Source organism: Nocardia aurantia (assembly GCF_009604425.1).
Taxonomy (GTDB): domain Bacteria; phylum Actinomycetota; class Actinomycetes; order Mycobacteriales; family Mycobacteriaceae; genus Nocardia; species Nocardia aurantia.
In genome coordinates this window covers 1-115,343 of record NZ_WEGI01000008.1, presented here as the reverse complement: position 1 = coordinate 115,343, position 115,343 = coordinate 1, and the positions used below count along the sequence as shown (strand labels likewise).

General features: G+C 69.5%; 92 protein-coding genes and 1 pseudogene (1 of these 93 running past the window's edge). 29 read left to right on the top strand and 64 right to left on the bottom strand.

Annotation, left to right across the window (positions count from 1 at the left end; genetic code table 11):
• Both NRB56_RS18975 and NRB56_RS40180 read right to left on the bottom strand, forming a co-directional pair.
• A protein-coding gene (locus NRB56_RS18975) for a hypothetical protein (RefSeq protein WP_153344041.1) crosses the window boundary here: on the bottom strand, positions 1–1,789 show its 5' portion. The gene continues 5 nt to the left of window position 1, outside the view; only the first 1,789 of its 1,794 coding nucleotides appear in the window; its start codon is at positions 1,787–1,789; the stop codon falls past the left edge of the window.
• Positions 1,790–2,127: 338 nt separating this feature from the next.
• The gene (locus NRB56_RS40180) at positions 2,128–4,044 is read right to left on the bottom strand and encodes a type VII secretion target (RefSeq protein ID WP_153344039.1); all 1,917 of its coding nucleotides are present in this window, start codon (positions 4,042–4,044) and stop codon (positions 2,128–2,130) included.
• A gap of 259 nt (positions 4,045–4,303) precedes the next feature.
• Between NRB56_RS40180 and NRB56_RS18965 the strand changes: the two genes are divergently transcribed.
• Positions 4,304–4,729, top strand: coding sequence for a YbaB/EbfC family nucleoid-associated protein (locus NRB56_RS18965; protein ID WP_153344037.1), 426 nt, complete (start codon positions 4,304–4,306; stop codon positions 4,727–4,729).
• Here the strand turns inward: NRB56_RS18965 and NRB56_RS18960 are convergent.
• The 4 genes from NRB56_RS18960 to NRB56_RS38385 form a co-directional block, all read right to left on the bottom strand.
• On the bottom strand, positions 4,626–6,137 hold the full coding sequence (locus NRB56_RS18960) for an MFS transporter (protein ID WP_319943202.1): 1,512 nt from the start codon (positions 6,135–6,137) through the stop codon (positions 4,626–4,628). The genes NRB56_RS18965 and NRB56_RS18960 overlap by 104 nt on opposite strands.
• Positions 6,134–7,111, bottom strand: coding sequence for an L-histidine N(alpha)-methyltransferase (gene egtD / locus NRB56_RS18955; RefSeq protein ID WP_319943201.1), 978 nt, complete (start codon positions 7,109–7,111; stop codon positions 6,134–6,136). The genes NRB56_RS18960 and egtD overlap by 4 nt, the downstream gene beginning before the upstream one ends.
• A gap of 76 nt (positions 7,112–7,187) precedes the next feature.
• Positions 7,188–8,765, bottom strand: a complete 1,578-nt coding sequence (locus NRB56_RS18950) for an MFS transporter (RefSeq protein ID WP_194290907.1) — start codon at positions 8,763–8,765, stop codon at positions 7,188–7,190.
• Between the two features lie 17 nt (positions 8,766–8,782).
• Complete coding sequence (locus tag NRB56_RS38385) at positions 8,783–9,943, bottom strand: ATP-grasp domain-containing protein (RefSeq protein WP_194290906.1); 1,161 nt, start codon at positions 9,941–9,943, stop codon at positions 8,783–8,785.
• A 300-nt stretch (positions 9,944–10,243) separates the two neighbouring features.
• Between NRB56_RS38385 and NRB56_RS18945 the strand changes: the two genes are divergently transcribed.
• Positions 10,244–11,503 (top strand): ATP-grasp domain-containing protein, encoded by a 1,260-nt coding sequence (locus NRB56_RS18945; RefSeq protein WP_227837997.1) that lies wholly within the window; start codon positions 10,244–10,246, stop codon positions 11,501–11,503.
• 123 nt (positions 11,504–11,626) lie between these two features.
• Here the strand turns inward: NRB56_RS18945 and NRB56_RS18940 are convergent, their stop codons facing one another.
• The 8 genes from NRB56_RS18940 to NRB56_RS18905 are packed head-to-tail and all read right to left on the bottom strand — an operon-like array spanning position 11,627 to position 19,826.
• On the bottom strand, positions 11,627–14,239 hold the full coding sequence (locus NRB56_RS18940; RefSeq protein WP_153344033.1) for a hypothetical protein: 2,613 nt from the start codon (positions 14,237–14,239) through the stop codon (positions 11,627–11,629).
• Positions 14,240–14,246: 7 nt separating this feature from the next.
• Positions 14,247–14,564 carry a hypothetical protein gene (locus NRB56_RS18935; protein WP_153344031.1) on the bottom strand — a complete coding sequence of 106 codons (318 nt, stop codon included), beginning with the start codon at positions 14,562–14,564 and terminating at the stop codon, positions 14,247–14,249.
• A 34-nt stretch (positions 14,565–14,598) separates the two neighbouring features.
• Positions 14,599–14,952, bottom strand: coding sequence for a hypothetical protein (locus NRB56_RS18930; RefSeq protein WP_319943200.1), 354 nt, complete (start codon positions 14,950–14,952; stop codon positions 14,599–14,601).
• Positions 14,953–14,969: 17 nt separating this feature from the next.
• Positions 14,970–15,635, bottom strand: a complete 666-nt coding sequence (locus NRB56_RS18925; RefSeq protein WP_153344029.1) for a hypothetical protein — start codon at positions 15,633–15,635, stop codon at positions 14,970–14,972.
• Positions 15,632–15,958: a hypothetical protein gene (locus tag NRB56_RS18920; RefSeq protein ID WP_153344433.1), complete on the bottom strand. Its 327-nt coding sequence runs from the start codon at positions 15,956–15,958 to the stop codon at positions 15,632–15,634. The genes NRB56_RS18925 and NRB56_RS18920 overlap by 4 nt, the downstream gene beginning before the upstream one ends.
• Before the next feature lie 5 nt (positions 15,959–15,963).
• Positions 15,964–17,475, bottom strand: a complete 1,512-nt coding sequence (locus NRB56_RS18915) for a PPE domain-containing protein (protein WP_153344027.1) — start codon at positions 17,473–17,475, stop codon at positions 15,964–15,966.
• A gap of 43 nt (positions 17,476–17,518) precedes the next feature.
• Positions 17,519–19,192: a hypothetical protein gene (locus NRB56_RS18910; protein WP_153344025.1), complete on the bottom strand. Its 1,674-nt coding sequence runs from the start codon at positions 19,190–19,192 to the stop codon at positions 17,519–17,521.
• A 10-nt stretch (positions 19,193–19,202) separates the two neighbouring features.
• Positions 19,203–19,826 carry a hypothetical protein gene (locus NRB56_RS18905; RefSeq protein ID WP_153344022.1) on the bottom strand — a complete coding sequence of 208 codons (624 nt, stop codon included), beginning with the start codon at positions 19,824–19,826 and terminating at the stop codon, positions 19,203–19,205.
• A 377-nt stretch (positions 19,827–20,203) separates the two neighbouring features.
• On the opposite strand from NRB56_RS18905, the gene NRB56_RS18900 reads away from it, so the two are divergent.
• Positions 20,204–21,370: a transglycosylase SLT domain-containing protein gene (locus NRB56_RS18900; RefSeq protein ID WP_153344020.1), complete on the top strand. Its 1,167-nt coding sequence runs from the start codon at positions 20,204–20,206 to the stop codon at positions 21,368–21,370.
• A gap of 9 nt (positions 21,371–21,379) precedes the next feature.
• Here NRB56_RS18900 and NRB56_RS18895 read toward each other — a convergent pair whose 3' ends face one another.
• From NRB56_RS18895 to NRB56_RS18850, 10 genes are all read right to left on the bottom strand, one after another.
• Positions 21,380–23,185 carry an NlpC/P60 family protein gene (locus NRB56_RS18895; protein WP_153344018.1) on the bottom strand — a complete coding sequence of 602 codons (1,806 nt, stop codon included), beginning with the start codon at positions 23,183–23,185 and terminating at the stop codon, positions 21,380–21,382.
• On the bottom strand, positions 23,185–24,087 hold the full coding sequence (locus NRB56_RS18890; RefSeq protein WP_153344016.1) for an NlpC/P60 family protein: 903 nt from the start codon (positions 24,085–24,087) through the stop codon (positions 23,185–23,187). The genes NRB56_RS18895 and NRB56_RS18890 overlap by 1 nt, the downstream gene beginning before the upstream one ends.
• Before the next feature lie 128 nt (positions 24,088–24,215).
• Positions 24,216–26,690: a hypothetical protein gene (locus tag NRB56_RS18885; protein ID WP_153344014.1), complete on the bottom strand. Its 2,475-nt coding sequence runs from the start codon at positions 26,688–26,690 to the stop codon at positions 24,216–24,218.
• Between the two features lie 3 nt (positions 26,691–26,693).
• Positions 26,694–29,204, bottom strand: a complete 2,511-nt coding sequence (locus NRB56_RS18880) for an ATP-binding protein (RefSeq protein WP_153344012.1) — start codon at positions 29,202–29,204, stop codon at positions 26,694–26,696.
• Positions 29,204–29,701, bottom strand: a complete 498-nt coding sequence (locus NRB56_RS18875) for a hypothetical protein (protein ID WP_153344010.1) — start codon at positions 29,699–29,701, stop codon at positions 29,204–29,206. The genes NRB56_RS18880 and NRB56_RS18875 overlap by 1 nt, the downstream gene beginning before the upstream one ends.
• Entirely contained in the window at positions 29,698–29,961 is a 264-nt protein-coding gene (locus tag NRB56_RS18870; protein ID WP_019930967.1) for a hypothetical protein, read from the bottom strand. The genes NRB56_RS18875 and NRB56_RS18870 overlap by 4 nt, the downstream gene beginning before the upstream one ends.
• Before the next feature lie 23 nt (positions 29,962–29,984).
• Positions 29,985–30,935 (bottom strand): conjugal transfer protein, encoded by a 951-nt coding sequence (locus tag NRB56_RS18865; RefSeq protein ID WP_153344008.1) that lies wholly within the window; start codon positions 30,933–30,935, stop codon positions 29,985–29,987.
• Positions 30,936–31,069: 134 nt separating this feature from the next.
• Positions 31,070–32,188: a GAF domain-containing protein gene (locus NRB56_RS18860; protein WP_319943199.1), complete on the bottom strand. Its 1,119-nt coding sequence runs from the start codon at positions 32,186–32,188 to the stop codon at positions 31,070–31,072.
• A 270-nt stretch (positions 32,189–32,458) separates the two neighbouring features.
• The gene (locus NRB56_RS18855; RefSeq protein ID WP_153344004.1) at positions 32,459–33,352 is read right to left on the bottom strand and encodes an ROK family protein; all 894 of its coding nucleotides are present in this window, start codon (positions 33,350–33,352) and stop codon (positions 32,459–32,461) included.
• A gap of 45 nt (positions 33,353–33,397) precedes the next feature.
• Positions 33,398–33,871 (bottom strand): hypothetical protein, encoded by a 474-nt coding sequence (locus tag NRB56_RS18850; RefSeq protein WP_153344002.1) that lies wholly within the window; start codon positions 33,869–33,871, stop codon positions 33,398–33,400.
• 282 nt (positions 33,872–34,153) lie between these two features.
• On the opposite strand from NRB56_RS18850, the gene NRB56_RS18845 reads away from it, so the two are divergent.
• Positions 34,154–34,837, top strand: a complete 684-nt coding sequence (locus NRB56_RS18845) for a MerR family transcriptional regulator (protein ID WP_319943198.1) — start codon at positions 34,154–34,156, stop codon at positions 34,835–34,837.
• Between the two features lie 373 nt (positions 34,838–35,210).
• On the opposite strand, the gene secA is transcribed toward NRB56_RS18845, so the two are convergent.
• The gene (secA, locus tag NRB56_RS18840) at positions 35,211–38,078 is read right to left on the bottom strand and encodes a preprotein translocase subunit SecA (RefSeq protein ID WP_319943197.1); all 2,868 of its coding nucleotides are present in this window, start codon (positions 38,076–38,078) and stop codon (positions 35,211–35,213) included.
• Between the two features lie 348 nt (positions 38,079–38,426).
• On the bottom strand, positions 38,427–38,861 hold the full coding sequence (locus NRB56_RS18835) for an Rv3235 family protein (RefSeq protein ID WP_153344000.1): 435 nt from the start codon (positions 38,859–38,861) through the stop codon (positions 38,427–38,429).
• A gap of 537 nt (positions 38,862–39,398) precedes the next feature.
• On the opposite strand from NRB56_RS18835, the gene NRB56_RS18830 reads away from it, so the two are divergent.
• The 6 genes from NRB56_RS18830 (at position 39,399) to bluB (ending at position 46,367) form a co-directional block, all read left to right on the top strand.
• Positions 39,399–40,781 (top strand): WS/DGAT/MGAT family O-acyltransferase, encoded by a 1,383-nt coding sequence (locus NRB56_RS18830; RefSeq protein WP_319943196.1) that lies wholly within the window; start codon positions 39,399–39,401, stop codon positions 40,779–40,781.
• A gap of 25 nt (positions 40,782–40,806) precedes the next feature.
• On the top strand, positions 40,807–41,364 hold the full coding sequence (locus tag NRB56_RS18825) for a DUF6912 family protein (protein WP_153344427.1): 558 nt from the start codon (positions 40,807–40,809) through the stop codon (positions 41,362–41,364).
• Between the two features lie 141 nt (positions 41,365–41,505).
• Positions 41,506–42,654, top strand: coding sequence for a ferredoxin reductase (locus tag NRB56_RS18820; RefSeq protein WP_153344423.1), 1,149 nt, complete (start codon positions 41,506–41,508; stop codon positions 42,652–42,654).
• Positions 42,655–42,735: 81 nt separating this feature from the next.
• Positions 42,736–44,298 (top strand): fatty acid desaturase, encoded by a 1,563-nt coding sequence (locus NRB56_RS18815; protein ID WP_319943195.1) that lies wholly within the window; start codon positions 42,736–42,738, stop codon positions 44,296–44,298.
• Between the two features lie 97 nt (positions 44,299–44,395).
• Complete coding sequence (locus NRB56_RS18810) at positions 44,396–45,655, top strand: fatty acid desaturase family protein (RefSeq protein WP_153343998.1); 1,260 nt, start codon at positions 44,396–44,398, stop codon at positions 45,653–45,655.
• A 76-nt stretch (positions 45,656–45,731) separates the two neighbouring features.
• On the top strand, positions 45,732–46,367 hold the full coding sequence (gene bluB / locus NRB56_RS18805; RefSeq protein ID WP_319943194.1) for a 5,6-dimethylbenzimidazole synthase: 636 nt from the start codon (positions 45,732–45,734) through the stop codon (positions 46,365–46,367).
• A gap of 42 nt (positions 46,368–46,409) precedes the next feature.
• On the opposite strand, the gene hpf is transcribed toward bluB, so the two are convergent.
• The 10 genes from hpf to NRB56_RS18755 form a co-directional block, all read right to left on the bottom strand.
• Positions 46,410–47,102, bottom strand: coding sequence for a ribosome hibernation-promoting factor, HPF/YfiA family (gene hpf, locus NRB56_RS18800; protein ID WP_406603506.1), 693 nt, complete (start codon positions 47,100–47,102; stop codon positions 46,410–46,412).
• A 323-nt stretch (positions 47,103–47,425) separates the two neighbouring features.
• Positions 47,426–48,070 (bottom strand): ComF family protein, encoded by a 645-nt coding sequence (locus NRB56_RS18795; RefSeq protein WP_153343994.1) that lies wholly within the window; start codon positions 48,068–48,070, stop codon positions 47,426–47,428.
• Between the two features lie 181 nt (positions 48,071–48,251).
• Positions 48,252–50,075, bottom strand: coding sequence for an MtrAB system accessory lipoprotein LpqB (gene lpqB / locus NRB56_RS18790; protein WP_153343992.1), 1,824 nt, complete (start codon positions 50,073–50,075; stop codon positions 48,252–48,254).
• Positions 50,072–52,066, bottom strand: coding sequence for an MtrAB system histidine kinase MtrB (gene mtrB / locus NRB56_RS18785; RefSeq protein ID WP_319943192.1), 1,995 nt, complete (start codon positions 52,064–52,066; stop codon positions 50,072–50,074). The genes lpqB and mtrB overlap by 4 nt, the downstream gene beginning before the upstream one ends.
• Positions 52,063–52,740: an MtrAB system response regulator MtrA gene (gene mtrA / locus NRB56_RS18780; protein ID WP_019930985.1), complete on the bottom strand. Its 678-nt coding sequence runs from the start codon at positions 52,738–52,740 to the stop codon at positions 52,063–52,065. The genes mtrB and mtrA overlap by 4 nt, the downstream gene beginning before the upstream one ends.
• Positions 52,741–52,818: 78 nt before the next feature.
• On the bottom strand, positions 52,819–53,466 hold the full coding sequence (locus NRB56_RS18775) for a dTMP kinase (RefSeq protein ID WP_153343989.1): 648 nt from the start codon (positions 53,464–53,466) through the stop codon (positions 52,819–52,821).
• A gap of 110 nt (positions 53,467–53,576) precedes the next feature.
• Positions 53,577–55,052 (bottom strand): adenosylhomocysteinase, encoded by a 1,476-nt coding sequence (gene ahcY, locus NRB56_RS18770; RefSeq protein WP_153343987.1) that lies wholly within the window; start codon positions 55,050–55,052, stop codon positions 53,577–53,579.
• A gap of 91 nt (positions 55,053–55,143) precedes the next feature.
• Positions 55,144–56,265, bottom strand: a complete 1,122-nt coding sequence (locus NRB56_RS18765; RefSeq protein ID WP_153344417.1) for an alkane 1-monooxygenase — start codon at positions 56,263–56,265, stop codon at positions 55,144–55,146.
• Between the two features lie 374 nt (positions 56,266–56,639).
• Positions 56,640–57,380 (bottom strand): response regulator, encoded by a 741-nt coding sequence (locus NRB56_RS18760; protein ID WP_153343984.1) that lies wholly within the window; start codon positions 57,378–57,380, stop codon positions 56,640–56,642.
• Complete coding sequence (locus NRB56_RS18755; protein ID WP_153344415.1) at positions 57,377–58,921, bottom strand: sensor histidine kinase; 1,545 nt, start codon at positions 58,919–58,921, stop codon at positions 57,377–57,379. Before NRB56_RS18755 ends, NRB56_RS18760 begins: the two co-directional genes overlap by 4 nt.
• A gap of 148 nt (positions 58,922–59,069) precedes the next feature.
• On the opposite strand from NRB56_RS18755, the gene NRB56_RS18750 reads away from it, so the two are divergent.
• Entirely contained in the window at positions 59,070–60,422 is a 1,353-nt protein-coding gene (locus NRB56_RS18750; RefSeq protein ID WP_153343982.1) for a cation:dicarboxylate symporter family transporter, read from the top strand.
• A gap of 82 nt (positions 60,423–60,504) precedes the next feature.
• On the opposite strand, the gene NRB56_RS18745 is transcribed toward NRB56_RS18750, so the two are convergent.
• Genes NRB56_RS18745 through cofD form a run of 3 tightly spaced genes read right to left on the bottom strand, consistent with a single transcriptional unit; the run spans position 60,505 to position 63,470 of the window.
• The gene (locus tag NRB56_RS18745) at positions 60,505–61,023 is read right to left on the bottom strand and encodes an NUDIX hydrolase (protein ID WP_153343980.1); all 519 of its coding nucleotides are present in this window, start codon (positions 61,021–61,023) and stop codon (positions 60,505–60,507) included.
• Between the two features lie 55 nt (positions 61,024–61,078).
• Entirely contained in the window at positions 61,079–62,446 is a 1,368-nt protein-coding gene (locus NRB56_RS18740; protein WP_319943191.1) for a coenzyme F420-0:L-glutamate ligase, read from the bottom strand.
• A gap of 10 nt (positions 62,447–62,456) precedes the next feature.
• Positions 62,457–63,470: a 2-phospho-L-lactate transferase gene (gene cofD, locus NRB56_RS18735; RefSeq protein ID WP_319943190.1), complete on the bottom strand. Its 1,014-nt coding sequence runs from the start codon at positions 63,468–63,470 to the stop codon at positions 62,457–62,459.
• 691 nt (positions 63,471–64,161) lie between these two features.
• On the opposite strand from cofD, the gene NRB56_RS18730 reads away from it, so the two are divergent.
• From NRB56_RS18730 to NRB56_RS18700, 7 genes are all read left to right on the top strand, one after another.
• Positions 64,162–64,395 carry a WhiB family transcriptional regulator gene (locus tag NRB56_RS18730; RefSeq protein WP_026343708.1) on the top strand — a complete coding sequence of 78 codons (234 nt, stop codon included), beginning with the start codon at positions 64,162–64,164 and terminating at the stop codon, positions 64,393–64,395.
• Between the two features lie 69 nt (positions 64,396–64,464).
• Entirely contained in the window at positions 64,465–64,941 is a 477-nt protein-coding gene (locus NRB56_RS18725; protein WP_194290905.1) for a metallopeptidase family protein, read from the top strand.
• 81 nt (positions 64,942–65,022) lie between these two features.
• Positions 65,023–65,412, top strand: coding sequence for a DUF3499 domain-containing protein (locus NRB56_RS18720; RefSeq protein WP_153344405.1), 390 nt, complete (start codon positions 65,023–65,025; stop codon positions 65,410–65,412).
• A 167-nt stretch (positions 65,413–65,579) separates the two neighbouring features.
• Positions 65,580–66,956, top strand: a complete 1,377-nt coding sequence (locus NRB56_RS18715) for a phosphomannomutase/phosphoglucomutase (protein ID WP_153343978.1) — start codon at positions 65,580–65,582, stop codon at positions 66,954–66,956.
• 91 nt (positions 66,957–67,047) lie between these two features.
• On the top strand, positions 67,048–68,220 hold the full coding sequence (locus NRB56_RS18710; RefSeq protein WP_153343976.1) for a tobH protein: 1,173 nt from the start codon (positions 67,048–67,050) through the stop codon (positions 68,218–68,220).
• Complete coding sequence (gene manA / locus NRB56_RS18705) at positions 68,220–69,467, top strand: mannose-6-phosphate isomerase, class I (protein ID WP_319943188.1); 1,248 nt, start codon at positions 68,220–68,222, stop codon at positions 69,465–69,467. The genes NRB56_RS18710 and manA overlap by 1 nt, the downstream gene beginning before the upstream one ends.
• Before the next feature lie 124 nt (positions 69,468–69,591).
• Complete coding sequence (locus NRB56_RS18700; protein WP_153343974.1) at positions 69,592–70,527, top strand: cation diffusion facilitator family transporter; 936 nt, start codon at positions 69,592–69,594, stop codon at positions 70,525–70,527.
• 156 nt (positions 70,528–70,683) lie between these two features.
• On the opposite strand, the gene NRB56_RS18695 is transcribed toward NRB56_RS18700, so the two are convergent.
• The 5 genes from NRB56_RS18695 to rfbD form a co-directional block, all read right to left on the bottom strand.
• On the bottom strand, positions 70,684–72,144 hold the full coding sequence (locus NRB56_RS18695) for a phytoene desaturase family protein (protein WP_153343972.1): 1,461 nt from the start codon (positions 72,142–72,144) through the stop codon (positions 70,684–70,686).
• 97 nt (positions 72,145–72,241) lie between these two features.
• The gene (locus NRB56_RS18690) at positions 72,242–72,820 is read right to left on the bottom strand and encodes a TetR/AcrR family transcriptional regulator (RefSeq protein WP_319943187.1); all 579 of its coding nucleotides are present in this window, start codon (positions 72,818–72,820) and stop codon (positions 72,242–72,244) included.
• Positions 72,821–72,869: 49 nt separating this feature from the next.
• Positions 72,870–73,964, bottom strand: a complete 1,095-nt coding sequence (manB, locus tag NRB56_RS18685) for a mannose-1-phosphate guanylyltransferase (RefSeq protein ID WP_153343970.1) — start codon at positions 73,962–73,964, stop codon at positions 72,870–72,872.
• Positions 73,965–74,029: 65 nt separating this feature from the next.
• Entirely contained in the window at positions 74,030–74,917 is an 888-nt protein-coding gene (locus NRB56_RS18680) for a glycosyltransferase family 2 protein (protein WP_319943186.1), read from the bottom strand.
• Between the two features lie 73 nt (positions 74,918–74,990).
• Positions 74,991–75,902 (bottom strand): dTDP-4-dehydrorhamnose reductase, encoded by a 912-nt coding sequence (rfbD, locus tag NRB56_RS18675; protein WP_319943185.1) that lies wholly within the window; start codon positions 75,900–75,902, stop codon positions 74,991–74,993.
• 203 nt (positions 75,903–76,105) lie between these two features.
• Here rfbD and NRB56_RS18670 point away from each other — a divergent pair, with 203 nt between their 5' ends.
• From NRB56_RS18670 to NRB56_RS18660, 3 genes are all read left to right on the top strand, one after another.
• Positions 76,106–77,665 carry an LCP family protein gene (locus tag NRB56_RS18670; protein ID WP_227837995.1) on the top strand — a complete coding sequence of 520 codons (1,560 nt, stop codon included), beginning with the start codon at positions 76,106–76,108 and terminating at the stop codon, positions 77,663–77,665.
• Positions 77,653–78,378 (top strand): TIGR03089 family protein, encoded by a 726-nt coding sequence (locus tag NRB56_RS18665; RefSeq protein WP_153343968.1) that lies wholly within the window; start codon positions 77,653–77,655, stop codon positions 78,376–78,378. The genes NRB56_RS18670 and NRB56_RS18665 overlap by 13 nt, the downstream gene beginning before the upstream one ends.
• A 108-nt stretch (positions 78,379–78,486) precedes the next feature.
• Complete coding sequence (locus tag NRB56_RS18660) at positions 78,487–79,791, top strand: cytochrome P450 (protein WP_153344397.1); 1,305 nt, start codon at positions 78,487–78,489, stop codon at positions 79,789–79,791.
• Here the strand turns inward: NRB56_RS18660 and NRB56_RS18655 are convergent.
• From NRB56_RS18655 to NRB56_RS18630, 6 genes are all read right to left on the bottom strand, one after another.
• A complete protein-coding gene (locus NRB56_RS18655) occupies positions 79,788–81,371 on the bottom strand; it encodes a carboxylesterase/lipase family protein (protein WP_319943184.1) in 1,584 nt (527 codons plus the stop codon). The two genes, NRB56_RS18660 and NRB56_RS18655, sit on opposite strands and share 4 nt — an antisense overlap.
• A 284-nt stretch (positions 81,372–81,655) precedes the next feature.
• Complete coding sequence (locus NRB56_RS18650; RefSeq protein ID WP_153343966.1) at positions 81,656–81,928, bottom strand: SelT/SelW/SelH family protein; 273 nt, start codon at positions 81,926–81,928, stop codon at positions 81,656–81,658.
• Between the two features lie 55 nt (positions 81,929–81,983).
• The gene (locus tag NRB56_RS18645) at positions 81,984–82,409 is read right to left on the bottom strand and encodes a YchJ family protein (protein WP_153343964.1); all 426 of its coding nucleotides are present in this window, start codon (positions 82,407–82,409) and stop codon (positions 81,984–81,986) included.
• A 72-nt stretch (positions 82,410–82,481) separates the two neighbouring features.
• Positions 82,482–82,643, bottom strand: a complete 162-nt coding sequence (locus tag NRB56_RS18640) for a hypothetical protein (protein ID WP_153343962.1) — start codon at positions 82,641–82,643, stop codon at positions 82,482–82,484.
• A gap of 148 nt (positions 82,644–82,791) precedes the next feature.
• Positions 82,792–83,181 (bottom strand): hypothetical protein, encoded by a 390-nt coding sequence (locus NRB56_RS18635; protein ID WP_153343960.1) that lies wholly within the window; start codon positions 83,179–83,181, stop codon positions 82,792–82,794.
• On the bottom strand, positions 83,166–85,613 hold the full coding sequence (locus tag NRB56_RS18630) for an AAA family ATPase (protein ID WP_319943183.1): 2,448 nt from the start codon (positions 85,611–85,613) through the stop codon (positions 83,166–83,168). Before NRB56_RS18630 ends, NRB56_RS18635 begins: the two co-directional genes overlap by 16 nt.
• A gap of 487 nt (positions 85,614–86,100) precedes the next feature.
• Here NRB56_RS18630 and NRB56_RS18625 point away from each other — a divergent pair, with 487 nt between their 5' ends.
• The 4 genes from NRB56_RS18625 to NRB56_RS18605 all read left to right on the top strand — a co-directional run bounded on the left by NRB56_RS18625 (position 86,101) and on the right by NRB56_RS18605 (position 94,427).
• Positions 86,101–88,965 (top strand): SWIM zinc finger family protein, encoded by a 2,865-nt coding sequence (locus NRB56_RS18625; protein WP_153343958.1) that lies wholly within the window; start codon positions 86,101–86,103, stop codon positions 88,963–88,965.
• On the top strand, positions 88,962–90,065 hold the full coding sequence (locus NRB56_RS18620) for an ATP-binding protein (protein WP_153343956.1): 1,104 nt from the start codon (positions 88,962–88,964) through the stop codon (positions 90,063–90,065). The genes NRB56_RS18625 and NRB56_RS18620 overlap by 4 nt, the downstream gene beginning before the upstream one ends.
• Positions 90,062–92,707, top strand: coding sequence for a DUF5682 family protein (locus NRB56_RS39120; RefSeq protein ID WP_227837993.1), 2,646 nt, complete (start codon positions 90,062–90,064; stop codon positions 92,705–92,707). Before NRB56_RS18620 ends, NRB56_RS39120 begins: the two co-directional genes overlap by 4 nt.
• Before the next feature lie 505 nt (positions 92,708–93,212).
• Positions 93,213–94,427, top strand: a complete 1,215-nt coding sequence (locus NRB56_RS18605; protein WP_153343954.1) for a VWA domain-containing protein — start codon at positions 93,213–93,215, stop codon at positions 94,425–94,427.
• A 326-nt stretch (positions 94,428–94,753) separates the two neighbouring features.
• Here the strand turns inward: NRB56_RS18605 and NRB56_RS18600 are convergent, their stop codons facing one another.
• Together NRB56_RS18600 and NRB56_RS18595 are read right to left on the bottom strand one after the other, a co-directional pair.
• The gene (locus NRB56_RS18600) at positions 94,754–97,270 is read right to left on the bottom strand and encodes an ABC transporter permease (RefSeq protein WP_153343952.1); all 2,517 of its coding nucleotides are present in this window, start codon (positions 97,268–97,270) and stop codon (positions 94,754–94,756) included.
• Between the two features lie 2 nt (positions 97,271–97,272).
• Complete coding sequence (locus tag NRB56_RS18595; RefSeq protein WP_153343950.1) at positions 97,273–98,043, bottom strand: ABC transporter ATP-binding protein; 771 nt, start codon at positions 98,041–98,043, stop codon at positions 97,273–97,275.
• A 125-nt stretch (positions 98,044–98,168) separates the two neighbouring features.
• On the opposite strand from NRB56_RS18595, the gene NRB56_RS18590 reads away from it, so the two are divergent.
• Complete coding sequence (locus NRB56_RS18590) at positions 98,169–98,891, top strand: phosphatase PAP2 family protein (protein WP_194290904.1); 723 nt, start codon at positions 98,169–98,171, stop codon at positions 98,889–98,891.
• Here NRB56_RS18590 and NRB56_RS39760 read toward each other — a convergent pair.
• Positions 98,888–100,381, bottom strand: a complete 1,494-nt coding sequence (locus NRB56_RS39760) for a serine/threonine-protein kinase (protein WP_153343946.1) — start codon at positions 100,379–100,381, stop codon at positions 98,888–98,890. The genes NRB56_RS18590 and NRB56_RS39760 overlap by 4 nt on opposite strands.
• 401 nt (positions 100,382–100,782) lie before the next feature.
• Here NRB56_RS39760 and NRB56_RS18580 point away from each other — a divergent pair, with 401 nt between their 5' ends.
• Complete coding sequence (locus NRB56_RS18580; protein ID WP_153343944.1) at positions 100,783–101,553, top strand: deoxyribonuclease IV; 771 nt, start codon at positions 100,783–100,785, stop codon at positions 101,551–101,553.
• Positions 101,554–101,595: 42 nt separating this feature from the next.
• A pseudogene (locus NRB56_RS39105) lies at positions 101,596–101,759 on the top strand ((4Fe-4S)-binding protein); the annotation flags it as partial.
• A 127-nt stretch (positions 101,760–101,886) separates the two neighbouring features.
• Here NRB56_RS39105 and NRB56_RS18575 read toward each other — a convergent pair.
• The 6 genes from NRB56_RS18575 to NRB56_RS18550 are packed head-to-tail and all read right to left on the bottom strand — an operon-like array spanning position 101,887 to position 109,694.
• Complete coding sequence (locus NRB56_RS18575; protein WP_153343942.1) at positions 101,887–103,836, bottom strand: hydantoinase B/oxoprolinase family protein; 1,950 nt, start codon at positions 103,834–103,836, stop codon at positions 101,887–101,889.
• Entirely contained in the window at positions 103,833–105,887 is a 2,055-nt protein-coding gene (locus NRB56_RS18570) for a hydantoinase/oxoprolinase family protein (RefSeq protein WP_319943182.1), read from the bottom strand. The genes NRB56_RS18575 and NRB56_RS18570 overlap by 4 nt, the downstream gene beginning before the upstream one ends.
• Positions 105,884–106,699 (bottom strand): ABC transporter permease, encoded by an 816-nt coding sequence (locus NRB56_RS18565; protein WP_153343940.1) that lies wholly within the window; start codon positions 106,697–106,699, stop codon positions 105,884–105,886. Before NRB56_RS18565 ends, NRB56_RS18570 begins: the two co-directional genes overlap by 4 nt.
• Positions 106,692–107,585, bottom strand: a complete 894-nt coding sequence (locus NRB56_RS18560) for an ABC transporter permease (RefSeq protein ID WP_153343938.1) — start codon at positions 107,583–107,585, stop codon at positions 106,692–106,694. Before NRB56_RS18560 ends, NRB56_RS18565 begins: the two co-directional genes overlap by 8 nt.
• Entirely contained in the window at positions 107,566–108,612 is a 1,047-nt protein-coding gene (locus NRB56_RS18555) for an ABC transporter ATP-binding protein (RefSeq protein WP_319943181.1), read from the bottom strand. Before NRB56_RS18555 ends, NRB56_RS18560 begins: the two co-directional genes overlap by 20 nt.
• The gene (locus tag NRB56_RS18550) at positions 108,609–109,694 is read right to left on the bottom strand and encodes an ABC transporter substrate-binding protein (RefSeq protein WP_153343936.1); all 1,086 of its coding nucleotides are present in this window, start codon (positions 109,692–109,694) and stop codon (positions 108,609–108,611) included. Before NRB56_RS18550 ends, NRB56_RS18555 begins: the two co-directional genes overlap by 4 nt.
• A gap of 285 nt (positions 109,695–109,979) precedes the next feature.
• Here NRB56_RS18550 and NRB56_RS18545 point away from each other — a divergent pair, with 285 nt between their 5' ends.
• Entirely contained in the window at positions 109,980–110,939 is a 960-nt protein-coding gene (locus NRB56_RS18545; RefSeq protein WP_153343934.1) for a TauD/TfdA dioxygenase family protein, read from the top strand.
• A gap of 119 nt (positions 110,940–111,058) precedes the next feature.
• On the opposite strand, the gene NRB56_RS18540 is transcribed toward NRB56_RS18545, so the two are convergent.
• Genes NRB56_RS18540 through NRB56_RS18520 form a run of 5 tightly spaced genes read right to left on the bottom strand, consistent with a single transcriptional unit; the run spans position 111,059 to position 114,591 of the window.
• Positions 111,059–111,394 carry an MmcQ/YjbR family DNA-binding protein gene (locus NRB56_RS18540; protein WP_153343932.1) on the bottom strand — a complete coding sequence of 112 codons (336 nt, stop codon included), beginning with the start codon at positions 111,392–111,394 and terminating at the stop codon, positions 111,059–111,061.
• A gap of 57 nt (positions 111,395–111,451) precedes the next feature.
• The gene (locus NRB56_RS18535) at positions 111,452–111,949 is read right to left on the bottom strand and encodes a carboxymuconolactone decarboxylase family protein (protein ID WP_153343930.1); all 498 of its coding nucleotides are present in this window, start codon (positions 111,947–111,949) and stop codon (positions 111,452–111,454) included.
• The gene (locus tag NRB56_RS18530) at positions 111,946–113,025 is read right to left on the bottom strand and encodes an NAD(P)H-dependent amine dehydrogenase family protein (RefSeq protein WP_153343929.1); all 1,080 of its coding nucleotides are present in this window, start codon (positions 113,023–113,025) and stop codon (positions 111,946–111,948) included. Before NRB56_RS18530 ends, NRB56_RS18535 begins: the two co-directional genes overlap by 4 nt.
• Positions 113,026–113,074: 49 nt before the next feature.
• Complete coding sequence (locus tag NRB56_RS18525) at positions 113,075–114,001, bottom strand: acyl-CoA thioesterase (RefSeq protein ID WP_153343927.1); 927 nt, start codon at positions 113,999–114,001, stop codon at positions 113,075–113,077.
• Positions 113,998–114,591, bottom strand: coding sequence for a VOC family protein (locus tag NRB56_RS18520; RefSeq protein ID WP_406603502.1), 594 nt, complete (start codon positions 114,589–114,591; stop codon positions 113,998–114,000). The genes NRB56_RS18525 and NRB56_RS18520 overlap by 4 nt, the downstream gene beginning before the upstream one ends.
• Positions 114,592–115,343: the final 752 nt, after the last annotated feature.

Here is a 115,343-nt window from a genome sequence, read left to right as displayed (position 1 = left end):
TCGAACCGGTCGCGACCGCGGCACCCCGGCCCGACGGCGCGGTGACCTGTTGCACGCCGGGAGCGGCCGGGCTCGGCTGCGCGTTCTGCGGCTGCTGTTCCGGACCTCCGGCGACCGGCGGCTGCGCGCCCGTGGCCGGCTGCACGTCCGCGCCGCTGGGGTGATAGAAACCGCGGAAGTCGCCGTACCCACCCTGACCGCCGTCCGGCGGATTCTGCGGATCCAGCGGCACCATGTGCCCGTTCACGACCATCTGCAGCGAGCCGTTGTCGACGACCACGACCGCACTGCGGTTGTCCCACTGGACCACATCGCCGGTGTGCAGATGCGAGCTGTCGATCTGGTTCCACGGACTTCCGGGCGTCGCCTGGCCCGGCGTGCCCTCGTACGCGGCACGGGCGTCGCTGCCGTTGGGATTGTTGAGTTCGTGATTCACCGCGTCGGCCACCACGGCCGACACCTGCTGCGTGGATCCGTCCGGAAGCTTCATGTTCACAGGGGATTTCGCGCCGGCCACAGTCTGCGGCGCGCTTCCGTCGGCGGAAACCGGAACAGGCACTGCCGCATTCGGATCGGTAGTGGCGGGCACCGCTTGCAAGGTGCCGTCCGGTCCCACCACCATCTGGCCACCGCCGTACGGATCGCCCTGACCGTCGACGCCCTGCTCGCGTTCCCGGCGCTCCTTCTCCTTCTCCTTGCGCTGATCCTCCTGCTGCATCTGCTGGAGAACCATCTGCACGATCGAGGGCAGGATCATCAGCGGCATCATCAACAGCATCATCATGCTGCTGTCCATGCCGCCGCCACCGGAGGATGCCCCCGCGGACGAGGCCGCGGTGCCGTCGGCACCTGTGGAACCTGTTCCCGTCGAACCCGTTCCGGTGGAGCCGGTATCGGAGCCGGTCCCGGTACCGGTGCCCGAACCACCGTCCGTCCCGGACCCCCCGGTGGAACTGCTGCCCGATGTCGAACCGCTACCGCTCGTGGAGCCACTGGTTGAGCCACTGGTTGAGCCACTGGTGGAACCGGAGGTCGAGGTCGAGCTGCTGGTGGACGACGAGGTGCTGTTCGACGCCTGGCCGTCCTTGTAGCCCTGGGCGTAGCCGTCCTTGCGCCCCTGGTCGTAGGTCGGATTCTTGTTGCCGATATCGTGTGCGGCGTCCTCCATTGCCTTGTTGGCTTTGGCGACCTCACTACTCGCGTCCCCGAGCCGCGTGTTGATCGTCTCGACGAGGCCGTTTTCCACCCGGCCGGCGGCTTGAGCGGCATGAATCTGATTCATGTCGTTCGCATCACCGGCGGTTGTTATCCTCCGTATGATGGTTTTCTCCGCCGTCTTCAGGTCGGTGTTCAGAGAGTCGTAGTAGCCGTTGATCTTCGTCAGCGCGGCCTTGGCCACCGCTGGAAGATCTTTCATCTTGACGCCGACGTAGTGGTCGCCGTACTGCAGGCCGGATGCGATCTCTTTCGCCTTGTCGAGATTGATCGTGTAGTAGGTGCCCATGCTGGACGTGCCCTTGATCTCCAGACTGTCCGATTTCGGATCCGTCGACGGAGTCAACAACTTGGAAACGTCGGGCACGTCGGACGGATGACCGGCCTGAAGCGGATCCGTCAGGGATTGGAATACTTTCTGAGCCACGTTCAGCAGCGCGAACAACGAGTCCGATCCCCCCTGCGGGTGATACAGGTAATACGGCCCCGGATCGGTCGGTGAGAACAGGTTCACCTTCGTACCGCCGGCCGCGTCGGAGGAGACGGATCCGTCGGGGTTGAGGGTGAGCTTCACCTGGGAGTTGTTGAGAAACCCGTATTTGATCGCGTCCGGATCGGTCTTGCCGTAATCGGCGAGGATCGAGCCGTCCGAATTCACAAGGTAGAGGTTTCCGTCGTAACCGACCTCCACTCCACCCAGCGTGAGATTGTCCGGGAGCGAATCGTGGTAATGCGGTTCCCAGGTCTTCACTTCGCCGTACTTGGGGCTCCACAGCATGACCGATCCGCCGGGCTCGGAGATCAGTCTGTATTCGTCGTCGCCACTGCCCACGGTGAGATATTTGCCGGGGGGCAGTGTCTCACTGTTGCCCAGCGAATCCGCAGGATACTTGGGTTCCGGAAGGCCGCCCATCAGAACCTGTCCGTGGCCACACTCGGCGGCGTATCCGCCTGCGGCGCACTGATTCCGGTGCGCGGCGGGATCGCCCCGGCCGCCGGACCGTCGGTGACCGGAGCGGCCACCGCCCCCGACACCGTCTGCACCGCGACACGCTCCTCGGGCGCGGCCACCGCGGCCGGCGCCGCCACGAACTGCGGGTGCGCGGTGATCTGGTCGAACACGTAGAGCGCGTCGCGCAGCGTCTGCCGCGATTGGTCGCCGCTTGCCAGCAGCAAGGCCAATTCGTTGCAGCGCCGCTCGAAGACCATGGTGCGCAGCACGGCCCCCTCGTCGTCGATGCGCAGCCCGCCCAGGTCCACCCGGCCGACGTCGACGCGGCGGGACAGCATGGACGCGGCCAGCAGATCGTCGGCGTCGCGCAACTGATCCCAGAGCATCCGCTGCACCGGCTGCCCGGCCTGCACCATCGCCAGGATGCGACCGCGCACCGCGCGGGCCTCGACGGCCTCCGGCGGCGTGGCCGTCGAACGGCCCACCTGCGCGTGCGCCTCGGTCGCCAGGGCCAGACATTGCGCGTGGACCGCCGAATCCGGAACCGTCGCAACCCTTTCCAACGCCGCGGCCGAGCCGAACAGGCCCAGCCGGTCGACGGTGTCCGGCGTCGGGTTACGCAGGTCGACGTCGTACATCGGACCGACCATGCCCTGCATCGGCACATCATTCATCTGCATGCGCAGACCGGCGTCGATCGGTGCGGAGGACACCAGCGCCGACAGCTTCGCCCCGGCCTTCGGTCCCCATGACAACCCGAATTCCACCAGCACCCGGGCCGGATCGGCCACGCCCTCCCACGGCGACCCGCCGTCGGCCGCGAGCAGTTCGTCCCAGATCCACGGGCTGGAGACCTCACGGGGCAGGAACAGTCCGGCCGGCAACCAGCCGCGGCCCTCGTTGGACGTGATGAACACGCCGGCTCCGGCCGGACCGCGCATCACCGAGACCGCCCAGTTCATCCCGACCGGCGAATCGACCACCGCGAGCACCGCACCCAGCAGGGTGCGAGCCAGGATGAGATCGCTGCCCGCGTCCGCGTTCACGACATAGTCCGGCTCGCGGTCCCGGTCCGCGGCGGCGGCGACCGCCGCCGCGAACGGGCTCATCATCGGCATCGGTGCGCCGATACCGTCGCCGGCGCCGCCGGTCTGCGCCTGCGCACCCGCTGCCGGGCCCGACGGCGGACCGGAGGGCCCACCGCGGCCGTCGTCGCCCACACCGGCCATGACGCCGGGACCGGCGGTCCCGCCGGGACCGCCCACGCCGTCCGGCCCGGAGACCGGTGGCCGATCGTTGAGGAACGGCGCCTGGGCGCCCTGGCCCGGCAGGCTCGGCGACTCGCCACCGGGACCGGCGGGCGACTCGCCACCTGGACCGCCACCGGGTCCACCACCGGGACCGGCGGGACCGCCACCGGGTCCACCGGCCGGTCCGCCACCGGGGCCGCCGCCGGGTCCACCACCGGGACCGCCGGGGTGAGCACCGACCGGTGCGCCGTCGTGGCCGACCGGGATGGCGTCGGGCTGCGAGTGACTCGGGTCGGTCGGGATGTGGTCGCCGAACGGATTCGCGGCGCCGCCGATCGATCGGGCGCCGTGCTGGTCGGCCAATTCGTAGGCGTGCGCGGCGTCCCGCAGCGCTTTCGCGGTCGAGTCGTGGTCGCCCGCCATCGCCTCGCCGGCGCGCTGCCGGGCGTTGTAGTAATTCTCGAGCGCCTGCCGGACCGGATCGGCGATCTTCCCGTAACTGTCCTGGAATCCGTCCAGCCACGTGCGCGGGGGTTTGGCCCACTCCCGGGTATCCGCTGCCGCGCGATCGTGCTGGTTCGCCAGATGCCGCAGAACCTCAGGGTCGATATCCAAGCGGTCAGGCATGTGCGATCAACTCCCTTCGGCCACCCCGACTCGACTCATTGTCGAGCCTTCCCAATCGTGGGGAACGAATTCGGGCGCGGCGGGCCTACTCCCAGTTCCGGGAGCACGGTCGCGGCGCGCCGCACTATGATCAGCCGACCCGGCGCGAATTCGCACACCCGGATCGGGCGTAGACCACGACGGCAGCGGTGCGGAGTTCCGGGTGCGCCGATCGAGCGGGTCGATCTCCCGAAATCACGCACGCGCGAGGAGTATTCGCATGGACCGCTGGGAACGCGAAGGACTGCGTGCGGCCAACAACGGATTACGCAATCAGGTCGACCGGCTGACGGACGATTTCGAACGGCAGCGCGACCGACTGTCGGAGGTCTACAAGCAATTGGAAATCCTTCGGCTGCAAGCCACTTCGAACGATCGGCTGGCGGAAGTGGTCGTCGACGGCAGTGGCGCGGTGGCCGAGGTGCGATTGACCGCGGCGTCGATGCGGGCCACGCCGGAACAGTTGGGCCGGTCGATCACCGAGGCCGCGCGCGCGGCGGCCGGGCTGGCCGCCGCCCGGGTGGCCGAACTCACCGCCGACGTCACCGCGGGCCTGGACGACCTGCCCGACCTGCCGGATTTCGCCCCCGAGGCACCGAGTCTGCGCGCGGTACGGGACTGGGTCCGCGGCGCGGGCGGCGAATGAGCGCGGACGGCCGCCGGGGCACGGTCGCGGCCAGCGCGGCGCCGGCGAGCAGCAATCCGGCGCAGATCCACAGCGCGGCGGCGAATCCCGTACCGACCGCGTCGACGCCGGACCGGCCGGAGATCCCCACCAGCGCGGGCAGTCCGGCGACAGCGAGCAGGCTCGCGGCCCGGGCGGCGGCGGTGTTCACGCCCGACGCGGCACCGACCTCTGGGCCGCGGATCGACGCGAACAGCGCCGAGGTCAACGGCGCGACGAACATCGCGAATCCGGCCCCGACCGCCAGCGTCCCCGGCAGCACACCATCGAAATAGGATGTGTCCGCGCCGATCCCGGTGAGCCACATGGCGCCGCCGGCGGCCACCACCAGCCCGGCGGTCATGGGCGCGGCCGGACCGTGCCGATGCGCGGCACGCTGCGCCCAGCCCGACAACGCCGACGCGAGCGCCGCGATCGGGACGGTGGCCGCACCGGCGGCGAGCGCGGAATATCCTGCGACAGTTTGCAATTGCCAGCCCAGCAGAAATTGGATCCCACCCAGCGCCCCGTAGGCCAGCACGGTCACCACGGTCAGGAGGCCGAAGAGCCGGCCGCGGAACAGCGTGCCGGGGACCAGCGGATGGCTGCCACGCACCTGCCGCAGCACGAACAGCGCCAGCAGTAATGCTCCGGGCAGCAAAAGGACCGGACGTCCCGCGATCAAACCGTAGGTCGGCACCGCCAGCCCCGCGACGAGCAACGCCGCACCGGAGACATCTACGGGATCGGCTCCGAGACTTCGTGATTCGGGAACAGCCGACAGCGCCAGGGCTGCCGCGACCAGGGCCGGTGGCAGTTCGAGCAGAAATACCGTCCGCCAGCCGACGATCTCCAGCAGCCAGCCACCGAGCACCGGCCCGGCGGCGGTGACGATCCCGGTCGCGCCGGTCCACAGCCCGATCGCCGCATTCAGGTCGCGCGGGTCGATCGCGGCCGAGAGTACGGCGAGACTGCCCGGCGTCACCAGCGCGGCCGCCGCGCCCTGTGCCACCCGCGCGGCGATCAGGGCGCCGAGATTCGGCGCCAGTGCGCACAGCAGCGAGGCGAGCGCGAAACCCGCCGCGCCCCAGACGAACATGCGCTTACGACCGAACCGGTCACCGAGTGACCCACCGGGCAACAGCAGCGCCGCCAGAGCCACGGTGTAGGCGCCGGCCACCCATTGCAGGCCCGCGACATCGGTGTGCAGGGCGGCGCCGATGTGCGGCACCGCGACCGGCGTCAGCCCGGCATCCAGCCCGGCGGCCGACCAGCCGAGTACGGTGGCCGCCACCACCCGCAGTCCGGTGGCGGATCGCAACCGGGCCGGCAGGGGCAGGCGCGGCAGTGGCAGCGTGACGTCGGCGCCGGCAGTGCTGACATCGATCACCGCATGCTGCCGAGAACCAGTGCGAACCGGTCGTCGGGATCGGTCCAGCTGCACTGCACCGGGAAACCGGCCTCGGCCAATTCGGCCCGGAACGCGTCGAGGCGGAACTTGGCCGAGATCTCGGTACGCATCTGCTCACCCGCGGCGAACGGGATCGAAAGGCCGAGCTCGCCGAGGGCGACCGTATGGTCCTCGGTCGCCTCCAACCGCATCTCGATCCACTCGTTCTCGGCGTCCCACACCGCGACGTGCCGGAACCGGTTCGGGACGAAATCCGCGCCGAGCCGTTCGTTCATCACGTGTAGCACGTTGCGGTTGAACTCCGCGGTGACTCCGGCGGCGTCGTCGTAGGCGGGCACCATGATCGCCGGATCGACGGCCAGGCCGACACCGAGCAGCAGATGCTCGCCCGGGTCCAGGATCTCGCGCACGCGGGCGAAGAATTCGGCTCGCTGCGGCCGCGCGAAATTGCCCAGTGTGCCGCCGAGCAGCACCACCATCCGGCGGCCGCGGCGCGGCAGCGCACCCAGCATGCTGGTGAAATCGCTGACCACGCCGTGCACCGACAGCGCCGGGAATTCCGTGTGGATCCAGTCGGCGGCCTCCCGCAGGGCCGTCTCGGAAACGTCCTGGGGCAGATAGGTATGCAGGGCACCCCGGGCACCGAAGGCGCGCAACAGCAGCCGGGTCTTCTCGGACGAGCCGGAACCCAGTTCGACCAATTCCTGCACACCCGGTGCGGCGAGCGCGATCTCGCCGGCACGATCGCGCAGCAGCGCTCGTTCGGTACGGGTGGGGTAGTACTCCGGCAACTCGGTGATCGCGTCGAAGAGCTTGCTCCCGCGTACGTCGTAGAACCACTTGGAGGGCAGAGATTTCCGGGTCGCGGTCAGACCCGCGCGGGCGTCGGCGCGTAGCGCCGCGGCCAGGTCGTCGTCCGATAATTGCACGTCGATGCTGAGAGATGTCGTCACGTCGGTTCCTGAGGTTGGTGCGCGGGAATGTTTCGGAAGAGGGTCGGTGCGCGGCGAGCGGATGCGCGCTCGACGATCAGCGGTCGAACCAGGCGAAGTTCTCGTCGCCGCGCTCGGGCGGCGTACCGGTCGGCGCGAAGTGCTGTCCGGGGGGGATTTTCACCAGCCGGGCCGGGGTCAGGGTGGCCCTGGCCACGGGGAGCCGCAGGGTGGTAGCGGCCGGACCGGATGCCCACATGGCGTGCCGCGAGGCCGCCAGGATGCGCTCGGAGAGCCGGTCCGGCCCCTGGGCGAACGCCTCGGGGTCGATGGCCAGACCGCGCAGCCTGCCCTCGGGGTCGAGCCGGACGACGACCCCGGAGTTCGAGGAGGTGATGGTCTCGCCGAGTTCGACCCAGCCCGGCCCGGCGGAGACCGGCCGGGCCGCCACGATCACCGCCGCCGAACCGATCCGGCCGCCGGTCCGTTCCGCCCAGCCGACCACGACCGGTCCCAGCAGACCGGTGAGCAACAGGATGGCGCCGACGACATACCAACCGGCGACGCCGATCTGGATGCAGAGCCAGGTGAGCAGCACGGGACCGAACGAATCCGCCAGCCGCACACCGGTTCCGAATACGCCGAGATACTGGCCCAGGGCGTGCGGCGGCGCCAGCCGGTTGGAGACCTCGAAACCGCCCACGGTCTGCCACAATTCACCGACCGTGAGCACCGCGGTACCGACGGTGAGGATCGCCACGGCGAGCCAGGGGCCGCGGCCGTGTGCCAGCGGGAGCACGGCGCACGCCACCAGGAAGGCCACCCCGGCGCGGGCGAGCGCCCGCCCGCCTCCGCGGGCGGTGTCGACACCGCGGCCGGCCCGGACCTGGAGCAACACCACGATGACGATGTTGAGGATGTCCACCGCGGCGACGGACCAGCGCGGCGCCGTGGTCGCGGAGAGAATCCACAGCGGGATCACCACGGTCTGGATCCGATACTGCAACGACAGCACCGCGTCGACCGCGGTCAGCGCCAGGTAGGGACGGTCACGCAGGACCATCCAGCCGGACGGCGGCGCCGGCTCGCCCGGGATGTCCACCGGGCCCAGCCGGGGCAGCCGTCCGGTCAGCAGCACCGCGGCGCCGAGCACGATCGCCGCGGCCACCATCATGATTCGATAGATGGTCGCGGAATCCTGTTGCGCGGCAACGGCGGCCATCGTCGCCCCGACCGCGAAACCACCGTTGAGCACCGCGCGGTTGTAGGCGCGGAACTCGTTGGCCTTCTCGTGCACGGTCCGGCCGACGACGGTCGCGATCATCAGCTGACCACAGGCCAGCGACGCCGCCGCGAAGGGCACCGTGAACACGTAGGACCGAAACCCGTGTACCGCGAGGAGAGCAAGCAGCGCAACGGATTCCACCAGCAGGCTGATGCGCAGCAGGCCCAGCGGCCCGTACCGGTCGGACAGCTTGCCGGCCAGGACACACGCCAGTACGCACACCGCCCCGGCCACGCTCAGGCCGAGCCCGACCTCGCCCGAGGACATGCGCACGATCCGGGTGAAGTAGAGGACCACGGTGGACAGGTAGATGCCGTTGGACACCGCGGTCGTCGCGGTCAGCAGCGTGAGGGTGCGCTGCGGGCCCGCGGGCGGCAGAACGGAGAACACGATCGGGCCGGTACGGTTCAGGCCACCGCCAGCGGATCCGGCAGCACGGGATCCGGCAGGGCGGGCGTCGCGACGCAGTCCATCCGGAAACCGGCCACCGTGTGACGCACGGCCTCGGTGACCTCGGCGGTGGAACGGCCCCGGAACCGGAAGGCCGCGCCGATGTCGACATAGCCGAACGTCTCGGTGATCTCCGTGCCCGGTGCCGGTACCGAGAGGTGATACGGCGCGTACTCCCGCGACACGTCGAGGTGAGTCGCCACCACGGTGCACGGCGGTGTGACCGGCGGATGGATCAGCAATTCACCGACCACCCAGCCGTCGGTGAGCGGCTCCGCGGCCAGCGGCCGGCCCAGTTGGGCGTCGACGGCCGAACCGGCGAGATCGTGACCGTGCACCTCCCGCCACATGTGCGTGGTCTCGCCGCCGGCGATGCGGGCTGCCACCTCGAGAAACCGTGGTCGCACGACACCGTCCACCACGCTCAGGAACAGTTCCAGATGAAAGACCGTCGCCACATTATTGCTGAGAGCTATGAGAACGGAAGTCGAAAACTCTTTCAGAGCCTCGAGCACCACCGCGTCGTCGATCTCGATATAACCGAGACTGGCACCGCCGTTCGCGAATTCGAGGCAGGCGCCACGATATGCGGATGCGCTCCAGGCGCCGAGTTCGGTCCCGGTCCAGACGCCGTCCACGGCCCCGACGCCGTCGGGACAGAACACCTGGACGAGATACGGTTCGGCAGCGAGGTCCGGAAGCCGCACCAGATCCGCCGGGCCGTCGAGCTTGAGGATGCCGGCGCTGCCCGCGCCCAGCCGCGGCTTCACGATCAGCGGATAGCCGTACTCCCGCGCGAATTCGGTCACCGCGGCGGCGTCGGGGGCGGCCCGGAAGTCCGGCGCGGAAACGCCCGCGGCCCGCACAGCCTCACCCATGACCAGCTTGTCCCGGAACCGCAGCACGTAATCGGGGCGGTCGCCGGCGATGCCGAACTCGGCGCGCAGCTGCGCCGCGACGAGCAGATCGAATTCGCTGAGGGCGACGATGCGTTCGGGCCGGCCGAACCGCTGTGCCAGCGCACGCACCGCGGCCGCCACCTCCGACATGTCGTCGAGCGTCACCACCTCGGCGGCGAGTTCCGCGGGCACGCCGTCGGCGACCGGACTCCAGGACACATAGGTAACGGCATCGGAAACGTGATCGATACGGTCGGCGTACGGAACAACGATGCCCCGCGCTCGATGTATGACAGTCACATGGGGACGCATCGGTACCTCCGCAGAATTCGAGCTGGTCAGTCGACCATGTTGCAATTGCCACAAGATCGCCCGGGCCAAAGATACCGTTCGGAATGATTGTTCCCATTGGTAGGAATAATTCCCACGCCCGGGAAGTGCGGTGTTTTCGGCGCTACGCTTCCCGCCCGCGGGCGCATTCGACCCGACGCGTCATCCGCGGCCGAGACGAGGGAAATCGTGAGACCACATGTTCTCGTACTGCATGCCTGGGGCGAGCCGTACGCGGAGTACGACAGTTACATCGATCACAAACGGTACGCGGTGTCCTATATCTGTAGCGAACCCGCGCAGGCGACCGTGCCCGGCGGCGCGGCGGCCGTCGCGATCACCCGGCTCGACGATCCGGCCGCGGTGCTGTGCGCGGCGCGGGCGCTGATCGCGCGGCTGGGGAACCCGGAACGCGTTGTCGCACTGCGCGAATACGAGCTGATCGCGGCCGGTGAGCTGCGCGCCGAATTCGGCGTCCCCGGTGACCGGCCCGCGGATCTGGACCGATTCCGGGACAAGTTGATCATGGGCGAGTGCGTCGACGCCGCCGGTATCCCGGCGCCCGCCTGCGCGGAAGCCCCCGATACCCCGGCGATACTGGCGTTCGGCGAAGCCCACGGGTGGCCCGTCATCGTCAAGCCGCGACTCGGCGCCTCCAGCCGGGATGTGATCCGGATCGACACACCCGCACAGGCCCGATCGCTGACCGAGCCCGCCACCGAACCCCGTCTGGTGCAGTCGTTCTGCCCCGATCCGATCCTGCACATCCACGGCCTGTGGGACGGGGATCGGCTCGACGGCTGGCACGCGCACCGATATCTCACCAACTGCCTCGACTTCGCGGGCGGCCGGGCGATGGCCTCGGTCGGCATCGATGATCCCGGGTTGCGGGAACGGATCGCGGCCTTCACCGTCGCGGTGTGCACCGCCCTGTCCCCGGGCGAGCCACGGATCTTCCACCTGGAGGCATTCCTCGGCCGTGGGCCGAACGGCGATGCGCGCCTGCGTTTTCTGGAGATCGGGGCCCGCGCCGGTGGCGCGGAGCTGCCGTTCCTGTGGCGCGAGGTGTACGGAGCCGATCTGCTGCGCGCCGCGTGCGACCTGCAGATGGGCCGGCCACCGCGACTCGGGGAGCCCGACACCGGGCGCATCGCCGGCTTCCTGCTGGTTCCGGTGCCCGGCCGGAAACCGGCGACGGTACGGCACGCGGAACTCCCGCCGGAGGTCGCTCACCTGCCGTACTGGGCAGGCCTGCCCGCACCCGGCAGCCGGATCGGCGGCGCGAACTACCAGGATGTCGGCGGCCGTTTCCGCTTCGCGGGCAACAGTTCCGCCGAGGTGGAGCAGGCCGTGCTGCGAACCGCGGCCGCCTACCGGTTGGACTGCGAGCCCGACGAAGCACCGTACCGATCCACCGGCAGCGCCGCGCCGATCCCGCAACCGGCCTGAATCACGCCGTCCGGCCACCACTCTCGCCCCGGTGCCGGCCGCGGGCGTCTCCTCGCGCCACGGGACCGGCTCGGGTGCCACGGTACGGGCGGCTCGCCGTGGCCCCGAGCCGCACGCGGTCCGTCAGAAGCGCCCGGTGCTGATCGCGGACCGATGCGCCGCGGGATCGTCTGGCGGCGTGGATGTTCCGGACAGTGCCGGATGTTCGGTCAACTGCCCGTGCGCGTAGACCACGTCGCGCAGCACCTGCCGGCTCGGGTCCTCGGCGAGGAACAACACCAGTTCGTTGCAGCGGCGCTGGAAGGTCAGGGCGCGCAGCGCCGCGAGTTCGGCGACGACGCGACTGTCCTGCTCGGATCGTAGCTCTCCCAACGGAATTCGCGACACGTCCAGCCGGTGGGTGAGCGTCGTGGCGGCCAGCAGGGCGTCCGCGTCGCGCAACTGCTCCCAGTGTTCCGCCGGCACCGGGCGGCCACGACGCAGCCCGTCGAGAATCCGCTGCCGGATACCGGGCACGTCGAGCGCGGCCACCGGCACCTGGCCGGTGCGCCCCACCCGGACGTGGCCGTCCCGCGCGAATTCGCGGCAGCGGCGCGCGATCGCGTCGGCGGGGAGGTTCTCGACCCGGTCCAGCAGCGGCTGGGCGGCGGCCAGACCCAGCCGATCCACCAGGCCCGGACCCGGTTCGGCCAGATTCATCTCGGTGCCGGGGCCCACCTCACCCTCCATCGGCACCTCGCCGAATCCGGCGCGGAGCTTCGGGTCGATCGGCTGCGAGGAGACCAGCGCCGCGAGCCGGGCGCCGGAGCGGGCGCCCCAGGCCAGGGTGAATTCGGCGAGGATCCGGGCCGGATCGGCGACGCCCTCCCATCCGGATCCGACCGAGACCTCCCACAGCCACGGGGTGGACACCTCGCGGGGCAGGTACAGCCCGGTCGGCAGCCATCCGCGCCCCTCGGTGGAGGTGACGAAGGCCGACAGACCACCCGGATGCCGCAGCACCGCCACTGCCCAGTCCGGTCCCATCGCCGAATCATCCAGGGCGGCAAGGATTCCCGACAGCAGGGTGCGGGCCAGCACGAAATCGCCGTTCACCCGCTCGCCGAGCAGGAAGGCCGGGGTGGCGGCCGCGATCATCGCGGCGCCGAGGGCCGCGCGGACCCCGTCCGCCCCGTCCTGGTCCTCGTCGGAACGAGCGCCGTGTCCGGTGACATCCTTCCCCGGCGGGACCGCCTTGCCCGGCGTACCGGCGACCGGTACCGGACCGGGATGCCCGGGCGATCCGACCGCACCGGGCGCGGTGATCTTGGGTCCGGCGCTCTGCGCGGCCCGCGGGTCGGAACCCGGATGTGCCGCGGCAGCGGCGGTTCCGGCGGCGGCCGCGGCCGCCGCCGTACCGGGCGCCGCGCCGGCCGCCGCGGCCGGCAGATCGGACGGTGGTGCGAACACCGCGGGATGACCGATCGGCGCGGCCAGTCCGGCCGCCGCGATACCCGCGGCCAGGTCCAGCGGCGACAACTCCTCCTCGCCGGAAACTCCTTCCGGCGCACCGAGTTCGGCGGACTCACCGGTGTGACCGGCGGACGGCTCACCGCCGATCTGGTGCCCACCGGCCTCCGCCGCGATCTGCCCGCCCGGGGCGCCCGGCTCGTACTCGCCCGGATCGAATTGCCCCGCAGCGACTTCCGTCGGCTCGGTGGGGCCGCCGCCGGACCAATCCTGATCGGCATAGCCGCCGCTCTCGGGCCCCGCGCCGCCGCCGTAGTCGTTCCCCGCGGAGTACCGGCCGGGCACGGGCCCGGCGTATCCGGATGAGTCCGCCGGCGCCGAAACACGCGGCGAATAGCCATCGTCACCGGAACGGTCGTCACCGGAACCGTCATAGCCGGGACGGTCGTACCCGGATGCCGGCCCCGCGTCGTAGCCGGGATTCGTGCGGTCGTAGCTCGGCGCCTCCTGGTCCGGGAAGGCCGGATCCATCGCCATCCGGTTCAACGGTTCCGCGCCGGGATCGAGCAGGTGCAACAGCAGATTCGCCAACGCCCTGGGCCCGGAACCCACCGGCAGCGGACCCGGCTGCCGCAGCCGCGGATCGCCGAACAGCTGTTGCAACGGATTCTGTTGCCCGGGCAAGTGACCGCGCGGACTCCGGGTGCCGTGCGGCCCATGGCCGGGCCCGACGCCCGGTCCGCTGCCCAGCGTCCACGGACCCGGCACCCCGAGCAGATCCGCGATCAGCGACAGCCCGGGCATTCCCTGTGGGCTCACCGATTTCCGGGCCGCGGCGACGACATCGTCGACCTCGGCCGCGGCGCGGCTGATGATGCCGCTCACCGCCGTGCGGCGCTGCTCCTCGGTCCGGTCGTCGTCGTCACCGGTGGACTGCGCCTTGCGAATCCGGGAGTCCGCGGCGTCGACGATGTCGAGGATCCGATGCCGGGTCCGGTAGACCAGCGACGACATGTCGCCGAAGGTGTCGGCCGCGGCGGTCAGCGCCCGCGAGTAGACGCCGAGATTGCCCTGCTGCGTCCGCATTCCGTCCTTGATCGGTTGCAGACTCCCGCTGAACCGCACCCGATCGTCGAAATTGCGCCGGGCCGCGCCGACGTCGTGCAGATCCAGGTTGTCGGCGGTGGTGCGGGTCGCCGTCTCCAGCCCGCTCCAGGTACCGGGACCGATCTCCGGCCAGTTGCCGCGGACGATCTCGTTCCAGTACGGGCTGTCGTGCGGGGCCATTCGCCGGTCACACCGGTTCGGTGTCGGTCACCACGAGGCCGCCCAGGATGTCGGTGCCCGCCAGCGCGTCCACCGCCTTGACCGCGTCCAGGAGAATGGTGTCGCTACGGCCGTCGTCGGTGGTGACCGAACCGCCGAAGGAGGAGACGATCCAGTCCAATTTGCCGACCAGATCCCGATCCAGCGGTGAATCCGCCCGCGCCGGTACCGTCAGGCCGTCGACCGTGTCGGACACCTTTCCCGTATACGTCGTGGCGGCGCCGGTGAACTTCGCGGCGGCCAGGACCACCTCGGTCGCCTCGTCGATGTCCAGCCTGTCGACCATGCCTGCTGTCCCGTCTGTGGAGGTGCGGATCGAATCAGGATCCGGCGGAACCGAATTCGGCCAGTTCCATGGCCCGGTACGCGGCTTCGGTGGGCAGGTCGAACGAGTCGATGGTGTACGGGCGGGTCCCGTTGTACTCCATCTCGGCTCGCAGCCCGACGCGCGACTTCAGATGTGCCAGACGGGCTGTCCGGAGAATCTCGGCGGACAACCACGTCTCGCCGTTCTCGCAGGCGTCGTCGGTGATGTGCATGCCGACGATCTCACCGTCGCGATTGCACGCCACCCCCACGCTGTTCTCCGGATTGAACACCTCGTAGATCATGTTCCGCCAGTCGGGCTCGGCTCCCCGCTCGTCGAGGTCGTCGAAGTCGTAGCTCCCGGTCACGTGAAACTCCTTGTCGCTCAGGCCGATTCCGCAGCCGATTCCAGCTGTTCGGTCAGCAGCGCCCAGCCACCGTCGTCCACGGTGAGCACCAGCCGCAACTGCCAGAACCGGCTGCCGATGTACAGTTCGCCGGAGCCGTCGCTGTCGACCTCGAGGTGGTCGGGGCCTTCCGTGGTGGGGTTGAGTGTCACGGTGGTGGCCGGGGGCTTGCGGTCGTCCACCGTGAACAGGGTCGCGCTGCCGCCGGGGATGAAGGTCTGCCGGCACCGCTCGCCGGCCGAGACCGCCAGTCCCCCACTGTTGGTGGAGACGGTGTTGTCCGGATTCAGCAGCAGTTGCATCAGCCAGGCGCGGGCGACCGGCTCCGGACGCGGGGCGTTGATGGCGAGCGTGTACGCCACCGACAGGTCGACCACCAGCACGGTCTCCTGCGCGGTGACACCGACGACCACCAGCCGTCGCGGCGTCCCGTTCGGGTACGGCAGATCGTCGGCCGGGAAGGACTGCACCTCCGCGCCGATTCCGCCCGAGGGATAGGCCGAGACCTCACCGGTGGCGACCGCCACGGTGTACGCGGCGACCGGCGCGGAGGATCGCTCGCCGACGCCGGTGAGACGGACCAGCCCCTCGTCGTGCAGCCATCGGATCGTGTCGGCGACGGTGACCTCGCTCGGCGCGGTCATGAGTGCTGTGCGGGAACGCTCGCCTCGGGCGCGTTCCACGTCTCGTTGTCCATCAGGGTCCGATACTGCAGGCCGGCGTCGACGGTGCTCTCCCGGATCGCGGTCATGATCTCGGTGACCAGTTCCGCGCCGGTGAATTTCGTGGTCGTGCCGGGCGCCAAGTAGAGGCTGGTCAGCCTGCCCATGGCATCGACCTCGGGAACCACCGAGCCACCGGGCGACGGCCGCCGGGCCCGGATACCGTCGATGCGCTCGCGCAGATCGGCGATCCGGTGCCGCAATTCCCGGGCGGCGTCCAGCGCCGCCTGCACGTCGGGATGCATATCGTTCACGCGCTTCCTCCGGATTGGGTCTGATTTCCGATGCCCGGTGTGGTCGGCGGCGTCGCGGTCGGCGCGATCGTCGGCTTCTCACCGATCACCTGTTCGGTGTACGGGGTGTCGTCGACGTACATCAGCCGATCCGGATGCCAGGCGACCACCCGGTTGCGGTCGTTGCCGCTGCCGCCGCCCGCACCGCCCATCCCGCCCATCGGCATCATCGGCATGTAGGGCATGCCGCCACCCGCCGCGGCACCGCCCCGCGCCGTCGCGGCCGTCGCCGCCGATATCGGTTCCGACACCGCGGCGCGCGCGGCCGTCGAGGCGACCTGGGTGTTGAGACCGGCCGTGCTCGCCACCATCGGCATCGCGCCGACGTTCACCGTGTCGAGGCCGTTGCCACCGCCGCCCGAACCGTAGCCCGAACCGCCACCGCCACCGCCGTCCAGCGAGCCGGGAATGCTGGGATACCCGTAGCCGTCGAGCCCGGATTCGCCCAGGGCATCGGCACTCTGGGCGTTCTGACCGGTGAGACCGTTGGCGCCCTGGCCCATCGAGCTCATCAGGCTCGACAACATCTGCATGAGGCTGCTGGCGTCGCTCGAGCTGCCGCTGGAACTCGTACCGCCGGTACCGGTTCCGGTGCCCGACGTCGGGGTGGAGCCGGTGCCCGTCCCGGTACCGGAGCCCAGTTTCTCGCCGACCGTCGAGGTGTATTCGGTGAACGCCTCCTGCGACTGCGCCATCACCTCTTGATATCTCGCCAGCGCCTTCGCCAGCCGCGCCTTGTCCTTACCCTTCATCGCCGCGAGCAGTTCCTTACGCGCGGCGGCGATCTCCTGCGGGGTCGGATGCTTGCTCTTGGCCGTGCTGAAGGCATCGGTGTAGGAGTCGATGTTGTCCGCCAGCCCGGACAGGTGGGAACCGTAGCGGTCCAGCGTGTTCCGATGCTGCGACACCTCGGTGGCGGCGAGCGGCCCGCCCGTCGACCAGTTCTGGAGCGTGTTCGCCACGCCGTCCAGCTGCCCGACGGTGCCGGCATGGGTGGTGCTCAGATAGTCGCGGATCGACCCGGAGAAGGCGGTGGCCGGCCCGATCCCCGGCCCGGTGTGCAACTGCTGGGCGAAGGTCATCGGATCGACCGCGCCGCCGCCCGGCCCGCCCGGCGGCGCCAGCCGGAAGTCGTGCGGCGGCTGCGCCGACACCGGATTAACCCCGATCGCACCGCCACCGGCGTCGGCGATCCGCTGTCCGCCCTCGACATCCGCGGCCGTGTAACCGACGGCCGACGAACCGATCTTGTACGCGGTCTGATGAATCCCGTTGAGCGTGTCCAGAGTTCCGTTGAAGATCGACTCGGTCTGCCCGTTGAGGAACGGCACCGCCGCCGCCGACACCGGATCGGCGCCCGCGTGCTGCACCCATCCCGCGGGCAGCGATTGTCCGGTGGTGTGGGCGGTCCCCGCGAGCGTCGACGCCAAGCCCAGCAGCTCCTGCGGATCCACGTTCAGCTCCGGCACGACAAACCTCCTCTCCCGGTCCGGCCTCCGGCGATCACGTCGGCTAGGCCGGCGCGACCGCCGGCACCGCGGCCGCCGCGGTGCCACCGGACGGATCGCCGGGAACCGCGGCCGCGCCATCGGTTCCGGTCTCGGTGGCGTTCGTGACCTCGATCCCGTTGGGATGCTGGAATCCGGTGAATGCCCCGAATTCGCCTGCCGCTCCCGACATGTCGGGAGCGAACGGCTTCAGCTGCCCGTCGACGATCACATCCAGCGTACCGTCCGTCCCGGAACCCATCACGCGAACGATCGCGGTCGCGTTCTCCCACGTGGCGATGTCGCCGGTCATCAACTGGTACGGATCGACCGAGGCGCCGATGGTCTTCTTGTCGGCCCACTTCGCGGAAGTGCCCGCGTAGGCGGCCTGGGCATCGGTGCTCTTCTGATTACCGAACGCCACGTCCAGCGCCTTGGCGACGGTGAGCGAGACCTTCTGGGTCTGACCGTCGGGGAACGTGTAGGTGACGGTGCCGTCCGCGTCCGGGGTGCGGGTACCGGGAGCGTTGCCCGCCGGCTGATTCGAGGTGGCGCCACTGCTCGGCCCCTGCGTCTGCGCCGGAGCGGACTGCGGGGTCGACTGCGCCGGCTGGGTCTGCGGCTGCGCGGGCTGCGCCTGCGCGTACGGCGGGTACTGCCCGTACCGATCCCCGTAGGGGTCGCGGCCGTACGGATCCGCGTTCTGGTTCTGGTCCAGCCCCCGGTTCTGCATCATCGACATCAACATCGGCAGCATGCTCATCAGCGAACTGAGGTCCGCACCACCGGTTCCGGCGCTGGCAGGAGTGGCGTTACCGGCGTTGTAGCCGTTACCGGTGCCGTCCGTGCCGGTACCCGCACCCGTACCCGTACCGGGGTAACCGGTACCGCCGGTATTGCCCGTATTGCCCGTGCCTCCGGTATTGCCGTACGGGTCGTAACCCGAAGTCGACGTCGACCCGTACGGATAGCTCGAGCCGGTCGAGATGGGGGTGTAACCGTCGCCGGTCGACGTCGAGGTCGTCGGGCCGGTCGAGGTGCTGCCCGTCTGGCTCGCCGGGGGCGGGTTGTAGGGAGAACCGCTCTGGCTGGTCGAGGTGCTGCCGCCCGGCTTGGGCGTGTCGTCGCCAGGTTTGGTCTGATTGAGGAGGTCGGCGTGATCCTGCGCCTGCTTGTGGATAGCCGCCAAGTCCTTGGTGTACGTGTCCCGGGCCTCGGACAGATAGGCGTTGACGTAGTCCAACTCGGGTTGGCCGACTTGGGGCGGCGGGTTCGACGCCTGTGCCGTGAGATTATTGATGAAAGTATTCAGGGTAGTCTGCAGATCGGTTTCCGTGTCGCCCCACAGCTTTATTGTCTCGAGCACGGTCTTGTCATTCGCATTCAGCTGTGTAGCCGTCTGCTGCAAGCCGGCTACAATTCCGGCGTAATTCATCTGTAATTGGTAGGCGCCCGATAGATCCGAAATATCCGGCCGGAAGGGAGTCAGAGAATCCAGGGTGGGAAGATCCTTGGAGTCTTTACCGAGACCGTAGAACAAATCGCCCACATGGTCGTACAGCTCCTGGAACGTCGTGACAATGCTCGGCGGCAATGCGTACAGATGCCACTGTTCCTGCGGAATCCCGGTCCTCGGATCCTCCAGAAGAGTTTGGATACCAGTGGGGCTGGGAATCCGCAATGGCTCGAGGTCGGGCATCGCTCACCCCTCAAGCGGACTGGTAAGTCAACAGCTCGGTCGGAATGTAACCCAATCCCACGACCTTGCCGCCATCTCCGCCGCCACCGCCGCCGGGCACCATCCCTCTGAGGGTCTGCGAATTCCAGAAGGCCACACCGGAGCCGATGCCACCACCGACGGTTCTACCCAGATAGCTGGTCTTGATATAGTTGTACACGCCTTCGCCGGGTTGACCGGCTTTGTCACGATAGGCTTTCAGAACACCCCAGTTGTACTTGGCATTGTCCTTCAGATTCCAGCCCTTACCCGCGCCGTCTTTCCAGACATTCTCCGCAGCCGTATCCAAACCGGATTTGTCGACTTTGCCAATTTTGGGGGCAAGCTTCGAGAGCTGGCCGAGTTTCGACGTGAGCAGCTTGCTTCCGGCGCCACCGCCGATGAACTCGCCGACCGCGCCGACACCGGCGGAAAGCAGCACATCTTTGCTGAAGGGCGAGCCGTGGAGATCACCGCTGATATATCCGCCGACCACGTTACCGACCGCACCGCCGATAACGCCGCCGAGCGGCGGAAAAGCTACGGCACCCACCATCGGTAGCCCGACGCTCACCGCCACTCCGGCGGCCTTCCTCAGGCCCGACCACAAGCCCATCGGAGTACTCCTGTTCCGTCGATGTTCAGGGTGCGGCCCCCGAGCGAGAGCCCATTGCGACGCCCGGCGAGGTGGTGCGGGGACACGTCACGCACACCGAGCACCGCCCACTGTCAGGTTCACCTTCCGCCTGGAGCGGGCTCCTACGGTGGTGGTTGTGCGGCCACTGTAGGAGCTGTCCTATCGCCTTTATTCTCTTGGATTCCCAATAGTGGGAAAGGCGCTCGCGTATCCCCTGCGGCGATGATGGTGAGGACCGGTTACCGAACGCCGCGCACCCGATCCGGCGGCGGGTGTGACAGAAGGGAGGTACACGTGCCGCTCCGATCCGGACGCACGGTGGTGTACCGCCCAGCCTCGGCGTGGCGGCGGCATCGATGACCGAGCCCCGGGACACCACGGAACCCCCGGCCGGGCAAGCGGATTCGCCGCCGCGCACCGCCACCACGACCAAGCAGCGACCGACCGGGCCCCGGCGCGGGACACCGCGGCCCCCCAAGCCGACCAATGCGGCGCCGGTGGCCGGTGCGCCCGCCGTCCAGACCCAGCAGCCGGTCCGGTCCGCTCCGGCGAGCCCGGCCCCCACACCCGCCGCATCCGGCGCCGATTCTGGTGCGGCGGCGCTGGCCGGCAGTGCGGGCATGCTCGGCGCTGCCATGATGGCGTTGTCCTCCATCTCCGCCCAGTTCGGCAGCGGTACACCCACGCCGGAAACCGGACAGCCCTACACCCCACCGCAACTGCCCTCCGATGCGCCCACGGTGCCCGTGCTCTGGGACGGCAACATCGGGACCGGATATGCGGCGGGAGCCGCCAGCCGATCCGGTGGCGCGTCGGCGATGGAACAATTGAACGGCGAACTCGCACAACTACTGCGGGGCTCGACCGACGACACCGCCCGCGGCCGGGCCGTGATGGCCGCGATCGTCGCCGATGTGGACGCGTCGGTCACCGCGCTCGGACCGATCGAGAACACCTCCGCCGGACGCCGATTGCTCGCCTCGGCACTGGCCGACGCTTTGCAGCGGGCGAATTCCACACTCGGGCAGGGACAATCGGCGGCAGCGGTGACCGCGGACAAGGTCTCGGCACTGGCCGACCGCTATCTGCAGTCGGCCAACCGCCCGCGCGGCGGATATGCCTCGGCGCCCACCGGTACCGGCGGTCCGCCCCTCGCGCGGCCCTCGGGACAGGTGGGACAGTGGATCGGTGACGCGATGCAGATCCTGCGGGCCAATGGCGTCGATCCGCGCCTGATGGATCCGGCGGCGATCGCGGCGATCATCGATCACGAGTCGGCGGGCAACCCGAACGCGATCAACAACTGGGACAGCAACGCCGCCGCCGGGCATCCGTCGAAAGGCCTGATGCAGACCATAGATCCGACCTTCAACGCCTACGCGCTGCCCGGGCACACCAACGTCTGGAATCCGGTGGACAACATCATCGCTGGTGTCCGGTACGCCATCCACCGGTACGGGTCGCTGGACAATGTCCCGGGCATCGTGAACATGCACCACGGCGGCCACTACGTCGGGTACTGATCGCCGCGCTCAACTCCAGCGGCTGGCCGCGTAACTGCGGGGCAGGCCGATGATCTTGACGACATCGCCGGTGTGCGGCGCTTCGATGCACTGCCCGTTGCCGATGTACATCATCACGTGGCCGGGACTGCCGTTGTTGAACTCGGCCGCCGGGAATATCAGGTCGCCGGGCCGGATGTCGGCGGGATTCACCTTGGGCAGTTGCTGATACTGCTGGGAGGCGGTGCGTGGGATCGAGACGCCCGCCGAGGCGGCCGAGTACTGCATGAGGCCGGAGCAGTCGAACGAGTTCGGTCCCTCGGCCCCGTACACATACGGTTTGCCCAATTCGCTCTCGGCGGTCGAAATGGCCTTCTGCACGGCCGAACTCGCCGTCGAGCTCGCGGTGAACGTGCCGTAGCCCCGGCTGCCGTGGAAGTTCGCCCGATAGTCCTGGCCGGAGATGTTGTAGACGTATTGGCGCGTCAGTTCGTTGATGGCCGCGGCGGTGCTCGCGGCGGACGAACCGGTGTCGCCGGCGATGACCTGGGCGTCGTGGAGGGCGGTGGCGAGCAGCGCGTGCACCCGGTACTGCCCGGCGACCGTCGTGGCGTCCGGGCCGATCTGGCTCAGTGCCGTATTCACCTCGCTCAGCAGCCGGTCCATGTTGGCACGGTTGCCCGATGTGACACCGCCCAGCTCGTTCACGTAGGACACCAGCTTGTTGTCCAGGTTGCCGAACGCCGTGGACGCGGTGCGCTGAAAGGTCTGCTTGGCGCTCAGCGCGGCGGCGGCCGAGCCGGACGACGTGCCGCCTCCCGAACCGGTGTTACCGGTCTGTGGCACGCCGGCGCCGCCGGTCTGCGGTACGCCGGTGCCTCCGGTCCGGGGCACGGTGGTGTCGCCGGTGCCGTGACTGTCAGCCAGATCCTGTAACGCCTGTTTGGCCCGCTGCGCCTGCGGACTCGTTCCGCTCCCGCTGCCGCCGTTGCCGCCCTTCCCGCTCCCCAGCCCGGACATCGCCGACAGGAGTGCCGGAAGCAGGTTCATCATGTCGGCATTCGGCGCCGCCGCCGGTTGCGCGGCGGAATCAGTGTGCGCGGGTTTGCCGTTCGACGTGGATCCGTAGCCGTACGGGCCGGCGCGGCCGGATACCGGCACCGCAGCGGAGGGCGCGGAGCCGGAAGCGACGGTCGCCGGGGAAGCGACGGTACCGCCCGGGCCGGAAGTGGCCGCGCTCACCGCGGTGGCCCGGCCGGGTCCGGTGGACCCGGCCGTCGTGGCGGCGGTGGCCGCGCTCGTCGCAGGCATCGTGCCGGTACCGGCAGTCGTGTCCGTCGCGGCGGCGGAGGTGGTCACCGGCCGTCCGCTCGCCGTCCAACTTCCCGGACCTCCGGCCTCGCTCGTCGACGACGCAACGGGGGCCGGTGAATTCCCGGCCGGATCGGTGGACTCACTCCCGGCCGAATCCGTCGCGGACAGGGGATCTTCGATGTCGGCGGTGCCCGATCCGGTCACGTCCACGTCCGAGCCGGGTCCCGTGGCCGCCGGGCCGGTGATGTCGTCCGCGTGAGACGCCGACGGGTCTGCTTGCGTGACAACCCGATTCGCGACATCCGACACCGCGGAGACATCGTCCCGGTGCTCGTCCGGGCCGCTCGCGCCCGGCGCCGGGTTCGCACCGGACACGTCACCCGGATCGCCGCCGGACTGCCAGGGGTGCCCGGGCCGGGCGCGATCGGCCCGCGCCGTCCACGGGGTCGCCGGTGCGGCCGTGATCGGTTCTCCGGCAAGGGAATCCGTACCGGGACCACCGCCGGTCCGGGCGGGCGCCATCAGGATCCTCCGAGCACCCGCTTGACCCGGACATCGCGTCCGGACGGCATCGACTGCTCGGACAGCCGGCCGGAAAGCGAGTCGTACGTGACGACCTGGCCGTCACCGACGGCGATCCCGACCCGGGTCGGGGTGTAGTTCTGGTATCCCCAGTACACGAGATCTCCGGCGGAGATCGCCGAGGAGTCCACTCGCTGCCCGCAGACACTCTGGGCGGCAATGGTATTCGGCAACGCGATCGGCGCCGACGGATCGGTTCGTGGACAGGCGGTCCCCGGCACGGAACCGTAGGCGTTGCTGGAGGATCCGGTGGTACCCGCGTTGCGGGAGGTCGCGCTGCTCAGGGCCGCCGGATCGCAGCGGCCGGTGCTCGACACCGCCGACGCCTGGTACACGATGCCCGCCGCGGCCAGGGCCGGATCGCTGATCTGGCTGCCGCCGCCGGTCGCGGCCGTACTCGACGATGGGTTGAGCAACGACAGTGCGAGCTGCCGGGCACACTGCGCCGAGTACCCGCCGTTGGGGGTGAACAGCGCGGGCAGTTGATAGGGCGCGGACCGCATCGCCGAGGCACAGGCCCGCTGCCAGTCCGACACCCCGGTCTCACCGGCGTCGAAGGTCAACTCCGCGTACGGGTTGGTGGTCGGAATCTCGGTGCCCGACAAGGACTCCGCACGAGTGGTCGGCGCCGCCGCAGTCGTGACCGCACTCGTCGCGGTATCCGACGGATCCGGGCCCACCGCACTGTCGCATTGGTAGTGGAAGTCGGACGCGCCCGAACTGACGACACTGGCGGTGATGACCGCCAGCGCCACGAAGATCCCGCCGAATGCGCCGATCACGACGATTACCACCCACAGCCAGGCCGGCATCAGCGCGAACAAGACCAAGCGTTTGATCATCGAACCTTCCCGTAAGTTCCGGGGACCGAGCGGCTTGCTCGCATCTGTTCACAGCTCGCACACATGATCCTGCCGCATTCCCGGGAGCGGGAATATGAATCGGCACCGGTAGCGCCCGAAGCATCTCCCTATCGCATCAACCTTTCGACAGCCGCCATTCTGGCTGCCGATGCCGGATCGGTCATGACGCTCGGACCCAATCGTGACGGCGGAAGCCGCTTCCACAAATTCGGGTCGAAGGAGTCGGTCAGCTGCGCCTTGACTCCCTCGTTCCGGAGTTCGCGGAGAAGTTGCAGGTTCCAGGGAGTCTCGACCAACTCGTTGGTCTTGTCGAGTATCCGCTTCGCGTGCTCGTTCGACAGGAATGCGCCGATGCGGCGGGCTCCGACCGTATCCACCATGACGTCGCCGCCGCTGGCGATCAGCGGGAGCGACGTACTGCCGTCGCCATCGATCATGGCGGTCAAGGGCTTCATCATCTTCTCGGTGGGATTGTCGAGATACTCGTTGATCCAGCGCAGTTCCTCCGGCGTCACACCATCGATACCACCCGGGTTCGCCGTCCTGAAGGTATAGGCGGCCGACTGGAGTACGGACATCGAGGCTGCGACCTCCTCTGCTGACGCATTACCGTTCAGATACCGGCGCACGATGTTGTCGCTCCGCTCGGTGGCCGCCGCCACCCGTGCCAGCCGCTCGTCGCCGAGCTTGAAGCCGTCCGCGATGCGCGTCACCGTGCCCCATTCGTTGACGACGTGCCGCATGACCGACGCGTCGGTGAAGCCGGCGCCCATCAGCGCACCGAGGAAATCACCCTGCGTCGCTCCGATATCCGACGCGTGCTGGAGGGCGGCCGCGGCTCCCCGCATCGTATTCATGCCACCGTAGGCGTGCGCGCCCTCACTGGCAGCCTCCGCGAACAGCTTGCGGTTGAGATACGACTGCACGTACATGCCGTTCGGGCCACCGAAGTTGTCGCTGCCCCAGACACCCCACTGCGACAGCAGGGACTTCTTCTCCTTACGCGCGAACGGCGCCAGCGGATTTCGTGTCTTACCGGCCAGCCATGCCGTGGCCGGAGAATTGCTGACGGTACTGAACGCGCCGAGGGTGGCGAGCATACCCATGTGCATGCCCCGGCCGGCACCGAGCTGCCCCATACCCAGCGCCGTACCCGAAGATCCTCCGGCACTCGTCCCCTGCTTGGCCATTCCGGTCTGGATGGCCAGCGCGAACCGGTTCGCGACGAAATCGTTGCCCTTCTCCAGGCTGTGGGTCAGCTTCCTGAGCTGGAGAATGGCGATGATCTCGACGATCGCGCCGATCACGAACACCGCCATCACCTGACCCTGCGCCTGCTGGAACAGGTCGCCCAGGAACAGCAGGTAGACCCCGAGGAAGATGACCTGGGCGGCCATCTTCGCGCCGGCGAACAGCGAGTGGACGACATTGCGCACCAGAAAGGTCTGCGGCGCACCGTAGATGAATCCCGCCGCGGCGAAACCGAAGATGACGAGTATCCCGTGATACACCGCGTCCAGCGCCGACCAGATGATCTTGGTAGACAACACCACCGCGAACAGCAACAACAGCGTCCCCGCCAGCAGCAGCAACAGCCCGGCGCCGATCTGCCCGACGCTGGGACTGTTGGCGGAGCTGTAGGCCGCGCCGTCGCCGCAGTTCTTCATCCCGCTGCGCACCTGGTCGCCGCTGGCGGCCGCCATACCCGAACTCCAGGCCGCCCGGCAGGCCGCCGAATCGTCGACGATGTGCCCGAAGTTCCAGACCTGCAACGGTTTACGCGCGAAGTTGTCGGCCATCTGCTGTTGCATGACCACCACGAGCTGCGTCGGATCACTGGTGTTGCTGCCGTTGAGGCCGGCGGCGACCTGGATGCCCAGGTTGCGGCCCTGGGCCAGCGTGCCGTCCGAGGACAGCACATCGGCCAGCGGCTCGGCCAGGAACAGCGGGCCCAGCACCGCCACCGCGATCATGGTGACCACCTGCATCACCGATTTCGCGTAGTACCCGCGAATCCAGAACCACGCCACGAAGAACGCGCCGAACGTCGCGGCCGTGACGAGGACGATCGGCAGGGCGATCTGGCTGGTGAGCGATTGCGCAACGCCGTGCATCGGGGCGGCGAACAGGTCCAGCCATTTGAAACTGAGGGCGTAGCCGACGATCCAGATTCCGGTCGTCACGATGATCAGCCAGCCCGCGAATTCGATGGTGATCACCGCGGCCAGCACGGTCGTGAACGGATGCAGCAGGCTACCGTCGTTGGTGGCGAACGAATAGTTCGACAGCGGCACCCCGGACGAATCCTTCACCGCCATCCAGCTGAGCGCGCTGTTGATCGAGGAGACCGTCGACGTATCCGTCGTCGACGTGGTGGTCTGCGCGGTCGCGACCGCACCCAATACCGCGGGCACGACGAGCAACAGCAGGAAGGCCGCCACCACCCGGACCGTCCAGCGTCGCCGTCGCGTCGCGAAAAGCCAACCGCGACATCGGCGTACGACCGCGGGGAGTCGCCAGTACTCGAAATCCCAGGAATGGGAACCGGAGAACCGGCGAACGGAATTCTCGATGATGACCATGCTTCATGCCCGTCGATCCAGCGCGCGCATCGCTCCCGGGGTACTCGTGATCGCGGCCGCCCGGTCGGATCGGGCCGGGCCCAGTACTTTTCCGCGCCCGATGCGGTTGAGCGCGTCCCGCATGAACATCTCGCCGCGCCGCTCCTCCGGCACCTGGCGACCCGGGCCGATCGGCGGCGAGGTCTCCTCGCGCAGCACCTGCAACAGGAACGGCGCCTCGTCCAGGTCCACGCCCAGCCATTCCAGGCTGTTGCGGGCCAGCGTCTCGTCGCGCTGCCGGAACACGAACCGGTTCGGGATGAGGTTGTGCGCCGCGCCCTGGAAATCCGCGGCCGGATCGTGCGAGGCCAAACCGATGGCGGCCAGATGCTTTCGGCCGTCACGGCTGAAATCCGAGGTGACCGAGGACCCTACCTGGGTCTGCGTGAAATGGTGCGCCTCGTCGCCGACCAGCAACCCGAATCGCCCGTTGTCGGTGAGGAAGGCCTCGCGGGCCGCGACACCCACCAGTTCGTACAGGGCGGTGCCCAGCCGCTTGGTCAGCGGCAGCCGGGCATACAGGTGCGGAGTGGTCAGTTCCTCGGCGCTGGGCAGCGCCAGGTTGTGGCTGCGCACCACCGTCGCCGCGGCGTCCAGCCGCAGGGTCGGCAATTTCGGATCGAACAGCACGGGTACCCGGTCGACGATCGTGCCCATCCGAGCCGCCAGATCGGCGAATTCCGGGCCGTACTGCGGATCCTCGGCCAACCGCCGCACCGCCTGGAACATGTCCAGTAGGCTGCGGATCCGATGTTCGGCGATACCGCGCGGGGTGAGCAGATTCGACGCGGCCGCGCCCGCGCCGGAGGTCGGTGACAGATCCAGCAGCGGCAGTAGTGAATCCAGCGTGCGCTCACCGGCGATACGCGGATCGAACAGCCGCAGCGGATCCAGCGAGACGATCGGATTGGCCAGGTCGATGATCACCGCGTCGTCGATCGAGGTGGCGAAGTGCTCCCATTCGCCGACCTGACTGCGGTCGATCGCCAGGAACTGACCACCCATATCGTGCACGAGTACCGCGATCAATTTCAGGAAATACGACTTGCCCGAACCGAGTTCACCGGTCACCGCGAAGGACGCGGAAAGGTCGTGCAGCGCCGCCTCCATGATCCCGAAATGGATCGGCTCGAAATTCCCGGACATCAGATTGACGCCGATCACCGGACCGGAATCGTCACCGATCTGACTGGTGATGAACGGCACGAAACCGGCCCACATATCCGAGGGCACGATATGCGCGTAATCGTCGAAAGCCCGGCGCGACTGGCTGCCGGGAATCAGCATCGACCACAGGTCGACCTGCGCGCCGACGGGTGCGGTGAGGTCGATCTGGAAACGCTTGTAGCGCCGCTTCAGCGTGTTCACCGCGTCCATCGTGACGTCGCGGCTCGCCCCGCCGACGGCGATGACGGTGGTGAACGAGACCTCCGACTCCGCCCCGTTGACCTCGAAGTGCTGGTTGTACTCGCCGAGCATCTGGGCCTTGGACATCAGCGTGTTCTGCGCGAAGGACACCTCCTGATCGCGCTGATCCATCTGCTCGCCCAGCCGCCGCAGGCTCGTCTCGTTGTGCTTGAGCACCTGGTCGGCCGATCGGGTCGAGACCCGGATGCCCCAGTCGACGGTGACGTTGCCGAGCCCCTCCAGCACGTTCAGGAATTCGCTGCCGCCGGGAAAGGTCATGCCGGCGTAGGGAAACGAGTGCGGGGTCAGCATCGACTGATACGAGGGCATGAACTCGAAGTCCGGCTGCACCACCTTGACCACGGGCACGAACGACGGCCGCAGCCGGTGATTGCTGTCGGCCTGGGCGCCCTCGTCCAAAGCGGCGGACCGGAACACCGCGGCCGTGGCGTCGTCCAGGGTGCCCGCCCGGGTGGGCGCGATCGGATCGCCGGCCGCGCCGCGCGACAGATAGTGCTCCCACAACCATTGGAACAACGCCGCGGGCACCGGGGTCGGCTCGAAATCACCGCCGATACGGGACAGGATCTCGTCGGCCTTGTCCTGATAGGCATCGAGTTCCGCGCGCGACAGCGCCGTCGCGTCGATGGTGGTGGTGCTGCCGCGCCACACCCGCGACAGGGTGGACATACCGGTGGCGCTGGCGGCGCCGACCGGGATCGACAGCAGGTAGATCCGGGTCTGCGGCACGATCGACCGCACCCGCTCGAACGAGGAGACCACCTCGTCGGCGTAGTCCTCGCACTCGTCGAGATCCACCCCCTCGACCATCTTGCTCAGCACGTCGAGGGTGTTCAGCCGGGCTTGAATGCCCAGCAGCAGCGAACCGTTCGGCAGATGGTTGATCAACGCGTGGTGCGCCATCTTCACGTCGTACTTGTCGCTGGCCTTGCGCAGCCCGTAGCCGAGCGGGCTGATGAAGTAGTTGGCCGTCACCAGTCCGGAGTGGGTGAACTGGAGATTGCCGCGAATCGCGGCGGTGGGCTGCAGATCCCGATCGAACGCCATCAGCCGAGCCCTCCGCTCAGCACGGCCGGGCGGGCGGCGATCGACTCGAGCAGCAGGCCGTTGGCCCGGGCATCGACGGACTGGCGCTCCCGCACCCGGCCGTCGGGCAGGATCACCACCACGGTCTCCTCGATGAACAGCGTCGTCCGCGCGGAGTCCTCGACGACGATCGGCATCCCGGAGGCGGAGACCGGCCGGCGGCGCACGATCAGCCGGGTCACCCAGAACACCCGGGAACTCAGTCGCACGCCCGTGTAGGGCACGAGACCGAGCGCGAACACCGTCAGCACGGTCAGGATCAGCCCGGCGATGAAGGTGACCGCCGGATTGAGCGGAAAGGTCATGGAGCACACCGCGGTCAGCAGCAACAGCACCACCGCGGCGCCGACCTGCGGCAGCGTGTAGGGGCCGAAGGGCAGCTTCTGGCCGTTCTGGGCCTTGCCGATCATGGTCGGCACCCGTTTGATCGGTGTGAAAACCTTGATCACTTGGCTCATCGGTACCCGCCGATCGGCTGGCCCGGAACCAACGTGGTCGCGTCGACGCGGGCGTAGTTCACGAGCGAGGGCAGCACCCAGAACACCACGGCCGCGACGATCGCCGAGCCGGCGACGGCCAGCACCTTACCCGGCGAGAGCTTCGCCTTGGCCGACTCCGAGATCAGGATCGCCATGCTGGCGATGGTGAGGATGATCAGCCCGATCCACCGGAAGGCGATCAGAACGTTGTACAGGAGGGTAGCGAGGTTGGTGCCCATGCGGAGGGTCCTTTCGGGTCCGGTCAGTTCTGGGTGGCAGGCGGCACCTGTACCGCGCTGGCCGACGGTTTGGCGGCGCTCGACGCCGCGGCGGCGTCGCGTCCGGCTTGTTGCCCGGTGACCACGGTCATCGGATTACGCAGGTAGGGAACGGAATCCATCGCCTGCACCTGCCACTGCCCGCCGCTGCGGACCATGGTCAGCGGATACGCCAGCGACGGCGCGACGCCGCCGTCCGCCTTCGGGTTCACCGAGGCCAGCACGTGCGCGGTCGTCGCACTCGCGCCGCAACCGGAGTCGTCGGACATCACCGTCGCGACGTCCATGGCCGAGTACGGCGACGGGTGCAGGGCGCTGATCCCGGAGTCCGGCGTGACGTACCGGGCCACATCGCCCGAACCGGCGGCGTAGGCGGCGAGGAAGCCCGCCGCGACCTGGGTCAGCGGAGTATCGGGCGAGCAGGTGGTGCTGTAACCCTGCATGAGGTCGTCACCGCGGATCGGCGCGCCGACCGCCGCGGGCAGCGACAGCGCGCGCAGCCGGCCGTCGGCCACCGACACGGCGACCCGGTAGTACTGCTTGTCGCCGCTCACCGCGGCGCCCTTGGCCACGCGCACCGACACGGTCACGGTCCAGACGTCCAGGGCCTCGCTCGCGGACATCCGCGCGGCGTAGACGACCTGGCCGTCGGTGATCTGCCGGCCGATCGACGGCAGCGTGACCTGTTGCCCCGTACTGACGTACTCGGCGAGCTTGTCCTGCTGCCCGGAGGTGGCGCTCAGATACGTCACCACGAAATCCCGGGCGAACGACTGGGCCAGCTGCTCGTGCGCGATAATTCGGGTCGTCGAATCGTCGGACGGACCCGGCGGCGGCGACGAGAAGAAGGAGAGAATCGCATGCCCGCCACCCAGTAGTGCGAGCACCGCGAGCACGCCGACGACAATATTGTCCCGGCGGCGGCGTGCGGCCATTCGGCGAAGTAATTCCTCGCCGGAATCCGCAGTTCTGCCAGCCACTGTCAGCACTCCCGAAATGGTAGAGCGATATTCATTTCGCTATTCGATTACTGTTCCCATTGCTGGGGGTTCCCGGTCGCCGGGGCGTATCAGTAGGCGGGGCTGCGCTTCATCCGGCCCGCGAGCCAGTGCCACAGCTGTTCGTCGTAGCCGACCGGGGTCCGGTCCGGATCGGGGGCGGGCCGCTGCGGCAGCGTCACGGCCGGGGTGTCGCCGTCGCGGACCATCTCGGCGATGGTCAGCGGCCGGCTCGAGTAGCCCGGGTACGGGTACAGCAGCAGCGAGGTGGGGGTGTGGTCGCCGGCGTAATTCAGTGTGCGCACGGTGATCTCGGCGGTTTCGCCGCCGCGCAGCCGGCTGCCCAGTTCGATCAGCCGGCCCCGGTCCTCCGGATGGAAGACGTCGACCGGCCGGAACAGGTAGTCCCAGCGGATCCACGGGGCCGGATCGGTGAGCCAGTGCGAGATGCTGGTGTGCTCCAGCTGGAGCACCGCGATGTGGTTGCCCGCCCGGCGATGCGCCTCGCGCAGCCCGACCCGTTCCAGGGTCGGCCACTGCACCGGCGTCGTCGGCGAGGTGACATCCTCGATCAGCCACCACGCGCCCTGTGCGCGGTCGTCGTCGCGCCCGCGCATACTGATCCGCCAGCGGCCCGGCCGGCCGGTTCCGGCGAGCAGATTCACCTCGAACTGCAGTTTGTCACCGGGCTTGTGGTCGTAGAGCAGATCGAGCACCTCGGCGTGCCGATCGAAACCCACCGTGCGATAGAAGAATTCGGCGACGGACATGCGCGGCACATATTCCTCGACCGCGATTCCCGGCATTCTGGTTATGCCGCTCGGTAATTGGATGGTCTGCGTCGGCAGGTCCCAGATCGCGCCCACCACCGCCTCGGGTTCCGGAATGCGAACGCCCACCGGGCCCAGCCACATTCGCACCGCGTGCACGGCCCCGGTCGGACCGAACACCGGTCGCAACCGCAGCAGATGCGGACCGGCACCGGTGGACACCCGAAGATCCAGTTCGGTCGCCTGGGCGAGAGCCGACTGCAACGCCTCGCCGATACCCGCGGTGGTGAGGCCGTCGTACAGGGCCGGCGTCTTGGCGAGCAGTCGTTGCAGAACCCGCTGGACACCGGCGAATTCGCGGGGGGTGTCCCCGACGGACGCGACCGTCATGGCGTCCGGTGTCAAGGTCTCCACCGTCACCCATGGGATCACTGCGCCATTTCGCATTGCTCTCGTCCGCATCCGCCCGCTCCGGGTCTCGACCTCGGAGTCCTCAGCTAACGTGTCTAATGTACCGTTAGATAGCGGTTCATTCAATAGTGGGAAGGACCGGACCACCCCTCTACCTTGCACGGCCGCCGGGCATCCGCAAGGCGGACCACCGATCCTTAACCTGCCGATAAGGTTTCGAGCCGCCGAACAGCAGAAAGCCCGGGCCGCAACGCGGTCCGGGCCTTCTGCACGTATCGATCAGTCCTGGGCGGCGGTCACCGCCAGTACCCCGGCACCCGCCAGCACGCCGAATTCACCCAGCGGAGAGGGCACCACACGCAACCCGTGCAGGTAACTGACGCGAGCATGCGTCGCCACCGCCTCCTGCATCGGCTGCCACAGCGCCGAACCCGGTTGCGCCAGCAGGCCACCCACGACCACCAGGTCCAGGTCCATCAGGGCGGCCACCGAGGAGATGGCCCGGCCGAGCGCGGTACCGGCCCGGACCAGCGCCGCGAGCGCGGACTCGTCGCCGGCGCTCGCGGCATCCACGAGTTCGGCCGGAGTCGTTCCGCCCCAACCCTGTCCACGCGCCCAGCGGACCGCGGCCACGCCACCGGCGACCGCGTCCACACAGCCGCGGCCGCCGCAATCGCACGGATCGTCGAAGCCCGGCACCAGGACGTGGCCGATGCTGCCGGCGTTGCCGGTCCGGCCCACCACCGCGAACCCGCCGACGGAGACACCGCCGGTGACGTGGTGCGACACCGAGATCGACAGCGCGTCCATCGTCTGACCGACCGCACCGAAATTGCGCTCCGCCAGCGAGATACAGACCCCGTCGATACCCAGCCGGACCTCCGCCGCCGGGAACAGCTTCCGCATCTCGTCGACGATGCCGAAACCCGCCTGCCACTCGGCGATATCGCCGGGCGCGATGACCCCGGCGGACATGTCGATGGGACCGCTGGAACCGATGCCGACCGCGGTCACCTCCTGACCGGCGGCCGCCGCGAGCAGCATCTCGCGGCACTGTTTCCAGGCGCCGCGAGAGGGGGCGGGGGCCCGCAGGACGTCGTCGTCGTCCACGTCGTCGTCGAGCCGGCTGACCGCGAATCCGGCCGCGCCGATCTCCAGAGCCAGCATGGTCATGAAATACCCACCGTCACACAGTCCTTCACGTCGGCCGCGGCCCGGTCAGTACGCACCGGTGCCGGTGGGGCGCAGTGGGCGACCGAGTACGAGGTGCCGGCGCGGTGTGGCCGGGGCCGGCTCGACGGCCTCGGGCCGCACCCCGTGCCGGATGATACGCAGCGGGCGGCGGTTGTCGACCGAATTGGTCCGGTGGCAGTCGAGATTCTCGACCACCTTGCCCGCGTTGTCGTAGGCCACCCCGGCCCAGATCACCGCGCGGGGACCGTCGCCCCGGGCGATCAGGGCCTGCGCCTGCCGGCCGCACTCCGCGAAAAGCGGGCAACTGCGGCAGGTCTGGACGGCGGTGCGCCAGGAATCGGGGGTGCCCGCGTCGAGATCCCAGGTGTTGGGGCTGCCGGCGCAAGCGGGCTGCTGCTTCGACTGCGCGGGACGCGAGGCGGGAGCATGAGGAAGGGGCGCAGATGCGCGCGAGGGACGCGTCTGGATCGCCGGTACAAGATACCGAGTGGTGGTCATAGCCGTCTCCGGTGCCGAGGGGAACGCGCACGACAAACAGCGCATCCCGAAAGTCAGGCGTCGTCAGGGCTGCTCCACAGTCCCCGGTAATACCAGCGCTCTACGCCGGTGAATCGAACGGTAGTCCACCACGGGCAATGCGGCAACAGGTTCCGCCGTTATGTAACGGTACGTTGACAAACCCTTTCCGTACTACGTATCGTCATTTAACGAGTCGTTTCCCTGCGGCTCATTTTCTGCGGCAACACTTCGCAGCACTCGACAGATGGGGGGTGCACCCAGGTGGCGGAATACACGATCGACGAACTGGCTCGGGCCGCGGACACCACCGTACGCAGTGTTCGCGTGTACCATGAGCGCGGCCTGCTGCCCTCCCCCGACGTGCGCGGCCGCATCGGCTACTACAGCCCGGACCATCTCGAGCGGTTGCACACCATCAGCCGCCTGCTCAGCCGGGGCATGAAGCTCAACGGGATTCGCGAGCTGCTGGAGGCGTGGGACCGCGGCGACGGTCTCGCCGACGTACTCGGCGTGACCGACCAACCCCCCACCGCCACACCGCCGGACCACCCCGCACAGTCCACGCCGGAACTGCCCGGCTATCTGCAGGAGGCCCTCGCGGGGAGCGCCGACCCATTGGACGCCTATCGCCTGAACAATCCGCGCTGCGGCGACCTCGCTACCCGCCTGGTCGATTCCGGCGTGCCGATGGTGGCCGCCTTCGAACTCGTCGAGCGACTGCGGGCCGACTGCGAGCGCATCGCCGACGATCACGCGACCGAGCTGTTCTACCACCTGGCCGGCCACGCCTACGAACGCTCCGAGCGAACCGCCCGCGACCGCACCAAGCTGGAGACCGATCTCGCCATCACCCGCCTGATCGTCACCCGTGCGGTGGAGGAACTCGTCGGCCAGGCCTTCGAGCGCCGCGCCGAGATCCCCGCCCCACCGCGCGCCACCCAGTAGACCGCGACCGGCCCTCGCCGGCCCGAATGCCGGGTAGCCGTGATCAGGTCGCGCGAATGAACAGCCTTGTGTTCGACCGCAATCCGACTCCGCATGGCCGACTTCTGTTCAGCCACAATTCAGTGCGTCTCGGATCGGGGCCTGACCGTTGCGATTCGTTTCGGCCACAATTCGACTGGGACTCGCCTCCTGTTCAGGAGCAGCTCGATCGACGTTCGGCCGCACACTCCGCCGGTGCCCGATTCCAGAACTCGCCGCTTGCCGTGATCGTCGGCATTCGAGGCCCGCGGCGGCCCCACGGAACCACTCGCACAGCGGCGAAACAACCGCGCCCGCCTCGGGTTCGAGGCGGGCGCGGTTGTATGGCACGAAACTACCTGCGCCGCTTGGACTTCGGTGCGCGTTCCGGCTTGCCTTCGGTGCGGGCGGCCTCGCGGCGCTCGCGGCGGGTCTGCTGGCCGCCGTCCGCGTGGTGTGGCGCGCCGTACTCCTCGGCATCGCTGTGCACCGCGGCCCGGCCGCCCTCGTCCGGGCCCGAGTAGCGCAGGCCGCCGACGGTCGGGGCGTCGATGCCGCGGGCGCGCAGGGCGGCGGGGACGGCGGTGCCGTTGGGCGGGGTGGGCATCTCGTCGTCGGTGGGCAGCGCGGGACGGCCGGCGCCCGCGCCGACCGGGGAGCGCAGGCCCGGGTCGACCGGCAGGCCCGCGGGCTGCGGCGGCGCCTGCTGCACCTCGACCTGGAGGTTGAACAGGAAGCCGACCGACTCCTCCTTCAACCCGTCGAGCAGGCCCTGGAACATGTCGAAGCCCTCGCGCTGGTACTCGACCAGCGGATCGCGCTGCGCCATGGCCCGCAGGCCGATGCCCTCCTTGAGGTAGTCCATCTCGTAGAGGTGTTCCCGCCACTTGCGGTCCAGCACGGTCAGCAGCACCTGGCGTTCCAGGTTGCGCATGCTGCCGGGGCCGGCGAGCCCGTCGATCTCCTTCTCGCGACGCTCGTACGCCTCGTGCGCGTCGTCCAGGATGGCGTCCTGGAGTTCCTCGCGGGACAGGTCGTCGAATTCGCCGAACTCGTTCTCGCCGGTGAGATCCTTGTGGTTCAGGCTGACCGGGTACAGCGTCTTCAGCGCGCCCCACAGCTTGTCCAGATCCCAGTCCTCCACGTACCCCTCGGCGGTGGCGCCGTCGACGTAGGCGGAGACCACGTCCGAGATCATGTTCTGGACCTGGCCCTCCATGTCCTCGCCGGCCAGGATCCGCTGGCGCTCCGCGTAGATCACGGTGCGCTGCTGGTTCATCACCTCGTCGTACTTGAGCACGTTCTTGCGGATCTCGAAGTTCTGCTGTTCGACCTGGGTCTGCGCGCTCTTGATCGCGCGGGACACCATCTTCGCCTCGATCGGCACCTCGTCGGGCAGGGCGAGCCGGGTCATGATCGATTCCAGCGCGGCGCCGTTGAAGCGCCGCATCAGCTCGTCGCCCAGCGACAGGTAGAACCGGGACTCGCCCGGGTCGCCCTGCCGGCCGGAGCGGCCGCGCAACTGGTTGTCGATACGTCGGGACTCGTGCCGCTCGGTGCCCAGCACGTACAGCCCACCGGCGTCGCGCACCGCCTCGGCGTCGGCCTCGGCCTGTTCCTTGACCCGTTCCAGGGCCGGCAGCCAGTGCGCCTCGTACTCGTCGGGCGTCTCGACCGGATCCAGGCCCTGTTTGCGCAGCAGCAGGTCGGCGATGATGTCCGGGTTGCCGCCGAGCACGATGTCGGTACCGCGACCGGCCATGTTGGTGGCGACGGTGACCGCGCCGGGCCGACCGGCCTCGGCGATGATCTGGGCTTCCTGCTCGTGGAACTTCGCGTTCAGCACGTTGTGCTGAATTCCCCTGCGGGTCAACAGCTTCGACAGGTACTCCGAGCGCTCGACCGAGGTGGTGCCGACCAGTACCGGCTGGCCCTTCTCGTTGCGCTCGGCGATGTCGTCGGCGACCGCCTGGTACTTCGCCTCTTCGGTCTTGTAGATCAGGTCGGCCTGATCCTTGCGGACCATCGGCTTGTTGGTGGGGATCGGCACCACGCCGAGGCTGTAGATCTGGTGCAGCTCGGCCGCTTCCGTCTCGGCGGTACCGGTCATGCCCGACAGCTTGTCGTAGAGGCGGAAGTAGTTCTGCAGGGTGATGGTGGCCAGCGTCTGGTTCTCGGGCTGGATCTCCACCCCCTCCTTGGCCTCGATGGCCTGGTGCATGCCCTCGTTGTAGCGGCGGCCCATCAGGATTCGGCCGGTGAACTCGTCGACGATGATGACCTCGCCGTTGCGGACGATGTAATCCTTGTCGCGGGTGTACAACTCCTTGGCCTTGATGGAGTTGTTCAGGTAGCTGACCAGCGGCGAATTGGCCGCCTCGTACAGGTTCTCGATGCCGAGCTGGTCCTCGACGAACTCCACACCCGCCTCGTGCACGCCGATCGTGCGCTTCTTGATGTCCACCTCGTAGTGCACGTCCTTCTTGAGAAGCGGTGCGATGCGGGCGAATTCGGCGTACCACTTGCTGGAGGCGTCGGCCGGGCCGGAGATGATCAGCGGGGTGCGGGCCTCGTCGATGAGGATCGAGTCGACCTCGTCGACCACGGCGAAGTTGTGCCCGCGCTGCACCAGATCGTCCAGCGAGTGGGTCATGTTGTCGCGCAGGTAGTCGAAACCGAACTCGTTGTTGGTGCCGTAGGTGATGTCGGAGGCGTAGGCCTGCCGGCGCTCGGCCGGATTCATGCCGCCGAGGATCACGCCGACGCTGAGGCCGAGGAAGCGGTGCACGCGGCCCATCCACTCCGCGTCGCGCTTGGCGAGATAGTCGTTGACGGTGACGACGTGCACGCCGTCGCCGGAGATCGCGTTGAGATAGGCCGGGAGCACACAGGTGAGGGTCTTGCCCTCACCGGTCTTCATCTCGGCGATGTTGCCGATGTGCAGAGCGGCGCCGCCCATGATCTGCACCTTGTAGTGCTTCTGGTTGAGCACGCGCCAGGACGCCTCGCGTGCGGTGGCGAAGGCGTCCAGCAGTAACTCGTCCAGGGTTTCGCCGTCGGCGTAGCGCTCCCGGAGCTCGTCGGTCTTCGCCCGCAGCTGCGCATCGCTGAGCGCGGTGTACTCCTCGTCCAGGGCGATGACCTCGTCGGCCAGATGCGCGAGCCGCTTGACGGTGCGACCCTCACCAAAACGTAGCAACCTCGTCAGTGTCAGCGCAGGCACGGGTCTCGTCAGTCCTCTGGTCGGTTGTCGTCTCTTCGTGCTACTCCCAGCAGCAACGTTCATGGTAGTGCGGCTTCCATCGTAGGCGCCGAGCGCGCACCGGCGCAGGCGCCGGAAGCGCCGTCGCGGGTGCGGAACCCACCCGGTAACCCCGGACGGACCGGCTCCCGCTCCCGCGATGCCCACTCGCGGCCGCACGGCACGGCCGCCGCAGATACCCGCACGAGCCCGAACCGGCACCGGACGCGCCGGCCGCCGACGCCGAGTGTGCCACCGCCGAACCAGGATTGCGCCACCGGGGCATCCGAGCCGTCGCCGCAGGTGCCGGGCGGTGCCCGGTCCCCGGACTCACCGTAGCCGCAGCGCCGCCAGCCGCCATCCCTGGCGGCCGTGCAGCACCCGGGCGGCCAGTGCGAATCGCCGGCCACCACGTTCGTAACTGCCGAAGATCTCGGCGGCCCGCGGCCCGCTCACCGCCACCTCCAGCGTCACGAGCACCGCCGGGCCGAGCCGCCGCTCGACAGCGCCGAGACGAACCACCGTCGCCACCGCCGCCACCACGGTCGGATCCGCCAGCAGCGTCAACTGCGCCACCGGCCGGCGTCCGTCGACGACCTCCAGCACAACCCGCACCGCGCGCCCGGCGAATCGCCGGACCACGTCGACCTCGGTGCCGACACAGGCCGTGCCGCGGCCGTCCCGATTCGGCAGGGGAGGTCTCTCCGGCACCTCCGGATCCCGGCTACCCGCCTCGGCCGGGATACAGCCTTCCAGCACCGCCACGGCAGGGCCGTTCGATTTCGCGGCGGCACGACCGGCCGACTCCGCCACGGCGGGGCCGTTCGATTTCGCGGCGGCACGACCAACTGACTCCGTGGGGGCACGACCGGCCGGCGCTGCCGGATCTCGCCCCGGCGGTACCGCCGGGGTCCGGCGGGCCGGGGTCGCGGCGGCTGGGCACGCCGCCGGGGTCCGGCCGAGCGGGACCGAGCGCCGTTCCCGGGGCGGGAGGCCGTGCCGTACCGGTGACACGCCGAGAGTCCCGGAAACACCGGAGATATCGGTGACACGGGAAGATTCGGGCACGCCGCATTCGGACCGCTCCAGAGGCGGTTCGAATGCGGGCGCGGGCAACAGCGCGCGGGACGTCTGCCGATCGGACATCCACAACCCCCTCGGTGTGTCGACTCCCCTTGCGACGAACGGGCCCAGCTTGCCACCCGATCACGAAATGCCACAACTTCCCCGAAGGTCGGCGGACGAAGGCGTCGTGAGGCACGACAATGGACAGCGGTATCCGGCACGAAGGAGTCCGGCACGGTGATCACGAGGCTGACGCCGCAGGATGCGGCGTGCTATCGGCTCGAGTCGAGCCGCAATCCGATGCACGTCGGCTCGCTGGCGATCATGGGCGACCCCGACGACCCGGCGGGCGCGCCGCTGGACTACGACGGCCTGACCGGCCTGGTCGCCGCCCGCCTGCCGCTGGTCCCCCGCTACCGGCACCGGGTCCGGGAGGTCCCGTTCGCGCTGGGCCGCCCGGTCTGGGTGGACGATGTCCGCTTCGATCTGGGCTTCCATCTGCGCCGCGTCTCGCTGTCCGGCCCGGGGGCCGACGACCGGTTGTTCGAGCTGGTGGCCCGGCTGACGTCGCGGCCGCTGGACCACACGCGGCCGCTGTGGGAGATGTACCTGATCGAGGGCCTGTCCGGCGGCCGCCGCGCGGTGCTCACCAAGACGCATTCGGCGCTGGTCGACGGCCGGGGCGCGGTCGAGATCGGTCAGGTGCTGTTCGACAGCGGCCCGGCGCCGCGCGCGATCGCCGGCGACAGCTGGGCCGCGGCGCAGGAACCGGGCGAGGCGCAATTGCTGGCCCGGTCGCTGGTCGAGCTGGCCGGTCAGCCCGGCAGCGCGCTGGAACTGCTGTGGCAGGCCGGTTCGGACGCGTCACCGCTGGTCGGCGCCGCGGGACGCGCGGTGGAGAAGATGGTCTCGGCGGTGCGCGGCGCGGCTGTGCCCGGCAGTCCGTTCAACACGCAGACCTCCCGGCACCGGCGGTTCGACGTGGTGCGCACCGATCTGGCCGACTACCGCGCGATCGGCAGCAACGCGGGCTGCTCCCTCGACGACGCCATCCTCGCGGTGGTGACCGGCGCGCTGCGCATCTTCCTGCAGGCTCGCGGCCGGGTGCTGGTCGAATCCGAGGTACTGCGGGCGGTGGTCCCGGCCGCGCTGTTCGAACGGCCGCGCCCGGCCGAATCCATCCTGGTGGACCTCCCCGTCGGCGAACCGAATCCGGTGATGCGGCTGTCGCACATCCGGCACGCCACCACCGCGGGAACCCGGCGCCGGCTCGACACGACACGCCGGAAGCTGGTCCAGCTGCCGAATTTCGCACCGGCCAGCCTGCACGCGCTGAGCGTGCGCTCGGCCAGTACGTTCGCCGATCACACGTTCAATCTGGTGATCACGAACGCGCCGGGCCCGGCCCAGCCCATGTATCTCGGCGGCGCGCGCATGCTGGAGATGTATCCGGTGTCGCCGCTGCTGCGCAATCAGGCGTCCACTATCGGCATCACCGCCTACGACGGTCAGGTCTTCTACGGACTCAACGCCGATCGCGATGCCATGGCCGATATCGGAGTACTGTCCGCGGCGATGCACGAATCCATGGAGGAGATGCTCGGTGCCTGCGCCCAGTGAGGACAAGCGGTCCAACGGCGGCACAATGCGGGTGTACGTGCCCGCGACCGTCGCGATGCTGCGCGAACTGGTGACCGCGCGGGAGATCCGCGCGATCAACGACACCGCGTTCGCGGTCACACCCGCGCTGCGGGAGGCGTACGCCTACGGCGACGACGAGGAACTGGCCGAGGTCGCGATGAGCGAGGCGGCCCGGGCCTCGCTGCGGCTGCTTGCCCAGGAACGCGAGGACGCGAGCGCCGCCGACGCCGGACCCGGCGAGCCGGACGCGGAGGGAGAGGGCCACTACCACGCTCCCGTGTACCGCCGCGCGGTGATCGCCGCCGACGTCACCGGCGCGATCTCCCGGCCGGATCTGGACGCGGGCGTGGTCCGGCTGTCCGCCGCGATCGGCTACGACCGGATCGCCTCGGTGCACGTCGACCTCGCCGAGGCCGAACCCGAGGTGGCCAAGGCCGTCACCGTGATCGACGCCGCCGATCTCGGCAGCGAGGACGCCGAGTTCATCCTCGGCGACGCCGAGGACCACCAGTTGGCCTGGTACGCCACCCAGGAACTGCCGTTCCTGCTCGAACTGCTCTGATCCGGCGCCGTCCGCGACGGCGATTCCCCGCCGCGGCCACGTGATCGAGCTCCCTCCGCACGGTAACCTACGTTCCCGTAACCTGGTCCTGGAAGTCGCCCGTCCGGCACATCGCCTCCAGAGGAAATGAGCAGCAGCAGAATGGTCCTGAAATCGGTACACGGTCTCCGGGAGTGGCTGGAAGCCCCGGTTGCCGAGGCGAAGACGGCCGGTCGGACCCGGCTGAACGCGCTGCGCGGCGCGGCTGCCCGCATCACCACGCCGCTGCTGCCCGACGACTATCTGCACCTGGTCAACCCGCTGTGGTCGGCGCGCGAACTGCGCGGCCGGATCGTCGAGGTGCGCCGGGAGACCGCCGATGCGGTCACGCTGGTGATCAAACCCGGCTGGGGCTTCGACTTCACGTTCACCCCGGGCCAGTACATCGGCATCGGGGTGCTGGTCGACGGCCGCTGGCACTGGCGGTCGTATTCGCTGACCTGCCCGCCGAACTGGACCGACCCCGACAATCGCCGCAAGCGGCTCATCTCGATCGCGGTGAAGGCGATGCCGGAGGGCTTCCTGTCCAGTCACCTGGTCAGCGGCGTCCCGGTGGGCACGATCGTGCGCCTGGCCGCGCCGCAGGGCGGTTTCGTGCTGCCCGAGCCGCCGCCGGCGAAGGCGCTGTTCCTCACCGCGGGCAGCGGGATCACCCCGGTCATGGCGATGCTGCGCACGATGGATCGGCGGGCCAACATGCCCGACGCGATCCACGTGCACTCCGCCCGGACCGCGGACGATGTGATGTTCGGCGCCGAACTACAGGCGATGCACGACCGGCATCCGGGCTTCGTCTCGCACGTCCACCTCACCGGTGAGCACGGCAAGTTCGCCCTGGCCGAGCTGGACTCGCTGTTCCCCGACTGGCGCGAGCGGCAGACCTGGGCCTGCGGTCCGCTGCCGATGCTCAACGATATCGAGAACCATTGGGCCGCAGCAGGAATCGCCGATCGTCTGCATGTGGAGCGGTTCGAGATTCCGCGCTCGTCGGTCGGCGAGGGCGGCACCGTGACCTTCGCCCGCACCGGCCGCAGCACCACCGTCGACGGCGCCACCAGCCTGCTGCAGGCCGGCGAGAGCGTCGGGGTGCAGATGCCGTTCGGCTGCCGCATGGGCATCTGCCAGACCTGCGTGGTCGCGATCACCGACGGTCACGTGCGCGACCTGCGCAACGGAGTCGAGCACACCACCGGGGAAAAGGTGCAGACGTGCATTTCCGCGGCCGCCGGTGATTGCACACTGAACGTTTAGGTATCCATTCACCGAGGACCGTTACCCTCGAGGCGGGGCCCGACGGGATCCGCTCTCACGTTCGCACGGAAGGACCGGCCGGTGGCGATCACCGACATCAAGGCGTACGCGCATCTGACGGCGTCCGATATCGAGGCGCTCGGAAACGAGCTCGATGCGCTGCGCCGATCGGTCGAGCAGTCCCTGGGCGAGCGCGACGCGCGCTACATCCGGGGTACCATCCGGGCCCAGCGGATTCTCGAAACAGCCGGGCGCGCAACCCTTTTCGCCGGACGTAAGCGCTGGGCGTGGGTGGCCGGCACGGCCATGCTGTCGGTCGCCAAGATCATCGAGAACATGGAGCTCGGGCACAACATCAGCCACGGGCAATGGGATTGGATGAACGATCCGGAGATCCACTCCACCACCTGGGAGTGGGATATGACCGGCACCTCCGGCCAGTGGAAGCGCGCGCACAACTACTCGCACCACACGTACACCAACATCGTCGGCATGGACGACGACGTGGGCTTCGGCATTCTCCGCATGACCCGCGACGAGCAGTGGAAGCCGATCAATCTCGCCCAGCCGGTGGCGAATCTGATCCTGGCCGCGCTGTTCGAGTGGGGTATCGCGCTGCACGATCTGAAGATCGAGAAACTCCAGGCCGATGTGCCGCGCAGCAACCTGCTGTCCGAACCGAACAAGCAATTCCTCCGGAAGGCCGGCCGCCAGGTGGCGAAGGATTTCGTCATCCATCCGGCACTGACCGGACCGGGCTGGAAGCAGACGCTGAAGGCCAATCTGACCGCGAACCTGATCCGCAACCTGTGGGCCTACGCGGTGATCTTCTGCGGCCATTTCCCGGACGGCGCCGAGAAATTCAGCGAGGAGCAGTTCGCCGGCGAGACCCGGGCCGAGTGGTATCTGCGGCAGATGCTGGGCAGCGCGAATTTCCGCGCGGGCGCGCCGATGGCGTTCATGAGCGGCAACCTCTGCTACCAGATCGAACATCACCTGTTCCCCGACCTGCCGAGCAACCGCTATGCCGAGGTGTCGGTGCGGGTGCGGGAACTGTGCGACAAGTACGACCTGCCGTACACCACCGGCTCGCTGGGCAGGCAGTATCTGCTCGCCTTCCGGACCATCCACAAGCTGGCGCTGCCGGACCGCTTCCTGCGCCGCACCGCCGACGACGCGCCCGAGACCTCCTCGGAGCGGAAATTCGCCGGGCTGACCCTGCCCGCGCTGTCGGAACGCACCGAATCCTGGGCAGAACGCACCGAATCGTGGGCAGAACGCACCGAATCGTGGGCAGAACGCACCGAATCGTGGGCGGAGCGCACCGAGCAGTGGGCGGAACAGCATTGGCCGGGCATCGATCCGGTGACCGGCCGTCGCCGGGGATTGCGCTCGGCCATGACCGAGGCCCGATCCGCTCTCCGGGAGAAGGCGCGGCAGGAGAAGGCGGCCCTGCGCGAGGCCAAGCGGGCATTGCAGGAGAAGGCCAGGCAGGAAAAGGAGTCGTTGCGCGAGGCCGGGCTGGCCCTGCAGGAAAAGGCGCGTCGCGAGAAGTCGACGCGACGCCTGCGCCGGGCCGGGAATCGGCAGCGGAGCATAGCGCTCGGATCGGCAATCTTCCGGTACGCGGGTGGCAACGCTTAGGCACACTTCGGTCACGATCACAATGCGGTGTACGCCACAGCTGTGAATCGTTCCGGGGTCAACCTACGCCGCCGTAACCTACGGTAAGGTAACCCGTATGGCGATATCGGACGTGAAGGAATACGCCCACCTGACCCCGGAAGATGTGGAAGCGATCGGCGCGGAACTCGATGCGATCCGCCGCGAGATCGAATCCTCCCGGGGCGAGAAGGACGCCGCCTACATCCGCAATGTCATCCGCCTGCAGCGCGGGCTGGAGATCTCCGGCCGCGCGGTGTTGTTCGCGAGCATCTTCCCGCCGGCCTGGCTGGCCGGCGTCGCCCTGCTCGGCACGGCCAAGATCATCGAGAACATGGAGATCGGCCACAATGTGATGCACGGCCAGTGGGATTGGATGAACGATCCCGAGATCCATTCCGCCAACTGGGAATGGGACAACGCCGGCCCGTCCGAGCACTGGAAGATCACCCACAACTTCCTGCACCACAAGTACACCAATGTGCTGGGCATGGACGACGACATCGGCTACGGCCTGCTGCGCGTCACCCGTGACCAGCGCTGGTCACCCTTCTATCTGGGCCAGCCGCTGTACAACCTGCTGTTGCAGACGTTCTTCGAATACGGCGTCGCGATCCAGCACCTGGAACTGGGCAAGCTCGCGAAGAAGAAGTGGACGAAGGACAGCCCGGAGCGGAAGCAGTTCGAACGCGACCGCACCCTGGTGCTGAAGAAGATCGGCAGGCAGGTCACCAAGGACTATCTGGTGTTCCCGTTGCTGACCGGTCCGTTCTTCCTGTCCACCCTCACCGCCAACATCGCGGCCAATATCGTCCGCAACCTGTGGACCAACGCGGTGATCTTCTGCGGGCATTTCCCGGACGGCGCCGAGAAGTTCACGAAGTTCGACTGCGACAACGAATCCCAGGGCGAGTGGTATCTGCGGCAGATGCTCGGCAGCGCCAACATCTCCGGCGGCCGGCTCATGCATTTCATGACCGGCAACCTGTCGCATCAGATCGAGCACCACATCTTCCCGGACCTGCCGAGCAATCGGTACCGCGACATCGCGGTCCGGGTACGGGCCCTGTGCGAGAAGTACGACCTGCCGTACACCACCGGTTCGCTGCCGGTGCAGTACGCCAAGGCGTGGCGGACCATCATGAAGCTGTCGCTGCCCAACAAGTACCTGCGCCGCGGCACCGACGATGCGCCGGAGACCAAGTCGGAGCGTGCCTTCGGCGGCCTGTCGGTCCTCGACCCGGCCACCGGCCGGCGCCGCGGCCTGCGCACCGCGCTGCGGGAGCGCCGCCGCCGTGGCGACAGCGCCCGGATCCCGGTCGCCGCGAACGCGGGCTGATCGGTAACTCGGCCCGGCCGAGGGTATTGGTCACCCTTCCGACAAGCGGAAATGGCATTCTGCTTCACTGGTAGCCGTGTCTGCTGAAGGTTCGGAAATCTACGAGGTGATTCGCCGCCGGCGCGATGTGCGCGCCGAATTCACCGGCGAGGTCGTGGACGATGCCACGCTCCTGCGAATCCTCGACGCCGCGCATCGCGCACCCAGCGTCGGGAATTCACAGCCCTGGGATTTCGTCGTCGTGCGCAAGCCGGAGACGTTGCGGCAGTTCGCCGCTCACGTCGCCGGCAAACGCCGCGAGTTCCGGGACTCGCTGCCGCCGGAGCGGGCGCGCACCTTCGAACCGATCAAGATCGAGGGCATCACCGAGAGCGGTACCGGCATCGTGGTCACCCACGACGACGGGCGCGGCGGTCAGCACATCCTCGGCCGGGCCAGCGTGCCCGAAACCGGTTTGTACTCGACCATTCTCGCGATTCAGAACCTCTGGCTCGCCGCCACCGCCGAGGGGGTGGGGGTCGGCTGGGTCAGCTTCTACGACACCGCCTACCTCACCGACCTCATCGCGCTGCCGCCGGGCGTGCGCCCGGTGGCCTGGCTGTGCACGGGCCCGGTGCACGAATTCCAGCAGGTGCCGGATCTGGAACGGTTCGGCTGGCGGGATCGTCGCGCCCTGGCGGACGCGGTGCACTGGGAGAACTACCGGCAGTGACGAAGTGCGGGGCCCGGTTCGACCACCGGGCCCCGGACGGCACTACGCGAGACGGATCAATCCGTAGTCGAACGCGTGACGGCGATAGACCACCGACGGACGGTCGGATTCCTTGTCCTGGAACAGGAAGAAATCGTGGCCGACGAGTTCCATCTGATAGAGGGCGTCGTCGACGGACATCGGATTCGCCGGATGCACCTTGGTCCGGACGATGTGCCCGGGCCCGGCGCCCTCCTCCGCGAGCGAGTCGATCGACCCCGGCTCAGCGGCATGTGACGAATCCTGGGGGCGGACGGCGATCGTGTCATCGATCAGATCGGCCGTGGCCTCGGCGACCGAGACGGGCGTCTTCTCCCCGTAGTGCACTCGTCGACGGTCCTTGGTGCGCCGCAAGCGGCTTTCCAGCTTCTGGGCGGCCAGCTCGAGGGCCGCGTAGAAACTGTCGGCGCAGGCCTCGGCCCGGGCCACCGGGCCCCGGCCCCGCGCGGTGATCTCCACCCGCTGACATGCCTTGCGCTGGCGGCGATTTCGTTCGTGGAAGAGTTCGACGTCGAACAGATAGATCGACGAATCGAAGCGTTCGAGTCGCGCGAGCTTGTCGGCGACATGGACTCGATAATGGTCCGGAACTTCTACGTTGCGGCCCTTCACCACGACGTCCGCGCGTGGTGTGCGAGGCGGTTCGGCTGTCGGATGCCCCGCGCCGTCGAACGCGGTGGATTCCTCCGCGTCGATACGAACCGAAGGGTCTGCTTCTTGGACTGAAGGACGTGAAGTCGTCACGCGTACCTCCCGGATCTGGCCGCACTATCTGATCTCGTGCGGCGGGAATCATTCGTGCCGAATCGGCCGATTGCGATGATTGCGAGGGAGGTCCATCGTGATGACGCCGGCTGCCGCCTGGTCCCGCAGATCCAGTCCCACTCGTCTCGCACTGGGAACTCGGCACGAAGGTCGTTCGAGGCGCCACCTCCAAACTCTGGGTTCGGGTTCGCTCTAGGACCCCACGCTAGGCCCCCAGCGACCGATCCGCCAGTGTTCACGCAAATTTCTCCCATTCACGCCACGGAGGTCACCACAACGGCCCGGATGGGTACTCCGACGCCGGTCAGGACACGCACCGACTCGCATGCGGTGGCCCCCGTGGTGAGGACATCGTCGACCAGCACCACCTCGGCATCCGGGTGCCGCAGGCTCGTCGGCAGCGAACCGGCCGACACGATGATCCGCCCTGCTAGATTGCGCCGGCGCTGCGCCGGGCCGAGGCCCACCGAGTCCCGCACACCCCGGTCCGCCAGCAGCATCGGCGCCACCTGGCAATCGGTTAGCAAACTCGCGGCGACCCGCGCGACCCGGCCGACCGGATCTCCCCCACGCCGCCGCACCGCGACACGCCGGACCGGCGCCGGCACCAGCACCAACGGCCGCCCGGGGGTGCGCAGCGCCGCCAGGCCCCGGGCCAATTCCCGTCCGAGCGGCGCGACCAATTCCCGCCGATGATGTTCCTTCACCGCCACCACCGCCCGCCGGCGCGGACCGGCGTAGCGGCCCAGCGCCCAGCACGGCACCCCCGGATCCGACCGGGGCCACACCCGCACGGGTTGTCGCACGAGACCTTCCGCGCAGTCCGCGCACCACCCCACCCCCGGCCGCCCGCAACCGGCGCAATCCTGCGGCAGGATCAGATCCAGCAGTGTCCGCATCCGCCGATTATCGGGGCCGGCACCGACAGACCAGCTATTCGCGGCCATTCCCGCACCCGGTACCGAGCCTGCCACGAGGCAGCGGCCGGAATGCCCGGCGCTCCGCGATGGCGACCGGTTGCGTGAGACCCTTTCCGCATCGGCGTACTGCTTCCGAGCACCGAAACCCGGTCCCGCGGTCTCAGCCCGGCAGAACCGGGGTCGCGGTGGGTCCCAGGCCGGGGACCTCGCGCCAGATCCGTTCGCTGTTGGGCTCCGCGGCCTGTAGTTGCATGACCGCGCGGGCGTCGGCGATGTACTGCCCGTCCGGCGAGGCGCTGACCACCCGCAGCGGGGAGGTGAGGTTCTGGCTGGTCTCGGGATTGGGCTGGAAGCCGTCGATGTCGACGCGCTCCACCGGGTCCACGTTGCCCTCGCGGATCACCACGATGCTGTCCTCGGTGATCCAGTCCAGCGAGACCGCGGAGGTGCTCAGCGTCGCCGCGACCGGCAGGGGCGAGGTCAGCGCGTACTGCCCGTCGGCCCGCTGGGCGACCGTCGCCACGAACACCTTGCCCCCGGCGATCAGCGCCACCCGGGCGCCGGAGCGCGAGATCCGCAGTTCGGTGATCGGCAGCCGGGGCGCCGGGTCGGAGACCGACACCGGGACCGACAGCAGGGCGGAGATGTCGACCTCCTGCGGCGCCACGTTGCCGGTGGCGTGGTCGTGGACGGCCCGGATCACCCGGTCGCCGTCCACGACGGTCCAGGCGGCGCTGCCGTCGGCGGTCCAGGACGGCCGGGTGAAACCGGTGCCCTGCGCCAGCGAGAACAGGGCGTTGCCGTCGTAGGAGCCGATGATCAGGGTCCGCGACGGTTCGGGCGCCGGATGGCCGTTGTCGGCGATCGCCGCGACCAGTTGCCCGTCCTGCGACAGCGCGACCGATTGCAGGTTGTGCGCCGAGCCGAAGTATCCGGGCGTCGGAACCACCTCGGGCCTACCCGATTCCACGCGAACCAGCGAGCCGTCACGCACGGCGTGCAGCCCGATCTTGTTGTGTACCACCGACGGATTCAGATAACTCACATCGTTCTGGGACCAGCCGCTCGCGGCGAACCGATCGTCGAGCGGTTTGCCGTCGCCGGTCAGGAAGTAGGGGCCGAAGATCTCGGCGCCGTACAGGGTGAGCACCACCTGACCGGCCAGCAGTTCCCGGCTGTGCTGATCGAGGGCGGAGGCGCCGGTGAAGTCGATCTGCACCCCGCCCGGACTCACACCCGCCCCCTCCGGATCGCCGTTGGGCTTGGTGATCGGGCCGTGCACCGTGACCGCGCCGGAGAGCATGTCGCGCACCGCGGGGGCGAGCGTCTGCTCCGGGCCGTCCTGCAGCATCGACAGCAGCCGCGGCGCGAGCTGATCCTTGCGCAGCGCGACCCAGCGCAGATCCGGCACCACCGCGCTGCCCGCGGTGTTCGGGAAGAACAGCGGGTAACGCCGATAGGACTTGGTGAAGGCGGCGTCCTCGATGACCACGCCGGCGGGCAGTTCGTCGATCCGCCACTCGCCGCCGACCTTGGTCATGTCGAAGCGGTATTCGACGGAGGTGGTGGCGGCCCGGAACGAGCCGTCCGCGTCGAGATCGCCCAGTTTGTGGGCCCGGACGTGGTAGGTGGTCGAATCCATCGTGCCGGATTCACGCAGGGTGTCCGGCTGCTTCTCGATGATCACCGTGCCGGCGGTGTCGTCCCAGGACGAGGCGGCTTCGGGAGTCAGATACTGACGAGCGGTCTGGTGATGATTCGTGGGATCAGCGGTGGCCTGCAGGAAATCCCGTAACAGCGAGTCGGGCTCGCGGCCGGCCACCGGGGTCGGTGGCCCGGCGGAGGTCGGTTCCTTGTCGAGCGTGCCGAGTGCCTGCGGCGCCGACGAATCCGGCAGATTGGCGCACCCGGCGAACACGAGCAGGGCCGAGAGGATCACCCCTAGCCGAGTGCGGATGTCCCGGGATCCGGACCGCACTCTCATGACGCGTCCCCGGTATCGGTGCGCTCCGGGGTATTTGATCGGTCACCCCCGGCCGTGCCGTTGCTCGTGCCCGGTGCCGGGCCCCGAGTCGGGGCCGAGCCGTTGGAGTTCGAGCTGTCGGCGGCCTCCTCGGCGGCGATCTCGCCGAGCAGGCCGTCGTCGATCATGTCGGGGTGGCCGTGGGCCGTGTCGACATCGGCCAGCAGCTGGTGCAGCGGCGGGACCGCGTCCGGGTCGATCCGGCCCGGCCCCGGCTGCTGCGGGCGCGCGGTCGAATCCGCCTGCGCGGCAGGGGATTCGGTCGATGCGGCAGGGGTGTCGGTCGATGCTGCAGGGGTGTCGGTCGATTCCGGGGCCTCCGGAGCCGGCTGCGGCTCGATCGGCTGCCGGCGCCGCGGCGGTTCCAGCGGCAGCGGGCTGTTGCCCAGTTTGCGGCCCCGCACCATCGGCAGGGTCAGCCGGAAGCTGGCGCCGACGCCGGGTTCGCCCCACGCCTCCAGCTTGCCCTCGTGCAGATGCGCGTCCTCGACACTGATCGACAGGCCCAGGCCGGTACCGCCGGACCGCCGCATTCGCGACGGATCCGACCGCCAGAACCGGTTGAACACCAACTTCTCCTCACCGGGCCGCAACCCGATACCCTGATCCCGCACCACGATCCCCACCGCGTTGGCGTCGGCGTCCCCGCGCATGCGGATCAGCACCGGTTTGCCCTCGCTGTGGTCGATCGCGTTGGCCAGCAGGTTGCGCAGCACGCGTTCCACGCGGCGCGGATCAACCTCCGCGACCACCGGCTCCTCCGGCAGGTCGACCACGAGTTCGACGCCGGACTCCTTGGCCAGATGCCGCACCATCGACAACGCGGCACGGCCGCACATCCGCACGTCCAGCGATTCCACCTGGAGTTCGGCCACGCCGGCGTCATGGCGGCTGATCTCCAGCAGGTCGTTGAGCAGGCCCTCGAACCGGTCCAGTTCGGTGACCAGCAATTCGGCGCTGCGGGCCAGGGCCGGATCGAGTTCGTCGCTCGAGCCGTGGATCAGGTCGGCGGCCATCCGGACGGTGGTCAGCGGGGTGCGCAGTTCGTGGCTGACGTCGGAGGTGAAGCGGCGCTGCAGGTTACCGAACTCCTCCAGCTGGGTGATCTGCGTGGACAGGCTCTCGGCCATCTCGTTGAACGACATCGCCAATCTGGCCATGTCGTCCTCACCGCGGACCACCATCCGTTCCTTGAGGCGGCCGTCGGCGAATCGGGTCGCGATCCGGGCCGCGGACCGGATGGGCAGCACCACCTGCCGGGTGACCAGCGCGGTGATCGCGGCGAGCAGCACCAGCAGCACGACACCGCCGACCAGCATGGTGCCGTGCATCAGCGAGAGGCTGCGTTCCTCGTTGGTCAGCGGGAAGATCAGGTAGACCTCGAGCGTGGAGACCTGTGCGCTCGGACTGCCGATCAGCAGCACCGGCCCGTGGTAACCCTCCGCGTCGGACACCGTCGCGAACTGGTAGCTGACCTGGTTCTGCTGGACGAACCGGCGCAACTCCGCCGGGATCTCCTGGGTCGGGCCGGCGGTGATCTCCTGCCCGTTGTCGTTGGTCATGAGCAGCGCGGCGTCGAAACTGCCGGCCGCGGCGCTGCCGGCCTGCGGGCTGGAGCCCGAGGACAGCGCGCGCAGGGCATCGTCCAGCCGGGACTGCTGGGTGCTCGAATCGTGCACGCCGTTGAGCTGGGTCTCCACCGTGCTGCGGGCACGGCCCATCTCCTCGACGGCCGCGTTGATCTTCGCGTCCAGCAGCCGATCGGTGATCTGGCTGGTCAGAACCACGCCCAGGATCACGATGACGATCAGTGACAGGGTGAGCGTGGAGACGACGACGCGCAGTTGCAGCGACCGTCGCCAAACGTGGCCCAGGGACTCGCCCACGGACTTGAACCAGGCCACCGCTGCCGCCAGTAACCGCTCGAGGCGGTTTCTGGGTGCAGCGATCACGGCGGTCCGGCCTTGTAACCGACACCCCGGACGGTCAGCACGATCTCGGGGTTCTCCGGATCCTTCTCGACCTTGGCACGCAGCCGCTGAACATGGACATTGACCAGGCGGGTGTCGGCGGCGTGCCGGTAACCCCAGACCTGTTCCAGCAACACCTCACGGGTGAAGACCTGGCGTGGCTTACGGGCCAGCGCCACCAACAGGTCGAACTCCAGCGGGGTCAGCGAGATCTGCTGACCGGCGCGAGTGACCTTGTGCGCGGGCACGTCGATGACGATGTCCGCGATGGACAGCAGCTCGGCCGGCTCCTCCTCGGTCCGGCGCAACCGCGCCCGGACCCGGGCCACCAGCTCCTTCGGCTTGAACGGCTTGACGATGTAGTCGTCGGCCCCCGACTCCAGGCCGAGCACGACGTCCACCGTGTCCGTCTTCGCCGTCAGCATCACGATCGGCACGCCCGAATCGGCGCGCAACACCCGGCAGACATCGATGCCGTTCATGCCCGGCAGCATCAGATCCAGCAACACCAGATCCGGGCGAATCTCCCGGACCGCGCTGAGCGCCTGCGTGCCGTCGCCGACCACGTGCGGGTCGAAACCCTCGCCGCGCAAGACGATCGTGAGCATCTCGGCGAGCGCCATATCGTCGTCGACGACGAGAATCTTCGGCTTCATAACTACTATGTTGTCATCTCTCCGGCTCGGAACGGGCAATCCCGCCAACACTGGTACGGTACCGACGCACATCCAACCCTATCGGGCAAGTATTTCCGATAGGCACGCGGTCAATGATGCCGGATCGTCATGGGCTCCGTACACCCGCCACGGACCGTGCCAGTTCGATTCGGCCAACCCACGATAAACCGCGGCGGTGCGTTGTTGCAGGGCTTCGTCGCGTTCGTACGCGTCGAGCGCCCGCGCACTGTCGAGTTCGCCACGGCGGCGGGCCCGTTCGGCGGCCAGTTCGACCGGAACGTCCAGCAGCACCTGCAGATCGGGAACCGGGAGTTCGAACCGGCCGAATTCCAATTCCGCGACCCACGAGGCGATTTCACCATCGGCGGACTGACCCGTGCGGGCGGCGTTGTAGGCGGCATTGGAGGCGACGTAGCGATCGAGCAGCACGATGTCGTTGTCCGCCAGCAGTTTCGCCAATTCGTCCCGCGCCTCGGCCCGGTCCAGCGCGAACAGCAACGCCATGGCATTCACCGAGGCGGCCACATCGCCGTGCCGGCCGCGCAACGCCTCGGCCGCCAGGTCGGCGTGCACCGACCGCCCGTAGCGCGGGAACGCCAGCGTGGCCACCCGCCGACCGTGTGCCCGGAGCTGCCCGAGCACGGTCTCGATGAGCGTGCGCTTGCCCGCGCCGTCGAGCCCTTCCACCACCACCAACGCACCCATGTCGAGCAGGCTACCGCCCACCTCCGACAGATCCGCGAGGCACCGGCGGAACCCGCCGCCACCGGACCGGCCGCCGCCCGCCGGGCCGGAAGGCCCAGCGGGACAACGAATCAGTACCGGTAGTGCTCCGGCTTGTACGGGCCCTCCACGTCCACGCCGATGTACTCGGCCTGATCCTTGGACAGCTTGGTGAGGGTGCCGCCGAGGGCCTCCACGTGGATGCGGGCGACCTTCTCGTCCAGCGCCTTCGGCAGGCGGTAGACCTCGTTGTCGTACTCGTCCGGCTTGGTCCACAGCTCGATCTGGGCGATCACCTGATTGGAGAAGCTGTTCGACATCACGAACGACGGGTGACCGGTGGCGTTGCCGAGGTTCAGCAGCCGCCCCTCGGAGAGCACCAGGATGGCCTTGCCCGACTTCTCGAACGTCCACAGGTCCACCTGCGGCTTGATGTTCAGCCGCGAGGCGCCGGAGCGCTCCAGGCCGGCCATATCGATCTCGTTGTCGAAGTGGCCGATGTTGCCCAGGATCGCCTGATCCTTCATCGCCCTCATGTGGTCGAGGGTGATGATGTCCTTGTTGCCGGTCGCCGTGATCACGATGTCCGCGTCGCCGATGGCCTGCTCGACGGTGACCACGTCGAAGCCGTCCATCAGCGCCTGCAGCGCGTTGATCGGGTCGATCTCGGTGACCTGCACGCGCGCGCCCTGGCCGGCCATCGACTCGGCACAGCCCTTGCCCACGTCGCCGTAGCCGCAGATCAGCACCTTCTTGCCGCCGATGAGCACATCGGTGCCGCGGTTGATGCCGTCGATCAGCGAGTGCCGGGTGCCGTACTTGTTGTCGAACTTGCTCTTGGTGACCGAGTCGTTGACGTTGATCGCCGGGAAGGTCAGCTCACCGGCGGCCGCGTACTGGTACAGCCGCAGCACGCCCGTGGTGGTCTCCTCGGTGACGCCGCGCACCGACTTCGCCAGCTCGCTCCACTTGGCCTTGTCGGTCTCGAACCGCTCGCGCAGCAGGTTCAGGAACACCTTGTACTCGGTGGAATGGGTCTCGTCGTCCGGCGGGATGACGCCGGCCTGCTCGAACTGGGCGCCGCGCAGCACCAGCATCGTCGCGTCGCCACCGTCGTCGAGGATCATGTTGGCCGGCTCGCCCGGCCAGGTCAGCGCCTGCTCACAGGCCCACCAGTACTCCTCGAGCGTCTCGCCCTTCCAGGCGAAGATCGGCACGCCCTTGGGCTCGTCGATGGTGCCGTGCGGGCCCACCACCACGGCCGCGGCGGCGTGGTCCTGGGTGGAGAAGATGTTGCAGGAGGCCCAGCGGACCTCCGCGCCCAACTCGACCAGGGTTTCGATCAGCACGGCCGTCTGGACGGTCATGTGCAGCGAGCCGGACACGCGCGCGCCCTGCAGCGGCCGCACCTCCGCGTTCTCCCGCCGCAACGCCATCAGGCCGGGCATCTCGTGCTCGGCCAGCCGAATCTCCTTGCGGCCGAACTCGGCCAAGGACAGGTCCGCCACCTTGAAATCGATCCCATTGCGGTGGTCGGCAGTCATCTTGCTGCTCACTGCGGTCGTCATCTGCCTCTCCTGGTCGGCGTGTATACCGGAGAGACTAGTCGCCCCGATGCGTACACGGTACGCAAGGGGGCTCATCGGTTTTCGGCCGGGTTCAGGCCGCGGCGGTGAGACCGTCCCCGCCGCCGTGTGCCGCGATGATGCGAGTCCGCTTGCGGGGCGCGATGTTCGCGCGGGAGATGTCGCCGCCGTAGTGCGCCAGCACCCGAGGATCCATGACCCGGCGCCAGATCGCGGGCACGATGGCCAGCAGGATCATGGTCGCATACCCGGCCGGCAACTGCGGCGACTCCGCCGTGCTGCGCAGTGTCTGATAGCGGCGGCCCGGGTTGGCGTGATGGTCGCTGTGCCGTTGCAGATGGAACAGGAAGATGTTGGTGACGAGCCGATCGCTGTTCCAGCTGTCCGCCGGCGCGCAGCGCGCCCAGCTCCCGTTGGGCCGCTTGCCGCGCAACAGGCCGTAGTGCTCGATGTAGTTCACCGTCTCCAGCAGCCACGCGCCGATCACGGCCTGCAGCAACAGGTACGGCAGGATCTTCAGCCCGAAGATGCCCAGCAGCGCGCCGAACAGCACCAGCGTCATCACCCAGGCCTGCAGCAGGTTGTTCTGCACACTCCAGAAGCGACGACCCCTGCGCTGCAAGCGTTCCCGTTCCAGATGCACCGCGGACCGATAGCCGCCCGCGACGGTCCGGGGCAGGAACTCCCACAGCGTCTCGCCCAGCCGCGCGCTGGCCGGATCCTCGGGAGTGGCGACGCGGGCGTGATGCCCGCGGTTGTGCTCGACGTAGAAATGGCCGTAAGCCGACTGTGCCAGCACGATTTTCGACAGCCACCGCTCCGACGACTCCACCCGGTGACCGAGTTCGTGCGCGGCGTTGATCGCGATACCGCCGACGAGGCCGATCGTGGTCGCCAGGCCCAGCTTGTCCAGCACGCTCAGATCGTCGCCCGCCCACATCGCGGCGGCGATGAGCAGGCTGATCAGCTGGATGGGCAGGAACAGGTAGGTGCACCACCGGTAGTACCGATCGCCGGTCAGTCGCGCGTAGTCCTCGTCGCGGGGATTGCTGCCGTCCTCACCGACGACCCAGTCCAGCAACGGGATCGCGATGAGGATGATGATCGGGCCGATCCACCAGAACACCGTGAACCCGGTCCGGTAGACCAGTTGCGAGGGCAGCAGCGCGGTGGCGGGCACGAGCAGTCCGAGCATCCAGAGGTACCGCTTGGGATCCACCGAGCCCGACTGTTTGCCTACCGTTTGCACGCTAACTCCACTATAAGAAAACTCCGAATCGCCGCCAGTAGATATGTACAGACCTGACGCTCCCGACGCCAGTCGGATCCGTCCGAAAGTTGTATTTGATACATACCGGTCGGTGTTTTTCAACACGGGAAAACAGGCGTTTGCTATAGCCCTGCACAGTCAGCGCACAGCAGGCAAATGCCCGACAGCACCGCGTTCGCACTGTGGCGCCGCGAGTCGCTCTTTACATGCCGGTCGGCGACATCGCACAGCCGACGCCCGGCATCCCGATCCAGCTTGGCCGAATTGTTATAGACGGCCGACCGGATTTCGCGCGCGACTCAACGCCGCAGAACATACCGGACCTGCGGTCGCCCGGTTCGCCCGTAGTCGGTGCGCCGCTCCACCGCGCCGTCGGCGGCCAGCCGTTCCAGGTACCGCCACGCCGTGACGCGGGAAACCCCCACCGCCGCACCCGTTTCGGCGGCCGTCAGACCCGCCGCGCTGTCCCGTACCGCCCGCGCGATCTCGTCGAGCGTCTGCGGTGCGATGCCCTTCGGCGCCCCGGCCCGCAGGTCCGTGGTGCGCAGGGCGGACAGCGCGCGATCGATGTCCTGCTGGGTGGTCGCCGCCTCGCCGACCGGCAGCGCCGCCCGGAACTCCAGATAGCGATCCAGCTTCTCCCGGAAGGCCGCGAACGTGAACGGCTTCAGCAGATACAGCGCCACACCGTGCGCGACGGCCGCCCGCACCATCTCCAGATCGCGCGCGGAGGTGATCGCGATGACATCGGGCCGCGGCCGCAACCGGGCGAGCGCCGCGGTCACCTCCAGGCCCGTCATGTCCGGCAGGCCCAGATCCATCAGCACGAGATCGATCGGCGCACCCGCGGCGGCCGCCCGGGCCGCCGCGCGCAGGGCCTCCCGGCCGGTGTGCGCGACCGCCACCGGACGGAATCCGGCGACCCGGTCCACATAGGAGGCGTGTGCGGCGGCGATCCGGGTCTCGTCCTCGACGATCAGCACCCGCAGCCCCGGTTCGCTCGATCCACGCTCCGGCCCACCCGGTTCCGCCCCGCTCATCGCGATTCCCCCGGAGTGCGCGGAATCCGAACCACCACAGCCGATTCCGGCGCCCGCTCGGCCCGCAGGGCGCCGCCGTGACGATTCACCAGCCGCCGGACCAGCGCCAGCCCGAGACCCTGATGATCGGTCTTGGTCGAATAACCGCGGTCCAGCGCGCGGGCGAACATCTCCTCGGACATGCCGGGACCGCTGTCGGCCACCCGGATCAGCAGCGCGTCCGCCTCGTGCCGGACGGTCACCTCCACCCAGCCGTCCGCCGTACGGTCCACGGCGTCCAGCGCGTTGTCGACGAGATTGCCGACGAGCGTGACGATTTCGGACGCGGTCAGCGGCGCAGCGGTTTCCAGTGCGGTGTCCGCGCCGACGGTCAACTCGACACCGCGTTCGAGCGCCTGATCCACCTTGCCCAGCAACAGCGCCACCAGCGCGGGTTCCCGCACCGCGCCGGTGAGCCGGTCGATCAGCTCCTGCGACAGCCGTAGTTCGGCGGTCGCGAATTCCACTGCCTCCCGGTAACTTCCGAGTTCGACGAGGGTGATCACGGTGTGCAGCCGATTGGCCGCCTCGTGGGCCTGCGCGCGCAGCGAGTCGGCCATGCCGCGCATCGAGTCCAATTCGCCCATCATGTCCCGCAATTCGGTGTGATCGCGCACGGTGAGCACCGTGCCCAGCGGTCGCCCGGACCACTCCACCACGTCCTGATTCACCACCAGCACCCGCTCGGTGGTGACGTGCATCTCGTCGCGCACCACCGCGCGGTCCAACCGCCGCAACGAGATCGGCAGATCGAACCGGCGCACCGGTCCCTCGGGCAGTTCCAGCAGCCGCCGCGCCTCGTCGTTGACCACGGCCGCCTCGTCGTGGCCGGCATCGAACACCACCAGACCTTCGTGGACCGAATGCAGGACGGCATCGTGATGTTCGTACAGGGTGCGCAATTCGGCCGGGGCCAGGCCGTGGGTCTGGCGCAGCAACCGGCGGCGCAGCAGCGCCGCGCTCAGCAGCGCCAGCAGCAGTCCGGCGCCGGCCACCGTCAGGAACAACGGCACCTGCCGCCGGACCTGATCACCGATGCGGGCCCGGGTCAGCCCCGCGGACACCAGGGCCACGATGCGATCCCCGTCGTACACCGGCGTGACCGCGCGGATCGACGGGCCGAGGGTGCCGGTGTAGGTCTCGGTGAAGGTCGCCCCCGCCAGCGCGCGATCGATGGTGCCGGTGAAGGGCTTTCCGATGCGATCGGTCTCGGTGTGCGTCCAGCGGGTGCGGTCCGGCGCCATCACGACGATGAAATCGACGCCGGTGCGCAGCCGGATCCGTTCGGTCACCGGTTGCAGCAGCGCCGTCGGATCCGGGCTGCCGACCGCGGCGACCGTCGAGGGGGCCTGGGCGACGGCGACCGCGATGCCGGTCACCCGGTCCCGGGTCGCGTCGTCCTGCTCCCGGCGCACCTCCAGCACCGCGAGCGCCAGGCCCACCACGATCATCACGACCAGCAGCACCGCCTGTGCCGCGAAGACCTGACCGGCCAGCGTCATGCCCCGATCGGGCCCGCGCCCCGGCCGAATTCGCCACGCCATCCGACCTCCCCGGTGAACGAAATGTACGAAACAGTGACCCGGGTCACCGTAGCGATGAGGATCACAACCCGCAGACATCGCAGTACCGAAGGCAGTGGATCCCGATATGAGCATGACAGCGCCCCGGCCGCAACGCCGTGACCGCACCCATTGGCTGTACCTGGCCGTCATCGTGGCTGTGGTGGCCGGCATCCTGGCCGGTTGGCTGGCCCCCGGTTTCGGGAAATCGGTCGCCGACCTCGGCACCATCTTCGTTAGCCTGATCAAGATGATGATCTCGCCGGTCATCTTCTGCACGATCGTCCTGGGCATCGGCTCGGTCCGCGCGGCCTCCCGGGTGGGGAAGGTCGGCGGGCTGGCAATCGGCTACTTCCTGATCATGTCGACGGTCGCGCTGGCGATCGGCCTGGCCGTGGGCAATCTGCTGCACCCCGGCAACGGCCTGAACATCGCCGCGCACGCGAAGGACGCCGCCAAGTACGCCAAGCAGGCCGAGGGCGCCGGCGGCACCTGGCAATTCCTCGAGGGCATCATCCCGACCTCGCTGTTCTCCTCGCTCACCGCGGGCAGCGTGCTGCAGACCCTGTTCGTGGCGCTTTTGTTCGGCTTCGCCGTCCAGGCGCTGGGACCGGTCGGCGAACCGGCGCTGCGGGCGATCGGCCTGTTGCAGCAGGTGGTGTTCCGGATCCTGACCATGATCTTGTGGCTCGCCCCGATCGGCGCGTTCGGCGCGATGGCGAACGTGGTCGCCACCACCGGCCTCGACGCGGTGAAACAGCTGGCGCTGTTGATGGTCGCGTTCTATCTCACCTGCGTGGTCTTCGTGTTCGGCGTGCTCGGGACGCTGGTCCGGATGGTCGCGCGGGTGTCGATCTTCCGGCTGGTCCGCTATCTGGCCCGGGAATTCCTGCTGATCTTCTCGACCTCCTCGTCGGAATCGGCGTTGCCGCGGCTGATCGCGAAGATGGAGCATCTCGGCGTCGAGCGCACCACCGTCGGCATCGTCGTGCCCACCGGATACTCGTTCAATCTGGACGGCACCGCCATCTACCTGACCATGGCCGCACTGTTCATCGCCGACGCGACGGGTAAGCCGATGGCGATCGGCGAACAGGCCGGACTGCTGGCGTTCATGGTGATCGCGTCGAAGGGCGCCGCGGGCGTCACCGGAGCGGGCCTGGCCACCCTGGCCGGCGGGCTGCAGAGTCATCGGCCGGATCTGCTCAGCGGGGTCGGCGTGATCGTCGGTATCGACCGGTTCATGTCCGAGGCGCGCGCGCTCACCAATTTCGCGGGCAACGCCGTCGCCACCGTGCTGGTCGGCACCTGGACCCGGACCATCGATGCCGAGCGGGTCCGCGCGGTGCTGGCCCGGGAGATCCCGTTCGACGAGGCCGCCATGGTCGAGACGCACACCGCCCCGGCCGAACCGGCCGCCGAAGACCTGGTCCCGGCCTGACCCAACCTTGTTCCCGGGCCGGGAACAGCGCGCCGGCGGGCTCGGAACCACCCCTCCCGAGCCCGCCGGCGCATCCCACGATTCAGCGCAACAGGACGTCGGCCCCGTCGGGCAGCGCGTCGACGGGCCACCAGCGCAGATCGAGGGATTCCGAACTACGCACGGGCACAGCGCCTTCCGGTGCCGTGATCTTGAACAACAGATCCAGGTGCCGGGTCGGCACCCCCAGCGAGCAGGTGATCGGATGGGCCTGGGCGCCGTACAGGCCCGGTTCCAGCGCCAGCCCGTCGATCCCGGACTCCTCGGTGGCCTCCCGCAGCGCGGCGGCGGCGACGGAATCATCGGATTCCTCACAGTGGCCGCCCAATTGGATCCAGCGGCCGACCCGGGGATGCAGGGTCAGCAGCACCTCGCGCTCGTCGTGCGAGAACACCACCGCCGAGGCGGTGATGTGGCCGGGGGCGTGCTCGCGCAGACAGCCGCGCGGCGCGGAGCCCAGAAAGGCCAGCAGCGCCTCGCGCAGCGAACTCTCCGAACCGGTTGCCGGACACCAGGTTTCGAGCAGATCCCGGGCCGAGGCACGCAACGACTCCACGCTCATCCGAGCGGACTCCAGCGGCGATCGGCCATGACGTCCCGGAAGTTCCGGTCGCGCCTCACAGCTCGACCAGCCCCGGGCCGGGCTCGCGCGGCGCACGAGGAACGAGATCCTCGACCGGGTAGCCGATCGCGATGGCGCCCAGCGGATTCCACTCCGGTTCCACTCCGAGGACGGTCCGGGTGGTGTCCGCGGCGAAGATGGTCGAACCGATCCAGCAGCTGCCGACGCCCCGGGTGGCGAGCCCGACCAGCAGGCCCTGCACCGCCGCGCCGACCGCGACGGTGAACATGGTCGACTCCGCGGCCCGGCGCCGATCGTCGGGATAGTCGTGCGCGCCGTCGGGAACACAGAACGGGATGATCACCTCGGGAGCGTCGAACAGGATGCGGCCGCGGGCGACCCGGCGCTCCACACTGTCGGGGGCGCGGCCGTCGCCGGTCAGATCCGTGCGCCAGGCGTCGGCCATCGCCTCCAGCAGACGGGTGCGCAACGCGGGGTCGCGGACCCAGACGAACCGGACCGGCCGGGTGTGGTGCGGGGCGGGGGCGGTGAGGGCGTCGGCCACGGCCGCGCGGATCAGCTCCGGTTCGACCGGGGTGTCGGCGAACCGCCGCACCGAGCGGCGCAGCAGCAGTGCCTCGCGCCGGCCGCGATCGAGCGCCTCGGCGGTGCCCAGCCAGAACAGGTCCTCGTCGCCGCCCCGCAGCAGATCGGCCGCGCGCGAACCGTCGTCGTACGGGGTGAGGCCGCGGACCACGGCAACCGGGACGCCGCCCAGCTTGCCCTTGGCCAGATCGGCGGCGGCGGCCAGTTCGTCGGCGACCGCGACCTGGGTGACCTGCAATTCGTTGCCCTGGCCGTCGACCGCGCCGGCGTAGTCGTGCAGCACCCGCAGGCCGGCGGCGCCGATCGCGGCGTCGGTCTGCCCGTTGCGCCAGGCCCGGCCCATGGTGTCGGTGACCACGACCGCGACGTCGACCCCGAGCAGTCCGGCCAGCGCGGACCGCAGCGCCTTCGCGCTCGCGTCGGGATCGGTCGGGAGCAGAACCAGTTCGCCCCGTTCGACATTGGAGCCGTCGACCCCGGACGCGGCCTGCACGATGCCGATCTTGTTCTCGGTGATCAGGGTCCGGCCCTTCTGTGCCAGCACCCGCACCGCCTCGGAACGCACCAGTTCCCGGCGCAGCGCGTCGCGCTCCTCCGGATCCTCCGGGGCCGCCACGATGCGGCCCTCGACCTTGGCGACGATCTTGCTGGTCACCACCAGGATGTCGCCGTCGGCCAGCCAGGGGGCCCGCGCCGCGAGCGCGGCGGCGAGGTCGTCGCCGGGCCGGAACTCCGGCAATCCGGTCACCGGGAGGATGCGCAACTCACCACCGGGCGCGTGATCACCGCCCTCGGGCAGAACCAGTGAATCGCTCACGCTGTACCTTTCACGCCTTCACTCCCGCGATATCCAGTGCCTCCCGCGCCATCTCGGCGGTGGCGTCCGGGTCGGTCATCAACAGCGGTACGCTACGCACCTCCACGCCGGGAACCTCGGCGGCATCGGTGGAATGCACCAGCCAGCCGTCGAGGATACCGGTGTCCGATCGGGCGCCGTAGTGCCGCCCGATGGCCTCCGCGGAGGTCTCCACCCCGATGACCGACAGGCATTCGTCGGCCATGCCGCGCAGCGGCTTGCCATCGATCACGGGCGACAGCCCGACCACCTTGGCCCGCGTGGTGCGCAGCGCGCCCCGGATACCGGGCACCGCGAGGATCGCGCCGATGCTCACGACGGGGTTCGAGGGAGCCAGCAGGATCGCGTCCGCCTGATCTATGATTTCCGTCACACCTGGCGCGGGCTTCGCCTGATCCGCCCCGATTGTGACGAATCCATGGGTCTCGACGTTGGCGCGATAGCGTACCCACCACTCCTGGAAATGAATCGCGCGACGTTCGCCAGGGTTGCCGGGGTCGGTGATCACAACATGCGTTTCGCATCTGTCGTCGGTTGCCGGAAGCAGTTTCACACCGGGCTGCCAGCGGTTGCACAGCGCTTCGGTGACCGCCGAGAGCGGGTAGCCCGCGCGCAACATTTCACTGCGCACGAGATGGGTGGCGATATCGCGATCTCCGAGACCGAACCAATCCGGCTGGGCCCGGTAATTCGCCAGTTCCTCCTTGGCGTGCCAGGTCTCCCCCACCCGGCCCCAGCCGCGTTCCGTATCGATACCGCCGCCGAGGGTGTACATGCAGGTGTCCAGGTCGGGGCAGATGCGCAGACCGTGCATCCAGACGTCGTCGCCGACGTTCACCACGGCGGTGACGTCCGCGTCCGGCAGCAGGGCCCGCACGCCCTGCAGGAACCGCGCGCCGCCCACTCCGCCGACCAGCACGGCAATCCGGGCTTTACCGTCGGTGAGCCGGTCTCCGGGCCCCGAGTCCGCTTCTTCTCGTGTCACAGCCGCACAGCCTATGCGGTGACACGCGGGTCACGCTTCCGAGCATATTTGCCGGTCATTTGCTGATTCCTGTTACCGTACCGAGGCGAAGGCGACGGCGGATAGTAACGGAATTGTGTCGGCAGCTTGACCATCGCCGCGTCCGGCGTGTCTAATCACAGTCATGTCATTCCGGGGCTGCGCGAGACGGCTAGGCGCAGGCCAGCTTTCGAACCTGCGTTCGAATCGGAGTGGCCGGCTCGGGGAGCCCGCGGGACAACACCGCGGGGTTGGGCCGTCGGTGGGCAGATGAGGTCCGACGGATAAATCATTCTGCGCTAACGAACAGTGAGGAGGCGGAGCGATGGCCGAGGAGCTGGCCCCGTCGGGGTATCCGGGCGGTGTATCGCGAACCGATTCCACAACAGGCGCAGCACCTGTCTGCGCCGACAGCCGGAATTACGAACGGGAGGGCGACCTCGCGGTCACCGACCCGATGGACGACCTCGTCACCGCAGGGATGGGTGACCTCGTCACCGCGGGGGCGGGTTCGGAAAGCGATGCCGCGGAACACCTCGCGGAGGGACCGGAGCATCTCGCCGACCGTGAAGCGATACAGCCCGGCATGTGGGCACAGGGCGGACAGTGGGCGCGCACTCAGCGCAAGCCCGAGCCGCCCAAGTTGAGTCTCGTCGTCACCAACTTCGATGCGATGTTCGACACGATCGAGGAGCAGTGGCAGGAGCGCGCACTGTGCGCCCAGACCGATCCCGAGGCGTTCTTCCCGGAGAAGGGCGGCTCGACCCGCGAGGCGAAGCGGATCTGCATGGGTTGCGAGGTGCGTGACGAATGCCTCGAATACGCGCTCGCGCACGACGAGCGGTTCGGCATCTGGGGCGGGTTGTCGGAGCGGGAACGTCGCCGCCTGAAGCGCGGCATCATCTAGAGCAGCGCGTCACTCCCGCCCCGCCGTGGCACTGGGCACGGCGGGGCGCTCGTTGACTAGATTCGAGTCATGACTCGTTCACGGAAGCGGCGGCCGCCGACGGCGCGATCGGTGATCCGCCGCGGGCGTGGGGTGCGTGGGCCCATGCTGCCGCCGACCGTACCGGCGTGGCGTACGCGCGGGCAACAGTTCGACCGGCTGGTGCTGGAGGCGTTCGCCCCCCTGGACGGGCGCTGGCACGATCGCCTCACCAAGCTGGATATCGCCGTGGACGACGTACCGAAAATCCGTCCGCTGCAACCCGATTCGGTGACCTGGCCGGAAGAGGTGGTGGCCGACGGACCGGTGCCGCTGTCGCGGCTGGTGCCGGCGGGGGTCGACCGGCACGGCGTCGCCACCCGGGCCCGGGTCGTGCTGTTCCGCAAGCCCCTGGAACTGCGGGCCAGCGATCCCGACGATCTCATCGATCTGCTGCGCGAGGTGCTCGTCCAGCAGATCGCCACCTATCTCGGCGTCGATCCGGACGTCATCGACGGCGGCGGGTGACACGAGGAAGAACCGGGCACTGTTCGCGTGTCTGCTACGCGCGCGGGCAGAGGCGGGGTTACTCTCCTTGGCGTGATCCCCATGCGTCGTTGCTGCCGTCCAGGCTGCAAGAACCCGGCCGTCGCGACGCTCACCTATGTGTACTCCGACTCGACGGCCGTCGTCGGGCCGCTGGCCACCGTCGCCGAACCGCATTCCTGGGACCTGTGTGAGACCCATGCCTCCCGGATCACCGCCCCGAAGGGGTGGGAACTGGTCCGGCACGAGGGCGGGTTCTCCTCGGCCTCTCCGGACGACGACGATCTGACCGCGCTGGCGGAGGCGGTCCGTGAGGCGGGAATGCGCAGGCGCACAGCCGAACCCGACCCGCGCCGGTACTCCGAAGGCCCACCGCCCGCACAGCGCGCCTCCCGCACGGGCCGCACCGGGCGCCGCGGTCACCTACGCGTACTACCCGACCCGCCGAACTGACCGCCCGCGCCCGGCGGGGTGCCGCGTCCCGCGATTCGACGGAGTATTCGCTACCGGACGGCCCGGGGATGGCTGTGCCACAACGCAGCACGCTGTTCGCTGGTGGCGTAGCCCGAGGTCGTGAGCTCGGTTGGTCCGGGTGTGGTGGCGCCTATTAGGGTGGGGGCATGACAGTCGCCCGATCTGCCGATTCCGTGAAAGCAGTTGTCAAGGCATACGACGTCCGGGGTGTGGTCGGTGAGCAGATCGATGCGGAATTCGTTCGGGACGTGGGGGCTTCGTTCGCGCGGTTGATGCGCGGCGAGGGCGCCGGCCGGATCGTGATCGGGCACGACATGCGGGAATCCTCCCCCGGGCTGGCGGCGGCCTTCGCGGCGGGTGTGGGCGCGCAGGGGCTCGATGTGGTGCACATCGGGCTGGCGTCCACCGACGAGTTGTACTTCGCCTCGGGACATCTCGGCTGCCCGGGCGCGATGTTCACCGCCAGCCACAATCCCGCCCGCTACAACGGCATCAAGTTGTGCCGGGCCAACGCGCTGCCGGTCGGTCAGGACACCGGGCTGGCCACGATCGCCGCGGAACTGGTCGACGGGGTGCCGGGATTCGACAGGGCGCCGGGCACGGTCACCGAGGAGCATCTGCTCGACGCGTACGCGAGTTTCCTGCGCAAGCTGGTCGACCTGAGCGGCATCCGCCCGCTGCGGGTCGCCGTCGACGCGGGCAACGGCATGGGCGGCTACACGGTCCCGGCGGTGCTCGGCGCGGTGCCGCAGCTGACCGTCGACCCGCTGTACTTCGAGCTGGACGGGACATTCCCGAACCACGAGGCCAACCCGCTGGACCCGAAGAATCTGGTCGATCTGCGGAAGTTCGTCCGAGAGACCGGCGCCGACCTGGGGCTGGCGTTCGACGGCGACGCGGACCGGTGTTTCGTGGTCGACGAGCGCGGCGAGCCGGTCCCGCCCTCCGCGATCACCGCGCTGGTGGCCGAGCGCGAGCTGGCCAAGGAGCCGGGCGCGACCGTCATCCACAATCTGATCACGTCCAAGGCGGTGCCGGAACTGGTCGCCGAGCTGGGTGGTAACCCGGTGCGGACCCGGGTCGGGCACTCCTTCATCAAGCAGCAGATGGCCGCCACCGGCGCCATCTTCGGCGGTGAGCATTCCGCCCACTATTACTTCCGGGATTTCTGGGGCGCCGATTCCGGCATGCTGGCGGCCCTGCACGTGCTGGCCGCGCTCGGCGGCGGCGACGGGCCGATGTCCGAGCTGGCCTCGGCCTATTCCCGGTACGCCGCCTCCGGCGAGATCAACTCCACGGTCGACGACGCGGCCGATCGCACCCGCGCGGTGCTGGCCGCGTTCGAGGGCCGCGCCACCTCCGTCGACCGGCTGGACGGGGTCACCGTGCAACTGCCCGACAACGCCTGGTTCAATCTGCGGGCCTCCAATACCGAACCGTTGCTGCGTCTCAACGTCGAAGCCCGATCACCGGAGGAAGTAGACGCACTCGTAACCGAGATCCTGAGCATCGTCCGCGGCTGACTGGAATAGTGGAATCACAGAGCCCGAATTCACCCGGGAGAGCGAGTTCCCCCGGCCTGGTGACCCGATTGAGGGGAGGTGGCAACGCCCGATGATCGCAGGGACACCGGTACTCGACCTCGATGACGTCGCCTCGCTGGAGGCCGCCGACTCCGGGGGTATGTTGCGTTCCGCGGCCTCGGCCGGTGCGCAGGTGCGCGCCACCGCGGCGGCGGTCGGCGAGAACGTGCTCGCCCGGCTGCAGGATCTGCGTCCGCGCAGCCTCGTGATGGTCTCCGGATCCGGGCGCGCCGCCCGGGCCGCCGCCTTGCTGGTCGCCTGCCTGAGCGACCGCGCCGGATTGCCGATCCTGCCCGTCACCTCGATCCCGCCGTGGATCGGTCCACTGGACGCCGTGCTGGTGGCCGGCGACGACGCCGGCGATCCACGTCTGGTCGAAGCGGTCGACCGCGCCCTGCGCCGCGGCGCCGAGGTGATCGTCGCGGCGCCCGACGAGGGCCCGATGCGGGCCGCCGCGGCCGGTCGCGCCGCGATGCTGCCGCCCCGGGTGCCCGTCCTCGACCAGAACCGGCTGCTGCGCTACCTCGCCGTGGGGATCGCGGTGCTGGGCGCCGTCGACCCCTTGCGCAGCGCACCGCTGCTGCCCGACCTGGACGCGCTGTCGGACGCGCTCGACGCCGAGGCGCTGCGCGACGGGCCGCAGCACGAGGTCTTCCACAATCCGTCGAAGACGCTGGCCGCGCGCATGCGGGAGCACCGCCTCGTGCTCGCGGGCGATACCCCGGCGGCCACAGCGGTCGCGGAGCACGCCGCCGAGGTGTTGTTGCAGGCAGCCGGGCAGATCGTGGCGGCCGCCGACCTGGCCACGGTCGTGGCCGGCCACACCCGGCTCGCCGAGGCCGCCGGAGCGGCCGCCGCCCCGGGCTTCGACCCGATGTTCCACGACGAGCAACTCGACGGCCCGGCACCCGTGCAGCGCGTGCGGGTGTTCGCTGTGAGCGCCGAGACCGACGCGATCGCGGCGCGCCGCCGGCTGGCGGTCTTCGACGCGGCCGGCGGTCCGGTCGACGCCGATCTGGTGAGCGTGGAGACCGAGCCCCCGCGGCCCGGATCGGCCGCGAATCCGCCCGGACCCGGTATCGAGCTGGAACACTTGGCGCTGCTGGTACTGCGACTGGAGATGGCAGCGGTCTACCTGCACCTGCTCGGCCGTCCCGCGGTCCCGGCCGAACGTCCTGCCCACTACGACGGGGGCCATTACTAGTGCACGAACTCGTCGGTGCGCTGCGTACCTATGCCTGGGGTTCACGCACCGCACTCGCTCAACTGTGCGGTCGGCCCGTTCCCTCGGCGCATCCGGAGGCCGAATTGTGGTTCGGCGCGCATCCGGCCGATCCGGCGCACATCCGCGTCGACGGGCTGCAACAGTCGCTGCTGGAGCTGGTGCGCGCCGATCCGCAACACGAATTGGGCGCGGTGGCACCGACTTTCGGCGGTCGCCTGCCGTTCCTGCTGAAGATCCTGGCGGCCGAGGAGCCGCTGTCGCTGCAGGCGCACCCCAGCGCGAAGCAGGCACAAGCCGGCTTCGAACGCGAGAATCTCGCCCGGGTGCCGCTGGATTCGCCGATGCGCAACTACCGCGACGAGAACCACAAACCGGAACTCGTGGTGGCGCTGGAGCGGTTCGAGGCACTGGCGGGCTTCCGGCCGCCGCTGCGGACGGTCGCCCTGCTGCGCGCGCTCGGGGTCGAGCGGCTGAATCCGTACGCGGATCTCCTTGCCGCGCAACCTGATTCGGCCGGTCTCCGGACGTTGTTCACGACCTGGATCACCCTGCCGCAGACCGCGCTGGCCGCGATGCTGCCGAAGGTCCTCGACGGGTGCGTGCGTTATCTGGCGGAGAAGTCCGAGCCGAATTCCGGTGCCAAGGAGTTCGCCGCCGAGGCTCGCACTACGCTGGAACTGGCCGAGGCCTATCCCGGGGACGCCGGGGTGCTGGCCGCGCTCCTGCTGAACCGGATCACCCTGCAACCCGGCCAGGGCCTGTTCCTGTCGGCCGGCAATCTGCACGCCTACCTGCGCGGCGTCGGGGTCGAGATCATGGCCAACTCCGACAACGTGCTGCGCGGCGGTCTGACCCCGAAACACGTGGACGTGCCGGAACTGCTGCGGGTGCTGGACTTCGAACCGAACGAACTGCCGATCGTGGAGGCGGAACCGGTCGACCACACACTCGACGGCTCGTGTTCGCTGCGTTACCGCACCCCGGCACCCGAATTCGCCCTGCGCCGCTTCGAATTGGCGGCGGGCGCCGTGCCCGTGCCCATTCCCCGCAGCGGGCCGGGCATTCTGCTGTGCACGTCCGGTGCGGTGCGGCTGCTGCAGGGGGCGGACGAACTGCGCATCGCCGCCGGCACCGCTGCCTGGATCTCCGCGGGCGACACCGTCGTCCACGCAGCCGCGACCGGCGGACCGGCCCAATTGTTCTGCGCCTGCGTGGGCGAACTCTGAAGCAGGCGACCGGGATCGATGTATTCGACGAGCGGCGCGCGGCGCGGCGGTACGGCCTCGGGGCCGGCGGCGCGCCGGAAGATCTGTCACGAAGAGCGGGTGGACCGCTCGAGGAAGGACCAGTATGTCGGCGGACGGCAGTAGGACCGCGATCATTGCCGCGCTCATCGCGAACGCCGGGATCGCGGTGGCGAAATTCGCGGGTGCGATGATCACCGGCTCGGGATCGATGCTGGCGGAGTCGGTGCACTCGCTCGCCGATACCGGCAACGAGGCGTTGCTGCTCGTCGGGCAGAACCGCGCCGAGCAGGAGCCGACGAAACTTCACCAGTTCGGGCACGGGCGCAACCGGTACTTCTACTCCTTCGTGGTCGCGCTGGTGCTGTTCACGCTGGGTTCGATGTACGGCATCTACGAGGGCATCCACAAGGTCACCCACCCCGAGGATCTCACCTCACCGATCGTCGCGATCGTGATCCTGGTCGTGGCCATGGTGCTGGAGGGCTTCAGTTTCGCCACCGCGGTGCGCGAGTCGATCCCGTTGCGCGGCAGCCGCACCTGGTGGCAGTTCATCCGCACCACCCGCAATCCCGAACTGCCGGTGGTGCTGCTCGAGGACACCGGCGCGCTGATCGGCCTGGTGATCGCGCTGGCCGCCATCGCGCTGACCATGATCACCGACAACGCGATCTGGGACGGCATCGGCACCCTGGGCATCGGCCTGCTGCTGGGCGCGATCGCGATCGTGCTGATCATCGAGATGAAGAGCCTGCTCATCGGCGAGGGCGCCACCGGCGAGACCTACCGCCATATCGTCGACAACCTCGTCGACGGCACCCGCATCGACCGGGTCATCCACGTGCGCACGGAATACCTGGGCCCGAGCGAACTCATGGTGGCCGCCAAGGTCGCCATCGTGCCCGGCCTGGAGATCGACGAGATCGCCGAAGCGATCGATGCCGCCGAGGCCCGCGTCCGCGCCGCCGTTCCCAGCGTCGACCTCATGTACCTGGAACCGGACCTCTACCGCACCCAGCCCGATACCAGCACCGCCGGCTGAGGAAACCCTGAATCCCGGCAGATACTCGGGTCGACGGAGGGCATGCCGGACGACATGCCGAAGCGCTCCCGATGTGATCACGACAGATTCGGGTCGGCGGCCGTGCCCGGGTGCCGGGGGCGGTTTCCGATCCTCCGGTCCGGAACGATGCTCCGGTCAGTGCCGGACGGCCTCTTCGGCGGTCGGGAATTCCGGGCGGGTGCCGAAACGCTCGCGGAGGGCGGCGTTCGCGGCGTGCAGGCCGCACATGCCGTGCACACCGGGGCCGGGCGGGGTGGCCGAGGAACAGAGGTAGACCCCGGGTAGCCCGGTCGCGTACGGGTTCCAGCGCGGAGCGGGGCGGAAGACGGTCTGGCGCAAGGTCATCGCACCGGACGAGATGTCACCGCCGACGTAGTTGGCGTTGTACTCGGGCATGGCGGCGGCGGTGCGGGCGTGCGAGGCGACGATCAGATCCCGGAAGCCGGGGGCGAAGCGTTCGACCTGCGCGATCACCTCCGAGGTGACATCGCGGTCCGAGCCGTGCGGGACGTGGGCGTAGGTGTAGAGGGTGTGACCGCCGGCGGGCGCCCGGGACGGATCGACCACGCCGGGCTGGATCGCGAGCACATACGGCCGTTCGGCGTGTTCACCTGCCGCAACCGTCTTTTCGGCGGCGACCGCCTCCGCGCGGGTACCGACGAGGTGCAGCGTGCCGGCGCGATCGCAGCCCTCGGCCCGCCACGGCACGGGACCCGAGAGCGCGAAATCGACCTTGCAGGCGGCACTGCCGTAGCGAAATCGCCTGAGGGCGGCGGCATATCGCGCGGGTAGCCGATCACCGGCGAGGCGGAGCAGTTCGGCCGGCGCGATATCGAGCAGAACCGTTCGCACGGAACGGAACTCGTCGAGCGTATCCACCCGGTGGCCGGTGTGCACGACGCCGCCGAGCCGGACCACCTCGGCCGCCATCGCGTCGACGATCGCCTGGCTGCCGCCGCGGGGCACCGGCCAGCCCTCGGCATGAGCGAGCGATCCCAGCAGCAACGCCACCCCCGCCGCCGCGAACGCTCGCGGCGGCATGATCGAGTGCGCCGCGACCCCGGACAGCAGCGCCGGGGCGATATCCTCGTGAAAGCGCAAGTCCCACAACGGTGTCGACTGTTCCAGCAGCCGCAGGCCGAACCGTACTCCGATGACCGGATCCAGCGGGGGGTGCCGCAGATCCGACATGGCCAGATCCACGAGTTCCGGCCACTGCGACACCAGCGGGCCGAACAGCCGCCGCCACGCCGCGCCGTCGCGACCCAGCCCGTCGACCGTGCGCGCCAGGTCCCGCCACGCCAGCCCGGCCACTCCCCCGTCCAGCGGGTGCGCGTAGGACACCTCGGGGACCAGCATCTCCACCCCGTGCGCGGCCGGATCGAACATCCGGAAGAACGGCGAGGCCACCGCCATCGGATGCGCCCCGGCACAGACGTCGTGCCGGTAGCCCGGCAGGGTCAGCTCGGCCGTGCGGCAGCCGCCGCCGACGCTGTCACCCGCCTCGTAGACCTCCACCGCGAGGCCCGCCCGGGCCAGAACCACCGCTGCGGCAAGCCCGTTCGGCCCGGCTCCCACCACCACCGCGTCCACCATGACGACCACCGTACGCGCGGCGCGCGGGCGCCTCGCGTGTCGCGGCGGCGGCGCGCTCAGCGGCCGGATCCTCGCACACCGTGCCCGCTCCCGCACATCATTCGGGCTCGCGGCCGCCCCAGCGCATCAGGATGGCCAGGCGCTGCTCCTTCAGCTCCGGGCGCAGCCGGCCACCCCGGTCCAGGGCCGCCAGACCGTGCAGCGCACTCCAGTAGACCTCCGCGTACGCACCCAGTTCGGATTCCGGCACCAGCGGCCGGAACAGCGCCTCCAGCTCGGCGAACGCGTCCCGCAACGCTTCCGGCGCGTCGAGGCCGAAGGTCAGATCGGTGTCCATGAGGAACATCGCGTCGTACAGGGCCGGATTGGCCGTCGCGAAATCCAGATAGGCCCGCGCGACGAACTCCATGGCGGCGCCGGGGGTCGGCGCCGCCGCCCGGGCCGCGCGCATCGTGTCGGCCAAAGCGGCGATGCCCTGCTCCGCGACCGCCGTCACGATGGCGCGCTTGCCCGCGAAATGGCTGTACAGCACCGGCTGGCTGTACTCGATCCGATCGGCCAGGCGACGGATCGTCACCGTCTCCCAGCCGTCGGATTCGGCCAGTTCACGGGCGGTGTCGATGATGCGCTGATGCCGTTCGGCCCGTTCGCGCTCCTTGCGTGTCTGCGGGGTCACGCCCCCATACTAGCGGTGCTAGATATGCAAGCGACAGTAGCCGCCGCCGTTAGACGTCGCTCGAGAAGCGCAATCCACCGTCCGGGAGGTCGACCCCGGGCCAGACCCGGGCGCCGTTCAGCAGTTCGCAGCGCGCGCCGATGTTGGCGCCGTCGCCGATGACCGCGTCCCGGACCAGAGCCCGCGGCCCGATCCGGGCGCCGAAACCGATGATCGAACGCTCCACCGTCGCCCCGGCCTCCACCCGCGCGCCGTCGAACAGCACCGCGCCGTCGAGCCGGGCACCCGCGCCGACCTCGGCGCCGCGGCCGACGACCGTACCGCCGATCAGCAGGGCCCCCGGCGCCACCCCGGCCCCGGAATGCACGAGGAACTCTCCGCGCTGCCCCGGCAACGCCGGTGACGGCGCGATCCCGCGCACCACGTCCGCGGAACCGCGGATGAAGTCCTCCGGCGTGCCCATGTCGCGCCAGTAGGAGTTGTCGACGTGCCCCTGGACATGCGCTCCCTCGGCCAGCAGGACGGGGAACACCTCGCGCTCCACCGACACCGCCCGGCCGCCCGGGATCTTCTCGATGTATTCGCGCCGGAAGACGTAGCAACCGGCGTTGATCTGATCGGTCGGCGGATCCTCGGTCTTCTCCAGGAATTCGGTGACCCGGCCGGACTCGTCGGTCGGCACGCAGCCGAACGCCCGCGGATCGCTGACCCGCACCAGATGCAGCGTCACGTCGGCGCGGCTGGACGCGTGGGTGTCGAGCACCGCGCCCAGGTCGGCGCCGCCGAGCACGTCACCGTTGAACACCATGATCGTGTCGCCGCGCAGTTTCGGCAGCACGTTGCGAATGCCGCCACCGGTGCCGAGCGGTTCGGTCTCGGTGACGTAATCGAGTTCCAGGCCCAGATCGGCGCCGTCGCCGAAATGCTGCTCGAACACCTCGGCCTTGAACGAGGTCGCGAGCACCACGTGGGTGATGCCCGCTTCCGCGATCCGGGCCAGCAGATGCTGCAGGAAGGGCAGACCGGCCACCGGCAGCATCGGCTTCGGCGCCGACAACGTCAGCGGTCGCAGCCGGGTGCCCTGGCCACCCACCAGGATGACCGCGTCGGTGGAATTGCCCACCACCAGCGGGTCGTCAGCCATTACTCTCCCCTGTTCCAGGTTCGGCCACGCCGGAGGGCGTGACCGAAGATGTCGTCGCGATGTCGCTACGCCGCGCGATCGCGCTCGCGCAGCGCCGATCGAACCGCAAGCTTGCAGCGGATCGCAAGTCCGAGCCGCAGCGCGAGCCGCAGCGGCGCCTGCCACCAGTGCGGATGCCGATCGGCCTGGAAACGGTACGCCGACGCGTGGTGCGCGGGAAGCATGATTTCCGGGTGGCGCCCCGCGGCATGTCCCTTGGCGTGCGTGACCTCGGCCGTAGGCACATATACATTGTGCCAGCCGGCCTTGCCCATCCGGTCGCCGAAATCGACGTCCTCCATGTACATGAAGTAGCGGGAGTCGAAGCCGTCGATCGCGTCAAAGGCGGCGCGGCGCACCAGCAGGCACGATCCGGACAGCCAGCCGACCGAACGCTCGGAGATCTCCTCGTTCTCCTGGCGGTACCGGCGGGTCCAGGGATTCGACGGCCAGACCGTGCCGAGAATCGCGTGCCCGGCGCCGTCGAGCAGATTCGGCACCGAGCGGGCCGACGGGTAGACGCTGCCGTCGGGCTCGCGGACCAGCGGGCCCAGCGCGCCGGCCCGCGGCCAGCGTTCGGCGGCGGCCAGCAGCTCATCGATGGCGTCGGCGCCCCAGCGGATGTCCGGGTTGGCGAGGACGACGAACTCGACGTCCGGGTCGATCTCGGCGACCGCGCGGTTGATCGCGCCGCCGTAGCCGATGTTGCCGCCGGTGCGTAACAATCGGACGTGCTCGTTGGATTCGGCGGCCAGTTCCGGCGTCCCGTCGGTGGATCCGTTGTCCGCCAGGATCACCTGCGGCTTCTCACTCGCGGCCGTGGCCAGCGTGCTGATGAAATGCTCGAGGTGCTCACCGGGGGAATAGGTCACGGTGACCACGACCACGGCGGGCCGTCCGACAGTTTCGCTCACGCCGAGGGAGCCTACCGGCTGTCATCGAATTGTGATGGTGGTAGTCACCACCCGCCCGGATCGATCGGCCGGATCACCGGATCCCGGCGAGTGCGGCGGTCAGCGCGTCCCGCCAATGCCGTAAGGGTGTCAGACCCGCCTCGGTCCATACCCGATCGGACAACACCGAATAGCCCGGCCGCCGGGCCGGACGGGGGAAGTCCGCGGTACCGCACGGGCGCACCCGCCCGGGATCCGCGCCGACCCCCGCGAACACCGCCCGGGCCAGCTCGAACCAGCTCGCCTGCCCCGAGTTGGTGAGATGCAGCACCGGCGGCGGTGTGCGATCACCGCGACCGACCCGGCCGGCCAGTTCCAGCAACCCGGCGGCCAGGTCCACGGCGTAGGTGGGCGAGCCGATCTGGTCGTCGACCACGTCGACGGTGTCGCGCTCGCGCTCCAGCCGCCGCATCGTGGCGACGAAATCGCCCCGGTCGCCGGTGTACACCCAGGCGGTCCGCACGATGTGCGCATCCGGCGCCAGTTTTCGCACGGCCTGTTCACCGGCCAGCTTCGAGCGTCCGTACACCGACTCCGGTCCGGTCGGATCGTCGGGCTCGAACGGCCGCGGGTGCGCGGGTGCGGCGAAGACATAGTCGGTGGAGAGGTGGATCAGCCGGGCGCCGATCGCGGCGCAGGCCGTCGCGAGGACCGCCGGGCCGGTCTCGTTGCCGGCGAACGCGGCGGCCACGTCCGATTCGGCCGCGTCGACGGCGGTGTACGCGGCGGCGTTGAGCACCACGTCGCCGGGCCGCAGCACGGCGCGCACCGCCGACTCGTCGGTGATGTCGAGATCCGCGCGGCTCAGCGACCGCATGTCGATCCCCGGCGTGTCACGGGCCAGGGCCCGAATCGCCCGGCCCAGTTGACCGGCGCCGCCGGTGACGAGCAGGCGATGAGTCCCGGAGCCGTCGAGGTCACCGGCGGGAACGGGTGCGGGGGTCACGCGCGCAAGTCTGGCACGGCGCGGTTGAACGCCACGCGCGGCCGCGTTGGTTAGCCTCGTCCGGGCGCGGGTAGCCCTATCACGCGCGGTTCGCCGGAATGCCGGAATTCCATGAGTACGCCTGGTTTCGAGGGTCGAGGTTCGGGCCGAGCCCGGTCCGCACGGCCGGAAAGGGGACAACCAACGGTGCCGCAGAGGAACCGATGCCGCGGAACGGAAGCGCACCGGTGCTGACGCCGACCGGCGACACCGCGTCGACCCCGGGCGAGCTGCCTGCGCCGCCACGGCTCGGCCTGCGTGGTCCCGGTCCGCGTCCGCCCTGCCCGCGTTCCGCTGCCCGCCCCGGCCGGATCGTGGCCGCGGCGGTGGCCGTGCTGGTGCTCGCGATCACCGGCCTGGCCTGGCACGACACCGGCAACCTGATCGCCGGCATCACCCGGATCGGCAATCTCGGCCTCGGCGGCGGCTCCGACGGTGCGATCGACATCCTCATGGTCGGCATCGACAGCCGCACCGACGCCCGCGGCGCCCCGCTCACGGCCGACGAGCGGGCGATGCTGCACGCCGGCGACGAGGACGGCGCCACCAATACGGACACCATCGTGCTGATCCGCGTGCCCAACGACGGTCGCTCGGCCACCGCGATCTCGATCCCCCGCGATTCCTACGTCGACATCCCCGGAGTGGGTATGGGCAAGATCAATTCGGCGTTCGGCGTCTCCAAGGCGGCCGCGATGGACAAGCTGATCGGTCAGGGCGTGCCGCAGGCCGAGGCCGAGCGGCAGGCCGATCAGGCCGGCCGCCGGGCGCTGATCCGCGCGGTCGCCGATCTCACCGGGATCACCGTCGACCACTACGCCGAGGTCGGGCTGCTGGGCTTCGTCCTGCTCACCGACGCGGTCGGCGGGGTCGACGTCTGCCTGAACAACGCCGTCTGGGAACCGATGTCCGGCGCGGACTTCCAGGCGGGTGAACAACGGCTGGACGGGGCCGACGCACTGGGTTTCGTGCGCCAACGGCACCGGCTGCCGCGCGGCGACCTGGACCGGATCGTCCGGCAGCAGGTGTTCATGGCCTCCCTGGTTCATCAGGTGCTCAGCGCGCGCATCCTCGCGAATCCGAAACGGCTGCAGGAACTCGGCGACGCCGTCGGCCGCACCGTCGTGCTCGACGACAATTGGGACGCACTGCAATTCCTGCGGCAGCTGGAGGATCTGTCCGCCGGACAGGTGAAATTCGAGACGATCCCGGTGCGGGACATCAACGGCACCACGCTCGACGGCGAATCGGTGGTGCGGGTGGATCCGGGCACCGTGCGGTCGTACGTGGCGGCGACGGTGAACACCCGGGCCGCCGATCCGGATTCGGTGGATCCCTCGTCGGTGACGGTCGACGTCTACAACGCCGGCGGGGTCGGCGGGCTGGCCAATCAGGTGGCACAGGCGTTGGCCACCAAGGGTTTCCGCACCGGGACCGTGGACAACTGGATCGCGGGCGGTATCCCGGGCAGCCGGGTGCTGGCCGGGAACACCGGCGATCGCCGGGCCAGAGCCGTGGCGAAGGCGCTCGGCGACCTGCCGGTGGTGGCGGACGCGGGCCTGCCCGAGGGCACGATCACGGTGGTGCTGACCGCCGACTACTCTGGGCCGGGCTCGCCGGCGGGTAGCCTGTTCGACCTGTCCGGAGCAGTGGGCACGGCGGTCCCGGTGCCGCCCGCACCACCCATCGACGCCGGCCAGAACGGACCCAAATGCGTGAACTGACCCAGACCGTCACCGAGGCGCTGCTGGACCCGATCCTGGCCCGCGACCCGTCCGGCCCGCGCATCACCTACTACGACGACGCCACCGGCGCTCGCATCGAGTTGTCCGCGCTCACCCTCGCGAACTGGGCGGCCAAGACCGCCAACCTGATTCGGGACGAATTCGGGCTCACGGCCGGGTCCCGGGTAGCGGTGCTGCTGCCGGCGCACTGGCAGACCGCGGCCGTGCTGCTGGGTTGCTGGTGGGCCGGGGCGGAAGTGGTGCTGGAGCCGGACGAGGACGCCGAACTGGCCCTGGTGACGAAGGATCGGCTCGAGGATGTGGCCGCGGTCGCCGAGGTCGCGGTGCTGTCGCTGGATGCGATGGGTAGCCCGGTGCACGACCTGCCGGTGGGCCTGACCGATTTCGCGACCGCGGTACGTACCCACGGCGATCGCTTCCACCCCGCTGGCGCGGGGGTGGCGCTGGCCGGACTGCCGGTCGCCGAGGTGCTGGACCTGGCCCGCGCCTCCGCCGCGCGCCAGGGATTCACCGCCGACGACCGGGTGCTGTCCGAGGGATCGTGGACGAAGCCCGAGGAGCTGATCGACGGTCTGCTCGCGGTGTGGTCCGCGGGATCGTCGCTGGTCCAGGTGGTGAACGCCGACCCGGAGCAGCGCGAGCGGCGGCGGAGCGCCGAGCGCGTCACGATGACGCGCGTCCTACCCGGGTAGGGGGTCACAGTCCTTCCGGGGGCTGTTTTGCCGGGTCGTCCGGATGCCTAGGGTGAGAGACGAAATCGACGAGGAACGGGGGCGGTGGCGTTGGGGATGGGAATGGCGATGGGGCCGTATTACCGGTTGCGGTGGTTCGCCGCACAGGGTTTGCCGCGGTTCGCGTTGCGTGCGGCGGCACGCCGGGGCGACACTCTCTCGCGGCTGACGACCGATCCGTCGGCCCTCGAAGATCCCTATCCCCTGATCGAATCGCTGCGGGCACAGGGCCGGATGGTGCGGTCCTCGCTGGCCTGGGTGACCACCGATCACGAGCTGTGCCGGACGATACTGCGCGACAACAGGTTCGGCACGCGAGCCGCCGAGGGTTTCGACATCCCGCGGCCGTTGGTGCGCATCGCCCGGCGGGCCGCGTTGCCGCCGAATCCGATGGAGCCGCCCTCCATGCTGGTGATCGATCCCCCGGAGCACAGCCGGATGCGGCGGCCGGTGGCGTCGGCCTTCACCCCGCGCGCGATCGCGCGGCTACAGGATCGGGTCGAGTCGATCACGGAGGAGTTGCTGGACGGGCTGCCGGCCGGCCGGGAGACCGATCTGGTCACCGGATTCGCCGCGCAGGTGCCGATCGCGATCATTTCCCGGATGCTCGGTTTCCCCGAGGAGGCGCGCGATCAGTTCCTCGACTGGGGCGACCGGATGACACCGCTGCTGGATATCGGCCTGTCGTGGCCGGTCTGGCGCGATGCGATCGTGGCCATCGGCGAGATGGACCGCTACGCCGACGAGCATCTGGCCCGGCTGCGCCGAGAGCCCGGCGAGGACATCCTGTCCAGCCTGGTCGCCGCGGGTGAGCTGGGCGATCGGGAGCTGAAGGCGACGGCGAGCCTGTTGATGGGCGCCGGTTTCGAGACCACCGTCAATCTGATCGGCAACGGCATCGTCCAATTGCTTTCCCACCCCGACCAATTGGCGCGCCTGCGCGCCGAGCCCGACCTGTGGCCGAACGCCGTCGAAGAGGTCCTGCGTCTCGACGCCCCCGTGCAGTCCACGGCCCGGGTGGTCGTCGCCGAGGGAGCCGAGATCGGCGGGGTGCGGCTGCGGCGCGGCGCGACCGTCGTCGTCTCGCTGGCCGGCGCGAACCGGGATCCGAACGTATTCCCCGAGCCGGACCGTTTCGATGTCGGCCGCGCGAACGCCAAGGAGCACCTGACCTTCTCCACCGGTATCCACGCCTGCGTCGGCGCAAGCCTGGCCCGGATGGAGGCCACCCACGCGCTGCGGGCGTTGTTCGAGCGCTTCCCCGATCTACGGCTGTCCGGCGCACCGGAACGCCGTCCGCTGTTCACGCTGCACGGGTACAGCCGGTTACCGGTGGCACTGGGCCGCCGGGCCGAACAGAGCTCGGTCGTCTAGCTGAATCCCACGACCTGGTCGCCCCAGGCCGTGTGCAGGTCGTGATCGGGGTCGTCGACGATGCGGTCGACGCCGTCGATGAGCAGGGTGGTCCGCGTCGATTCACGGTACGGCGGCCAGTGTTTCGAGCCGTCCAGCGCAGCGGGCACGCCGTGCTCGGCGAAGGCCACCCAGCGGCGCATCAGCCGTCCCGATACCTCCATCGCGGCCTTGCGGCCGCCGAGCCAGAAGGTCGGATCATGGTTGAACGAACCGAAATTACCGAATACGTAAGGCAATTCGGTGGCATGCCCCGCGCCGACCCGGGCCGCCTTCAGCATCGGCGTGGCCTGATCGAACCGGTACATCCAGGTGCGGCTGTGCCGCGAATGCGCGTCGGCCACCCAGTGGGCGGGCATCCGGAAGGCGGCGTCGGTCGACATCGCCAGCGCGCCACGGGATTTCGCCAGATCGGGATAGGCGGAGGTGATCTCCGCGATCCGATGTGCGGACAGGGTCGGATGATCCTGCGCGATGGCGGCCAGCATCGCGTTCACCGCGTCGGGAGTGACCGGCATGATGGGCGACCGGAACAGCCGGAACAACGAGGCCTCGTCCCGATTGGTGCCGATGATCAGCGGCACCCGGTGCGACCGCCCCAGTTGGAAGACGTCGGTGGGATAGGTCGGCAGCAGGTCGCCGTCCACCACGGGGGCCGCGGCCAGCCGGCCCGGCGACTGCATCGGCACCTCGTCGAGCAGGATCCCGGCCGCCGCCACGATCCGCTCGATCGGACATTCCCACAGTTCGGCGGCGCGGGTGGCGGGCAGTTCCATCAGGTCCAGGAACCGCTGCGCCACCACGGCCCCGTGCGCCGGCCCGAAGACGGTCGTCGCCGGCGGGCTCTGCGCGATGGCCCGATGGAACAGCCCGGCGGCCGACGGCGAGGTCAGCAGCGCGGTGACGCATCCGGCGCCGGACGATTCACCGAAGATGGTCACGTTGTCCGGATCCCCACCGAAGGCGGCGATGTTCTCCCGCACCCAGTTCAGGGCCGCGATCTGATCGTGCAGGCCGAGATTCGGCACGAAGTCGGAGCCGAGCGAGGTGAGGTCGAGGAAGCCCAGGGCGCCGATGCGGTAGTTGACACCCACCACGATCACGTCACCGGTCTCGACCAACTTGTGACCGTCGTAGATGGCCTGCGCCGCGGTGCCGAGGCAGTAGGCGCCGCCGTGCAACCACACCATCACCGGGCGGGGGCCCAGCTGTTCCAGCCGGTCGGCGGTGGGCGCCCAGACGTTCACCCAGAGGCAGTCCTCACCCATCCGCAGCGACGGATCGATGGGGACGGTGTTGCCCATGGTCTGCGGGGCGATCACCCCGAATTCCGTGCAATCCCGCACCCCGTCCCACCCCTCTGGTGGCCGCGGGCGGCGGAAACGCAGCTCGCCGACGGGTGCGGCAGCGTAGGGGACGCTGCGCCAGATGTCGACCGCACCATCCCGCAAACCCCGGACCGCTCCCGCGGTGGTCCGCACGATCGGACCCGAACCGTCTCGGTCCGCCTCCGGCGCCGCCTCGAAGAACTGAGTGCTCACCGCGCACCTCCTCACCCGATGCGGCGCCCGTCGAGACCCGTGCCGGCAACACCATCGCCGGTCACGGATCCGTCGACCGCCGTAAAACTCCTGTCTATCGAGAGTACGTCGGTGATCAAGTGCACCGGTCCGCTGAGCGGTCACAACCGTCGATCGACGCGGTCACGACCTCCGGGCACGGGCACCGGCTCGCGTGCCCATTGTGACCGGATACACATGAATTCGCAGTTCCGCAACAGACCGGCGCATCGGCCGCGCACCGGCGGGTATGGCCTCCGGTCCGATCAGGGCCGGTCGATATGCCCCAGATCGCGGTCCGGCGCGACCCTGTCCCGGACCCGTTGCTTCAAAACGGCGATATCCGGAAAGCCGCCGTCGGACTTTCGCTCCCAGATCTGCTCGCCGTCGACGGTGATTCGGAACACACCACCGCTGCCGGGCACCAGCGCGACCTCGGTCAGATCGGTACCGAAGGTATTGAGCAGTTCCTGCGCCATCCAGCCGGCCCGCAACAGCCAGCGGCATTGGGTGCAGTATTCGATCGCCACGCGTGCCATACCGGCACCCTACGGGCGGACTCGACGCCCGCGCCTGCTCCACCCGCGAACCGGATCAGCGCGGATCGGCGGCGATGTCGCCGTCCACGTACACCCAGCGCCCGTCGACGCGGGCGAACCGGCTGGATTCGTGCAGCGAGCCCCGGGTCCCGGCCGTCCGATAGTGGGCCCTGAACGCCACCACGCCGGTGTCGTCGAACGGCCCACCGCGTTCGGTACTCAGCACCTCCAGCGACAGCCAGCGCTGCTCGGGGTCGAGGGCCAGCGTGCGGGGCCGGGTGCGAGGATGCCAGGACCGCAGGAGATAACCGGTGTCGCCGACCGCGAACGCGGTGTACCGGGATCGCATCAGGGTTTCGGCCGTGGGCGCGGGCGTGGCGCCGGACAGGCGCGGCCCGCAGCACACGCCGAAATCGTCGCCGCTGCGGCACGGACAAGGGTCGGAATCGAGCGGAATCGAACCGTCGGCGGCGCTGACCATGGCTCGATTATCCGGAGCCGGGCGGCAGCGGCACCATCCGGATGCCGCCCGGTTCGCGGGTCACACCGCAGATCAGGCTCCGCTGAACATCCGCAGGAGCGTCATGACGTTGACCATGGCGCTGGTGCCGTTGGCCGCCATGGCGGAGCCGGTATTGAGCAGGTCGAGCGTGCTGAGGAAATCCACGATGCCCTCCTTCATCCAGGCGTGATGCCCGATCGAGTCCGACCGCATTCGTGCCGCAACTTCGCAGCGTCTCGGACGGTACCGGTCGAGCGGTGCCGGCATCAGCGAATTCGACGTCTCGACATCATATTTCACCCTCGGCAAGCCGAAATACCGGACAATACAGTCTATTTGCGCGGCGATTGCGGGAAGGTATTCAGCGCGACGCGGTTCGGACGGTCTCGAGCCGGTCGACGAGAAGCACCGTGTCCTCGTACCAGCCACGCAGTTCCTCGACCGTGGGTGCGAGTTCGTAGTCGTGGTGGTGGCCGGCCCGCGACAGCACCGCCCACAACGCCGAGATACGAGCGGCGACCTCCGCGCCGATGTAGACGTCCAGGGCCAGCAGTTGCGCGCGCATGCTGCAGCGGGCCAGCGGTGGCGCGACCCGCAGCCACAACTGATCGATGGCCTGCTCCAGGGTGATGCGCAGGATCCACACCGTGGCCCGGGACCACAGGCCGCCGGCATCGGTCACCGCGCCGCGCAGCAGGTCGTCGGCGGCGGCGAGCCGCTCCGGCACGGTCGGGGTCACCTGTTCAGCCATGCGATCAATTTCCTGGTGCCGGAGAGCAATTCGCCACCGCTGCGGCCGATGCGGATGTGCGCGCCGGCCGCGACGTCGCCGAGCACCGACTTCGCCCAGGGCGCGTCGCGATCCAGCAGATCGTTCAGATCGTCGACCAGATTCGGTTCGCCGAACACCGCCAGCGACACCTTCTCCCGCGTGGTGCGGGCCGCGTCGACACGGCGCTGCACCTCGCGATGGTCGACGCCGTCGGCCAGCAACTGCGCCCGGGCCCGGGCCAGCGCGGCCGCCTCGACCGCGGAGCGGCAGCAGGTGACGACGAGCTCCGTGGCGATCGCCTTCGGCAGCTGCCGGGTGCGCAGGAGCGCGTTGGCGTCGTCGAGGTAGCGGCGCACGGGATCCTGGCCCACCCGCACCTCGACCACCGACCGCTCCCGCCGCTGGACATCGAGAACCGTTGCGCCCAAACGTAATCGGCGTACTGCCTCGGCAAGGCGCTCGTCGTGGGTGAACACCACCACCTGACGGCCGCTGCGGGCGACCGCGGCCAGCACCTGGGCCAGACCGTCCACCTTCGCCGGATCCATCGCCTGTACGGGATCATCGATGACGACGAAACCGAACGGGCTCTCCGGCACCGTGGCCCGCGGCAGGAACAGCGCGAGGCCGAGAGCGTGCAACTCGCCCTGGCTCATCACGCCGAGCGCGGTGGCGCCGGCGTCGTCCACGGTGACGTCCAGCAGCACCTTGCGCGTCGCACCCGCGGTGCCCTGCAGCCGGACCACCCCGAGATCGACATTGCTCTGCTGGCGCAGGCCACGCCAGATCCGCCGGGCGTGGTCGGCCAGCGGCGTCATCCGTTCGTCACGCAGGCCCGCCGCGGCGGATTTCAGCCATTCCTCGGCGCGCTTGACCGTGCGCAGTTCCGGCTCCGCGGCGGCGACGCCGGACGCGTCCTGCATCCAGGCCGCGATCCGCGGCATCAACGGGGTCCAGGCCGCGTCCAGCCGATCGAGTTCCTTTCTGGCCGAACGTTGCAGCACGGTGAGGCAGCGCAGCGCGTCGGCGTGCGCACCACGCAGGCGATCCCCGCGCGGGGTGCCGGCGCAGGGCGCGTCCGGCGGACAGGCCTCCCCGCCGGCGGCCGCCCAGACCGACCAGGTCCAGCGGGCCGGGCCGGTGTCCACGCCGCTGCCGTCCAGCGCCGAGGGATCCAGCTCGGACGGGACCGGACGGACCAGTTCCCGCACTCGGCGCAGGGCCTCGTCCAGTTCGTCGTGTGCGGCCGTCAGCGCCGCGGCCCGCTCGGTGAGGCGAGCGATCTGCGCGTCGGCGTCCCGCTGCCACCGCTGATCGAGCGTGCCCTGTCCGCACAACGGGCACGACACCTCGCCACCGGCATGGGTGTGCGCACGGGCGCGCCGCAACAGGTCCAGGACCCGCAGCTCGGCCTCGGTGTCGCCGGTGCTGTGCCTGGCCAGGGCCGCGAGCCGGTCGTCGAGTACGCCGGCGGCCGCATCGACCTCTGCCGCGTCGGGCAGCCGCAGCCGCATGATCGCCTGCAGCGCGGCCGCTCCGGCCGGATCGTGCCGGGCGCCGGCCAGCTCCCGGCCGATCTCCGGCAGATCCGGCTGAGCCTCCCGCAATAATCCGGCAACCCGAACCGCGCGCTCGTCCGCGATGGACTCCAGATCCGCCAGCAGGACCTGACGCTGGTCCTTGCACTGCCGCGCGGCCCGTTCCAGTTCCAGCCGCCGGGTCCGGGTCCGTTCCTGCGCCGCGGTCAGGTCGTCGAGTCCGAGCAGCCGGTGCAGCGCGTCGAACAGGTCACTGGGACGACCGTCGACCAGGGCGCCGAGCTCGCTGTAGGACAGGAACGGTCGGTACAGCTCGAGTGCCGGCGCCCAGTCCTGCGCCGCGAAATCGGCGGGCAGGGATCCGTCGCGCCGCATGGTCCAGGCGCCGTCGGCCAGGTCTGCGCCGTCGGGCCATTGCCGGGTGACGGTGAGCAGGCCGGCCGAGCCCGTGGCGGTCAGCTCCAGTTCGATGTGGGACTCGCCGCCGTCGTGGAGGTTCCGCCAGCCCTCCCGCCACACCGACGACCGGCCGGACCAGCGCCGATTGTGGCCGGTCAGCGCGAGTTCGGCGGCCTCGGCGAAACTGGATTTCCCGGATCCGTTGCGCCCCACCACCAGTGTGAGCCCCGGTCCGGGCGGCAGTTCCAGCACCGCCTCCGGCCCGATCCCGCGAAACCCGCGCACCCGGATGGCGCGGATGAAGATTCCGGTGCACGTCGGCGGCGCTCCGCTGCTGTCCGGCGGCGCGCCGAGCGCCTCGAGCACCGTATCGGCGACGTCGCCGGTGATCGACGAGTCCTCGGCCAATCGGCGCGACACCAGATCGAACAGGCGCGGCGCGGCCCGTCCGGGATCGTCGGGGGCATCCCCCACCTGGCCACTCCCTCTGCCTTGCATGCCCTCCGCCGCGCGTGTGACCACGCTCGGCATGTCGTCACGCCTCCGGCCGATTTCCCCATCGGCCGCCCGCGAACTCTTTCGTTCGCCGAAGGAGGCTGTGCCGGAACGGTACCCGATCGGCGGCGGTTCCGCGCTGCCCGAAGAACCGGCCCGGCGGGACGCTATGGCCATCGAGAGGATCCGTTCCGACCCGATGTCCACCCCTCGGTCGTCCCGGCCGGGGCAGTTCCAACGAATGCACCCGAAGTGGGTGGCCCGGGTTGAACCGAACAGAACAGAATGACAGATGACCCCTCGTGCGGCAAGGGTTCTTGACGTCGCCAAACCCTTACCGCAGCATGGCAATTCATCAGCAATCGATATCGCGCGCACCCTCCCGGGCCGCCCCGCCGGGCGGTACCGGATTCTTGTCGGTGGCTTCCGATACAAATCCGGGCAAGCGAGCGGACAGGGGGCGACGATGACCACAACTGCCACCGGAGTGGACACCATGAGCTGGACCGCGGATCGGATCGCCGCCCTGGCGCCGGACGGCGCCTCCCTCATCGCCGCTCGCGCACTCCGCGGCAAGTGGAGCGGCACCGGCCGGCACCGGGCCGCGCTGTGGGGGCTGTGCGAAGGTAGCGGATCCACGCCGTATCGAACGATCATCGATCTGGACGGACCGGCCTACCGCTGCTCCTGCCCGAGCCGGAAGTTCCCGTGCAAGCACGCTCTCGCGCTACTGCTGGCCTGGTCCGAGGGCATCGTGCCCGAGGCCGCCGCGCCTGCCGACTTCGCGGCCGAGTGGCTGGCCGCGCGAGCCACGCGCGCCGCGAAACCCGTTGCGGCCGTGGATCGGACCCCCAGGCCAGGCACGGCCGAACAGCGCCGGTCCCGGGTGGCGGCGGGCCTGGCGGATCTGGATGTCTGGCTGTGCGACCAGGTCCGCACCGGACTGGCTCAGTCCGACCGCTCGTTCCGGGCATTCGAGACCGTGGCCGCGCGGATGGTGGACGCCCAGGCGCCCGGGGTGGCGGCGGCACTGCGGCAACTGCCCCGCGCCGTCGTCCGGCCGGACTGGCCGGTGCTGCTGTTGCGCGAGTTCGGCCGTCTGCACCTGCTGGCCGCCGCGCACCGGCGGCTCGACGAGCTGGCACCGGGACTCGCCGCGAGCGTGCGCACCCATGTCGGCTATCCGGCCACCGCCGAATTCGTGCGGGCACAGCCACCGGTGCGGGACCGCTGGATGGTGCTGGGGCAGCGGCAATCCGAGGAGGATCGCCTGCACACCCGGCGAGTCTGGTTGCGCGGCCGCGAATCCGGTCGCTGGGCGACGATCGTCGACCACAACTTCGGCAGCCCGGTCTTCCCGCCCGATATGCCACTGCCCGGGACGATGCTCGACGCCGACCTGCACTTCCATCCGGCCGCCGCGCCCCTGCGCGCGGTCTGGGGTACCAGGCACGACGTTGCCGAGCCGTTCACCACCGTGCCCGCGGCCCGCGGGGACCGGGCGGGCGGGATCGAGACCGCGCTGCGCGAGCACGCCGTCGCGCTCGGCGCCGATCCATGGCTGCGCGCATGGCCGGTGCTGCTGCCGGAGGTCGTGCCGATGGTGACCGAGAACGACTGGTACGTCCGCGAATCCGACGGCCGCGCGCTGCGGCTGGCCCGGTTCGCCGACGCGCCCTGGTCGCTGCTGGGCGTCTCCGGCGGCCATCCGGTGACAGTGATCGGCGAGTGGACCGCCGACGGGCTGGTGCCTGTCTCGGTGTTCACCGCCGGTGACATCGTCGGCATCACCGCCGATCCGGTGTCGGGGGCGCCCGGCGACACGTCGGCCGATCCGATGTCGACGGCGCTGCTGGGCACCGCGCGCCGCGGCGTGCGGACCGTGGATCTGCCACCGCCCGTCGCGGTGGCCGCACAGCGTTTCTCCGGTGATCCGGCCGCGGTATTGCTCGACATCGCCGTCGTGCACGATCTGTTCACCCGGGGCGCGGTCCGGCCCGAATCCGTGCCCGCGCCCGAACCCGCGGCCGACGACGATCGCCCGGTGCTGCCGCAGGCGGCCGCCGCGCGGCTGGCCGAGCTGCTCACCGGCGGTTCCCCCTTCCTGCCCGAATGGTTCGAGGCGGCCGAGCGCCCGGCGTTCCGGGCCCCGGACGCCCTGACCGGCCTGGTCCTGGACCATGCACGCACCCGGACGGAGTTACGGGAGTCGCTGTTACGGCTGGCAGGTACCCGCGGCGCGTGGCTGGCCGGACACAATCCGGCCTGGCGCGCTCTCGTGCGTGGCGCCCCCGACGCGACCGGCGTCTGGTCGCACGGCCGGGCCGCCGAGCGGCGGGCCTGGCTGACCGCACTGCGCGCCCGCGACCCACGGCGCGCCCTGGAGACGCTGACCGATTCGTGGCGGCGCGAACCGGGCCCCGTGCGCGCGGAACTGCTGGCGGTGCTGGTCGACGGGCTCACCCTCGCCGACGAACCGCTGCTCGAGTCCGCCCTGGACGACACCCGATCGGAGGTGCGGCTCATGGCGGCGGAACTGCTTGGCCGCCTGCCCGATTCGGCCTTCGGCCGGCGCATGGAGTTACGGGCGGCGCGATGGCTGCCGTTGACCTACGGACAGCTCTCGGTGCGCATACCGCCGGAACCGGATGCCAGCGCGCGGCGCGACGGGCTCGCGGCCCGGCCGACCGGCACCGGTTACCGGCTCGGCGGCCTGTCCGACGGCCGCGCCGAACGGTTGCACCGGCTCGTCGCCGCGACCCCGTTGCGCTACTGGGAGTCGCTGTCGCTCGGCCCCGTCACCCTGCCCGAGGTCGAACTCGACGACGGCATGCTGGAACCCTGGCTCGCCGGACTCGCCGAGGCGGCCCTCGCCCAGCGCGACATCGCTTGGGCGACAGCCCTGTTCGATCTGTTCGGCAGGGCGCCGACGCTCGGACCCACCGTGGAGGTGCGCCGGGAGTTGTTCGCTCTGCTGCCCGCCGACGATCGGCTGCGGCGCCTGCGCGGCCTGGACAGCAGCTGGCTGGCCGAGCTGGAACTGCTGATTCCCGCCGTGCCGCGACCGTGGCCGCTGCCGCTGGCCGAACACGTGATCCGGTTACTGCTGGATCGCGGCCATCTGGCCACCGCGCGCCCCGGCGCGCCCGGCCTGTCCCCCGTCTCCTACCGCAGCCTGTTCCACGCGGCGGCGGTGAACTTCCCGACCGAGGCCGCCGCGGCGGTCACCGTCGCGGCCCGCCGCTGCGGGGATCCGCAGTGGGAGCGCGCCTTCGACCATCTGGCCGACGACCTGACCCGACGCAAGACCATGCTCGAGGAGCTGCGATGACGACCACCGAAACCGGTACCGGCGAGCTGCTGCGGCCGCACGCCGAACAGACCTTCGCCGAGGAACTGCGCGCCCTGGCCGCCGCCGACGACCGGCCCCGTCCGCCGTCGTGGCGACTGTCGCCGTGGGCGGTGGTGACCTATCTGCTCGGCGGCATACTGCCCGACGGCACCGCCGTCACCCCCAAGTACGTGGGCCCGCGCCGGCTGGTGGAGGTGGCGGTCGCCACCCTCGCCACCGACCGCGCCCTGTTGCTGCTCGGTGTGCCCGGCACAGCGAAAACCTGGGTTTCGGAACATCTTTCGGCCGCCGTCTGCGGTTCGTCGACTCTGCTGGTGCAGGGCACTTCGGGCACCGCCGAGGAGGCGATCCGCTACGGATGGAACTACGCCCGGCTGCTCGCCGAGGGGCCGAGCACGGGTGCGCTGGTCCCGTCACCGGTGATGACGGCGATGCACCGGGGCTCCCTCGCGCGGATCGAGGAGCTCACCCGGATCCCCTCGGACGTCCAGGACGCACTGATCACGGTGCTGTCCGAGAAGACCCTCCCGGTGCCCGAACTCGGCACCGAGGTGCAGGCGGCCAAGGGCTTCAACGTGATCGCCACCGCCAACGACCGCGACCGTGGCGTGAACGAACTGTCCTCGGCACTGCGCCGGCGGTTCAACACCGTCGTGCTGCCGCTGCCCGCCACCGAGGACGAGGAGGTGGCGATCGTGACCCGGCGCGTCGAACAACTCGGCGCCGCACTGGAACTGCCCGCGGTCCCGGCCGCCGCCGACGAGGTGCGCCGCGTGGTGCGGGTGTTCCGGGAACTGCGCTCCGGCATCACGGCCGACGGCCGCACCAAACTCAAATCACCGTCGGCCACCTTGTCGACCGCGGAGGCGATCTCGGTGCTCACCAGCGGCCTCGCCCTCTCCGCGCATTTCGGCGACGGCGTGCTGCGGGCCGCCGACGTCGCGGGCGCGGTCCTGGGCGCGGTGATCAAGGATCCGGTCGCCGACGCCGTCGTCTGGACCGAATATCTGGAGGCCGTCGTCCGCGAACGCGAGGGCTGGTCCGATTTCTACCGAGCGTGCCGCGAGGTACACGAATGAGCGACGCCGCCACCCGCCCGCCGGCCGAGGAGCCGCCCGAGACAAGGGTTTTCGGCATCCGCCACCACGGCCCCGGTTCGGCGCGCTCCGTGCGCCTGGCCCTGGAACGCTTCCGGCCCGACGCCATCCTCATCGAGGGCCCGGCGGACGCCGACCCCCTCATCCGCTATGTGGCCGCGGACAGTATGGCGCCGCCGGTCGCCCTGCTGGCCTATGTACCAGACACGCCGGCCCATGCCGCCTTCTGGCCGTTCGCCGTCTTCTCCCCCGAATGGCAGGCCCTGCGCTACGCCGCCGACCACGGTGTATCCGTGGGCTTCTGCGATCTGCCCGCGGCCATGGTCCTGGCCGCCGACGCCGAGCCCGGCGATCGCACCGACCCGCTCGCCGAACTGGCGGCCGCCGCCGGCTACGACGACCCGGAACGCTGGTGGGACGCCGTCATCGAATCCACTGCCGACGCGGACATCTTCGACGCGCTCACCGAAGCGATGGCAGCCCTGCGCGAACCCGCCCCCGGTTCGATCGCGGTCCCGAATCCGCCGCCCCGCTCAGCCGATCCGGCTACGGCCCCCGGCGACACCAATGCGGAACCAGACACCCGAGCGCGCCGGGCGAGCGCTGCCGGCGGTCCGGGCGATCTCGGACCGTCGCAGGCGCGGAGCGCAACGCCAGGCCGGCGATCGGTACCGAATCCGAGCAGCCTGCCCGGCGACCCGGCCTCGTCTCGACGTCGCCCTAATGAACCGGCCGGCGTATCGGCGCGATCTTCGCGAACCGTGGGCGACACAGCCGTCGGGCCGCCGCGTCCACGACGTTCAGCCGACACATCCACTGAGGCACAGTCATCACGACACTCAGCCGATCTGCTGGTCGGCTCGGGGCACGACCGGCACTGGGCCGAGACGGCGAGCGATCTGCGAGAAGTTCCGCAGGACACAGAGTTTCGTGTCGACCCGCACACTTTGCGGCGTGAGGCGTACATGCGGCAGGTGATGCGGCAGGCACTCAAGGGCGGGGCACGGCGGCTGGCGGTGGTGTGCGGAGCCTGGCACGCTCCGGCGCTGGCCGGGAAACTCGGTCCGGCGGTGGCGGACGCGCGGCTGTTGAAGGGGCTGCCGAAGACGAAGGTCACGCTGACCTGGGTGCCCTGGTCGCATTCGCGGCTGGCCGATGCCTCGGGCTACGGGGCGGGGGTCACCTCGCCGGGCTGGTATCACCACCTGTTCACCGAGACGGATCAGCCGATCGCACGCTGGCTGACCAAGGTCGCCGGACGGCTGCGGGCTCAGGATCTGCCGGTCTCCAGCGCGCACATCATCGAATCCGTCCGGCTGGCAGAGACATTGGCGGCGTTGCGCGGGCGTCCCCTGGCTGGTCTGTCGGAGGTGACCGACGCGACCCGGGCCGTCCTGTGCGACGGCGACGAGTCCCTGCTGCGGCTGATCGGCGCCGATCTGGTGGCCGGCGAAGCGCTCGGCTCGGTCCCCGACGAGGCGCCGACCGTACCCCTCGACGCGGACCTGCGCGCCCAGGCCCGGAAGCTGCGGCTGAAACAGGAGGCCCACGAACAGCGTCTGGACCTGGATCTGCGCAAGGATCGCGAGGTCGCTCGCTCACATCTGCTGCATCGGCTACGGCTGCTCGGAATCGACTGGGGCACGCCCGCTTCCAGTGATGTGCGCAGCACCGGCACCTTCCGCGAGACCTGGTCGCTGCGCTGGGAACCGCAGCTCTCGATCGCCGTCGTCGAGGCGTCGCGCTGGGGCACCACGATCGCGGCGGCCGCCCGGGCCAGACTTCTCGACATCGTCGCCGACGAGCGCGCGACGGTCGACCTGGTCGGCGGCGCGCTGGAGTCGGCGCTGCTGGCGGCCCTGGACGACGCGATCGAAGGTCTGGTCATGCGATTGGAATCGGTTGCGGCACTGGATCACGACGTCACGCATCTGCTGGCGGCGCTGCCCGGTGTCGTCCGCACGCTGCGCTACGGCGATGTCCGCGGGACCGATGTCGGCGCGCTCGCCAGAGTCGCCGACGGCCTGCTGATCCGTATCTGTGCCGGCCTGCCGGGCGCGGTCACCGGCCTGGACGCCGACGCCGCCACCGCCGTCCGTACCCAGCTCGACGCGGCCCACCTGGCCATCGCCACCCGCGACGACGCGCACGCCACCGAGACCTGGCTCACCGCCCTGCGCACCCTGGCGGACCGCACCGACGTACACGGCGCACTCGTCGGCCGCATCGTCCGGCTACTGTGCGACACAGGCATTTTCGACGACGACGAGGCAGCCCGCCGATTGTCGGCGGCCCTCTCGATCGGCCACTCCCCGGCCGAGAAGGCCGCATGGATCGACGGCTTCCTCGGCGGCCGCGGCCTACTCCTGGTCCATGACGCCGAACTGCTCGGACTGGTCGACACCTGGCTCCGCGGCCTCGACGACGACCAGTTCACCACCACACTTCCCTTGCTGCGCCGCACGTTCGGCGCCTTCGAGGCCGGCGAACGCCGCGCCATCGCCCAAGCCCTCCGCGGCGGCACACGATCGATGCGAGTCGCGACGGCATCAGCGGACCACGATGCCGAACGAGGCGCCCTCGCCCTCACCGCCGCCCTCGACATCCTGGCGGTCGCCCGATGAACAGTCCGGATCCCTGCTCTTGTACGGCAGCACCAACCGGGGCCCGGCCCGGGCGACACCGCGAATCCGATACGGCGCGACGGAGAGCCGCCGCGAGCACGGCCGCCGAATCGTCGCGCGCAGTGCGGCGACCCGGTACGGACCGGCACAGTCGAACTGCGGACGTTCCATATCGTTGCCCGCGAGCTACCGCGCTCGGCTCTTCGCGGCACATTCACCACGGTGGCCACGCTGACGGAGGTCTCACCGCCTACGGCCCGCACCCCACCGGCCTGCCGTGGACCGGACGGGACCGCGATGTACAGCCGAATCCGTGTCGGCACAACAGAACACTGATCGGCACCGCCCCACAGGCCCCCGACGTACGGCCGGATCCGCTTCGGCACAACGGCACTCGGGTCACCGTGCTCCGGTTCGGTCCCGGCTGCACAACCGTATTCGAGCAGGCACAACTCGACTCGGGCGCAGCATTCCGCCACAGCAGCAGAAAGGCAGGCGCGCGACGATGACCGGCACCCCGGACAATTCCGCTGCGGCAGTATCGGACTCGGACAGCGTCGACGAAACGCGTTTGCGCCGTTGGCGACTGGTGCTCGGCGCGCCCGCCGAACCGGGTCTGGGCGGGCTGGATTCGGCCGACGACGTGGCGATGGATCGGGCGCTGTCGGCACTGTACAACGCCGACGAGCAGACCCCGGGCGAGAAAAGGTCGGCGGGACTGGGCGGTTCGGCCCCGAAGGTGGCGCGCTGGCTCGGCGACATCCGCAACTACTTTCCGTCCACGGTCGTGGAGGTGATGCAGCGGGACGCAGTCGAGCGCCTGCATCTGACCCAGTTGCTGCTGGAGCCCGAACTGCTCGAAGCGGTCGAGCCGGATGTGCATCTGGTCGGCACGCTGCTGAGCCTGAATCGGGTGATGCCCGAGACCACCCGCGCAACGGCACGCACGGTGGTCGAGAAGGTGGTGCGGGAGATCGAACGCCGGATCGCGGACCGCACCGTCGCGGCCGTGTCCGGTGCGCTGGATCGCGCCGCGCGCACCTCCCGCCCGAAACTGCGGGATATCGACTGGGACCGCACCATTCGCCGCAATCTCGCGCACTACCTACCCGAGCAGCGCACGGTGGTCCCGGAACGCCTGGTCGGCCACGGCCGCAAGGCGAATGCGGTGCGCCGCGATGTGGTGCTGGCGATCGACCAGTCCGGTTCGATGGCCTCGAGCGTCGTCTACGCCTCGGTGTTCGGAGCGGTGCTGGCGTCGATGCGGTCGTTGCGGACGTCGCTGGTCGTGTTCGACACGGCCGTCGTCGATCTCACCGAGGAGTTGCACGATCCGGTGGATGTGCTGTTCGGTACCCAGCTCGGCGGCGGCACCGACATCAATCGCGCGATCGCCTACTGCGGGCAGCTGATCAGCCGGCCCGCCGACACGCTGTTCGTGCTGATCTCCGACCTCTACGAGGGTGGCATCCGCGACGAGATGCTGCGCCGGGTGGCCGCCATGAAGGAGGCCGGGGTGCAGGTGCTGGTGCTGCTGGCCCTGTCCGACGACGGCGCGCCCGCCTACGACCACGACAACGCCGCGGCGCTCGGCGCGCTGGGCGTGCCGGCTTTCGCCTGTACCCCGGATGCCTTCCCCGACCTGCTCGCCGTCGCACTGGATCGCGGCGACGTGGCCGGCTGGGCGCGGACCGAGGCCCTGCGGCGCGGGTCCCGCTGATGTGCCCCGCGGATGACACGAGGCGCCGTCCGCGCGGTTGCCCACCGCACCGACGGCGCCTCGCGCCGGGCTCAGGGGAGCCCCGGCCGGTCTGCCAGGAATCCGTCGCCGGCGATCAGCCGCCGGCCATCAGCGTGAGCAGCTGCCCGGCCGCACCCATACCCTTGGTCGCCAGGTCGAGAACGACGGTGAGAACCTCCATGACCGATCTCCTGTCCGAGCGTCGTTGGAGCAGACAAAAGAGACAGCAGGCGGAATGCTACCGCCGCGAACCGGTCGTTCGCCCAGAACTCGGACCACGGCGCGCCGCCCTGGAGCGCGCCGCCCTAGAGATCGGCGATCGCGGCCAGCGGTGGCGTACGCGCGGCCCGGACCGCCGGCCACAGCGCGGCCAGCACCCCGACCACACCCGCGCCGACGAGCATCAGCACGACCTGACTCCACGGCACCGCGATCGTGCCCAGCCCCAGATCCCGCAGCGTGCGCAGGAATCCGACGCCGAGCCCCAGCCCGAGCACCACACCGACCACGGCGCCGAACACCGCGATCAACATGGATTCCAGATAGATGGCCCGCCGTACCTGCGGCCGCATCGTGCCCACCGCGCGCAACATGCCGATCTCCCGGCGCCGCTCCACCACGGACAACGCGAGCGTGTTGACGATGCCGAGAATCGCGATCACCACCGCGAGCGCCAGCAGTCCGTACAGGATCGCCAGCATGGTGTCGACCTGCTTGCCCTGTGCGCCCTTGAAATCGTCCCGGTTCTCGACCTGTACGACCACGTAGGGCGCGGTCGCCTTCTCCAGTCCGGTCCGGAGCCCGGTCACGTCGGCGCCGGGGGCGGCGGTGATCAGCACCACCACATCGGTGCGGAACGCCACCGGCATCACCTGGTCGTACAGGGCCGGCGCCACCACCAGCGGCCCGAGCAGCTGGGTGTCCTTGTAGATGCCGGAGACGTTGAGCGTGAACTTCTTGTTGTCCACACTGGTCAGCACCACTTGGTCACCGGCATGCCAATTCCGTTCCCCAGCTTCGGTTTCCGAGACCAGGATGTCGGTGTCGCCGAGTGTGCCGGTGCCGCGGCGGACGTCGTAGTTCAGCACCCGGTTCATCGGACCGTCCGGCGAGACGCCGGTGATCTGCTCGTCGCCGGCCTTCAGCAGCACGCCCCGGAACGCCACGACATCCTGCACGCCCGCAACGGATCTCGATGCCTGCGCCGCGCCCGGCGGTACCCCGATCAGCTGCGGCCCGGCCAGGATGTAATCGGCCTTCACCCCCTTGTCGACCAGCTCACCGACGCTGGCCTTGGCCGACGATCCGAGCATCCCGATCGCGGTGACCAGCATCAGCCCGAGCGTGAGGGCGAATGCGGTGGCGGCGGTGCGGCGCGGATTGCGCACCGCGTTGTTGCGGGCCATCCGCCCGATCGCTCCGAACGGCCGCACCAGCACGCCGAGCGCGCCGATCACCGGCCGCGACAGGGCCGGCGAGGCCATCAGCACCGCGAAGATCAGGGACACCGCGCCGACCCCGACCACGATGGCGGCGTGCCCGCCGGTGTGGCGCGAGGCCAGGATCACCAGCGCCGCACCGATCACCGCCAGCACCGCACCCGCGATCGTCCGGGGCCGCAGCGAGTCACCGACGGAGGCGAACTCCTCGCGCATCGCCTCGACCGGCGGGATCCGCGCCGCGCGGCGGGCCGGTGCGTAGGCGCTGATCACGGTCACCACCAGGCCGACACCCAGCGACACCAGCACGGTACGCGGCAGCACCTGCATGGTGCCGGTGGGCAGCCCCAGCTGGAACGCGTTGAGCAGCGCCGACAACCCGAACGCGAGCCCAACCCCGCAGGCCAGGCCGATCGCGCTGCCGAGCAGTCCGATCACCGACGCCTCCGCCACGACCGAGCCGCCGACCTGCCCGCTGCTCGCGCCGATCGCTCGCAGCAGGGCCAGTTCCCGCAACCGCTGCGCGACGATCATCGAGAACGTGTTGTAGATGATGAACGTGCCGACCAGCAGCGCGATCGCGCCGAACGCGAGCAGGAAGTAGTTCACGAACTTCAGCGCCTGCCCGATCTGCGCCTTCAGATCCGCCCGGACCTGCGCCCCGTCGAGCACCTTGTAGTCAGGCAGCGCCTTCGCGATCCGGTCGCGCAGCGCGTCGGCGTTCGTGCCGGGCGATGCCGCGAGGTCGGCGTAGGCGACGTGCTTACCGTCGGTGAACAACTGCCGTGCCTGCGCGTCCTCGAACAGCAGCCCGATGTACCCACCGGAATCGGAGGACAGTTCGTAGATGCCGCTGACCGTGACGTCGACGATCCCGTGCGACGGCACCAGCACCTTCGCCTTGTCACCGACCGCCAGCCCGGCCCGCTTCGCGCCCCCGACGTTGATGGCGACCTGTCCCGCGGCGGGCGCGCCACCGTCGACGAACTTCTGCGACGGCGAAACCGACTGCTCCGGCGGCAGATACGACTGCCCGAAGGTGGGCGCGCCACCGGTCTGCACCGCGTGCCCGTCCTTCAGCAGTACGGTCGGGCCCTGCACCGCCGGCGCCACGGCCCGCACGCCGTCGGTCGCCGTGAGCTGGGCCACCACGTCCTGCGGAACACCGAGCGACTGCCGCTCCTTCGGCGAGACCCGCACGTCCACGCCCTTGGCCTGATCGCCGAAGATGCCGTCGAAGGTGTTCTGCAAGGTGTCGGTGAACACGAACGATCCGGCGATGAAGGCGGTACCCAGCACCACCGACAGCAGGGTCAGCGCCAGCCGCAGCTTGTGCGCGGCGAGATTGCGCAGGGTGACCCTGCGCATCGGGGAGGCGGCCATCGCTACTTCTTCTCCATCGACTTCATCCGCTCCAGCACCGAATCGGCGGTCGGATCCCGCAGTTCGTCCACGATGCGGCCGTCGGCGAGGAACACCACCCGGTCGGCGTAGGAGGCGGCATGCGGCTCGTGCGTGACGATCATCACGGTCTGACCGAATTCGTCCACCGCCGTCCGCAGGATCGACAGCACCTCGTTGGAGGAGCGGGAGTCCAGGTTGCCGGTGGGCTCGTCGCCGAAGATGATGTCCGGCCGGCCGGCCAGCGCCCGTGCGCAGGCCACCCGCTGCTGCTGCCCGCCCGACAGCTCGCTGGGCCGGTGGCTGAGCCGGTCCCGCAGGCCCAGCCGGTCGATGACGATGTCGAGCCACTGCTCGTCGGGTTTGCGGCCCGCGATGTCCAGCGGCAGGGTGATGTTCTCCAATGCCGTCAGCGTCGGCACCAGGTTGAACGCCTGGAAGACGAAACCGATGCGGTCGCGCCGCATCCGGGTCATCTGTTTGTCGGACAGCCCGGTCAGCTCGGTGTCACCGATGTGGACCGTGCCGGAGGTGGCGCTGTCCAGGCCGGCGAGGCAGTGCATGAGGGTCGACTTGCCGGAGCCCGAGGGGCCCATGATCGCGGTGAACTCCCGCTGTGCGAATTCGGCTGATACTCCGTCCAATGCCCGGACCTGAGTGTCTCCCGATCCGTACAGCTTCACCAGGTCTGTCGCGCGAGCCGCGGCGGTGATTGCGCCAACGGCAGTTTCGGTGCCAAGAGCTTCGGCAGTCATGTCCACCAGTGTTCCGGCGAACCGGCATACGCGCCATCGGGGTTGTCCCCCAATAACGCGGGGCAGCGCCGCCGCCGGACGTTCGCGGTGACCCTCGCGAGCCCGCGGTTTGTATGCTGGTCGGCATGGTTCTGCTCGTGCTGGCCCTGTGTAGCGCCGTTGCCACCGCGGTGCTCGTGCGCCGCGGCGTGCTGCGCTGGGCGGGCGGGCTGGCGCTGACCGTCGTCGCCCTGCTCACCGCCGGCGTGGCGGAACTCACCGACAATGTGGTCGACCGCGACGGGATGACCGAGATCGATGCGACCACCCTCGACTGGCTGATCCCGCATCGCACCGGATGGCTGACGGCGGTCGCGAAGGCGATCAGTGATCTGGGTGACACCCCCACGATGGCCGCGGTGGCCGTGGCCGCCTGCGCGTGGTTCGCCTACCGGCGGCGTTGGCCGCAGTTCCTGCTGACCGGCGTCGCGGCGGCGGGTGCGGGCATCATCGTGCTCGCGCTGAAGACGATCGTCGGCCGGCAGCGCCCGCCGGTGATGGACCGCCTGGTCACCGAGACCAATCAGTCGTATCCGTCCGGCCACACCCTCGGCTCGACCGTCGTGGTCGGCGTGCTGACCGCCCTCGTGGTACTCGCGCTGCGACGCCGGGCCGCGCAGGTCGCGGTCGCGACCGCCGCGGCGGCGTTCGTGCTTCTGGTGGGTGTCTCGCGGCTGTATCTGGGCGTGCACTGGCCCACCGATGTCCTGGCGGGCTGGGCGATCGGCACACTGTGGTCGACGGTGTGCGTGGCCGGCTACCTGCGACTGCGGCGACCGGCCCCGGCCGGCACCGCGCAACCGGCCTAGTTCAGTGGTCGGGGCTCCGGCTGATGGGTCAGCGCCGGAGTCACACCCGGATGGTTCAGTGACGCGGACTGACCGCCGTTCGACATCGCGCCGATGATGGCCAGCACGATCAGCAACAGCACCACGACCACCGCGATAATCCCGATGATCAACCCGCCGTTCGACTTCCGCCGCTGCGGCGCCGGCCGCGGCTGGTAGTACGAACCGCCGGACTGGGGTTGCGGATAGCGCGGCGCCGACTGGTACACGGGTTGCGCCGCCGGGGTCGGCGGCCGCATCGGCTGCGGAATCGGATTTCCCGGACCGGTCATCGGCCGCGGCGCGATCGGATTGGCGGGCCCCGTCGAGGGCCGCGGCGCCACCGAATGCCCGGGTCCGGTGGACGGGATGCCATGCCCAGGCCCGGTGGACGGGATGCCATGCCCAGGCCCGGTGGACGGGATGCCATGCCCAGGCCCGGTGGACGGGATGCCATGCCCAGGCCCGGTGGACGGGATGCCATGCCCGGGTCCGGTGGACGGGATGCCATGCCCAGGCCCGGTGGACGGGATGCCGTGCCCAGGCCCTGTGGACGGCATCCCGTGCGTCGGCATGCCGATGGTCGGCATCGACGGACCGGTGGCCGGCCGCGGCGCAACCTGCACGTGCGGCGCGCTGGACTGCGCGAGCGCTCGCCGCGCGGCGGCGGCGAATTCGGCGCAGGTGCCGAACCGTTCGTCGGGCCGCTTCGACATCGCCTTGACCAGAACGCCGTCCAGCGCCGGCGGCAGCCCGGACCGCACACTGCTCAACGTCGGCGGCGGCGACTGCAGATGCCCGCGGATGACCGCCGCCGGATTCGGCGCGGAGAACGGCCCGCTGCCGGTGAGCAGCCAGAACAGGCTGCACGCCAGCGAATACTGGTCGGCGCGGCCGTCCAGCGAGGCGCCGGTGAGCTGTTCCGGCGAGGCGTACGCCAGCGTCGCGGTGAAGGTACCGGTCTGGGTGAGATGGCCGCCGTCGTCACGCAGCCGCGCGATGCCGAAGTCGGTGAGATAGACCCGCTCGCCCTTGCCGCCGGTCGACCGCGCGAGCAGCATGTTGGCCGGTTTCACGTCGCGGTGCAGCACTCCGTTGCGGTGGGCGTAGTCCAGCGCCTCGGCGACCTCGGCGATGATCTGCACCGCCCGCTCCGGCGGCAACCGCTTCGGATCCACACTGGCGGCATCGATACCGTCGATGAACTGCATGGAGATCCACAGCTGCCCGTCCTCGAGCCCACGGTCGTAGACGGTGACGATGTTCGGATGGTCCAGTTGCGCGACCAGATCCGCCTCGCGCTCGAAGCGCGCGCGAATCTCGTGGTCGGACACCATCTCCCGATTCAGCAGCTTCAACGCCGTCATCCGGGGCAGGCGAGGGTGCTTGGCCAGGTACACCTGGCCCATACCGCCACGGCCGAGCAGCCGCTCGATGACATACCCAGCGAAAACGTCACCGTTGGTCTGCATCCCCGCTCCCACTTCCGGTGCCACACATCCGCCGCCGATGCGCGGCAGTACCGCACGAACAACCGGCCGTCGGCACTGCCGACCGCCGAACACGGCAACCATACAACGCGTCCGGGGTCCGGTGGGCGGTGGTCACCGTCCTTTCACAACCGCGACCGACTGCCACCACGCGGATCCGCAGGACAACGAAGCTTGGTACAAGCTGTAGATCCGCTGTGGACAGCGCGGTCCCGGCTACTCGCGGAGTTCCGTCATTGTCGCATGTGAGACAGGCCCTTCCGCCGATCCCGGCGCTCCCGGCACCCGCACAGCGGTCGCGCCGCCGCCCGGATCCGACCACCGACCGGTCCGTTCGGAGCGGGGGTGACGAGTTGTCGGTGGTACCCGATACGCTCCTCCGCATGCGAATTGGTGCCCACGTCCGGCAAGACAGTGACCCGATCGGTTTCGGTGAACAGCTCGGAGCCGAGGTCATCCAGCTTTTCGTGGTGGATCCGCAGAGCTGGGACAAACCCCAGCCGCATCCCCGGGCGGCGGAGATCAAGGCCAGCCCGATCGACGTGGTGGTCCACTCCTCGTACCAGATCAACGTGGCCAGCACGAACAATCGGCTGCGCATGCCCTCCCGCAACGCGGTCGCCCAGCAGGCGAAGGCCGCGGCCGACCTCGGCGCCTTCGGCCTGGTCGTGCACGGCGGCCACGTCCGGTCCGATGCCGAGATCGAGGCCGGAATCGTCAACTGGCGCAAGCTGTTCGAGCGTCAGGAGGAGAAGGGCGGGTTCGCCGTCCCGATCATCGTGGAGAACACCGCGGGCGGAAATCACGCCATGGCAAGGCATTTCGATTCGATCGGCCGCCTGTGGGAGGCGATCGGCGATTTCGGCGCCGGTTTCTGCCTGGACACCTGCCACGCCTGGGCCGGCGGGGAGGAACTCGTCGGGGTCGTCGACCGGATCAAGGGAATCACCGGCCGAATCGACCTGGTGCACCTGAATTCCTCACGCGACGAGTTCAATTCCGGAGCCGACCGGCACGCCAACTTCTCGGAGGGCACCATCGACCCACAACTGCTGGCGGAGGTCTGCCGCACCGCCGGCGCACCCGTGGTCCTGGAGACCCCGAGCGAGGGCATGGCCGAGGATCTCGCCTACCTGCGCGAGCACCTCGGCTGAGTCCCGAGTACTCGGTCAGGGCCGCGAGTGCCTCGCGGCACCGAGGTGGTGGAGGTGGAATCCATGGCGACTCAGGAGATCGAGCTCGGGGAGCATCCAGCCGAGCACGGGATCACCGAGTACGAACCGATCTCACCGAACTGATCGTGCAGCTCAGGCACGACAGCCCGAGCCACTTCCTGGTGCCAGCCATTCATCGCAATCGGTTGAGTCGCGAGCATCCCGGCAGAGCCGCAAGCGCCCTGGCAGAGCCGCACGCACCCGGCAGAGCCGCACGCGCTCCAGCTGAACCGCGGGTACCTCAGCTGAGCCGCGAACAACCCGGCGGAGTCGTCAGGCCGTCACCGCGTCGATCCCCGCGCGCAACACGTCCCGGGCCCGGTCGAGTTCGTCCGCACCGGCCGGGACACGTGGAAAGCCCTGCGGCAGTTCGGCCAGCACCGCGCCGACGATCTCGGCCCGGCGGCGGTACCGCTCCCGGGCCGGAAGGGTGAACAGGGCACGGACCAACTCATCGGCGGTCGCGAGATCGAAGACCGCTTCCCAGGCCGTGCGCTCCGGCCCGAAGCCGAATCCGGTTCGCGCCGAACGTGTTCGCGCGCGACCGGTCGCGCCGACGTCCACGCGGTCACCGTCGAGCACCACGCCGTACTCACCGGCCGCGGCCTCGGCCGACACCACCCCGCGCCGGACGTCACGCAGCACCGCCGCCGGATCGCGTTCGAACGGATCCCCGTAACCGCCGGCACCCGAGGTGCGCAGCGTGACGACATCGCCGCGCCGCAGCGGCAGCACATCCACCTTCGCGACCGCGACACCGTTGACCGACAGTCGGGCCGGAGCGCCGGGCCCGCCGCCGCGCACGCCCCACGGCCGGAAGCACTGCCGCTCCAGACCGCGCGCCAGCAACCGGGCCCCGTCGTCGAGCACCCGGAAGCTGAGTTCCAGCCCACAGCCGCCCCGCCAGCGCCCGGCCCCGCCGGAGTCCGGAATCAGGCCGTACCGCAGGATCTCCACCCCGATCTCGGTCTCGACGGTCTCCACCGGATTGTTGGAGAGGTTGGAGATCCCGCTGTCCCGGCCGTCCACCCCGTCGGCGCCGTACCGTGCCCCGGTACCGCCGACCATCGGTTCCAGCACCTGGACATTGTCCTGTTCGGCGACCACCACCGGTACCACGAGACCGCTCGACGCCGCCGGCAGCACTTCCGGGGCCGCGAGCCCGAGCGCCCCGCCGAGCGCGTCGTTGACCCGTGAGGCCGTCGCGTGCCGCACCCCGACCGCCGCCGGTCGCACGGCGTTGACGACGCTGCCCTCCGGCGTGTGCACACTGATCGGCCGCACCAGCCCCGCGTTGAGATCGATCGTCGGATCGAGGGTGCAGATCAGCGCGAGCACCCGGGTGGTGATCCACGCGTGCGGCCGGCCGAGGCTGGCGATGTTGAACGCCGCCGCGACCTGCGGATCGGTACCGGTGAAGTCCAGATGCAGATCCCCCGCGGTGAGGGTCGCGGTGACGGAGATCCGCACCGGGATCGGCGACACCGCGTCGTCGTCGAGATAGTCGACGAACCGGAACCGCCCGTCGGCCAGCGTCGCCAGCGCGGCACGCGCCTTCGCCGCCGTGTACTCGACCACATCGTCCTGCGCGGCGAGCACATCGCCGGCCCCGTGCCGCGCGATGACGGCGGCCAGCCCGGCCCGACCGGTACGCAAGGCGGCGATCATCGCCTGCAGATCACCCCGATTGGCCTCGGGCGTACGGGTATTCGCCGCGAGCAGCCGCTCCACGCTCTCGTCCGGCACTCCCGCCCGCACGAGCTTCACCGGCGGGATCTGCAACCCCTCCTGGAAGATCTCGTCGTTGGTCGGTGAGAGACTGCTCGGCACCCGGCCGCCGATATCGGAACAGTGGATGAAGGCCCACCCGTACCCGATCAGCTCACCGTCGTGGAAATACGGCGCGATGAGCTGGATGTCGGTGAGGTGCGTGGCCAGCCCGCCGGAGGTGAAGGGATCGTTGGTGATGATCACATCCCCGGGTTCCAGCGGTCCCACCGCCGCGGCCGCGGTGGCGACGTCGAGCCCGACGAAGCCGGACACCCCGATCCCGCGCGGATAGGCGAAGAACCCGCCGTCGGGAGAGGCCAGCGCACAACAGAAGTCCGCGGTCTCCTTGACATAGAGCGAGCGGCTGGTGCGCTGCAGGGTCAGGCACATCTCCTCGGCGAGCGCCGTGAACTTGTTGCCGATGATCTCCAGCGTGACCGGATCGAGTTTCATCGCCGCACCCGCAGATTGCCGAATGCGTCCACGGTCACCGTCCAGCCTCCCGGCACGACCACGGTGGTGTCCTCCTGTTCCACGATCGCGGGCCCGTCGAACCGATCCCCGGCCCGCAGACTCACCCGCTGCACTACTCGCGCCGACACCCACTCCCCGCCGAGGAACACAGGCCGCGAATCGACATCCGGCGGCCCTGCGACAGCACTATTCGATTCCGGCGCAACAGTTTCGGTTGCGGACGTCGCGCGACCGGCCAGTGGCCCGATCACGGTGAGCCGCGCGGTCCCCAGGCGGATCGGCGCGTCCGGATCCCGGAACCCGTACAGCCGTTCGTGTTCCGCGTGCAGCGCCTCGGCGACGGCGGCCACGGTCAATTCGTCCAGCGGCACCCGCAATTCGAAGGCCTGCCCGTGATAGCTCAGATCCGCGGCGACCGTCAGCCGCGGCTCACCGGTCGAAACCCCTTGTTCGGCAAGCCAACTCCGGCCCTGCTGCTCCAGATCGGCGAAGATCTCCCGCAGCCGCGCGATGCCGTCCTCGTCCAGCGGCCGCCGGAGGCTGCGCGCGAAGTCGCGCCGCAGATCGGCTGTCGCCGCACCCAGTGCGCAGAAGGTCGCGGCGGCGGGCGGGATCACGATCTCGGTGATGCCGACCTCCTCGGCGAGCGCCGCGGCGTGGGTGGGCCCGGCCCCGCCGAACGGCACCAACGTGAATTCCGCCGGATCGAAACCGCGCTGCACCAACACCTTCTGGAGTTCCACGGCCATACCCGCGGTGGCGATCCGCAAGGCGGCAGCGGCGGCGCCGAGGCCGTCCAGCCCGAGCGCGGCGCCCACCGCACCCAGCGCCCGATCGGCCGCCTCGGCGTCCAGCGTCATACGCCCACCGAGAAACCCTGTCGGAGAGAGCAATCCGGTGCGCAGATAACAGTCGGTCACGGTCGGCCGGGTACCACCGCGCCCGTACGCGGCCGGCCCCGGATCGGCACCGGCACTCTCCGGCCCGACCTTCAGCAGCCCCTGATCATCAACGCGCACAACCGATCCACCACCCGCGCCGATGGCGTCGACCGCCACCACCGGCAGCACCAGCGGCAGTCCGCCGATCGTGGTGCCGGTGGTGATCTCCGGAACACCCGCCACCGCGACGGAGATATCGCTGCTGGTACCACCCATGTCGAAGGTGACCAGCCGCTCGATCCCCGTCTCCGCGGCGAGTGCGGCCGCGGCCGTCACCCCGGACGCGGGCCCGGACAACACCGTCTCCAACGGCCGCTCATCGGCGCCGCGCAGGCTCAGCGCACCTCCGTTGGATCCGGTGATCGTCACCGGCGCCGTGATCCCCAGTTCGGCGAGCCGCTGCTCCAGCCGCGCGAAATAGGCGTGCATCAGCGGCTGGATATAGGCATTGAGGCAGGTGACCAGCGTGCGCTCGTATTCCCGCACCTCCGGCCACACCGTCGCCGACGCCGCCACCTCGGTACCGGGCAACAGTGCCGCCAGCCGCGCGGCCACCCCCGCCTCGAAAGCCGGATCGGTGTGCGCGTGCAGCACCACGACGGCCACCGCGTCGGCATCGATACCGCTTGCGGCCGTAGCCAATTCATCGTCCGAGGGAATCCGCGCCGGTGTGCCGTCCGGCCGCAGCCGGGCGGGCAACTCCACCACCGATTCCCGCGGCACCAGCGGCTCCTCCTTGGCCGCGTGCAGGTCGAACGACGACGGCATCCGGCTGCGCCCGATCTCCAGGATGTCCCGATACCCCTCGGTCACCGCCAGCGCCAACCGCGCCCCGCGCCGCTGGATGATGGTGTTGAGCCCGATGGTCGTGCCGTGCGCCACGGCCCCGAACTCACTCGGCGCGATCCCCGCCTGCGCGGCGATGGCCGCCAGCCCGCGCGCGACGGCGACGGTCGGATCGTCCGGCGTGCTGGGCTCCTTGTGGTGCAGCACCCGGCCGGGCAGCACCAGCACGAAATCGGTGAACGTCCCACCGACATCGATGCCCGCGCGCGCCGTGTTCGGAGGGATCGGCGATCGAGAGGTCACAACAGCTCCGACAGACGTACGAACCGTTCCAGCACCAGCATCACCACGACGCTGACGAGCAACAGCAGGGTGGACACCGCCGCGACCGACGGATCCAGTTCGAACTGGACCGCGGAGTAGATCCGCAACGGCACGGTGGTCGTGTTGGCGCCCGCGACCAGGGCCGTGATGGCCACCTCCCCCAGCGAGGTCACGGCGGCGAAGACCGCGCCGGCGATGATGCCGGGCCGCAGCAGCGGCAGCGTCACCGTCCGGAACACCCGGGCCCGGCCCGCCCCCAGACTCGCGGCGGCCCGTTCCAGCGTCGGATCGAGTCCGGCCGCGCTGACCAGCGTCGCCCGCACCACATACGGCAGCGCGATCAGCGAGTGCGCCAGCCACAGCCCGGTGATGGTGTTGGTCAGGTGCAGGCCTTGCAGGTAGTACAGCAACCCGAGCGCGACGATGATCTCCGGAACCAGCAACGGGCTCAACGCGATTCCGGACAGCACCCCGCGCCCGGGAAACGCGCCGCGCGCCAGCCCGTAGGCGGCCGCGGTCCCGATCACCACAGTGGTCAGCACCACCGACACCAGCAGCAGCCCGGACAGCTGGAACGACACCAGCCAGTCCCGCGACGACAGCACCGACGAATACCACCGCAGCGAGAAGCCCGACGGCGGGAACGCCACCGAATCCGCGGCGTTGAACGAGGCCACCACCAGCACCACCAGCGGCGCCAGCAGGAAGACGAACACCAGCGCGACCGCGATCCGCCCGCACCACCTCCCGATCCGGCCCGCGACGGACGCGCCCGGCCACCGGCTAGCCATGCAGCCTCCGTGCCCACCACCGCAGCCCGCCGCCGAACAGCGCGGTACACACGCCGGTCAGGACGAGCAGGACGAAACTCAGCGCCGCCGCCATCGGATAGTCGTACACACTCGACACCTGGTCGTAGATCCGGATCCCGGCGAGCGGCTGATTGGTCCCGCCGATCAGCCGCGGCGTGATGTAGATGCCCATCGACAGCGCGAAGACGATCAGCACCCCGGCCGCGATGCCCGGCAGGCTCAACGGCACGGTGACCCGCCAGAACGTGCGGACCGGTCCCGCACCGAGCGACAACGAGGCCCGGGTCAGATTCGGTTCGATCCCGCGCAGCGCGGTGGTCAGCGGAATGATCGCGAACGGCAACAGCACGTGGGTCACCGACACCACCACCGCGAGCGTGCTGCCGAGCAGATGCGCGGGCTGCGACCGCAGCCCCGACCCGGCCAGGATCCGATTCACCAATCCGTTGCCGGACAACAGGATCGACCATCCGTAGCTGCGCACCACCACGCTGGTCAACAGCGGTGACACCACGATCAGCAGCAGCAGTGTCCGCACCACGCCGGGCCGCCGGTGCGCCAGCACGTAGGCGGCGGGGTATCCGAGCACCAGGCACAAGGCCGTCACCACCAGCGCGACCAGCACGCTGTGCACCAGTGCCTGCGAGAAGAAGGATTCGGCGAACACCCGGCGGTACTGCCCGGCGGTGAATCCCGGTTCGGCCTGCCCGTATTCGTCCACCGGCCGGAAACTCATGATCAGCATCCGGATCATCGGCAGCACGAGCATCAGCAGCAGGAAGATCACCAGCGGCAGTACCAGTCCCGCGCCCCGCCACCGGCCCGGGCGCGCGGACGTCACCGCGTCACCCGAGGACGATGACATCGTCGTCCTCCCAGCTCACGGTGACCGAATCACCCACCGCCGGAGCGTGTTCCGCGCGCGCCGACAGCGACAGTCCGCCGGCCAGTTCGAGTTCGAGCTGCCAGCCGTCGCCGAGGAAAGAGCGCACCCGCACGGTCGCCTCCGGCCACGACCCGGCGGCCGCGCCGAGCCTGACCCGTTCGGGTCGCACCGCGACGGTCACCGCGCCGCCGCGATCCCCGTGCCAGGGAATCCGCACCGCGCCGACGGTCAGCATCCCGTCGCTCGCGCGACCGTCGAGTATGTTTGCGGCGCCGAGGAATTCGGCCACGAACCGGGTCGCGGGCGCCTGGTACACCGTCTCGGGCGTGCCGACCTGTTCCACCCGTCCCGCGTTCATCACCGCGATCCGGTCGGACAGCGACAGCGCCTCCTCCTGGTCGTGCGTGACGAACACCATCGTGATGCCCAGCCGCTGCTGTAGCGCGCGCAGCTCGACCCGCATCTCCCGGCGCAGTTTCGCGTCGAGGTTCGACAGCGGCTCGTCGAGCAGCACCAGTTCCGGCCGGATCGCCAGCGCCCGCGCGACGGCCACCCGTTGCTGCTGCCCGCCGGACAGCTGCCGCGGCCGCCGATCCGCATACCCGGCGAGGTCGACCAGCCGCAGCGCCTCCTCCACCCGTTGCGCGCGTTCGGCTTTCGGGATCCGCCGCGCCTTCAGCCCGTAGGCGACGTTGTCGGCGACGCTCAGGTGCGGGAACAGCGCGTAGTTCTGGAACACCAGCCCCAGCCCGCGCAGATGCGGCGGCACCTCGGTCAGGTCCGCGCCCGCCAGCCGGATCGTGCCGGAATCCGGCCGGACGAAGCCGGCCAGCGTGTTGAGCAGTGTGGTCTTACCGCAACCGCTGGGCCCGAGCACGGACAGGAACTCACCGCGCGCCACGGTCAGCCGGTCCACATCCAGTACCCCGTGCCCGTCGTAACCGGCCGTCAGGCCGGCGATCTCGAGATGATCGCCGGCCCGCGGTGCTTCGTGGTGCTCGCTCACCCGAAGATCTGGTTCCATCGCTGCTGCCAGCGGTTCAGGTTCGGCGTGGCCGTGTTGTAGTCGACCCAGGTGAAGGTCTTGTACACGTCCTCACCGTGCTTGATCTTGGCCTCGAAGTCGGCGTTGTAGGCGATGGTGTTGTTGCCCGCGCCGTAGAACGTGGCCTCCGCGAACGGCTTCTGATGAACCGCTGCGGTCAGGTAGTTCAGGAACTTGTACACCTGATCGCTGTGTGTGGTCCCGGCCGGCACATAGTACGAGGTCAGCGCGCCGACAGCGCCCGAGGTCGGATAGCTGAACCCGATCGGCTGACCGGCCTTCGACATGGCCAGCGCGCGGCCGTCCCAGTAGGGCACCAGCCAGGCGTCGCCGTTCTGCACGGCGGTGGCGACGCTGCCGGCGTCTGCCGGGAAGGAGGACACGCAGCCCTTCAGCTTCGCCAGCTCGGCGAACGCCTTGTCGACGGCGGCCGGATCGGCCAGCGTGCCGCCCTCGCTGTGCACCAGCGCCGAGAAGAACTGCATGCCGGCGTTGTAGGTCAGCGGGGCCAGCGCGATATGCCCGCAGTAGGCCGGGTCGAAGACGTCCTTCCAGTCCGCCGGCGCGGTGGTGATCTTGTCCGTGCGGTACAGCCAGCCCAGGGATCCGGTGGTCAGCGGGGCGCCGTACGCCTTGCCGTCGACCACGGACTGCTGGATCAGCGTGTTGGACAACTGATTCCACGCGGGGATCTTCCCGGTGTCCAGCGGTTGCAGCAGGTTGCCGCCGACCGCCGCGCGCACCGATTCCGAGGTGAAGGCGACGAGGTCGAACGGCGGATTCTTCCCGCCCGCGGCCCGCAGTTTGGTCAGCCAGTCGGCGTCCGCGCCCAGCACCAGGTTGACCTTGATGCCGGTGTCCTTCTCGAACGGCTCGACGAAGGCGGATTTGAACGCCTCGCTCCACGCGCCGGCGAAGGCGGTCACCGTGATGGATCCACCGGAGTCGCCGTTTCCGCCGGTACTTCCGGTATTCACCGAGCAGGCCGCGGCGAACAGAGCTGTCGTCGCGGCCAGAATCGCGCCTACGCGCTTGAACATCATGCGTCGTCCTCAGGCCGAGAGGGATCCGGCGGGCCGGATCCAGGGTTGCCGCTGACGAAAATAACACCGATCGGTCTGATCGAAATTCGCCACCGCCTCCCTTCGGATTACCAGAACGTTGCCGGGCCTCGCCCGGCGAGCCTCGTATCCCCTGGTGAAGGCTGTGTGCACCGATCCGTGGCGACGCACCCCCTGGTTTCGATCCCGCTGACGGTAATCCTGGCCCGCGGCCGCCGCCCGGTGGTGTGCTCGACGGCGGCACTACCCGTCGAGGAAAGGACGCCCATGTCCGTCGAATCCGCCACCGAACCGTTCGAGGTCGTCAAACTCGGCAAGCACATCGGCGCTCGCATCGAGGGAGTCCGGCTCGGGGGCGATCTGCAGCCGGAGACGGTCGAGCGCATCCGCGCCGCGCTCAACGAGCACAAGGTGATCTTCTTCCGCGGCCAGCGGCACCTGACCGAGGACGGCCAGCACGAGTTCGCGCAGTTGCTCGGCACGCCCACCACGCCGCATCCCACGGTGAAGTCGCACGGCGTGAAGACCCTGGCGATCGACTCCCACCACGGCCGCGCCAACAGCTGGCACGCCGATGTCACCTTCGTCGACCGTCCGCCGAAGGCCTCGATCCTGCGCGCGGTCGAACTGCCCGGCTACGGCGGATCGACCACCTGGGCCTCGACCGTGGCGGCGTACAACGCGCTGCCGGAACCGCTGAAGCGGCTGGCCGAATCGCTGCGCGCCCGGCACACCAACCGGTACGACTACGCCGCGCAGCACGCGGTCGAGCAGCGCCTGCAGGCCGTGTCGGACGAGGTGGCACAGAACGTGAAAGCGTATCGGGAGGAGTTCGTCTCCACCAATTACGAGACCGAACATCCCGTGGTCCGGGTGCATCCGGAGACCGGCGAGCGCGCGCTGCTGCTCGGCCATTTCGTCGCCGATTTCGTCGGCCTGTCCAGCACCGAATCGCAGACGCTGTACAAGCTGTTCCAGGACCGGGTGATCCGCCTCGAGCACACCACCCGCTGGAACTGGGAGCTGGGCGACGTGGCGATCTGGGACAACCGCTCCACCCAGCACTACGCGATCGACGACTACGACGCGAGCGAGCACCGCAAGCTGACCCGGATCACCCTGGCCGGCGACATCCCGGTCGGCATCGACGGCGTGCCGAGCAGAATTCTCGCCGGCGACGCCACCGACTACTCGATCGTCGAGGAAGCAGGTTCCGCGGCGGCCTGAGCGCCGTCGCGACCACCCGACCGCGCCCGTCCCGCGGTCGCGGCGGGGAACCCGGGAGACGGCGCCGATACCCGTCCTCTCATCGGCCGATCCCGGGTTCCCCGCCAAAACCCTGACCCCTACTCCCCCTCCACGAGTTGCCGAGGCGCCGCCTGCCGCCACGAATCCACCACGATGTCCCGCAACTCGCCCCGATCCTCCAACGCGGCCAACCGAACCCGAACCCAGGCATTCCACGCCTCGTGCGGCGCGATCCAGAACTTCTCCGGTTCCGCGAGCACCAACTCGTCCCGATCGACGATCGGGCACCGCACCGCCATCGACGTCTCCCCCTCCGGCAACGTGAGGAACAGCTTCCCCGCCACCCGGAAGATCGGCATCCCCCAGGCGAACTGCTCCACCGTCTCCGGCAGCTCCGACACCAGCCGCCGGACATCGTCCCCGCTCAGACTCATACCCGGATCCTGCCAGGGAGTACCGACAGATTCCCGCCGGCGATCCCGGGCGCCGGGTCAGGTGTCGCGGGCCTGCAGATGGCTCGGCAGCACACACACCTCGTCCAGTCCGAAGACCCGGTTGAGCCGGCCGAAGCCGAGCCACGAGCCCAGGCACATGGTGAGTTCCACGGCCTCCCGCTGGGAGTAGTTCGCCAGGAACCGATCCCAGAACTCATCATCGATGCCGTGGTGGTCGAGGGCGTACCGCTCGGCGTACTCGGCCGCCAGCCGGGTCCGGTCGTCGAAGAGATCCGTTGTGCGCCAATCGGTCACCGCGTCGGCGAATTCCGCTTCGACCTTCACCCCGTTCCGGTCGGTCCGCCAGTCCTGGCAGAACAGGCACCCGTTGATCTGTGCGATGCGCAGCCGCGCGGCCTCGAACTCGCGCAGTCCCAGCGTGCTGTGCGCGTAGACGGCCATCGCGAATTTGCCTGCGGCGGGCCCGATCCCGGGCACCATCTCGCCCCAGACATAGTCGATCGGATCGCGACCCACCGGCACGTCGATGTTCATGTCCTGCTCCTTCCGAACAGCCCGGCCGGTGGTCGCACCGGAACGTCCAGCGCGTCGTAGAGGCCGGGCTCGGCCTCCACCAGCCAGTCGATCGCACCCACGAGACGTCCCACCGCCGTGGCGTTTCCGCCCGCGGAGCGGTTGCCGCCCTCGTCGGTGGCGGCCACGGTCACCTCGATGCGCGGCCGGCCCTCGATGATCACCCGGTGCGCGCCGTCGCCGTCCGGCGGCGACGGCCAGTCCGGCGCGCACGCCGGATCGATCCGCGTGACATGCTCGATCACCAGCCGCGGCACGCCGTCGACGATCCCCTGCACCTCGAATCGCACGGCTCCCTGTGTGCCGGAAGCGAATTCACCCATCCGCTCGGTCACGACGGTGCGCTCCAGAACCCGCCGCTGCAACGTCTCCCGAATCTCGTCCAGCGGCGCCCCGAGCGCCCGGGCCAGCAGCCGAATCTGCCCGCCCCACACCATGGTCGGCACGCCGGCCGCCAGCATCGGCGGTTCGTACTCCAGCGGCTGCCCCATCCCGACCAGATACCGCACGGAACCCGGCTGGTCGTAGGTGGTGTAGTCGAAGATCTCCTGACACCGGACGACATCGATCGCCCCGCCCAGCCCGCTCATCAGCAACGGCAGCACATCGTTGCCCCACCCCGGATCCACCCCCGACACGAACAACGACCCACCCCCGGCCGCGATCGCCGCCAGCACCCGCTCCCGATCCTCGTCCGGAGCGCTGCGATGGTCATAGAACGCGTACAGCGCGGGCGTCACCACCACGGCCCCGGCCCGGATCGCCGTGATCACATCGCCCAGCGCCGCGTCCGGCCGAATATCCCCGGAGGCCGCGTACACCACCGCGCCCGGTCCCGACCGCAGCACGGCCTCGACGTCGTCGGTCGCCGCGACACCCAATGCGGTTCCCGCATCGGCCAATTCGCCCGCGTCCCGCCCGACCTTGAGGGGATCGTGCACGAGCACGGCGGCCAGCGACAACGCCGGATGCGCGGCCACCGCACGGATGGCGGCCCGGCCGACATTGCCGGTGCCCCAGACGACCGTGGGGATCATCGATCGAATGTAGCAAGCGCTTGGTCGAGCACAGGCCGAAACGGCCGGATCAGCGCGGAACCGGCCGGACCAGCACCTCCTGCGCGGTACTCGCCACCAGATGCCCCGCGAGATCGTGCAACGTCCCGTGCACCAGCGCCCGATGCCCCGACACCGCCCCGATCCGCTGCGTGTACCGATGCCACTCGTCGAACCGCACCGCACGATGCACCCAGATCGAATGATCCAAGCTCAGACCCACGAATCCACGATGATCCACCGGCTCCGGATGATTCCGGAAAGCCATGTCCAGCAACAGATAATCACTGGCGTACGCGAGCATCGCGATATGCGCCACCGGCCGATCCCCGATCCCCCGCGGCAACCGCATCCAGTGCGCACGTACACCCGAATCCCGCCCCGGCACAACGAAAGTGGGCGCCTCCCCGATCCGCATCTCCACCGGCGGCGGCATATCGATCCACTTCCGCGCGGTCGGCCGCATCGCCTCCGGCGCGTACGCCACCCACTGCTGCAACAGCGGCAGCTCCTCCGGCCGCACTTCCCCCGAAGGCGCCTCGAACAGTTCGGGTTCCGCCGGATTCGCATGGAAAGACGCGATCGCGGTGAGTATCTCGCGCCCCGCCTGCCGCACGGTCACCTGCCGAGTCGACATCGACCGCCCGTCCCGGGTGCGCTCGACGGAAAGATGCAGAGGCACCTCCGGATCCCCACTCCGCACGAAATAGGCATGCAGAGAATGCGGCAACTGTCCGTCGACGGTGCTCGCGGCCGCGAGCATCGCCTGAGCCAGCAACTGCCCACCGAAGGCCCGCCCGAACCGACTGTGTTCATTGCCCGCCCGGAACTCGTTCTCCCCCAACGTCTCCAGTCGCAGCGCCCCTTCCAGATCGTCCAGCGAGTCCAGAATCGCCCGTTCCAACGCCACCCCGGACCCCCGCAGCGGCTCCGCCGGTTCGAGCCGAGTCGCCGTCATCGCCGCTCCTCCGGAACCCGGTACCCGCCCCGGGTCAGCAACCGCACCGGATCGCTTCCGTCCCACCCCGCACAGGTCTCGGAAGTCGCCCGCACCTGCTCGAGAAACCGCGGTGTGCTCTCCACGATCTCGGCATAGAAGCCGAACTCCGCTGCGGTATCCACATAGGCCACCCGGAAACTGCCGGCCAGACTCTCGGCCACCACCGAATACCCGAGCTTTCGCAACCCGGCCACCTTACCGTCGTAATCGCTTGTCACCGTAGCAATCTGATGAAACGCAAAAGTCCCGCCCCGGCTCCACTCCCAAAAAATGCTCGGCGTCTCACAATGCTGCTGAATCAACTCGATCTGCACCGGCCCCGCCTGCGCCACCGCCACCTGCAACCGAATCACTTGCTCCCCCTCCCCGTACCGCGCCCGCTGCCCGACCGCCGGCAACACATGGAACGGCCCGACCCCGAACGCCGCCACCCACCGCTCGGCAGCCACAACCACATCGTCCACCACATGCCCGAGCTGAATGAACCGGGACTTCCCCTCCGGCCATGACTGCTCGAACAGCGGCGGAACCAGCACACCCGGCAGCACGGAAACCATAGGGGACCTCACTGTCTACGAACATCGGTGATCGAAGTCACCTGGAAGATCAACGTATCCGACCGCCGAAGGATCGGACTTCGGCCAGGCACGAAGGGCCAGGCCACAACAAGATTGGGGGCGGCCCGAAGGCGTCCTGGACCACCCTACGAGATATCCTCCACGAACCTCGGTATGTACTCTCCCTACCAACTCGAGCTGCACGCTCGCCAGGCACCGTAACCGCGCGTGCGCAATCGGCTGTCGTCTGCGATTCGAGTGCGCCCTTGCACGGGGATGGGCTGTCGATCAGCCCCCTGGGCAGTTGCCACCAGTGATGGGACAGATGTCCAGGCTGTACTCGCGCGTCGCGAACATGCGGCTGAGCGCGTTCTGCAGAACGTCAGCTCGAAATTCGGGATCGACGCGGCGGGCCAGAACGACTACGGTCACCTCCGCCGCACCCGCCCGGAGCAGAGCTGCCGCAGCGGATTGCGCGTGTCCGCCCTGCACCCATGTGTCATCGAACACGACAATATGACGTCCAGCTACAGAATGTGGGTCGGCTAGAACAAAGTGGTCCGGATGAGTCTTGCGGCGCTCGGCAGGAGGAACCTGAGCGGAGGTCAGGACGATCGGGACTGCTGCAGGTATAGGTGACAACCGAGTTGGCTTGCCTTCGGGCGGGCTGGAAGGATGTCGCTGTGGCCAAGCCTTACCCCCGCGAGTTCCGGGACGATGTCGTCCGGGTGGCCCGCAACCGT

Excerpts from the sequence above, each read along its gene's own strand:
- NRB56_RS40180 (WP_153344039.1), bottom strand. The coding sequence starts at position 4,044 with ATGCCTGACCGCTTGGATATCGACCCTGAGGTTCTGCGGCATCTGGCG.
- NRB56_RS18965 (WP_153344037.1), top strand. The coding sequence starts at position 4,304 with ATGGACCGCTGGGAACGCGAAGGACTGCGTGCGGCCAACAACGGATTA.
- NRB56_RS18940 (WP_153344033.1), bottom strand. The coding sequence starts at position 14,239 with ATGGCCCCGCACGACAGCCCGTACTGGAACGAGATCGTCCGCGGCAAC.
- NRB56_RS18935 (WP_153344031.1), bottom strand. The coding sequence starts at position 14,564 with ATGGTCGACAGGCTGGACATCGACGAGGCGACCGAGGTGGTCCTGGCC.
- NRB56_RS18925 (WP_153344029.1), bottom strand. The coding sequence starts at position 15,635 with ATGACCGCGCCGAGCGAGGTCACCGTCGCCGACACGATCCGATGGCTG.
- NRB56_RS18920 (WP_153344433.1), bottom strand. The coding sequence starts at position 15,958 with ATGCATCCCGACGTGCAGGCGGCGCTGGACGCCGCCCGGGAATTGCGG.
- NRB56_RS18910 (WP_153344025.1), bottom strand. The coding sequence starts at position 19,192 with ATGCCCGACCTCGAGCCATTGCGGATTCCCAGCCCCACTGGTATCCAA.
- NRB56_RS18905 (WP_153344022.1), bottom strand. The coding sequence starts at position 19,826 with ATGGGCTTGTGGTCGGGCCTGAGGAAGGCCGCCGGAGTGGCGGTGAGC.
- NRB56_RS18900 (WP_153344020.1), top strand. The coding sequence starts at position 20,204 with ATGACCGAGCCCCGGGACACCACGGAACCCCCGGCCGGGCAAGCGGAT.
- NRB56_RS18895 (WP_153344018.1), bottom strand. The coding sequence starts at position 23,185 with ATGGCGCCCGCCCGGACCGGCGGTGGTCCCGGTACGGATTCCCTTGCC.
- NRB56_RS18890 (WP_153344016.1), bottom strand. The coding sequence starts at position 24,087 with ATGATCAAACGCTTGGTCTTGTTCGCGCTGATGCCGGCCTGGCTGTGG.
- NRB56_RS18885 (WP_153344014.1), bottom strand. The coding sequence starts at position 26,690 with ATGGTCATCATCGAGAATTCCGTTCGCCGGTTCTCCGGTTCCCATTCC.
- NRB56_RS18880 (WP_153344012.1), bottom strand. The coding sequence starts at position 29,204 with ATGGCGTTCGATCGGGATCTGCAGCCCACCGCCGCGATTCGCGGCAAT.
- NRB56_RS18875 (WP_153344010.1), bottom strand. The coding sequence starts at position 29,701 with ATGAGCCAAGTGATCAAGGTTTTCACACCGATCAAACGGGTGCCGACC.
- NRB56_RS18870 (WP_019930967.1), bottom strand. The coding sequence starts at position 29,961 with ATGGGCACCAACCTCGCTACCCTCCTGTACAACGTTCTGATCGCCTTC.
- NRB56_RS18865 (WP_153344008.1), bottom strand. The coding sequence starts at position 30,935 with ATGGCCGCACGCCGCCGCCGGGACAATATTGTCGTCGGCGTGCTCGCG.
- NRB56_RS18855 (WP_153344004.1), bottom strand. The coding sequence starts at position 33,352 with ATGACCATGCTGGCTCTGGAGATCGGCGCGGCCGGATTCGCGGTCAGC.
- NRB56_RS18850 (WP_153344002.1), bottom strand. The coding sequence starts at position 33,871 with ATGACCACCACTCGGTATCTTGTACCGGCGATCCAGACGCGTCCCTCG.
- NRB56_RS18825 (WP_153344427.1), top strand. The coding sequence starts at position 40,807 with ATGCGGGTGTACGTGCCCGCGACCGTCGCGATGCTGCGCGAACTGGTG.
- NRB56_RS18820 (WP_153344423.1), top strand. The coding sequence starts at position 41,506 with ATGGTCCTGAAATCGGTACACGGTCTCCGGGAGTGGCTGGAAGCCCCG.
- NRB56_RS18810 (WP_153343998.1), top strand. The coding sequence starts at position 44,396 with ATGGCGATATCGGACGTGAAGGAATACGCCCACCTGACCCCGGAAGAT.
- NRB56_RS18795 (WP_153343994.1), bottom strand. The coding sequence starts at position 48,070 with ATGCGGACACTGCTGGATCTGATCCTGCCGCAGGATTGCGCCGGTTGC.
- lpqB (WP_153343992.1), bottom strand. The coding sequence starts at position 50,075 with ATGAGAGTGCGGTCCGGATCCCGGGACATCCGCACTCGGCTAGGGGTG.
- mtrA (WP_019930985.1), bottom strand. The coding sequence starts at position 52,740 with ATGAAGCCGAAGATTCTCGTCGTCGACGACGATATGGCGCTCGCCGAG.
- NRB56_RS18775 (WP_153343989.1), bottom strand. The coding sequence starts at position 53,466 with ATGGGTGCGTTGGTGGTGGTGGAAGGGCTCGACGGCGCGGGCAAGCGC.
- ahcY (WP_153343987.1), bottom strand. The coding sequence starts at position 55,052 with ATGACGACCGCAGTGAGCAGCAAGATGACTGCCGACCACCGCAATGGG.
- NRB56_RS18765 (WP_153344417.1), bottom strand. The coding sequence starts at position 56,265 with ATGCTCGGACTGCTCGTGCCCGCCACCGCGCTGCTGCCCTCGCAACTG.
- NRB56_RS18760 (WP_153343984.1), bottom strand. The coding sequence starts at position 57,380 with ATGAGCGGGGCGGAACCGGGTGGGCCGGAGCGTGGATCGAGCGAACCG.
- NRB56_RS18755 (WP_153344415.1), bottom strand. The coding sequence starts at position 58,921 with ATGACGCTGGCCGGTCAGGTCTTCGCGGCACAGGCGGTGCTGCTGGTC.
- NRB56_RS18750 (WP_153343982.1), top strand. The coding sequence starts at position 59,070 with ATGAGCATGACAGCGCCCCGGCCGCAACGCCGTGACCGCACCCATTGG.
- NRB56_RS18745 (WP_153343980.1), bottom strand. The coding sequence starts at position 61,023 with ATGAGCGTGGAGTCGTTGCGTGCCTCGGCCCGGGATCTGCTCGAAACC.
- NRB56_RS18730 (WP_026343708.1), top strand. The coding sequence starts at position 64,162 with ATGTTCGACACGATCGAGGAGCAGTGGCAGGAGCGCGCACTGTGCGCC.
- NRB56_RS18725 (WP_194290905.1), top strand. The coding sequence starts at position 64,465 with ATGACTCGTTCACGGAAGCGGCGGCCGCCGACGGCGCGATCGGTGATC.
- NRB56_RS18720 (WP_153344405.1), top strand. The coding sequence starts at position 65,023 with ATGCGTCGTTGCTGCCGTCCAGGCTGCAAGAACCCGGCCGTCGCGACG.
- NRB56_RS18715 (WP_153343978.1), top strand. The coding sequence starts at position 65,580 with ATGACAGTCGCCCGATCTGCCGATTCCGTGAAAGCAGTTGTCAAGGCA.
- NRB56_RS18710 (WP_153343976.1), top strand. The coding sequence starts at position 67,048 with ATGATCGCAGGGACACCGGTACTCGACCTCGATGACGTCGCCTCGCTG.
- NRB56_RS18700 (WP_153343974.1), top strand. The coding sequence starts at position 69,592 with ATGTCGGCGGACGGCAGTAGGACCGCGATCATTGCCGCGCTCATCGCG.
- NRB56_RS18695 (WP_153343972.1), bottom strand. The coding sequence starts at position 72,144 with ATGGTGGACGCGGTGGTGGTGGGAGCCGGGCCGAACGGGCTTGCCGCA.
- manB (WP_153343970.1), bottom strand. The coding sequence starts at position 73,964 with ATGGCTGACGACCCGCTGGTGGTGGGCAATTCCACCGACGCGGTCATC.
- NRB56_RS18670 (WP_227837995.1), top strand. The coding sequence starts at position 76,106 with ATGCCGCGGAACGGAAGCGCACCGGTGCTGACGCCGACCGGCGACACC.
- NRB56_RS18665 (WP_153343968.1), top strand. The coding sequence starts at position 77,653 with ATGCGTGAACTGACCCAGACCGTCACCGAGGCGCTGCTGGACCCGATC.
- NRB56_RS18660 (WP_153344397.1), top strand. The coding sequence starts at position 78,487 with ATGGGGCCGTATTACCGGTTGCGGTGGTTCGCCGCACAGGGTTTGCCG.
- NRB56_RS18650 (WP_153343966.1), bottom strand. The coding sequence starts at position 81,928 with ATGGCACGCGTGGCGATCGAATACTGCACCCAATGCCGCTGGCTGTTG.
- NRB56_RS18645 (WP_153343964.1), bottom strand. The coding sequence starts at position 82,409 with ATGGTCAGCGCCGCCGACGGTTCGATTCCGCTCGATTCCGACCCTTGT.
- NRB56_RS18640 (WP_153343962.1), bottom strand. The coding sequence starts at position 82,643 with ATGCGGTCGGACTCGATCGGGCATCACGCCTGGATGAAGGAGGGCATC.
- NRB56_RS18635 (WP_153343960.1), bottom strand. The coding sequence starts at position 83,181 with ATGGCTGAACAGGTGACCCCGACCGTGCCGGAGCGGCTCGCCGCCGCC.
- NRB56_RS18625 (WP_153343958.1), top strand. The coding sequence starts at position 86,101 with ATGACCACAACTGCCACCGGAGTGGACACCATGAGCTGGACCGCGGAT.
- NRB56_RS18620 (WP_153343956.1), top strand. The coding sequence starts at position 88,962 with ATGACGACCACCGAAACCGGTACCGGCGAGCTGCTGCGGCCGCACGCC.
- NRB56_RS39120 (WP_227837993.1), top strand. The coding sequence starts at position 90,062 with ATGAGCGACGCCGCCACCCGCCCGCCGGCCGAGGAGCCGCCCGAGACA.
- NRB56_RS18605 (WP_153343954.1), top strand. The coding sequence starts at position 93,213 with ATGACCGGCACCCCGGACAATTCCGCTGCGGCAGTATCGGACTCGGAC.
- NRB56_RS18600 (WP_153343952.1), bottom strand. The coding sequence starts at position 97,270 with ATGGCCGCCTCCCCGATGCGCAGGGTCACCCTGCGCAATCTCGCCGCG.
- NRB56_RS18595 (WP_153343950.1), bottom strand. The coding sequence starts at position 98,043 with ATGACTGCCGAAGCTCTTGGCACCGAAACTGCCGTTGGCGCAATCACC.
- NRB56_RS18590 (WP_194290904.1), top strand. The coding sequence starts at position 98,169 with ATGGTTCTGCTCGTGCTGGCCCTGTGTAGCGCCGTTGCCACCGCGGTG.
- NRB56_RS39760 (WP_153343946.1), bottom strand. The coding sequence starts at position 100,381 with ATGCAGACCAACGGTGACGTTTTCGCTGGGTATGTCATCGAGCGGCTG.
- NRB56_RS18580 (WP_153343944.1), top strand. The coding sequence starts at position 100,783 with ATGCGAATTGGTGCCCACGTCCGGCAAGACAGTGACCCGATCGGTTTC.
- NRB56_RS18575 (WP_153343942.1), bottom strand. The coding sequence starts at position 103,836 with ATGAAACTCGATCCGGTCACGCTGGAGATCATCGGCAACAAGTTCACG.
- NRB56_RS18565 (WP_153343940.1), bottom strand. The coding sequence starts at position 106,699 with ATGGCTAGCCGGTGGCCGGGCGCGTCCGTCGCGGGCCGGATCGGGAGG.
- NRB56_RS18560 (WP_153343938.1), bottom strand. The coding sequence starts at position 107,585 with ATGTCATCGTCCTCGGGTGACGCGGTGACGTCCGCGCGCCCGGGCCGG.
- NRB56_RS18550 (WP_153343936.1), bottom strand. The coding sequence starts at position 109,694 with ATGATGTTCAAGCGCGTAGGCGCGATTCTGGCCGCGACGACAGCTCTG.
- NRB56_RS18545 (WP_153343934.1), top strand. The coding sequence starts at position 109,980 with ATGTCCGTCGAATCCGCCACCGAACCGTTCGAGGTCGTCAAACTCGGC.
- NRB56_RS18540 (WP_153343932.1), bottom strand. The coding sequence starts at position 111,394 with ATGAGTCTGAGCGGGGACGATGTCCGGCGGCTGGTGTCGGAGCTGCCG.
- NRB56_RS18535 (WP_153343930.1), bottom strand. The coding sequence starts at position 111,949 with ATGAACATCGACGTGCCGGTGGGTCGCGATCCGATCGACTATGTCTGG.
- NRB56_RS18530 (WP_153343929.1), bottom strand. The coding sequence starts at position 113,025 with ATGATCCCCACGGTCGTCTGGGGCACCGGCAATGTCGGCCGGGCCGCC.
- NRB56_RS18525 (WP_153343927.1), bottom strand. The coding sequence starts at position 114,001 with ATGACGGCGACTCGGCTCGAACCGGCGGAGCCGCTGCGGGGGTCCGGG.